General features: G+C 59.3%; 98 protein-coding genes and 2 pseudogenes (1 of these 100 running past the window's edge). 67 read left to right on the top strand and 33 right to left on the bottom strand.

Going from position 1 to position 115,343, the window contains the following annotated elements; genetic code table 11:
- The 7 genes from ACSEXW_RS02485 to ACSEXW_RS02455 all read left to right on the top strand — a co-directional run.
- Positions 1-178: the end of a glycoside hydrolase family 28 protein gene (locus tag ACSEXW_RS02485; protein ID WP_438444514.1), read on the top strand. 1,196 nt of this gene lie to the left of the window's left edge; the window shows 178 of its 1,374 coding nt (coding positions 1,197-1,374); its start codon lies beyond the left edge, outside the window; it ends in the stop codon at positions 176-178.
- 109 nt (positions 179-287) lie between these two features.
- On the top strand, positions 288-977 hold the full coding sequence (locus ACSEXW_RS02480) for a hypothetical protein (RefSeq protein WP_438444513.1): 690 nt from the start codon (positions 288-290) through the stop codon (positions 975-977).
- Complete coding sequence (locus tag ACSEXW_RS02475; RefSeq protein WP_438444512.1) at positions 974-2,443, top strand: glycoside hydrolase family 28 protein; 1,470 nt, start codon at positions 974-976, stop codon at positions 2,441-2,443. The genes ACSEXW_RS02480 and ACSEXW_RS02475 overlap by 4 nt, the downstream gene beginning before the upstream one ends.
- A gap of 123 nt (positions 2,444-2,566) precedes the next feature.
- Positions 2,567-3,724, top strand: coding sequence for a YhgE/Pip domain-containing protein (locus ACSEXW_RS02470; protein ID WP_438444511.1), 1,158 nt, complete (start codon positions 2,567-2,569; stop codon positions 3,722-3,724).
- A gap of 51 nt (positions 3,725-3,775) precedes the next feature.
- Positions 3,776-4,384 (top strand): TetR family transcriptional regulator, encoded by a 609-nt coding sequence (locus ACSEXW_RS02465; RefSeq protein WP_438444510.1) that lies wholly within the window; start codon positions 3,776-3,778, stop codon positions 4,382-4,384.
- A 14-nt stretch (positions 4,385-4,398) separates the two neighbouring features.
- Positions 4,399-5,139 carry an oxygen-insensitive NADPH nitroreductase gene (gene nfsA / locus ACSEXW_RS02460; RefSeq protein WP_438444509.1) on the top strand — a complete coding sequence of 247 codons (741 nt, stop codon included), beginning with the start codon at positions 4,399-4,401 and terminating at the stop codon, positions 5,137-5,139.
- Positions 5,140-5,437: 298 nt separating this feature from the next.
- Positions 5,438-6,229: a putative protein N(5)-glutamine methyltransferase gene (locus tag ACSEXW_RS02455; protein WP_438444508.1), complete on the top strand. Its 792-nt coding sequence runs from the start codon at positions 5,438-5,440 to the stop codon at positions 6,227-6,229.
- Here ACSEXW_RS02455 and ACSEXW_RS02450 read toward each other — a convergent pair.
- Positions 6,226-7,266 (bottom strand): hypothetical protein, encoded by a 1,041-nt coding sequence (locus tag ACSEXW_RS02450; protein WP_438444507.1) that lies wholly within the window; start codon positions 7,264-7,266, stop codon positions 6,226-6,228. The genes ACSEXW_RS02455 and ACSEXW_RS02450 overlap by 4 nt on opposite strands.
- Before the next feature lie 227 nt (positions 7,267-7,493).
- Between ACSEXW_RS02450 and ACSEXW_RS02445 the strand changes: the two genes are divergently transcribed.
- Complete coding sequence (locus ACSEXW_RS02445; protein ID WP_438444506.1) at positions 7,494-8,090, top strand: DUF2441 domain-containing protein; 597 nt, start codon at positions 7,494-7,496, stop codon at positions 8,088-8,090.
- 13 nt (positions 8,091-8,103) lie between these two features.
- Entirely contained in the window at positions 8,104-8,946 is an 843-nt protein-coding gene (locus ACSEXW_RS02440; protein WP_438444505.1) for a metallophosphoesterase, read from the top strand.
- 69 nt (positions 8,947-9,015) lie between these two features.
- Here ACSEXW_RS02440 and ACSEXW_RS02435 read toward each other — a convergent pair whose 3' ends face one another.
- Positions 9,016-9,870, bottom strand: coding sequence for an AraC family transcriptional regulator (locus tag ACSEXW_RS02435; RefSeq protein WP_438444504.1), 855 nt, complete (start codon positions 9,868-9,870; stop codon positions 9,016-9,018).
- Between the two features lie 98 nt (positions 9,871-9,968).
- On the opposite strand from ACSEXW_RS02435, the gene ACSEXW_RS02430 reads away from it, so the two are divergent.
- The 3 genes from ACSEXW_RS02430 to ACSEXW_RS02420 all read left to right on the top strand — a co-directional run bounded on the left by ACSEXW_RS02430 (position 9,969) and on the right by ACSEXW_RS02420 (position 15,302).
- Positions 9,969-12,368: a GH36-type glycosyl hydrolase domain-containing protein gene (locus ACSEXW_RS02430; protein WP_438444503.1), complete on the top strand. Its 2,400-nt coding sequence runs from the start codon at positions 9,969-9,971 to the stop codon at positions 12,366-12,368.
- A gap of 113 nt (positions 12,369-12,481) precedes the next feature.
- Positions 12,482-13,096: a hypothetical protein gene (locus ACSEXW_RS02425; RefSeq protein ID WP_438444502.1), complete on the top strand. Its 615-nt coding sequence runs from the start codon at positions 12,482-12,484 to the stop codon at positions 13,094-13,096.
- Between the two features lie 202 nt (positions 13,097-13,298).
- Positions 13,299-15,302: a methyl-accepting chemotaxis protein gene (locus ACSEXW_RS02420; RefSeq protein WP_438444501.1), complete on the top strand. Its 2,004-nt coding sequence runs from the start codon at positions 13,299-13,301 to the stop codon at positions 15,300-15,302.
- Positions 15,303-15,441: 139 nt separating this feature from the next.
- On the opposite strand, the gene ACSEXW_RS02415 is transcribed toward ACSEXW_RS02420, so the two are convergent.
- Entirely contained in the window at positions 15,442-16,626 is a 1,185-nt protein-coding gene (locus ACSEXW_RS02415; protein ID WP_438444500.1) for an ROK family transcriptional regulator, read from the bottom strand.
- A gap of 223 nt (positions 16,627-16,849) precedes the next feature.
- Here ACSEXW_RS02415 and xylA point away from each other — a divergent pair, with 223 nt between their 5' ends.
- The 7 genes from xylA to ACSEXW_RS02380 all read left to right on the top strand — a co-directional run bounded on the left by xylA (position 16,850) and on the right by ACSEXW_RS02380 (position 25,626).
- Positions 16,850-18,166 (top strand): xylose isomerase, encoded by a 1,317-nt coding sequence (gene xylA / locus ACSEXW_RS02410; protein ID WP_438444499.1) that lies wholly within the window; start codon positions 16,850-16,852, stop codon positions 18,164-18,166.
- 252 nt (positions 18,167-18,418) lie between these two features.
- Positions 18,419-20,848, top strand: a complete 2,430-nt coding sequence (locus ACSEXW_RS02405) for a PAS domain-containing sensor histidine kinase (RefSeq protein WP_438444498.1) — start codon at positions 18,419-18,421, stop codon at positions 20,846-20,848.
- A 108-nt stretch (positions 20,849-20,956) separates the two neighbouring features.
- Positions 20,957-22,648, top strand: a complete 1,692-nt coding sequence (locus ACSEXW_RS02400) for a formate--tetrahydrofolate ligase (protein WP_438444497.1) — start codon at positions 20,957-20,959, stop codon at positions 22,646-22,648.
- 12 nt (positions 22,649-22,660) lie between these two features.
- Entirely contained in the window at positions 22,661-23,206 is a 546-nt protein-coding gene (gene yyaC / locus ACSEXW_RS02395) for a spore protease YyaC (RefSeq protein WP_438444496.1), read from the top strand.
- Between the two features lie 227 nt (positions 23,207-23,433).
- Complete coding sequence (locus ACSEXW_RS02390; protein WP_438444832.1) at positions 23,434-24,228, top strand: basic amino acid ABC transporter substrate-binding protein; 795 nt, start codon at positions 23,434-23,436, stop codon at positions 24,226-24,228.
- A gap of 15 nt (positions 24,229-24,243) precedes the next feature.
- Positions 24,244-24,891 (top strand): amino acid ABC transporter permease, encoded by a 648-nt coding sequence (locus tag ACSEXW_RS02385; RefSeq protein ID WP_438444495.1) that lies wholly within the window; start codon positions 24,244-24,246, stop codon positions 24,889-24,891.
- 12 nt (positions 24,892-24,903) lie between these two features.
- Positions 24,904-25,626, top strand: coding sequence for an amino acid ABC transporter ATP-binding protein (locus ACSEXW_RS02380; RefSeq protein WP_438444831.1), 723 nt, complete (start codon positions 24,904-24,906; stop codon positions 25,624-25,626).
- A gap of 94 nt (positions 25,627-25,720) precedes the next feature.
- Here the strand turns inward: ACSEXW_RS02380 and serS are convergent, their stop codons facing one another.
- Positions 25,721-27,010: a serine--tRNA ligase gene (gene serS / locus ACSEXW_RS02375; protein ID WP_438444494.1), complete on the bottom strand. Its 1,290-nt coding sequence runs from the start codon at positions 27,008-27,010 to the stop codon at positions 25,721-25,723.
- 331 nt (positions 27,011-27,341) lie between these two features.
- A complete protein-coding gene (locus tag ACSEXW_RS02370; RefSeq protein ID WP_438444830.1) occupies positions 27,342-28,346 on the bottom strand; it encodes a LacI family DNA-binding transcriptional regulator in 1,005 nt (334 codons plus the stop codon).
- A gap of 172 nt (positions 28,347-28,518) precedes the next feature.
- On the opposite strand from ACSEXW_RS02370, the gene ACSEXW_RS02365 reads away from it, so the two are divergent.
- Positions 28,519-30,363 carry an ABC transporter ATP-binding protein gene (locus ACSEXW_RS02365; protein WP_438444493.1) on the top strand — a complete coding sequence of 615 codons (1,845 nt, stop codon included), beginning with the start codon at positions 28,519-28,521 and terminating at the stop codon, positions 30,361-30,363.
- A 329-nt stretch (positions 30,364-30,692) separates the two neighbouring features.
- A complete protein-coding gene (locus ACSEXW_RS02360) occupies positions 30,693-32,300 on the top strand; it encodes a glycoside hydrolase family 43 protein (protein WP_438444492.1) in 1,608 nt (535 codons plus the stop codon).
- Positions 32,301-32,439: 139 nt separating this feature from the next.
- On the opposite strand, the gene ACSEXW_RS02355 is transcribed toward ACSEXW_RS02360, so the two are convergent.
- Positions 32,440-33,132: an SOS response-associated peptidase gene (locus ACSEXW_RS02355; protein WP_438444491.1), complete on the bottom strand. Its 693-nt coding sequence runs from the start codon at positions 33,130-33,132 to the stop codon at positions 32,440-32,442.
- Positions 33,133-33,259: 127 nt separating this feature from the next.
- Between ACSEXW_RS02355 and ACSEXW_RS02350 the strand changes: the two genes are divergently transcribed.
- The 3 genes and pseudogenes from ACSEXW_RS02350 (at position 33,260) to ACSEXW_RS02340 (ending at position 37,563) form a co-directional block, all read left to right on the top strand.
- Positions 33,260-33,565, top strand: a complete 306-nt coding sequence (locus ACSEXW_RS02350; protein WP_438444490.1) for a hypothetical protein — start codon at positions 33,260-33,262, stop codon at positions 33,563-33,565.
- A gap of 234 nt (positions 33,566-33,799) precedes the next feature.
- A pseudogene (locus ACSEXW_RS02345) lies at positions 33,800-34,312 on the top strand (glycoside hydrolase family 15 protein); the annotation flags it as partial.
- 830 nt (positions 34,313-35,142) lie between these two features.
- Positions 35,143-37,563: a sugar phosphate nucleotidyltransferase gene (locus ACSEXW_RS02340; protein ID WP_438444489.1), complete on the top strand. Its 2,421-nt coding sequence runs from the start codon at positions 35,143-35,145 to the stop codon at positions 37,561-37,563.
- 78 nt (positions 37,564-37,641) lie between these two features.
- Here ACSEXW_RS02340 and ACSEXW_RS02335 read toward each other — a convergent pair whose 3' ends face one another.
- The gene (locus tag ACSEXW_RS02335) at positions 37,642-37,986 is read right to left on the bottom strand and encodes a c-type cytochrome (protein ID WP_438444488.1); all 345 of its coding nucleotides are present in this window, start codon (positions 37,984-37,986) and stop codon (positions 37,642-37,644) included.
- Positions 37,987-38,211: 225 nt separating this feature from the next.
- Between ACSEXW_RS02335 and ACSEXW_RS02330 the strand changes: the two genes are divergently transcribed.
- The gene (locus tag ACSEXW_RS02330; RefSeq protein WP_438444487.1) at positions 38,212-38,736 is read left to right on the top strand and encodes a DinB family protein; all 525 of its coding nucleotides are present in this window, start codon (positions 38,212-38,214) and stop codon (positions 38,734-38,736) included.
- A gap of 23 nt (positions 38,737-38,759) precedes the next feature.
- Here ACSEXW_RS02330 and ACSEXW_RS02325 read toward each other — a convergent pair whose 3' ends face one another.
- From ACSEXW_RS02325 to ACSEXW_RS02315, 3 genes are all read right to left on the bottom strand, one after another.
- Positions 38,760-39,581, bottom strand: a complete 822-nt coding sequence (locus ACSEXW_RS02325) for a sugar phosphate isomerase/epimerase family protein (RefSeq protein WP_438444486.1) — start codon at positions 39,579-39,581, stop codon at positions 38,760-38,762.
- A 71-nt stretch (positions 39,582-39,652) separates the two neighbouring features.
- Positions 39,653-40,336: a Crp/Fnr family transcriptional regulator gene (locus tag ACSEXW_RS02320; RefSeq protein WP_438444485.1), complete on the bottom strand. Its 684-nt coding sequence runs from the start codon at positions 40,334-40,336 to the stop codon at positions 39,653-39,655.
- Between the two features lie 115 nt (positions 40,337-40,451).
- Entirely contained in the window at positions 40,452-41,564 is a 1,113-nt protein-coding gene (locus tag ACSEXW_RS02315) for an HD-GYP domain-containing protein (protein WP_438444484.1), read from the bottom strand.
- A 337-nt stretch (positions 41,565-41,901) separates the two neighbouring features.
- On the opposite strand from ACSEXW_RS02315, the gene phnC reads away from it, so the two are divergent.
- The 3 genes from phnC to phnE (ACSEXW_RS02300) are packed head-to-tail and all read left to right on the top strand — an operon-like array spanning position 41,902 to position 44,257.
- Positions 41,902-42,675 (top strand): phosphonate ABC transporter ATP-binding protein, encoded by a 774-nt coding sequence (gene phnC, locus ACSEXW_RS02310; protein WP_438444483.1) that lies wholly within the window; start codon positions 41,902-41,904, stop codon positions 42,673-42,675.
- On the top strand, positions 42,672-43,463 hold the full coding sequence (phnE, locus tag ACSEXW_RS02305; protein WP_438444482.1) for a phosphonate ABC transporter, permease protein PhnE: 792 nt from the start codon (positions 42,672-42,674) through the stop codon (positions 43,461-43,463). The genes phnC and phnE (ACSEXW_RS02305) overlap by 4 nt, the downstream gene beginning before the upstream one ends.
- Positions 43,460-44,257 carry a phosphonate ABC transporter, permease protein PhnE gene (gene phnE, locus ACSEXW_RS02300; protein ID WP_438444481.1) on the top strand — a complete coding sequence of 266 codons (798 nt, stop codon included), beginning with the start codon at positions 43,460-43,462 and terminating at the stop codon, positions 44,255-44,257. The genes phnE (ACSEXW_RS02305) and phnE (ACSEXW_RS02300) overlap by 4 nt, the downstream gene beginning before the upstream one ends.
- Before the next feature lie 67 nt (positions 44,258-44,324).
- On the opposite strand, the gene ACSEXW_RS02295 is transcribed toward phnE (ACSEXW_RS02300), so the two are convergent.
- Together ACSEXW_RS02295 and ACSEXW_RS02290 are read right to left on the bottom strand one after the other, a co-directional pair.
- Positions 44,325-45,089 (bottom strand): class I SAM-dependent methyltransferase, encoded by a 765-nt coding sequence (locus ACSEXW_RS02295; RefSeq protein WP_438444480.1) that lies wholly within the window; start codon positions 45,087-45,089, stop codon positions 44,325-44,327.
- Positions 45,090-45,324: 235 nt separating this feature from the next.
- Positions 45,325-46,320: a phosphate/phosphite/phosphonate ABC transporter substrate-binding protein gene (locus ACSEXW_RS02290; RefSeq protein ID WP_438444479.1), complete on the bottom strand. Its 996-nt coding sequence runs from the start codon at positions 46,318-46,320 to the stop codon at positions 45,325-45,327.
- A gap of 197 nt (positions 46,321-46,517) precedes the next feature.
- On the opposite strand from ACSEXW_RS02290, the gene ACSEXW_RS02285 reads away from it, so the two are divergent.
- Complete coding sequence (locus tag ACSEXW_RS02285; RefSeq protein WP_438444478.1) at positions 46,518-48,104, top strand: bifunctional metallophosphatase/5'-nucleotidase; 1,587 nt, start codon at positions 46,518-46,520, stop codon at positions 48,102-48,104.
- Positions 48,105-48,170: 66 nt separating this feature from the next.
- Here ACSEXW_RS02285 and ACSEXW_RS02280 read toward each other — a convergent pair whose 3' ends face one another.
- Both ACSEXW_RS02280 and ACSEXW_RS02275 read right to left on the bottom strand, forming a co-directional pair.
- Complete coding sequence (locus tag ACSEXW_RS02280) at positions 48,171-48,416, bottom strand: HD family phosphohydrolase (protein ID WP_438444477.1); 246 nt, start codon at positions 48,414-48,416, stop codon at positions 48,171-48,173.
- Complete coding sequence (locus tag ACSEXW_RS02275) at positions 48,413-48,733, bottom strand: YbjQ family protein (RefSeq protein WP_438444476.1); 321 nt, start codon at positions 48,731-48,733, stop codon at positions 48,413-48,415. Before ACSEXW_RS02275 ends, ACSEXW_RS02280 begins: the two co-directional genes overlap by 4 nt.
- Before the next feature lie 273 nt (positions 48,734-49,006).
- On the opposite strand from ACSEXW_RS02275, the gene ACSEXW_RS02270 reads away from it, so the two are divergent.
- The 10 genes from ACSEXW_RS02270 (at position 49,007) to ACSEXW_RS02225 (ending at position 60,561) form a co-directional block, all read left to right on the top strand.
- Positions 49,007-50,050, top strand: coding sequence for an acyltransferase family protein (locus ACSEXW_RS02270; protein WP_438444475.1), 1,044 nt, complete (start codon positions 49,007-49,009; stop codon positions 50,048-50,050).
- A gap of 132 nt (positions 50,051-50,182) precedes the next feature.
- Positions 50,183-50,986 (top strand): alpha/beta hydrolase, encoded by an 804-nt coding sequence (locus ACSEXW_RS02265; RefSeq protein WP_438444474.1) that lies wholly within the window; start codon positions 50,183-50,185, stop codon positions 50,984-50,986.
- 163 nt (positions 50,987-51,149) lie between these two features.
- A complete protein-coding gene (gene pxpB, locus ACSEXW_RS02260; protein WP_438444473.1) occupies positions 51,150-51,884 on the top strand; it encodes a 5-oxoprolinase subunit PxpB in 735 nt (244 codons plus the stop codon).
- On the top strand, positions 51,877-52,944 hold the full coding sequence (locus ACSEXW_RS02255; RefSeq protein WP_438444472.1) for a 5-oxoprolinase subunit C family protein: 1,068 nt from the start codon (positions 51,877-51,879) through the stop codon (positions 52,942-52,944). Before pxpB ends, ACSEXW_RS02255 begins: the two co-directional genes overlap by 8 nt.
- A 61-nt stretch (positions 52,945-53,005) precedes the next feature.
- Entirely contained in the window at positions 53,006-53,800 is a 795-nt protein-coding gene (locus ACSEXW_RS02250; protein WP_438444471.1) for a 5-oxoprolinase subunit PxpA, read from the top strand.
- Positions 53,801-54,467: 667 nt separating this feature from the next.
- Complete coding sequence (locus tag ACSEXW_RS02245) at positions 54,468-54,764, top strand: CD3324 family protein (protein ID WP_438444470.1); 297 nt, start codon at positions 54,468-54,470, stop codon at positions 54,762-54,764.
- A 152-nt stretch (positions 54,765-54,916) separates the two neighbouring features.
- Positions 54,917-55,258 carry a DsrE family protein gene (locus ACSEXW_RS02240; protein ID WP_438444469.1) on the top strand — a complete coding sequence of 114 codons (342 nt, stop codon included), beginning with the start codon at positions 54,917-54,919 and terminating at the stop codon, positions 55,256-55,258.
- Between the two features lie 147 nt (positions 55,259-55,405).
- Positions 55,406-55,798, top strand: a complete 393-nt coding sequence (locus ACSEXW_RS02235; RefSeq protein WP_438444468.1) for a response regulator — start codon at positions 55,406-55,408, stop codon at positions 55,796-55,798.
- 4 nt (positions 55,799-55,802) lie between these two features.
- Positions 55,803-58,865, top strand: a complete 3,063-nt coding sequence (locus tag ACSEXW_RS02230; protein WP_438444467.1) for an ATP-binding protein — start codon at positions 55,803-55,805, stop codon at positions 58,863-58,865.
- On the top strand, positions 58,831-60,561 hold the full coding sequence (locus ACSEXW_RS02225; RefSeq protein ID WP_438444466.1) for a response regulator: 1,731 nt from the start codon (positions 58,831-58,833) through the stop codon (positions 60,559-60,561). Before ACSEXW_RS02230 ends, ACSEXW_RS02225 begins: the two co-directional genes overlap by 35 nt.
- Before the next feature lie 84 nt (positions 60,562-60,645).
- On the opposite strand, the gene ACSEXW_RS02220 is transcribed toward ACSEXW_RS02225, so the two are convergent.
- Together ACSEXW_RS02220 and ACSEXW_RS02215 are read right to left on the bottom strand one after the other, a co-directional pair.
- The gene (locus tag ACSEXW_RS02220) at positions 60,646-62,163 is read right to left on the bottom strand and encodes an extracellular solute-binding protein (protein WP_438444465.1); all 1,518 of its coding nucleotides are present in this window, start codon (positions 62,161-62,163) and stop codon (positions 60,646-60,648) included.
- A gap of 330 nt (positions 62,164-62,493) precedes the next feature.
- Positions 62,494-63,426, bottom strand: coding sequence for a LysR family transcriptional regulator (locus tag ACSEXW_RS02215; protein WP_438444464.1), 933 nt, complete (start codon positions 63,424-63,426; stop codon positions 62,494-62,496).
- Between the two features lie 246 nt (positions 63,427-63,672).
- On the opposite strand from ACSEXW_RS02215, the gene ACSEXW_RS02210 reads away from it, so the two are divergent.
- From ACSEXW_RS02210 to sdhB, 3 genes are all read left to right on the top strand, one after another.
- A complete protein-coding gene (locus ACSEXW_RS02210) occupies positions 63,673-64,335 on the top strand; it encodes a succinate dehydrogenase cytochrome b558 subunit (RefSeq protein WP_438444463.1) in 663 nt (220 codons plus the stop codon).
- A gap of 68 nt (positions 64,336-64,403) precedes the next feature.
- Positions 64,404-66,164 carry a succinate dehydrogenase flavoprotein subunit gene (gene sdhA / locus ACSEXW_RS02205; RefSeq protein ID WP_438444462.1) on the top strand — a complete coding sequence of 587 codons (1,761 nt, stop codon included), beginning with the start codon at positions 64,404-64,406 and terminating at the stop codon, positions 66,162-66,164.
- A gap of 3 nt (positions 66,165-66,167) precedes the next feature.
- Positions 66,168-66,932 (top strand): succinate dehydrogenase iron-sulfur subunit, encoded by a 765-nt coding sequence (gene sdhB, locus ACSEXW_RS02200; protein WP_438444461.1) that lies wholly within the window; start codon positions 66,168-66,170, stop codon positions 66,930-66,932.
- Positions 66,933-66,999: 67 nt separating this feature from the next.
- Here sdhB and ACSEXW_RS02195 read toward each other — a convergent pair whose 3' ends face one another.
- Complete coding sequence (locus ACSEXW_RS02195; protein ID WP_438444460.1) at positions 67,000-67,974, bottom strand: MsnO8 family LLM class oxidoreductase; 975 nt, start codon at positions 67,972-67,974, stop codon at positions 67,000-67,002.
- Positions 67,975-68,146: 172 nt separating this feature from the next.
- On the opposite strand from ACSEXW_RS02195, the gene msrA reads away from it, so the two are divergent.
- The 6 genes from msrA to ACSEXW_RS02165 all read left to right on the top strand — a co-directional run bounded on the left by msrA (position 68,147) and on the right by ACSEXW_RS02165 (position 75,886).
- Positions 68,147-69,118: a peptide-methionine (S)-S-oxide reductase MsrA gene (gene msrA / locus ACSEXW_RS02190; protein ID WP_438444459.1), complete on the top strand. Its 972-nt coding sequence runs from the start codon at positions 68,147-68,149 to the stop codon at positions 69,116-69,118.
- Between the two features lie 230 nt (positions 69,119-69,348).
- Positions 69,349-71,628, top strand: a complete 2,280-nt coding sequence (locus ACSEXW_RS02185) for an AraC family transcriptional regulator (protein WP_438444458.1) — start codon at positions 69,349-69,351, stop codon at positions 71,626-71,628.
- A 148-nt stretch (positions 71,629-71,776) separates the two neighbouring features.
- A complete protein-coding gene (locus tag ACSEXW_RS02180) occupies positions 71,777-72,733 on the top strand; it encodes an ABC transporter permease (protein WP_438444457.1) in 957 nt (318 codons plus the stop codon).
- 22 nt (positions 72,734-72,755) lie between these two features.
- Positions 72,756-74,309, top strand: a complete 1,554-nt coding sequence (locus ACSEXW_RS02175; protein ID WP_438444456.1) for an extracellular solute-binding protein — start codon at positions 72,756-72,758, stop codon at positions 74,307-74,309.
- A gap of 79 nt (positions 74,310-74,388) precedes the next feature.
- On the top strand, positions 74,389-75,261 hold the full coding sequence (locus ACSEXW_RS02170) for a carbohydrate ABC transporter permease (RefSeq protein ID WP_438444455.1): 873 nt from the start codon (positions 74,389-74,391) through the stop codon (positions 75,259-75,261).
- 235 nt (positions 75,262-75,496) lie between these two features.
- Positions 75,497-75,886: a DoxX family protein gene (locus tag ACSEXW_RS02165; RefSeq protein WP_438444454.1), complete on the top strand. Its 390-nt coding sequence runs from the start codon at positions 75,497-75,499 to the stop codon at positions 75,884-75,886.
- Between the two features lie 94 nt (positions 75,887-75,980).
- On the opposite strand, the pseudogene ACSEXW_RS02160 reads toward ACSEXW_RS02165, so the two are convergent.
- Together ACSEXW_RS02160 and ACSEXW_RS02155 are read right to left on the bottom strand one after the other, a co-directional pair.
- A pseudogene (locus ACSEXW_RS02160) lies at positions 75,981-77,192 on the bottom strand (MFS transporter); the annotation flags it as partial.
- Between the two features lie 136 nt (positions 77,193-77,328).
- On the bottom strand, positions 77,329-77,808 hold the full coding sequence (locus tag ACSEXW_RS02155; RefSeq protein ID WP_438444453.1) for a MarR family transcriptional regulator: 480 nt from the start codon (positions 77,806-77,808) through the stop codon (positions 77,329-77,331).
- Positions 77,809-78,011: 203 nt separating this feature from the next.
- Here ACSEXW_RS02155 and ACSEXW_RS02150 point away from each other — a divergent pair, with 203 nt between their 5' ends.
- Positions 78,012-78,209: a hypothetical protein gene (locus ACSEXW_RS02150; protein WP_438444452.1), complete on the top strand. Its 198-nt coding sequence runs from the start codon at positions 78,012-78,014 to the stop codon at positions 78,207-78,209.
- Positions 78,210-78,278: 69 nt separating this feature from the next.
- Here the strand turns inward: ACSEXW_RS02150 and ACSEXW_RS02145 are convergent, their stop codons facing one another.
- Positions 78,279-80,387: a HelD family protein gene (locus ACSEXW_RS02145; protein WP_438444451.1), complete on the bottom strand. Its 2,109-nt coding sequence runs from the start codon at positions 80,385-80,387 to the stop codon at positions 78,279-78,281.
- Between the two features lie 214 nt (positions 80,388-80,601).
- Here ACSEXW_RS02145 and ACSEXW_RS02140 point away from each other — a divergent pair, with 214 nt between their 5' ends.
- Positions 80,602-81,663 carry a LacI family DNA-binding transcriptional regulator gene (locus tag ACSEXW_RS02140; protein ID WP_438444450.1) on the top strand — a complete coding sequence of 354 codons (1,062 nt, stop codon included), beginning with the start codon at positions 80,602-80,604 and terminating at the stop codon, positions 81,661-81,663.
- A gap of 47 nt (positions 81,664-81,710) precedes the next feature.
- Here the strand turns inward: ACSEXW_RS02140 and ACSEXW_RS02135 are convergent, their stop codons facing one another.
- Positions 81,711-82,673, bottom strand: coding sequence for a cation diffusion facilitator family transporter (locus tag ACSEXW_RS02135; protein ID WP_438444449.1), 963 nt, complete (start codon positions 82,671-82,673; stop codon positions 81,711-81,713).
- Positions 82,674-83,018: 345 nt separating this feature from the next.
- On the opposite strand from ACSEXW_RS02135, the gene ACSEXW_RS02130 reads away from it, so the two are divergent.
- Together ACSEXW_RS02130 and ACSEXW_RS02125 are read left to right on the top strand one after the other, a co-directional pair.
- Positions 83,019-83,678: a response regulator gene (locus ACSEXW_RS02130; protein ID WP_438444829.1), complete on the top strand. Its 660-nt coding sequence runs from the start codon at positions 83,019-83,021 to the stop codon at positions 83,676-83,678.
- On the top strand, positions 83,675-84,682 hold the full coding sequence (locus ACSEXW_RS02125) for a sensor histidine kinase (RefSeq protein ID WP_438444448.1): 1,008 nt from the start codon (positions 83,675-83,677) through the stop codon (positions 84,680-84,682). The genes ACSEXW_RS02130 and ACSEXW_RS02125 overlap by 4 nt, the downstream gene beginning before the upstream one ends.
- Before the next feature lie 93 nt (positions 84,683-84,775).
- On the opposite strand, the gene ACSEXW_RS02120 is transcribed toward ACSEXW_RS02125, so the two are convergent.
- The 4 genes from ACSEXW_RS02120 to ACSEXW_RS02105 form a co-directional block, all read right to left on the bottom strand.
- On the bottom strand, positions 84,776-86,752 hold the full coding sequence (locus ACSEXW_RS02120) for an ABC transporter permease (RefSeq protein ID WP_438444447.1): 1,977 nt from the start codon (positions 86,750-86,752) through the stop codon (positions 84,776-84,778).
- On the bottom strand, positions 86,749-87,495 hold the full coding sequence (locus ACSEXW_RS02115) for an ABC transporter ATP-binding protein (RefSeq protein WP_438444446.1): 747 nt from the start codon (positions 87,493-87,495) through the stop codon (positions 86,749-86,751). Before ACSEXW_RS02115 ends, ACSEXW_RS02120 begins: the two co-directional genes overlap by 4 nt.
- A gap of 129 nt (positions 87,496-87,624) precedes the next feature.
- Positions 87,625-88,434, bottom strand: coding sequence for a histidinol-phosphatase (locus tag ACSEXW_RS02110; protein WP_438444445.1), 810 nt, complete (start codon positions 88,432-88,434; stop codon positions 87,625-87,627).
- 86 nt (positions 88,435-88,520) lie between these two features.
- On the bottom strand, positions 88,521-89,423 hold the full coding sequence (locus tag ACSEXW_RS02105; protein WP_438444444.1) for a LysR family transcriptional regulator: 903 nt from the start codon (positions 89,421-89,423) through the stop codon (positions 88,521-88,523).
- A 256-nt stretch (positions 89,424-89,679) separates the two neighbouring features.
- On the opposite strand from ACSEXW_RS02105, the gene ACSEXW_RS02100 reads away from it, so the two are divergent.
- Both ACSEXW_RS02100 and ACSEXW_RS02095 read left to right on the top strand, forming a co-directional pair.
- A complete protein-coding gene (locus tag ACSEXW_RS02100; protein ID WP_438444443.1) occupies positions 89,680-91,206 on the top strand; it encodes an MDR family MFS transporter in 1,527 nt (508 codons plus the stop codon).
- A 497-nt stretch (positions 91,207-91,703) separates the two neighbouring features.
- On the top strand, positions 91,704-93,020 hold the full coding sequence (locus tag ACSEXW_RS02095) for an ATP-binding protein (protein WP_438444442.1): 1,317 nt from the start codon (positions 91,704-91,706) through the stop codon (positions 93,018-93,020).
- Positions 93,021-93,119: 99 nt separating this feature from the next.
- Here ACSEXW_RS02095 and ACSEXW_RS02090 read toward each other — a convergent pair whose 3' ends face one another.
- The 5 genes from ACSEXW_RS02090 to ACSEXW_RS02070 all read right to left on the bottom strand — a co-directional run bounded on the left by ACSEXW_RS02090 (position 93,120) and on the right by ACSEXW_RS02070 (position 99,193).
- Positions 93,120-94,616, bottom strand: coding sequence for a sensor histidine kinase (locus ACSEXW_RS02090; protein ID WP_438444441.1), 1,497 nt, complete (start codon positions 94,614-94,616; stop codon positions 93,120-93,122).
- Positions 94,606-95,301, bottom strand: a complete 696-nt coding sequence (locus tag ACSEXW_RS02085; RefSeq protein WP_438444440.1) for a response regulator transcription factor — start codon at positions 95,299-95,301, stop codon at positions 94,606-94,608. The genes ACSEXW_RS02090 and ACSEXW_RS02085 overlap by 11 nt, the downstream gene beginning before the upstream one ends.
- Before the next feature lie 94 nt (positions 95,302-95,395).
- Positions 95,396-96,187 (bottom strand): TIGR01457 family HAD-type hydrolase, encoded by a 792-nt coding sequence (locus ACSEXW_RS02080; RefSeq protein WP_438444439.1) that lies wholly within the window; start codon positions 96,185-96,187, stop codon positions 95,396-95,398.
- Between the two features lie 68 nt (positions 96,188-96,255).
- Positions 96,256-98,577, bottom strand: a complete 2,322-nt coding sequence (gene helD, locus ACSEXW_RS02075) for an RNA polymerase recycling motor HelD (RefSeq protein ID WP_438444438.1) — start codon at positions 98,575-98,577, stop codon at positions 96,256-96,258.
- 247 nt (positions 98,578-98,824) lie between these two features.
- On the bottom strand, positions 98,825-99,193 hold the full coding sequence (locus tag ACSEXW_RS02070) for a hypothetical protein (RefSeq protein WP_438444437.1): 369 nt from the start codon (positions 99,191-99,193) through the stop codon (positions 98,825-98,827).
- A gap of 145 nt (positions 99,194-99,338) precedes the next feature.
- Here ACSEXW_RS02070 and ACSEXW_RS02065 point away from each other — a divergent pair, with 145 nt between their 5' ends.
- From ACSEXW_RS02065 to ACSEXW_RS02025, 9 genes are all read left to right on the top strand, one after another.
- The gene (locus ACSEXW_RS02065; protein ID WP_438444436.1) at positions 99,339-99,983 is read left to right on the top strand and encodes a hypothetical protein; all 645 of its coding nucleotides are present in this window, start codon (positions 99,339-99,341) and stop codon (positions 99,981-99,983) included.
- 89 nt (positions 99,984-100,072) lie between these two features.
- Positions 100,073-101,527, top strand: coding sequence for an NAD-dependent malic enzyme (locus ACSEXW_RS02060; protein ID WP_438444435.1), 1,455 nt, complete (start codon positions 100,073-100,075; stop codon positions 101,525-101,527).
- A gap of 22 nt (positions 101,528-101,549) precedes the next feature.
- Entirely contained in the window at positions 101,550-102,968 is a 1,419-nt protein-coding gene (locus ACSEXW_RS02055) for an aspartate ammonia-lyase (RefSeq protein ID WP_438444434.1), read from the top strand.
- Positions 102,969-103,221: 253 nt separating this feature from the next.
- Positions 103,222-103,443 carry a hypothetical protein gene (locus tag ACSEXW_RS02050; protein ID WP_438444433.1) on the top strand — a complete coding sequence of 74 codons (222 nt, stop codon included), beginning with the start codon at positions 103,222-103,224 and terminating at the stop codon, positions 103,441-103,443.
- Positions 103,444-103,701: 258 nt separating this feature from the next.
- The gene (locus ACSEXW_RS02045; protein WP_438444432.1) at positions 103,702-104,733 is read left to right on the top strand and encodes an ABC transporter ATP-binding protein; all 1,032 of its coding nucleotides are present in this window, start codon (positions 103,702-103,704) and stop codon (positions 104,731-104,733) included.
- Positions 104,696-105,511 (top strand): ABC transporter permease, encoded by an 816-nt coding sequence (locus ACSEXW_RS02040; RefSeq protein ID WP_438444431.1) that lies wholly within the window; start codon positions 104,696-104,698, stop codon positions 105,509-105,511. The genes ACSEXW_RS02045 and ACSEXW_RS02040 overlap by 38 nt, the downstream gene beginning before the upstream one ends.
- Positions 105,495-106,292 (top strand): ABC transporter permease, encoded by a 798-nt coding sequence (locus ACSEXW_RS02035; protein WP_438444430.1) that lies wholly within the window; start codon positions 105,495-105,497, stop codon positions 106,290-106,292. The genes ACSEXW_RS02040 and ACSEXW_RS02035 overlap by 17 nt, the downstream gene beginning before the upstream one ends.
- Positions 106,293-106,489: 197 nt before the next feature.
- On the top strand, positions 106,490-106,948 hold the full coding sequence (locus ACSEXW_RS02030; protein WP_438444429.1) for a chemotaxis protein CheX: 459 nt from the start codon (positions 106,490-106,492) through the stop codon (positions 106,946-106,948).
- 78 nt (positions 106,949-107,026) lie between these two features.
- Positions 107,027-107,809 carry an SDR family NAD(P)-dependent oxidoreductase gene (locus tag ACSEXW_RS02025; protein ID WP_438444428.1) on the top strand — a complete coding sequence of 261 codons (783 nt, stop codon included), beginning with the start codon at positions 107,027-107,029 and terminating at the stop codon, positions 107,807-107,809.
- A gap of 67 nt (positions 107,810-107,876) precedes the next feature.
- Here the strand turns inward: ACSEXW_RS02025 and ACSEXW_RS02020 are convergent, their stop codons facing one another.
- Complete coding sequence (locus ACSEXW_RS02020; protein WP_438444427.1) at positions 107,877-108,110, bottom strand: YkuS family protein; 234 nt, start codon at positions 108,108-108,110, stop codon at positions 107,877-107,879.
- Positions 108,111-108,281: 171 nt separating this feature from the next.
- Here ACSEXW_RS02020 and ACSEXW_RS02015 point away from each other — a divergent pair, with 171 nt between their 5' ends.
- A complete protein-coding gene (locus ACSEXW_RS02015) occupies positions 108,282-108,863 on the top strand; it encodes an RNA polymerase sigma factor (RefSeq protein ID WP_438444426.1) in 582 nt (193 codons plus the stop codon).
- Positions 108,853-109,662 carry a DUF4367 domain-containing protein gene (locus ACSEXW_RS02010; RefSeq protein WP_438444425.1) on the top strand — a complete coding sequence of 270 codons (810 nt, stop codon included), beginning with the start codon at positions 108,853-108,855 and terminating at the stop codon, positions 109,660-109,662. The genes ACSEXW_RS02015 and ACSEXW_RS02010 overlap by 11 nt, the downstream gene beginning before the upstream one ends.
- A 53-nt stretch (positions 109,663-109,715) precedes the next feature.
- Here ACSEXW_RS02010 and ACSEXW_RS02005 read toward each other — a convergent pair whose 3' ends face one another.
- On the bottom strand, positions 109,716-110,255 hold the full coding sequence (locus tag ACSEXW_RS02005; RefSeq protein WP_438444424.1) for a hypothetical protein: 540 nt from the start codon (positions 110,253-110,255) through the stop codon (positions 109,716-109,718).
- Positions 110,256-110,427: 172 nt separating this feature from the next.
- On the opposite strand from ACSEXW_RS02005, the gene ACSEXW_RS02000 reads away from it, so the two are divergent.
- Positions 110,428-111,870: a DEAD/DEAH box helicase gene (locus ACSEXW_RS02000; RefSeq protein WP_438444423.1), complete on the top strand. Its 1,443-nt coding sequence runs from the start codon at positions 110,428-110,430 to the stop codon at positions 111,868-111,870.
- 81 nt (positions 111,871-111,951) lie between these two features.
- On the opposite strand, the gene ACSEXW_RS01995 is transcribed toward ACSEXW_RS02000, so the two are convergent.
- On the bottom strand, positions 111,952-113,529 hold the full coding sequence (locus tag ACSEXW_RS01995; protein ID WP_438444422.1) for an FAD-dependent oxidoreductase: 1,578 nt from the start codon (positions 113,527-113,529) through the stop codon (positions 111,952-111,954).
- 172 nt (positions 113,530-113,701) lie between these two features.
- On the opposite strand from ACSEXW_RS01995, the gene ACSEXW_RS01990 reads away from it, so the two are divergent.
- Positions 113,702-114,934, top strand: a complete 1,233-nt coding sequence (locus ACSEXW_RS01990; RefSeq protein WP_438444421.1) for an S-layer homology domain-containing protein — start codon at positions 113,702-113,704, stop codon at positions 114,932-114,934.
- Positions 114,935-115,343 lie beyond the last annotated feature (409 nt).

Below are 115,343 nucleotides of genomic sequence, written 5' to 3'. Positions count from 1 at the left end.
GGAGCAGCCCATTGAGCAGGTCCATCTCAGCAACGTAGAGATGACCGTGCACGAAGCAGGGTATCTGACCCATGTCCGGGATTGGAGCATGGAGAACGTGCGGGTCCATACCGTGACTCCCGCTCCGCTTAGGCTGGAGAATGCGGTCCGGGTGGAGCGGCCCGCATCGGTTTTTTGAACAAGGAAGCCGGATATTTGACCTGCCGATGGAATCGATTGGGCTCCCGTTTGTAGTACAATGGGCATATCGGTTCTATCAACATTCCCATGGACAAGGAGCTTAACCCATGATTTCACGTATGATTTACCGGGGCATCTGGAAGCCCGGCCAGCAGGAAGCAGGCTTGCAAGCCTTGAGAGAGGACGTCCAGGCTTCGCGTCTGGTTCGGGAAGGGGCCTTGATGACGGCTGCCGCGTTCTCTTGGCGGGATAATGTGTTTTTGTACTATGAGTGCAACGGCACGGAGGTAGACCCTCTGAAGGTTGCGGAGGCGGCTGGTCCTCACCTGATCGACTGGGCCGGTGAAGCGGAGCCCCGGAAGTGGATTCCCATGGTGGACGTGTTCCACTTCAACGAGCCTGCGGGATATGAGCATTGGCTGCGTAAGGCGCCGGTGGAGCGCCGGGTCGGACGGGTGGCGCATCTGAAGCGGGAGATGATGGCCAGCTACATCTACTATCATTACCAGCTCCAGGAGGAGCGGGCGTTCCTCGGGGACAAGTACGAGATCATCGCCATGCATGAAAATCTGCTCTTCGGCTACCAGGAATTCCCCAAGGTGATCGAGGACCCGGTGGTGCCGGGCCGCCTCTCCACGAAGGGAACGCCGGAAAATTGGGGGGATTCCCGCATGGATCTGCACTTCCAGCCGTGGGAGGATGACGGGTACCTGTATTTCAAGCCGGTGGAGCTGATCTACGCGTATTACATCGGAGAGATTCATTCGGAAGAGGAAGCGGGGAAGACAGAAGCATGATCTACAATATTAAGGATTTCGGAGCCGTAGGCGACGGCGTTGCCAAGGATACGGCGGCCATCCAGAGAGCCATCGACGCCTGTGCGGAAGCGGGCGGCGGCACCGTCGTGGTGCCGAACGGCAGATACTTGAGCGGAACCATTATGCTCCGCTCTTACGTAGAGCTTCACCTGTCCCCGGCGGGACGTATCGTCAGCAGCACGGAGGAGGCGGACTTCGTCTCGCCGGATGCCGGGGCGGAGGGGCAGTTTCTAAGTGAAGGCCAAGGCTCCAGCGCCTTGCTCTGCGCGCGCCACGCGGTGAACATCGCCGTGACGGGATTGGGCACCATCGACGGCCAAGGCCCCCTCTTCCTGGAGGAGGAGGACGAGGGAAGCGATTGCGTCCTCGCGATCTTAAGTCCTTTCCGTCCCAAGCTGATCGACCTGGAGGGCTGCACGAACGTGGTCTTCCGGGATGTAACCCTGTACCGGGCCTCCTCCTGGGGGCTGCATATGACCGGCTGCAACATGGTGACCATCCAGGGGATCAAGATCCTGGGCCAGGTCCGGGGGCCGAACAACGACGGCATCGATCCGGACAGCTGCAAGAACGTGCACATCTCCAACTGCCATATCGAAACGGGCGATGACTGCATCGTAGTGAAGGCGACCAAGCACGGAGCGGCGAAATACGGAGCCTGCGAGAACATCACCGTCACCAACTGCACGCTGGAATCCCATGATTCCGCCATTAAGATCGGAACGGAAACCCATGGCGACATCCGCAACATTACCGTCTCTAACTGCGTGATCCGCAACTCCAACCGGGGTGTGGGCATCTGGGTGCGGGACGGAGCCACCATGGAGAACATGCTCTTCTCCAACCTGTTCATCGAAACGCGCCTCTTCAGCAACGAGGACGAGATCAAGCGGGGCCTGCGCTGGTGGGGCAAGTCCGAGCCCGTCTTCATGACGGCGGAGCGGAGGAATACGCCGGAGGCGGGAGCGCCGGGCAAGATCCGCAACATCCGCTTCGAGCAGCTGCTCATCGAATCCGAGGGCTGCGTGTTCCTCGGCGGCTCGGAGGAGAGCGTCATCGAGAGCGTGTCCTTCCGCAACGTGAAGCTGTCGATGCGGGTGAAGAGCGGGTATCCCGGCGGCGTCTTCGATACCCAGCCCTCCAAGCGGGGCGTCTTTGCCCATGAGGTGCCGGCCGTCTACATGAATCACGCGAAGGATGTATCCCTTCAGGACTTCGAGGTCGTCTGGCAGGGCGAACGCAATCCACACTGGACCCATGCGCTGTGCGGGGAGGAGCTGGAGGATCTCCGGATCTCCGGCTTTACCGGAAGTGCGGCTAAGGAAGGGCTGTCCGACCTGGAGCTTCGCCAAGTCCGCGGGCTGGAGCTGAACCGGATCCGGAACAGCCGGAGAGAGGCTGCGTCCGTCCATACCGACAGGGTAACCGGGCTGGAGCAGCAATAGGGTAAAATGAAAGCACACTGGATAGAGGGCTTGACGGCTCCTTGTCCAGTGTGTTATTTTTACATCAAGATTTAAACAACCGTTTAAAACAAACGTTTGATTAAAGAATAGGAGTGATGGGATATGAAAGAGGCATGGATCGCGTTGTTGAAGCGTCCGGCCGCCAAGACGGCCCTTGTAACGGCACTGATGTTCCAACTGATCTTCAGCGTCATCTGGATGACAGCCTACGATGGGGTGACGGACCGGGTAACCGGGCTCCGGCTTGCCGTGGTGAATGAGGATGCCGGCATGGGCAAGGCCATCGCTGAGAAGCTATCGGGCCAGCTCCCGTTCGGAACGGAAGTTTCGCCGAGCCGGGAGGCCGCCATGGAGCGGCTGGAGAACCGGGAGGTCCAGATGGTGGTGGTGCTGCCGGCCGACTTCACCAAGCAGGTTCAGACGGCGGGGCAGCAGGCCCGGATCGAATACTACATCAACGAATCGAACCCCCAGATGATCAAGAGCGTCATGACGGGCGTGACGTCCACCATTACGGCGGGGGCCAATAAGGAAGCGGCCGCTGCTGGGATGCAGACGGTCCTGGGCCAGCAGATGCCGGCGGAGCAGGCGAAGGCTGTTGCACAGGGCTTGGCGGAGAAGATCGTCTCGAAGGTCGAGCCGCTTCACCCCGTCAAGGGCATGAACAATCAGATGGTGCCGATGATGCTGGTGCTGGCTTCCTTCGTCGGGGCCATGATCATGCAGATGAACCTGCACCAGGCCGCTGCGGAGTCGGGCTTCACGGGAGGGCGCTGGACCATGTTCGGAGCAAGGGCGTTGCTGAATGCCGTCTCCGCCTTGGTCATATCCGCTCTGGGCTCCGCCCTGGTCGTGGCCTTCGGCGGACAGACCGAAGCAGGCTATCTGTCCGTCTGGCTGTTCCAGAGCCTGTTCCTGGCCGTCTTTATGTTCTATTCGCAGGTTTTCCTGCTGGTTCTGGGAGCCCCCGGCATGCTGTTCAACATCATCAGCCTGTCGCTGCAGCTGGTTACCTCGGGCGCCATGGTGCCGAGAGAGCTGCTCTCCGGCTTCTACCGGGGACTGGGCGACTATCTGCCGGCCACCTATGCCGTCAACGGGCTGATGAATCTCTTGTTCGGAGGACCCTCGGTGGGTGGAAGCGCCGGAGCGCTCCTGATCATTCTGGCCGTCAGCCTGGCAATCGGAGGCGCAGCGGTGGCTCTCCGCAAGCCCCGGACTTTGGCGCACCGGGAGGGTCTTGCTTCCGATCCGGGCTAAGCTCATAATAGGATCATGCGAGACGGACGGATGATGGGGAGAGAACGACAGGTGCAGCATACGTGCGATGACCAATGTGATGTGAAGCGGAGACTGCTGGAGGCGGCGAAGCGGCTGTTTGCCAAGCAGGGATTTGACGCAACCAGCGTACGCCAGATCTGTGTGGAGGCGGGGGCCAACGTGGCGCTCGTCTCCTACCATTTCGGCGGGAAGGAGCAGCTCTTCCGGGCCATCTATGAGCAGTACATCCGGGAGGAGCGGTTCCAGGAATTCGTGCCGCTGATGGAGGAGCCGGTTCTGGCGCTGAAGGCCTTCATCCGGGCGCTGGTGAACTACCGGTTCGACGAGCCGGAGATAGTGGCCATCACCTTCCGCGAGATCTCGTCGGACTCGCAGCGTACGGACACGCTGAAGGACTATTTGCTGCCCGTCTGGCAGCTGCTGCGGGCCATTCTGTTGAAGGGCAAGGAAACCGGCGTCTTCCATATCGATTCCGTCGATTATTCGATGACGGGACTGATGGGCATGCTCATGTTCCCTCCCAGAACGGGGATGATCAGCACGGTGCTGGATAAGCCGATGGAGCGGGAGGCCATGCTGCGAAGCATTACGGGGCTGGCCTTCCGGGCGGTCGGCATGACGGAGCAGCCGGAAGGATAGGAAGGAGAAGAGCCATGAATGATTTCATCAATCTCTTGCAGAGGCACCGGTCCATTCGCAAGTATACGGACCGGCCGGTAACGGGGGAGCAGCTTCGCACCATCGTATCGGCTGCCCAGCACGCCTCGACCTCCAGCAACATCCAAGCCTACAGCATCATACATGTGAGTGATCCTGCGGCGAAGGAGCGGTTATCCGCCATAGCGGGCCATCAGGCGTATGTACGGGATTGTCCCGCATTCCTCGTCTGGTGCGCGGACATCCGGCGGCTGCTGGAGGCCAGCGGCCTGGAGGCCGGATCGCCGGAGCATCAGGCGGCCTCGACGGAGCTGTTCATCGCGGCGGTGGCGGATACGGCGCTGGCGTCCCAGAATGCGGCGATAGCCGCCGAATCCATGGGACTCGGCATCGTGTACATCGGCGGCATCCGCAATGATCTGGAGGAGGTCTGCCTGCTCTTGGAGGTGCCGGAGCTGGTGCTTCCTCTGTACGGCATGTGCATCGGCTACCCGGATCAGGATCCGATGCCCCGGCCCCGGCTTCCGCTGGAGGCGGTTCTGCATGAGAATACGTACAAGACGGATCGCTATCCCGCTCTGATCGAAGCCTATGACGCCGTGACGCAGGAATATTACCTCCAGCGCACCCAAGGCCAACGCCGGAGCGGCTGGTCCGATGAGATGCGGGGCAAGCTTCTGAACCTGGAGCGGATGTACCTGAAGGAATTCGTGCGCAAGCGCGGCTTCGATCTCTAGTACGGGAACGGGGGCCACCGGCCTGCTTCCCGTCTATGCTCCACTAAGGCCCCGTCCGAACCGCATCGCTGCGGCTTCGAAGAACGGGGCCTTGTTTTTTTACGCCACATCACCTCGATCGTGAAAAGCCGTCTCCCGGAAGGAGGGCTGTTCGGGAGATTCGAGTGTGTGGAGTTCGCTTTGGGCATGCCGGGCGGAGCAGGCTCCGGACAGAATGACTATAGGGCAACTTCGGCCATTACCGGACGCTGCAGATCAGGTATACTTATAGGAAAACCCTGATAAAGGTGGCCGATCTGTGAATCATCGTGATCTCTTCGACAATGACACCCTGTTGCGAATAACCGGCAGGCTGCGTGCGGCCGGATGTGTATACGCCGAAGAGGAGGCCCGGCTGTTGGCCGGCCATGCCCGCTCACCCGATGAGCTTGCGGCGCTGGCAGAACGAAGAGCAGCCGGTGCTCCTCTCGAATATGTGCTGGGTTGGGTGGAATTCTGCGGTCTTCGGATTGCTGTGGATCCGGGAGTATTCGTGCCCCGCTTCCGTACCGAGTTCATGGCCCGGCAAGCCGCTGCTCTTACGAAGCCGGGCGATACGGTGGTGGACCTGTGCTGCGGCTCCGGGGCCTTGGGCGCCGTGGTAGCGGCGGCACGGGAGCGCATCGAATTGCATGCGGCAGATATCGATCCGGCTGCGGTTCGATGCGCCCGCCGCAACCTCCGTGCCGTGAACGGCCGTGTGTATGAGGGCGATCTGTTCGAGCCGCTTCCGCAGGAGCTTCGCGGCCGCATCCAGCTGCTCATCGCCAACGCCCCATACGTACCTACGGTTGCGATGGAGCTTCTGCCGCAGGAGGCCCGTCTCTATGAAGCCCGGACCGCGCTGGACGGAGGAGAGGACGGACTGGACATCCAACGGCGAATAGCCGCCTCCGCGCCACAATGGCTCGCGAAAGACGGCTATCTGCTCATGGAGACCAGCGAGCGGCAGGCACCGTTGACCGCCGGGCTCCTCAATCAATTCGGTCTATCCCCGAGCGTCCTCCGCTCCGAAGAGCATGACGCTACGGTCGTCATCGGAACCCGTTAGAACCCGCGTCCCATCTGAGCTGCGAAGTCTTCCATCTTGATGATATCCGAAGCTTTCACATCCAGCTTCGAGTCCACTTTTTCGTTGATCTGATTGAAGACGGTATCCATTTGAACCTTGACCTTTCCTTGCTGGCCGGCTTCCTTGTTATTCACAGCCAGGTTCAGCGAGACGAAGCGGATGTATCCCTTGGAGTCCATGCCGACCAGCATGCTGGCATCTTCAATGCCGGCTTGGGCTTTGAATTCGGATACGGCCTTATCCTTGTTCTTCATGGCGTCCTGGAGCTTCTTCTCGGTGTCGGCCAGCTTGTCCTTGTTCTGTCCGACGATATCCGACCACTTGGGATCTTGGAGCAGCTTCAGGATCTCCGGAAGGACCTTCTCCGTCGTCACGGAGATCGCTTGATCCAGATTGCCGTCGTTAATCGTGAACTTGACCAGATCCTTCACGTCGGCATTGGCGGGCAGAGTCACGTCCTTCTTGGACACGTCCTTGAAGAAGGTCTTGTTGTCGAAGTGGGAGCCGATCACGCCCAGAACTTCCTTGGACAGCTCCTGCTGCCGCTTCATGTCCACATGGGACGGAACCGCCGCCTGCTGCTTGTTCAGTTCCTTCAGGTCCATCTCTACATACTTGCCGACTACATCCTTGCCGAGCGGCAGGAAGGGGGTGTTCGGAACCTTGACCAGGAGCTTGTCCTGCGTCACATACACCGGCACCTTCAGGCCGAAATTCATATCACCCTTGACATTCAGCTCATACTCCATCCGCATCTCGAAGGGCTCTTTGGTATACGCCCCGGTCAGCTTGAGGTCGGCGTTCTTCAATACCTCTGCCGCCATAGCGGCTTGATCTCCCAAGGCTTCCTGGCTGCCTTCCAGGCCCAACTTGAACGTGGATTCGAATGAATAGGATTGCAGATTGACCGTGTTGTCAAAAGCTTTGCCCAATGCTTCCTTAGGGGGCAGAGAGCACCCCGGGAGCAGGATCGTCAGGCCGAGCAGAGCGGACATAATGGCTGTAGCTCTCTTCATTTTTTAAATTCATCTCCTTTGTTACAATTATTACGTACCAATGTTTTACAGGGTTTCATTGTAACACACGATTCTTTGTGAAAATATATCGAATTTAGGAAAATTTTGACGATGATGTCGGGTGCAGCTCCTTCTTTCTGACACATTCCTGCTATTGCTAGAATCGTATCGGCATGGTAAAAAGTTACAAAGACCTATGCGGTGCGTCTATGGGGGGGAGAGTTGGTATGATCGGAAACGAACGGATCGTATATCACCTGGTAACCAAAAAAGGCATGCAGCCGGGACAGAAGCTGATCTTCGATCAAGGCCAAAAGAACGCTTTATACCGCTATTTCTTCGAGCGGGAGCACGCCAATTCCAAAGGGGAGGACTTCATCCGCATTCTGCAGGGGCATCACACGAGCGACGGGCTCATTCTGGATAAGGAGGACGCTGGGGTGGTCAAGAGCTATGTGGAGCAAACCGTCCGGGCGGTTCGGGAAGTGATCGTGGAGATGGTTCGGCTGCAGGAATACCCGGATTATCCGTCCCGGTTGTCCTGCCTGTATGCGGCCCAAAGCTTGGAGGATGCATGGAAGTGGAAGGCGCTGTTCGAATCCCATTACCGCAAGGTGCTGCAGATCGTGAAGCTCCGGGTGAACGGGAAAGTGTTCGAAGGGGACGGCGACCTACTTCCCAAGGAGGACGGGGCTCCCTTCGCGCGGAAGATCGAACAGGCCAGGATGTATTGGCAGGGGAACGTTCGGAATGAGCTCCCCGAGCTTCTCATTAATGGAGAAATCGAGGTGGCCGAGATTCTTGAAGACTATACCGGAGTCTAATGAGGAAAAGAGGATGATGTCCCGCAGGACGTTCCTGACGAGGGGAGTCATACTGGCAGGAAGCCTCCTGGCTCTGCCCGGCGCCGGCTACGGATATTCCACGCGTGTGGAGCCGAGATGGCTGGAGGTGGTGCGGCTGAAGCTTAGGCTGGAAGGGCTGCCTGCCCCCTTCCGCGGCTTGCGCATCCTCCAGTTCAGCGACGTGCATCTGGGCTTCCATTACGATGCGGATCGGCTGGCAGGATTGGCGGCAAGGATCGAGAAGGAGCGGCCGGACGTGGTCTGCTTCACCGGAGACCTGGTGGATTACGCCGTGGGCTCGGCGTATACCCCCATTCGGGATGCGCTGCGGCTCATCCGGGCACCCTTGGGGAGCTACGCGGTTCTTGGCAATCACGACTATTACGGGGATGCCGACGAGGTGGCGGCCCTTCTGAAGGAGGGTGGCTTCACGTGTCTTCGCAACCGGATGGTCCGGCTGGAACGGGAGGGCGCCGTCTTGTGTATGGCAGGAGTGGAGGATGCCTGGGAAGGAAAGCCGGATCTGAAGCGGGCGCTTCAGGATGCGGGAACGGGGGACTTTACGGTGCTGCTGTCCCATGCCCCGGACTATGCCGATGAGGTGCTGGCTTATCCGGTTCAGCTGCAATTGTCCGGTCACAGCCATGGAGGCCAGGTGCGTCTGCCGCTGATCGGGCCGCTTGCTTCCGTCCCGTACGGCAAGAAATATCCCTCCGGCCGATATGATCTGGGCGGTGGAAAGCTGGTTTTGTATACAAATCGGGGCATCGGCGTCTCCGTGAAGCCGGTCCGGTTCCTATGCCGGCCGGAGCTGACGGTGATAACCCTGGAGTAGACCGCTAAGCTTCCATCGGACTTGGGGCCCTAGACCGTCACCCACCGGCCTCAATCCCCTACGCCCCGGCTAACCCTTTCTTCGGTACTCGGTGGGGGAGCAGCCGTAGGCCTTGCGGAATTGCCGGGCGAAATAATTGGCGTCCCGGAAGCCGCTTTGCTCGGCCACGTCGGTGATGGAGCGCTCCGGGTCCCGCAGGAGCAGGCAGGAGTGCTCGAGCCGCCGCATCAGGACGTATTCCATAGGCGTGGTCTTGTAGCTGCGGCTGAAGGTGCGGACGAAGTGGCGGGGGGAGAGATAGGCCAGATCGGCGGCCTGCTTCAGCGTGATGGGCTTCAGGAAGTTCTCCTCCAGGAACGTGAACGCCTCCGCCAGCCGGTAGACCTTGTTCGAGTCGGTATGGTTCTCTGTGTAATACCGCGACAGGGTGATGGCCAACGCCGAGAAACGCATGAGAATCATGGACCGGTACCCCTCGTGGCAGCCCGTGAATTCCTCTAGGATCTCGTCCAGGGCGGCGTGCACCCGCTTCATCTGGGACGGGCCCAAGGCCAGCATGGCGTTGTAGTGCTGCTCGCTGCGGTAAATGGGCTCGATTAGGAAGAATGCCTGGAAGCCCGCCAGCTTCATAAGCTCCGGCAGCTCCGGCAGCTGCTCCGTGCGGAACATAACGTTGACGTACTTGATCCGGTCCACGTGCTTATAGCCGTGGTTCACGCCCTCGTTGACGACGAAGACATGCCCCGCCGCAATGGGATACTCCTTTCCTTCTACAACATGGATGGCGCTGCCCTCCAGAATGAGGACCAGCTCGGAAAAGTTGTGGTGGTGAACGAAGTAATCGTGGGTCAGCGGGCATTTTTCGATGTTAAAGATGAAGTCGGCCGGCAGTCCCAAATTGTGATAATCAATATAGGTTCCCATGTCCTTATAGTGCTGAAGAAAGTCCCGAAAGTCAAGGAAAGCAGGCTGCGAACCCGGTACAATGAAGGTATCATGCATCCCCAAAGGAGTAGATACCCATGGCCCGACAGCCTGCTGCCACCACGCCCGAGCAATATTACGCCTTCCGCGACGACGTCCGGGAGGTGGAGTTCAAGCGCCACGATACGCCGACCCCCTGGATGAACTACCTGTCCAACGGCACCTTCCATACCATGATGTCCCAAGCGGGAGGAGGCGTGGTGTTCTACAAGTCCCCTCAGATCTGGCGGATCACCCGATACCGCTTCTTTCACCTGCCGACCGACCGTTCCGGACCTTATCTCTATATCCAAAATACCGAGGACAACAGCTATTGGTGTCCGACCTATGAGCCGGCGTTCGACAAGCCGGAGGAGTGGAAAAGCGCCCACGGCATGGGCTATACCCGGTTTGAGGCTCAGAAGTCCGGCGTCCGGGCGCGGACCGTCTATTTTGTCGGGCCATACGAGAACTCGCTCATCTGGAACCTGACCCTGACCAACGAGGGGACGGAGGAGAAGAAGCTTCGAGTGTACGCCTATGTGGAGTTCGGCATGATGGAGTTCATGCGGGAGCTGCAGTGGCAGTGCTACAACAAGCACCAGGTGTCTGTCTGGTACAACGATACCGGCGCATTGATCTATAAATACGGAGTCGAGAACCAGCCGAAGCCGGAAGAGACGCCGCTGGTCTACTTTGCTGCCGATGCCGTGCCTTCCTCCTACGACGGAGACCGGGACGAGTTCGTCGGAAGCTACCGCAGCGAGTCCAATCCGGCCGCCATTGAGAACGGAGGCTGTACCGGCTCCACCCTTCTGGGTGGAGATCCTTGCGGGGCGCTCCAGTTCGATATCGTGCTCCAGCCGGGAGAGACTCGGACCCTGAATGTCTTCCTGGGGGCCGCCATGACCGAGGAGGAAGCGGTAGCCGCCGTCGCACGTTCCCGGGAGCCGGACTTTGTCGCCCGCTCATACGATGCGCTACAGGCCCATTGGACCGATTACCTGGACAGCTTCCAATGCCAGGTGCCGGATGAAGACGCCGCCCGCATGATCAACGCGTGGAACCCGTACCAGTCCCACCGGAACTTCCTGTTCTCCCGCAACATCTCCTTCTACGCGACGGGAACCTTCCGGGGCGTAGGCTTCCGCGACACCTCCCAGGACATTCTGGCGGTGGTGGCCTCGGACCCGCAGGCCGCCAAGGACAAGGTCAAGCTGCTCCTGTCCCAGCAGTATCAGGACGGCCATGCCAACCATTACTTCTTCCCGACGGAAGGCTGGGACCCGGTGACAAGCATCCACTCGGACGATCATCTCTGGCCGGCCCTGGCCGTATGGGAGATCGTGGCGGAGACCGGCGAACCGTCCTTCCTGGACGAGAAGGTATCCTATTATGACGGCGGCGAAGGAACCGTCTACGAGCATCTGTGCCGGGCTATTGAATTCACCAAGGCCAACCTGGGTCCCAACGGCTTCCCGCTGATGCTGCGCTCCGACTGGAACGACCAGCTCTTCCGCGTCTGCCGCAAGGGCCGGGGCGAGAGCATCTGGACCGCCATGCAGCTGGGAACGACGCTCCTGAAGCTGCAGGAGCTGGCCGGTCTTAAGGGGGATACGGAGCGCCAAGCTCAGTTCGCCGGCTTCTATGAGGAGCAGAAGGCGCTGGTCAATTCGCTGGGCTGGGACGGTCAATGGTTCCGAAGGGCCGTAATGGACGACGGCCGCTTCCTGGGTACGGACGAGCACGACGAAGCCAAAATCTGGCTGAACGCCCAAACCTGGGCCACGCTGTCGGGAATGGCGGAACCGGAGAAGGGCGTCCAGGCTATGGACAGCGTCCAGGAGCTCCTGGACACGGAGCTTGGCATCAAGAAGCTCCATCCGTCCATCACCACCTTCCCGGACCCCAAGGACCCCCTGACGAACTACAACAAGGGCACCGGGGAGAACGGCGCCGTCTTCTGCCATGCCAACACTTGGGCGGTCATTGCCGAATGTATGCTGGGTCGGGGAGACCAGGCCTACAAGTACTACCGCCAGTTGATCCCGAACGTGGCCATGGAGAAGGCGGGGTTGTGGAGATACAAGGCGGAGCCTTACGTCTACGCCTCCAATCTATTCGGGCCGGAGTCCGATAAGTTCGGTCTGGCCAACGTGTCCTGGCTGACGGGCACCGCCGCCTGGATGTACGTGGCTGTGACCCAGTACATTCTTGGCGTGAAGCCGGTGCTGGAAGGGCTCCTCGTCAATCCCTGCATCCCTTCCGGCTGGGAAGGCTTCCGGGTGAAGCGCAGATTCCGGGGCCGGGTCTACGACATCGAGGTTCGCAATGAAAGCCGCACCGGACATGGAGTCAAGGAGCTTCGGGTGGACGGCGTACAGGTGGAGGGGACCATCATCCCGCCGGCGGCGGGCTCTGCGGGCGGAGCTTCCGTCCGCGTTGAAGTGATTCTCTAAATGCATACCGGTGGTGCCATAGGGCTCCACCGGTATTTTTTTATATCCTTGCCCGGAAATGGAAACAATTAGTAAGGAATAACCGTATATAGATGCAGAGGGGGGAATGGGCAATGGTTCACCGTAAGGTCATGCTTCCGGCGCTGATTGTCTTGCTTATTCTGGGAGGAGATCTGCTTACGGTCCCATCCCGGGCTCTGGCGTGCTCCTGCGCCACGCCTCCCGCCGTTCAAGAGGACCTGGAGAAGAAGACTGCCGTCTTCTCCGGCCAAGTGATCCGGGTGGAGCAGCCGCCGGCCAAGCCGGTCCTATCCTCGGCCGATCCTCTGCATGTCACCCTTAAGGTGACCCGCGTGTGGAAAGGGGACGTCAAGGCCGAAACGGCCGTCTATACGGCAAGAAGCTCCGCAAGCTGCGGGTATGACCAATTTGCGGTGCATAAGGAATACATCGTATTTGCAGCGGGATCGCCGGACCATTTGGAGACCGGGCTGTGCACCCGCACCAAGCTGCTGTCGGCTGCCGGCGAGGAGCTGGCCATTCTGGGACCGGGCAGCCAGCCTGCTCCCGGCACGGCAGGCATTGCTCCGGGAGCCGCGGAGAAGCTGGAGGCGGAGGCTCGCGGCCAGAAGGGAGCTTCCACCAAGGCACTCTGGAGCTTGGGCATCATGGTGGCGGGGATTAGTGTATTCGCTTACGTCCGGCGGAAGAAGGCCGGGAGAGGATAGAGAACCCGCCGTCCTGTGAGGCACTCGTATCATGTGAAGCATTCCGATCGGATGCCACGTAATTCGGGTGCCTTTTGCTATTATCGCTTTGTGTCGAAAACTTAAAAATTTGTCGACCACGTGTTAATAATTTAACATCCGCGGATATCCAAGCGTGATATCGTAAGGAGGTTGCACAACCAGACCATCCGGAGGGAATACCATGCGTAAGAGCTTGCGATTACAGATTTTGATCCCTTTTTTGGCCTTGATCATTGCCGCCAGCGGTGCGGCGACGATGGTAGGCTACAACAGCATCAAGGAATACGCCGTGGAGAGCGCCACCGACAATACGGAAACGCTGGTCGGTATCGTTAACCAGAATGTGGATTTGTATTTGAAGGAATACGAGCGAATGGCCAAGACGCTGTCCGGCAACGATCAGATTCAGCGTTATGTGGCGTCGGGAGCGGCGAGCAAGGAGGGCAAGGCGGCATGGCCCGCCGTGCAGGACACTTTCCAAGAGGCCATCAAGTCCAACGATCAGCTGGTCAACATCTATGTGGCGTCGACTTCCAAGGAGATGACCGTAGAGCCTCCCGCGGATCTGCCGGCCGGATTCGATCCGACCACCCGGGATTGGTATAAGGAAGCGCTAGCAAGCCCGCAGCATCCCGTATGGATCGAGCCCTACATCGATACGGCCACCAAGAAGATGGTGCTGACGGTCTCCATGGCCATCCAAGCCCAAGGCAAGCCCATCGGGGTCCTGGGCATCGACCTGAAGGTGGATTCCATCATGTCTCTGCTGAATGAGGTCACCGTGGGAAAATCAGGGTACATCTTCATCCTGGATGCCCAGAACAAGCTGCTGGCCCACAAGAAGACGGAGCTCATCGGCTCGGACCAGAGCAAGGAGAAATTCATCGGCGAGATGAAGGCAAAGGGCGCCAAAAGCACTATCTCCTACACCTATGAGGGACAAGAGAAGCTCATGAGCTACGTCACCAACGGGACTACGGGCTGGAAGATCTGCGGTACCGTCTTCTCCAAGGAATTCGAGGATGAAGCCGGAGAGATGCTCGGCACCGTGATGTGGGGACTCTTGATTATCATCGCTGTAGCGGGAGCCGTTTCGTGGCCGGTCACCCAGAGCATCATCCGCCCGGTGCGCAAGCTGCAGGAGGCGATGAAGGAGTTCCAGAACGGGAAGCTGCGTACCCGATCCGGAGTGAAGCGGAGCAACGAGATCGGTAAGCTGGCCTCCGGCTTCGATGAGATGGCGGAGCAGGTAGACCGTCTGATCACCCGCATCCATAAGACCTCTGAGAAGCTGGGAGAATCCTCCCAGGTGCTCATGGTAGGTTCGGCGGAGACGTCCGCTTCGGCAGGAGAGGTGGCGAGAGCCATCCAGGAGATTGCCGCCGGAGCTGGCAGCCAGGCCGGTATCGCGGACCGGAATGCCGAGATTGTGCTGGAGATGGCGGACCAGATCGACACCGTGGCCCAGGAAACGGGAGAGATGGAGCGCCTGACGATGCAGATGCAGGACATTGCCCGGGTGAATGTGGAGAGGCTGGATGCCCTGTCCGATCAGACGGCGAAGAGCGTGGGCATGTCCCGCTCCGTCTCGGAGGCTATCCGCTCCCTGGACGAATGCTCGGAGCAGATCGGAGGAATCGTAGCGGTCATCTCGGATATTACGAATCAGACCAATCTGCTGGCGCTGAATGCGGCCATTGAAGCGGCCCGTGCGGGTGAGCACGGCCGGGGCTTCGGCGTCGTTGCCGGTGAGGTCCGGAAGCTGGCCGGTCATTCCGAGGAGGCGCTGGCCCAGGTCCAGGAGCTGGTGGAACGCATCCGCAAGGAGACTCACCAGGCCACGGCGCTGTCGGAGAGTGCAGGGCAAGCCATGGTGGAGCAGGAGCGGACCGTCAGACAGACCCATGAAGCCTTCGGTACCATCCATGCCGCTGTGGAACGCCATCTGGCGGGCATCGGACAAGTGGTCCGTTCCGTCCGGGAGCTGACGGAGGGCAAGGACATCATCAGCGCCAACACCACCGAGCTCCAAGCCATCTGCCAGACCACGGCGGCCGGCACGGAGGAGGTCACCGCATCCGTGGAGGAGCAATCCGCCGCCATGGAGCAGCTGAGCCATCTGGCCCGCCAGCTGGAGGAGGCGGCCGCCGAGCTTCGCAGTGAAGTCCAGCGGTTCGATATCTAAGGGCGGCGGCATAAGTTCAACGTCATTCGATGACGCAGCAGCAAGAAAAAGGGTGCCTCTCAAGCCGTAACAGGCTTGGGGGCACCCTCTTTTTGCGTTCATATTAGTTGGAGCTGCCGCTTCATTCCCAGACCCTCGGTCACACCGAGTAGTCCACACTGATTCTCCGGTCGGCGAAGAACCGGGAGACCGCGAAGGAGGAGGCGCCGGCCACGCAGGAGCGGGAGCCCAGGCCCGCGAATTCCAGCCGCAGCTTCTCCCGGTGATAAGGCAGAGAGCGGGTGTCGATGACTCGGCGAACCGCAGCGCCTAGGAAGCGCTCGGCATGGGCGAACCGGTTGCCGATGATGATGAGCTCGGGATTGAAGATGTTGATGATGTTGGTGATGCCGACGCCGAGGTAGTAGCCGGCCCGCTCGAACAGGGCTGTGGCCTCGGGACTGCCCGCTTCCGCAAGCTTGACCAGCTCCTCCAGCTCCTTGCGGTCCTCCGGCAGCAGGGAGGAGGCTTCCTCCAGCAGGGCATTCTCTGAGGCATAGAGTTCCCAGCAGCCGATATTGCCGCACCGGCAGGGCTTCCCGTCCGCTTGAATGGAGATGTGCCCCATCTCACCGGAATAGCCCGAGGTGCCCCGGTACAGCTCGTTCTTCAGGATGATGCCCGTACCGATGCCGATGCCGATGCTGATATAGATCAGATTCGAAACACCCCTGCCGGCGCCGAACTCCCGCTCGCCGACGGCACCGGCATTGGCCTCGTTATCGATGGTGACGGGCATCCGGAACTCCTCTTCGAGGAGCCGCTGGAGGGGGACATTCCGCCATCCTAGATTCGGGGCGAAGAGGACAGAACCTTGGTGGTCCGTAATTCCGGGCACTCCGACGCCGATGCCCACGATGCCGTAAGGACTCTCCGGAGCGGCGGCGATCAGGGTGCGCAGGCAGCCCTTCAGCTCCCGGAGTACCGTCTCCTGGGAAGCGCCTCCCTTCAAGCCGCGGCGCACCTCGTGGATGATCTCGCCCTTCAGGTCCGTCAGTACGGCATGGATGTAATTGACGCCCAGATCCACGCCAATTGCATAGCCGGCATCCTGGCGGAACACCAGCATGACCGGCTTGCGGCCGCCGCTGGATTCCCCGGTGCCGATCTCGTAGAGGAGATTCTCCTCCATCAGCTCGGCCACCAAGGTGGAGACGGTGGCCTTGGTCAATCCGGTCAGCTTGGCCAGGCTGGCGCGGGAGATGGGGGACTGCTTCTGAAGCAGCTCCAGCACGATGGATTTATTAATTTTCTTGACGAGATTGAGATCTCCGGTCATCTTCATGCAACAAACTCCTTAGGCATAACGTCCAGTGCGCCGATCCCATGGCGATAGCCGCTCATTGTGATAGTAATCTTCATTATACGGGGAAATCGGACAGCCATACTATCATTTTATGCGGAAAAAGTTCGAAAGTAAAGTTAGTTTAATCAATAGACAAACTAAGTGGGAAGTGATATGATGAAGGGGAAGGTAAGGCGAATAACTCTCTGGAGGGAATATTCCAATGGCTTCTTATTTCAACAACATTTCCAAGGTTGCATTCGAAGGCAGAACCTCGAGCAATCCGCTGGCTTACAAATTCTATGACGCCAATGCCGTAGTCGCCGGCAAAACCATGAACGAGTGGCTTCGCTTCGGTTTGGCTTACTGGCATGCCATGACCGGCACCGGCTCCGACCCGTTCGGCGCAGGCACCATGCAGCGCGGCTGGGACCGCTACTCCGGCATGGACCAAGCCAAGGCCCGCGTGGAAGCGGCCTTCGAGCTGATGGACATTCTCGACATGCCGTACTTCTGCTTCCATGACCGCGACATCGCGCCGGAAGGCGACACCCTGCAGGAGACCAACAAGAACCTGGACGTCATCGTGGCCCTGATCAAGGAAAACATGAAGTCCTCCGGCCGCAAGCTGCTGTGGAACACCGCCAACATGTTCTCCAACCCGCGCTTCGTCCATGGCGCTGCCACCACCTGCAACGCCGACGTATACGCGTACGCCGCTGCGCAAGTGAAGAAGCAGCTAGAAGTGGGCCTGGAGCTGGGTGCCGAGAACTATGTGTTCTGGGGCGGCCGCGAGGGCTACGAGACTCTTCTCAATACCGACATGAAGTTCGAGCTGGATAACCTGGCCCGCTTCTTCCATATGGCGAAGGACTATGCCAAGGAAATCGGCTTCAACGCCCAATTCCTGATTGAGCCGAAGCCGAAGGAGCCGTCCAAGCACCAATACGACTTCGACTCCGCCACTACCATTGCGTTCCTGAAGACCTACGGCCTGGACCAAGTCTTCAAGCTTAATATCGAAGCGAACCATGCCACCCTGGCCGGCCATACCTTCGAGCATGAGCTGCACGTGGCCCGCATCAACGGCATGCTGGGCTCCATTGATGCCAACCAAGGCGACGAGCTGCTGGGCTGGGACACCGACGAGTTCCCGACCAACCTGTACAGCACGACCCTGGCCATGTACGAGATCATCAAGAACGGCGGACTGGGCAGCGGCGGTGTGAACTTCGACGCCAAGACCCGCCGTGCCTCCTTCGAGCCGGAGGATCTGGTTTACTCCCACATCGCCGGTATGGATTCCTTCGCCCGCGGCCTGCAGGTAGCGGCGAAGCTCTTGGAAGACCGCGTGCTGGAGAACATCATCGACGACCGCTATTCCTCCTTCAAGTCCGGAATCGGTGCGGACGTTCTGGCTGGCAAGGCCAACTTCAAATCGCTTGAATCTTATGCGATGCAGAACAACCCGATCGTCAACAAGTCGGGCCGTCAAGAGCAGATCAAATCCGTACTGAACCAGTACATCATGAACGTGTAAGTTTCGATCAGCAACCATCAAGAGAGAACGGAAACTCGTCAGAGTTTCCGTTCTTTTTTGCGTCGTGTCAGGGACGGTATTGTTTTTTTTCGGTCGGATCGATCGGAATCTGTTGATTTAAGTTTTTATTTGAAAATTTAGAGGAAATTGTATGCGTTTTTTCGTAATATTAGGTTATGAGCTGTACGAGAAGCTTCATGGAACAGAAGCCCGCATCGAGGGGCAGGCAATCGGATAACAGGAGGAGATTGAATGGGATGGAAAGGGCGGATTCTATCTCTCATAACCGTCGTATTGTTCCACTCGGTCTTGCTGGTATATAGAGGCAGCCCCGTGGGAACCCCCAGGGGAGCAGGAGGTTATGCGCTTCCGGTGCTCCTGTCGGTATTGCTGTTTGCCGCTGCATACCGGCTGGGCCGGTATATCGATCAGGCGGCCTATAACAAGTTAGTACTGGCAGGCTCCGCTCTCCCGGCGTGCGTGCCGGGGAAGAAGGCACGGGAGCTTCTGGAGAGCGAGGCGCGCTACAAGGATATACTGGAGCAGATCCCCGATCCGGTGTTCGTGTATTGCTCCGGCCGGATCGTGTATTCCAATCCGGCGGGGCACCTGCTCTACGGTGAGGCACGGCTGGCGGAGCTTGATTTTGCAGGAGTGATAGAACTGATCCATCCGGTGGATTACGATGTCTTGGTGGAATTGGCCGTCAAGCCGGAGCCGTGGGCACCGACGGAGGTTCGAATTCAGAACCGGGATGGCAACTACCTGGAGACGGAAGTCCGCATCAAGCGGATCCGCTACGAGGGTCGGCAGGCCTACCAGGTGGTCGTCCGGGACCTGTCCGATCTGAAGCGCTCGGACCGAATGCTGCAGGCTGCGGAACGGGAGCAGCAGGAGGTGCTCCGGAACCAACCCGGCATTACGTTGAAGTATAAGAAAGCCGGAGACGGTTATGTCCACACGCTCTGGGAGGGAGAGCTGGCCCGTACGGTGGGCTTGGGCTCCGAGCAGGTGGTGGGCCGGACCTTGGATATGATATTCGATCCGGAGCAGGCGGAGCAGTTATCCTCTTATTACAGGCGCAGCTGGGAGGAGGGCGAATCTCTGGAGTTCGAGACCCTGCTCTCGGACGTGCCCTGCCTGGTGACGCTGAAGCCGATTCGGCGCAACGGTGTGATGGAAGAGGTGATCGGCTACTGCACCGATCTGACGCTGCGCAAGGAGACGGAGGAGGAGCTGCTTCAGGCCAAGGAGATGCTGGAGTCGTTCTTCAACAATACCACGGATGCCATTGACGTGGGCGATCTGGAGGGACACATCATCCAGGCGAACCTGGCCTTCGAGATGATGTACGGGTGGACCGCGGAGGAATGCGACCAGTGCCTGCTGGATATGATTATCCCGCCGGAGCTGCAGGAGGAAGCGGCTAATCTGAAGGAAGCCGTATTATTCGGCGGACACGTCAGCGGGTACGAGACCAAGCGGATGCGCAAGAACGGCGAGGTGCTCGATGTGAGTGTGACCGTGTCCCCCATCCGCAACTCCCACGGGGAGACGGTGGCCATCGCGGCCATCTCCCGGGACATAACCGGGGCCAAGCAGGTCGAATCGGCCCTCCGCCAGAGCGAGGCCAAGTACCGGCTGATCGCCGAGAACATGTCCGAGATCATCTGTGTGCTGGACCCCCACGGGAGGGTGATCTATATGTCTCCTTCCTGCAAGGTGATGATGGGCATGGAGCCGGAGCTTCTGACGGGCAAGGATATCCTGATCTGGATTCATCCGGCGGATGCGGAGCGGGTGGACTTCATGTACGAGCGGCTGCTGTCCACGGACCATAACGAGATCGTCGAGGTGCGCGCTCAGCATGCGGAGGGCCATTGGATTGAGATGGAGGTCTCGAGCCGCTGGATTCCCCACTTTGGAAGCTTGGAGACGCCATGCATCCTGGTGGTGGCTCGGGATATTACCGAGCGCAAGCGGACGGAGGAGATGCTCCGCAAGTCCGAGAAGCTGTCCGTGGTAGGCCAACTGGCCGCCGGCGTCGCCCATGAGATACGCAACCCGCTGACCTCGCTTAAGGGCTTCCTCCAGCTATTGAAGGAACGGAGTAATGAAAACGGCTTCTTCTATGAGGTGATGCTGTCGGAGCTGGAGCGGATCAATACCATCGTCAGCGAGTTCCTGGTACTCTCGAAGCCGCAGATGACCAAGTTCACCCGGGAATCCATCGTCCGGATCGTGTGGGAGGTGGTCTCGTTCCTCGAGAGCCAGGCCCACCTGAACGGGGTGGAGATCGCCGCCAATTATAGGGAGGCGCAGGATGTGGAGGTGGTCTGCGACGAGAATCAGCTGAAGCAGGTATTCGTCAATCTTCTCAAAAATGCCATCGAAGCCATGCCCAAGGGCGGCCTCGTCAAGGTCACGCTCCTGCGGCCCAAGCCGGACCGGGTGCTGATCCGGTTCGAGGACGAGGGGCACGGCATAGCGCCCGATCGTCTGGAGAAGCTGGGCGAGCCCTTCTATACCACCAAGGAGAAGGGCACCGGTCTTGGGCTGATGGTGAGCTTCCGGATCATTGAGGACCACAGCGGAATCATCCGCGTGAAGAGCGAGCCGGGGGAAGGGACCATCTTCGATGTGGAGCTGCCGGCTCCGGTGCTTGCCGCCGTGGAAGAGTAGGAAATGTTCGGGATTGCGCCTTCGAATTTTGCCGTGGTTTGTGCTATCCTTTCATTAGCCGGATTTATCATGGCTATCCATTTTTTCGATGGGAACAGGTGAGCAGCTATGGCAGCAGGTGTGCAAATTCCTAGTGATATTGAGATCGCCCAAGGGGCCGAGATGAAGCGGATCTCCCGCATGGCGGAGGAGATGGGGCTGCACGAGGACGATTGGGAAAGCTATGGCAAGTATAAGGCGAAGCTGGAGATCTCCTTGCTGGACAAGTGGAAGATGAAGGCGGACGGGAAGCTGATTCTCGTAACGGCGATTAACCCTACGGCAGCGGGGGAAGGGAAGACGACGGTCAGCGTCGGCCTGGCCCAGGCTCTGAATAAGACCGGGCGCAAGGCGGTGCTGGCTCTGCGTGAGCCTTCGCTGGGACCCGTGTTCGGGATGAAGGGCGGTGCGGCCGGAGGGGGCTATTCCCAGGTCGTGCCGATGGAGGATATCAATCTGCACTTTACGGGCGACATGCATGCGGTGACATCCGCCCATAATCTTTTGGCCGCGCTGGTGGACAATCACCTGCAGCAGGGCAATGCGCTGGGGCTGGATCCGAGGCGCATGGTCTGGAAGCGGGTTCTGGACATGAATGACCGGTCCCTCCGGCATATCATGATCGGACTGGGCGGCACCACCGGGGGGGTTCCCCGGGAGGACGGCTTCGAGATTACGGTCGCATCGGAGATCATGGCCATCCTATGCCTATCCGAGTCGCTGCAGGATCTGAAGGCCGCGCTGTCACGCATGCTGGTGGGGTACACCTGGGAAGGTCGCCCTGTCTATGTGAAGGATCTCGGTGCGGAAGGAGCCATGACGGTGCTTCTGAAGGACGCCCTGAAGCCGAATCTGGTCCAGACGCTGGAGCACACACCGGCCCTGGTTCACGGGGGGCCCTTTGCGAACATCGCCCACGGCTGCAACAGCATTCTGGCCACCAAGCTGGCGCTGAAGCTGGGGGATTACGCCGTGACCGAGGCCGGCTTCGGCGCGGATCTGGGTGCGGAGAAGTTCTTGAACATCAAATGCCGCAAGGGCGGACTGGCGCCTTCCGCCGTGGTCATCGTCGCTACCGTACGCGCCCTGAAGCTGCATGGCGGGGCGGGCAAGGACCAGTTGGGCGCGGAAGATCTGCAGGCTCTGACCCGGGGCTTCCCCAACCTGGAGAAGCATGTGGAGTCCATCCGGAGCTACGGGCTGCCCATCGTGGTGGCGGTGAACGAATTCCCGACGGACACGGCGCAGGAGGTGGAGCTCCTGAAGCGCCTCTGCCGCGAACGGAACATCCCGGTGGAGCTGTGCCGGGTCTGGGAGCAGGGAGGCGAAGGCGGCCGGGAGCTGGCGGAGACCGTGGCCCGGCTGGCGGATGCCGCCTCTGCGCAGCGGTTCGCGCCGCTGTACGCGGAAGAAGCTTCCATCGAGGCCAAGGCTGAGGCCATCGCCAAGACGTTCTACGGCGCGGACGGCGTCATCTTTTCGGAGCGGGCGCGCCGGCAGATCGGCGAGTTCGTGAAGAACGGCTGGGACCGCCTGCCGCTCTGCATGGCCAAGACCCAGTATTCCTTGTCGGACCAACCGGCACTGACCGGTCGGCCGACGGGCTTCCGCATCACGATCCGGGAGCTGAAGCCCTCCTTGGGCGCCGGCTTCATCGTGGCGCTGACGGGCGACATACTCCGGATGCCGGGACTCCCCAAGCAGCCGGCAGCCCTCGGCATGGATGTGGATGCAGGAGGACGCATCACGGGATTGTTCTAGGAGGGCTGGAAAGTGGCTAACGGTACGGGAGCCTATTGGAAGAAGACGGCCGGTCCCGACAAGCTCAAGGAGCTCACGGACCGGATGGCGGCAGACGGAGTCACCGCCCGGGAACTCAGCTTCCTCTGCATCGGGACGGACCGTTCGAGCGGCGATGCGCTGGGGCCGATGACCGGCACCCTGCTGACGGAGCGCGGGTACCGGCGGGTGATCGGCACCCTGGAGGCTCCGTGCGATGCGGCGACCTGGGACTTGCGGCTGGCGGAGCTGGTCCGGGTGGCGGCAGGCGGCCCGGTGCTGGCCATCGACGCCTGCCTCGGGCATCCGCACTCCGTCGGCCTGTTCCAGCTGGCCACCGGCCCGCTGGAGGCCGGGCGCTCCCTGCGCCGGGGCCTGCCGCCCGTAGGCCGCTACTCCATCGCCGCCATTGTCCACGCTCTCCGGGACAACCCGGTCCGCGTGCTGGAGACGACGCCGCTCCACCGGGTATGGACCATGTCCCGGCAGATCGTTGCGGCGGTCGAAGCCGCATTCCCGCCCGATAGGAGCGGACATTAGAGGAATACCCCTAGCCGTACCAGGCTGGGGGTATTCCTTTTTTTGTGCATATTCATACAGAAAGGGCAGAAACCGTCCGCGCTATAAGCTTTATGATTACAGCATAAATGATGTAATGAAAGCTTACGTAATTTGAAAATTGTCCATTGTAATTTTCCGAATTAGCTGATAGAATCGCTTCTAAGCTAGGGAAAAACAATAAACGTGGGAGGTAATGTGACGTGAAAATGTGGCGTAGCGCTTCATTATTGTTGGGGTTGGCCTTGTTTCTGAGTGCATGCGGTGGAGATAAGCCGGCATCGGGTGGCGGTGAAACCGTGTATAAGTTTGCATCGGATGCATCCTATGCACCGATGGAGAGTATGGACAAGGACAAGATCGTGGGCTTTGACATCGATTTTCTGGCGGAGGTTATGAAGGAAGCGGGTTTGAAGTATGAAGTGAAGAATACCGGGTGGGATACCATGCTGGAGAGCGTGAAGCAGGGCACCGAATTCCATGCAGGCATCTCTGCCATCTCCATTACGGACGAGCGCAAGATGAGTTATGACTTCTCCATGCCTTACTTCGAGTCCACCAATATGATTCTGGTCAAGGAAGGCTCTCCGATCAAGAACGCCAAGGACCTGAAGGGCAAGAAGGTGGCCGTACAGAGCTCCACCACCGCCGATACCCTGATGACCGAGATCATGGGCAAGGACAACACCAGCCTGAAGAAATTCGACAACAACGTGCTGGCGCTTATGGAGCTGGATAAGGGCGGGGTAGACGCAGCTGTAGCCGATATCGCCATCGTCCGGGAATACATCAAGAACAACCCCAACAAGAAGTTCGTCGGCCTCCTCGACAAGGAGAACTTCGAATCCGAATTCTACGGCATTGCCTTCCCCAAGAAAAGCGAGCTGAAGGCCAAGCTGGACCCGGCCATTAAGAAAATCATCGAAAACGGCACCTACGCCAAGGTATACGAGAAATGGTTCGGCGAAAAGCCGGACACCTCCAAACTGCTGAACGCCAAATAAGGGAAGGTCGACCTCATGGATTTCCGCTTCGACATCATTCTGGAATACGCGCCCCTTCTCTTGAAGGGGACGCTTTACACCATCGGCATCTCGCTCTTGTCCATTCTGTTCGGCTCCATTCTCGGCTTGGCCATCGGCTTCGGCAAAATGTCCAAAAACCCCGTGCTGCATTGGCCGATGCAGGCGTACATCAACTTTTTCCGGGGGACGCCCTTGTATGTGCAGATTCTGATCGTCCACTTCGGCCTGGTGCCGATGATCTGGGGCAGCACCAATCCCTGGATCTCGGCCGTCACGGCCCTGTCGCTGAACTCCGCAGCCTATTCGGCGGAGATCTTCCGGGCGGGGATCCAATCCATCGACAAGGGTCAGACGGAAGCGGCCCATTCCCTCGGCATGAGCCATTGGGAAACCATGCGGTTCGTCGTGCTGCCCCAAGCGGTCAAGCGGATGATTCCCGCCTTCGGCAACGAATTCATCGTGCTGGTGAAGGATTCTTCCTTGATCGCCATCGTGGCGGCACCTGAGATCATGTACTGGAGCAATGCCATGCGCGGCCAGTACATGCGGGTGTGGGAGCCGTATCTGACGGCGGCGTTCATCTATTTTGTGCTGACGTATACCTTGAACAAGTTGCTCGTATACATCGAGAGGAGGGTGTGACGGGTGGCGGCGATTATTGAAGTGAAGGGCTTGATCAAGCGGTTCGGCAGCAGCACGGTGCTGGACGGCATCAACGCCGAAGTTGAAAATGGCGAGGTCCTGGTGGTCATCGGCCCCTCCGGTTCGGGGAAATCGACGTTCCTGCGGTGTCTCAATCTCTTGGAGCAGCCGGATGGAGGGGACATCCGGATCGCGGGGCAGTCCCTGATGGACAAGGGCACGAATATCGCGGAGATCCGGCAGGAAGCCGGCATGGTGTTCCAGCAGTTCAACTTGTTCCCGCACATGAGCGTGCTGGACAATATTACCTTGGCGCCCATCCGCATCCGCAAGCGTTCGCCCGAGGAGGCCAAGCGCAAGGCGCTGGAGCTGCTCGACAAGGTGGGGCTGAAGGATAAGGCGGAGGCCTATCCGGCTTCGTTGTCCGGCGGCCAGTCCCAGCGGGTGGCCATTGCCCGGGCATTGGCCATGGAGCCGAAGGTCATGCTGTTCGACGAGCCGACCTCGGCGCTGGACCCGGAGATGGTGGGCGAGGTGCTGATGGTCATGCAGCAGCTGGCCCAGGAGGGTATGACGATGGTGGTGGTTACCCACGAGATGGGCTTCGCCCGCGAGGTCGGGGACCGGGTCATCTTCATGGAGCAGGGGCGCATCGTGGAAGAGGGCACGCCGGCGGAGCTATTCGGCAACCCGCAGCAGGAGCGTACGAAGGCTTTTTTATCGAAGGTGCTGTAAAGCACGGAAAAGAAGGGTGAACCCCAAAAGCCGCTATCCGGATTGAACTTCGGAAGCGGCTTTTGAGGTTATTTGTCCTGCTGGTTAGGGCTCTTCAGACCATGCCGGGAGGCATCAATCGTTCTATTCCTCCCATATAGGGTCTTAACGCCACCGGAATTCGGATCGAGCCGTCCTCCTGCTGGTGGTTCTCCAGCAGAGGGATCAGGATGCGGGGGGTGGCCACCATCGTATTGTTAAGCGTATGGGCGTAACGCAGCCGTCCGTCCGAATCACGGTAACGGATATTGGCCCGGCGGGCCTGGAAGTCGTGGAGGTTCGACGACGAATGGGTCTCGCCGTAGGTGCCGCGGCTGGGCATCCAGGTCTCGATGTCGTATTGCTTGTAGGTCTTCTGCGACATGTCGCCGATACATACGGCCATGACCCGGTAGGGCAGCTCCAAGAGCTGCAGGAGCCGCTCGGCATTGGCCGTGATGTGCTGGAGCAACCGCTCCGAAAGCTCCGGGTCCGCACGGCACAGCACCACCTGCTCCACCTTGGAGAACTGGTGGACCCGGTAGAGGCCGTGCACGTCCCGGCCGGCCGAGCCCACCTCGCTGCGGAAGCAGGTGGAGGCAGCGGCAGCCTTAACCGGCTCGTTCAAGTCCACGATCTCGCCGGCGTAATAGGCGACGAGTGGGGCCTCCGAGGTGCCTACCAGGTACCGGTTCTCGTCCTCGATCCGGTACACCTGTTCCCTCCCGGTGGGGAAGAAGCCGGTATGGGCCAGCGTCTCCGGGCGGACCATCAGCGGCACCTCCATCGGGAGGAAGCCGTCTGCCGTCAGCAAATCCATCGCCAGCTGCTGTACGGCCCGGTGGAGCAGGGCGCCGGCGCCCGTCAGGAAGTAGCTGCGCACCCCGCCGGTCTTCACGCCGCGGGGAATATCGATCATCCGGTGGAGCTCACCAAGCCGGATATGGTCCAGAGGCTCGAAGCTCCACACCGGGGGCGCGCCCATTCGCCGGACCTCCACATTGTCTGCATCCGAGGCGCCTGCCGGGGTGTCCGGCGATACCGGATTGGGCACCAGCAGCATTAGCTGCTCCAGGCGCTCCGCCTCCTCCCGCAGCGGCTCCTCCAGCTGCTCCAGCCGCCGGTTCAGTGCCTTCACGGCTTCACGGGCTTCTTCCGCTTGCGCCTGGTCCCCCTTCCGCATCAGCTCCCCGATCCGCTCCGACTCCGCATTCCGGGTCCGGCGGCCCTCCTCCACCTCCTGCTGCAGGGCCCGTTTCCGGGTATCCGTCTCAAGCAGCTCCCGGATGGAGACCGGGAGCCTCTTCCGGTCCGCCACCTCCTGCAGCTGCTCTTCATGCTCGCGTATCCACTTGATGTCCAGCATCGTTCACCGCTCCTTTACCTAGGTAAAATGCAAAAAAGCGCCCTCGATCCGTATGGGACGAGGAGCGCTTCGCTCGCGGTGCCACCCAACTTGACCGGCTCCCGGGGGAGTCCGATCCGCTTAAGGTTCCGCTGTAACGGGCGGTGCCGGTTCACTTAGGCAAGCAGGCGGGGCGGGTAAGGGCCGCGGCCGCAGGCTTCTTGACGAGAACGCCTCGGGGTTGGATGCCCGTCATTGGCAAATCTTCCGTATTCGGTTGAACAGTAGTATACCGCATGCCGGACCGGCAATGCAAGAGCCAGCGGGGAGGGCGGAAGCGATGGGGGGCGGCCTAGCCCCGGATTCCTGCTGCCGCTCCCGTCAGGAGACTGGTCTTGAGCCGGACGATCTGGAAGCCGGCCCCCTCCCGGGGCTCATGGAGGCGGCTCTGGATGAGGCGGGCGGCTCTTCGTCCGATATCCGCTACGGGCAGCCTTACGCCGAAGTCCACTAAGCCCATGGAGGCGGCCAGCCGCATATCGCCGAAGCCGGCGAGAGGAACCACGGGCCGGTGCCCGCCCCGTTGGACGGCGGCCTCCTGCAGGGCTCCGGCGAACATATCGTCATGGGCGACCAGCACGTAATCTGGCGGCTCCGGCAGGCGGAGGAGCTCCTTGTACAGCTTGGCCCCGGTCTCGGCGGTCGGATGTCCCGTACGTACGAGCGTATCGTCGCCCGGAATGAAGTAGTCCTTCAACGCCCGGCGGTAGCCGTCGAGCCGTTCCCGGGCCGGGGTCAGCCCGTCGCTGGCCCCGATCAGGGCGATCCGCCGCAGGCTCAAGCCCAAGATGTGCTCGACCGCCGCATAGGCGCCGTTAATGTTGTCTACCAGGACGGCATCGGCCTGGATACCATCGGTCAGACGGTCCGCCAGCACGACCGGCAGGCTGTCCGGCCAGACGGAGACCAGATGGCTCCCGTCCGGGCAGGAGGGGATGAAGATGAGACCGTCCACACTGCGGTCCGCCAGCAGGTGAAGCCGGTCCCGCTCCCCCTCCGGGCAGCCGCCCGTACAGGAGATCAGCAGGGAATAGCCATTCTTGCGGAGCTCTTCCTCAGCTCCTTGGGCGACGCCCATGAAGAAGGGATCGGAGATGTCCGGGGTCAGGAAGCCGATGGTCCGGGTCCGGTTTGTCTTCAAGCTCCGGGCGATGGGATGGGCTTTATAATCGAGTTCATGGATGCAGGCCATGACCTTGGTTTTGGTCTCGCCGCTGATCCTCGGATCATCGTTGATGACCCGGGAAACCGTAGACGCGGAAACGCCGGCCAATCGGGCTACATCCTTCATCGTCACATGCAAGTGCACTCCGCCTCCTTCAAGCTGAAAGCTACGGGTATCCCATCTATGTTAGCGTAACGGGCAAAGGCTTGCTGTGAGCTTTCGCACAATGTCCCTTCGCTGGAACCGGGCCGGATTCGGGAGTACAATGCCTATATATAATGGGATGAGACAGGGGGAAGATGGCATGAGACACGGAGGCCCAATGGGCGGAGGCGGCATGGGAATGGGGGGACGGCTGTCGTCCGATCCGAACGCGCCCAAGGTGAAGTGGAGGGATGCGGAATGGGGCAGAGCAGTGCGGCTGTTCCGGCCGTATGTGAAGAAGCTGTCCGGAATCCTGGTCTTGGCGGTGCTGTCCGCTGTGATCGGGCTGTTCCCGCCCCTCGTCATGCGGGAGATCATCGACCACGCCATTCCGGAGGGCAGCCGCCGGGATCTGTACCAGATGGCGCTGCTTATGGTGCTGCTGCCGCTTGCGGCCGGGCTGCTCGGCGTCTGGCAGAACCACCTGAACAATAAGGTGGGGCAAAGCGTCATGCGGGACCTGCGGCACCGTCTGTTCGCCAATCTGCAGCGCCAGGCCATGGCCTTCTTCACCCACGCCCGGTCCGGGGAGGTCATCCAGCGGCTGACCGGTGACGTCCAGGCCGTACAGGGCGTCGTGACCGGTACGGTGGTCAATGCCTTGACCCAGGTGGTCATCGTGGCCACCACGGCGGTCATTCTGTTCCGGCTGGATTGGACGCTGGCCCTCCTCTCGATGGTCGTGCTGCCGCTCTTCATCCTGCCGGTCCGCAAGGTATCGGACACCCGCAAGCGGCTGCGCGGCGAGGCCCAGCGGGTCAAGGGCGACATGTCCTCCATGCTGGGCGACATCTTCGGTGTATCCGGCGCGCTCCTGACCCGGCTCTTCGGCCGCGAGGAGGTCCAGGAGCGGCGCTTCACGGACCTGAACGAGCACGTCATGGAGCTGGAGCTCCGGCTCAATCTCGTCGGCCGGTGGTACAATATGGCGATCAGCGTGCTGGCTCCTCTGGGGACGGCCATCATCTTCCTGTACGGCGGTCTCGGCGTGATGCACGGAACCTTGACCCTGGGGGGCATCATCGCCTTCGTCTTCTATGTGGGACGCTTGTACGGCCCCATCTCCACCCTGCTCAATCTCCATGTGGAAGTGGCGACGGCCATGGGCATCTTCAAGCGGCTGTTCGAATACATGGATATGAAGCCGGACATCACGGATGCGCCGGATGCGGGAGAGCTGCCTGCGGCGCAAGGCCGCATCGAATACCGGGCGGTTTCCTTCGCCTACGGCAAGGGGGAGCATGCGCTGCGCGGCGTCAGCTTCCGGGCGGAGCCTGGAGAGCTGGTGGCCGTAGTCGGCCCCAGCGGCGCGGGCAAATCCACTCTGATCGGGATGCTGGCCCGCCTTCACGATCCGACGGAAGGCTTCGTCCTGGTGGACGGGACCGATATCCGCGCCGTCACCCAAGCTTCCCTGCGCAGGCAGATGGCCTTCGTGACGCAGGATTCCTTCCTGTTCCATGCGAGCATCCGGGACAACCTGCTTTTTGCCAGGCCGGATGCCACGGAGGCGGAGATGATGCAGGCCTGCCGCGACGCCTACATTCATGAGCGGATTGCAGCACTGCCCCAAGGCTACGATACGATGGTGGGGGAGCGGGGACACCGGCTGTCCGGCGGTGAGAGACAGCGGCTTGCCATCGCCCGGGCCATCCTGAAGGACCCGGCCATTCTCGTGCTGGACGAGGCTACGTCCCATCTGGATTCCGAGTCTGAGGCCTATGTCCAGGCCGCTCTGGAACGTCTGATGGAGGGCCGGACCACTCTCGTCATCGCCCACCGGCTCTCTACGATCCTGGCGGCGGACCGGATTCTGGTGCTGGAGGAGGGCCGGCTGGTCGAGGAAGGAAGCCACCGGGAGCTCTTGGCGCGGGAGGGCCTCTATGCCCGGCTCTACCACACGCAATTCGCTCCAGCGGCGGATGGTGTGGCTGGGGGCGGCTAACCGGATGCAAGGACGTAAGTGAAAGGGGAAAGGTGCCTGAACACCTGAATGTACGAACACACGAAAGCACGAAAGCGCGAAGGCTCGGACACCCGGACATCCGACACCGCATAGAAGATAACGCGGCAGCTGGCCTTTTCAGAGGCATAGCTGCCGCTGTACCTTACGGCAAGGAAGCACCTTACATAGATTGCTGAAGGGAAATGGGGTATAGAAGACATACAAGTATAATAAAAAGCCAATCAAACAATTCCGGAGCAAGAAATGGCATGAATCATGCTCTATACTTGCTTGTAGTAGCTTAGTCATAAAGGAGATGAACCGAACCCGTGCACAACCGACCCCAGGGGACTTCCCCCGGCGAAACCACTTTGTTCCGAAATCCCGTCATTCCCGGCTTCAATGCCGACCCATCCGTCTGCCGCGTGGGAGACGATTATTATCTGGTGACATCCACGTTCGAGTATTTTCCGGGCGTGCCGATCTATCACAGCAAGGATCTGGTGTATTGGAGACAGATCGGCAATGTACTGGACCGGCCCTCCCAGCTGGATCTGGACGGTACTCCATGCTCCAAGGGAATCTATGCCGCCACCATCCGGTACCATGAAGGAACCTTCTACATGATCACGACCTTCGTCGAGAGTGTGACGGGAGCCCGGCGCAATTTCTACGTCACAGCAGCCGATCCGGCCGGCCCCTGGTCTGATCCGGTCTGGCTGCCCGAAGCCCCGGGCATCGATTCCTCGCTCTTCTTCGACGACGGCAAATGCTACGTCATGGCCAACCGCCAGCCGCCGGCCGGACAGCAGTATCCGAAGCATATGGAGATCTGGATGCAGGAGCTGGACCTGAAGGAGCAGCGGCTCACGGGGCCGAAGTTCAGTCTGTGGGATGGCGCGATGAAGTTCATCCATGCGCAGGAAGGGCCGCATCTGTACAAGATCGACGGCTGGTATTATCTCCTGATAGCCGAGGGAGGAACGGGCCATACCCACTCCGTCACCATCGCCCGGAGCGAGAGCATCACCGGTCCCTACGAGGGCTGCAAAATGAATCCGATCCTGACCCACCGCCACCTGGGACATCGCCACCCCATCACCAACGTAGGGCATGCGGATCTGGTGGAGACTCAGAACGGCGAGTGGTGGATGGTGTGTCTCGGCTCGCGGCCTTACGGCGGACCTTACCGGAATCTGGGCCGGGAAACCTTCCTGGTGCCGGTGGCCTGGGAGGAGGGCTGGCCGGTGGTGAATCCGGGAGTCGGGAAGGTGGAGCTCCTCGAGAGGCGTCCCAATCTGCCGGAGCACCGTTTCCCGTCCTTGCCGGCCTGCGAGCACTTCGACTCGGAGCGGCTCGGCCACCAGTGGCTGTTCATCCGGACGCCGAGGGGCGAATTCTGGTCGTTAACGGAGCGTCCGGGCCATCTACGGCTCCGGCTGAAGCCAGAATCCTTGGCAGACACCGCCAACCCGGCCTTCGTCGGGCGGCGGCAGGAGCACATGGCGTTCGCCGCGCGGACCGCCCTGGATTTCACTCCGCAGTCGGAGCGGGAAACGGCGGGCCTCGTGCTGCTGCAGAGCACGGACTTCCATTACCGCTTCGAGCTGACCCTGCGGGACGGAGTGCAGGTGCTCCGCCTGACGGAACGCCGGGCCGCCGTGGATACGGTGCTTGCGGAGCATGCGGTCGAGCCCGGCCGCCAACGCCGGTTGTATCTGAAGGTGGAGGCGATCGGCCAAAGCTACGGCTTCTACTATGCGGTGGAGCCGGAGGCCTGGATCCCGCTCTTCGAGCAGGCGGACGGCACCCTCTTGTCCACCGACGTAGCCGGCGGCTTCACGGCTGCCATTCTGGGCATGTATGCCAGCGGCAACGGAGAAGCTAGCGGCAGCTATGCGGACTTCGACTACTTCGAGTACCAGCCGTTGGATTGACAGCCATAACGGCAAAAACCCCCGAGCTTCAGCATCGGGGGTTTTTGCCGTATGTCTGATCCGAAGGTACGGGAGACGGGAGTCGAGCTCCATCAGCCAATCGGCCCGTCCTCGCCGGCCCCGCCGCACGGCCCCTTGCTCAGGCGATGCCGTCCGCCGAATAGGGCTCGATCAGCCCGGGCCAATCGTTCTTCACGCTGCCGACGTCGGGGTGGACCGGATAGGCTTCCAGCTCCCCGTCCGCATACGGCACGAGCAGGCGCTGCAGGCGCTCCGGGTCGAAGCGGCTGCGGTCCAGCCAGAACGCTTCATCCTCCGGCCGTAAAATCACCGGCATCCGGTTGTGGATGCCGGACATCAGCTGGTTGGGCTCCGTTGTGATGACGGTACAGCTGGACACCTTGCGTCCGTCCGGCGCGGTCCAGGTGTCGTACAGCCCGGCCATAGCGAACAGTCCGCGCTTCTTCAGCACGATCCGCATGGGGCGTTTGTTCCCGTCTGGCAAGGCCTGCCATTCGTAGAAGCCGTCCGCCGGAATGAGGCAGCGCTTGCGCTCGAAGGGCAGCCGGAAGGAGGCCTTCTCCAGGAGCGTCTCCGCCTTAGCGTTGAAGGTGGGGAAGCGGGGCTTCTCCTCCTTGGACCAGGAGGGAACGAGCCCCCACTTCAGCGGTCCCAGCCGGTTCACCCCCTCGTGGGCGAGGATGGCCGGAACCGGCTGGCCCGGGGCGGCATTATACCGGGGGGTGTATATAATATCATCGGGGTAATGCTCGAGCAGGAACCGCTCCATCAGCTCCTCGATGGTCACCGTAATGCTGAAACGACCGCACATCGTCGAACCCTCCCGTTTTTTCTTCGGTACATTGGGACAGCAATCGAGCACATTCTTAAATATTCTCGCATATAATGATCGGTATCCGCAATCGCAAGACGAGTTTTGGCTAAGGAGGAGGATGCCGATGATCAATCATATCAATATTCCGGACGGAAACGGTCACATCTATTGCTGTCTCCGCAACCGGATCGTCACGTTTGACGAGGCGCACCGGGAGCAGTATTGCAGCGGGTGCCGGATGTTGAACGGTGACGCGGGAGGCAGCGGAGTGGAATGCTTATGGGACGATATCCGGGAGACGGAATCCAACGTTCGGGTTGTGACCGACCCGGTTCGGGAATGGGAAAGCAACCAGAAAAAACGGGTGCGGACCCTGATGGCCGAATGGAACAGCCAATCGGACTACGGCACAGACGAGGCGGTCATTTGACAAAAAAACCGTGTACCATACCCCAATAACCCCTGAGAAGGGCCGGCAGCGCCTGCTGCAGACCTTATCGGGGGTTTGCTGCGTTTACGGCTCCTCCACGTTCCCCAGCCCCTTCGACAGCATGTGGGCAATCGCCCAAAAAAGGGACATATCCGACAAATGCTGCACATAATATAGTAACCGTTATCATCCTGTAACGGTTCTAAACTGGGCGCGAACAAGGGAGGAAACGATATGTTGCTGGAGAGCTACGAAGTGTTGGACCGTCTGCGCAAACACCATGGGCTGTACGTGGCGAGCCCCTCGGAACATTATCGCTACGTCTGGATTCGTGACAGCGTCTATATGTCCTTGCCGTATCTCAACAAACGCAGCGTCAAATTCGAACGCACCTACCATAGATTGCTGGACTTATTCAAGGAATACGAATGGAAGCTGGATATTGCGTGCCGTCAGAGGCCGCAGGCGGAATGGGAATATCTGCACGCCCGCTATACGGCGGAGGATGTCAGGGAGATCCACGAGGTGGAATGGGGCCATGTGCAGCACGATATGATCGGAGCCTTTCTGTTCGGCATCGGGGCAGGAACCGAGCAGCGGAAGCGGATGCTCCGGGACCGGAAAGACCGGGAGATCCTGCAGAAGCTGGTCGATTATCTGGCGAATGTAGAATATTGGCAGGATCCCGACAACGGGATGTGGGAGGAATGGCGGGAGGTGCACGCCTCCTCCGTGGGAGCCTGCGTAGCCGGTCTAGAGAAGCTCAAGAGGCTGGGGCTGGCGCGGGTGCCGGAGGAGCTCATCGAGCGGGGCCGCCGATCCCTTAAGGACTTGTTCCCCAGGGAAAGCCGCGACAAGTCTTCGGATTTGGCTCAACTGAGCTTGATCTATCCGTACCGTATCCATACGGGGGAGGAGGGCCGGCGAATCGTCCAGCGTGTGGAATCCCGCCTGCTGCGGTCCCGGGGTGTCATTCGTTATGAGGGAGACAGCTACTACAGCACGCTGGAGGAGCAGTTCGGCCGCGGTCTGCCCCGGGAGCGCTATATCGGCACGGAGGCGGAGTGGACCTTCGGTCTGCCCTGGCTGGCCCTGTGTCACCTGGAGCTGGGCAATGAGAACCGGGCCCGCCAATATCTGGAATGGACGGAGGACGTGATGGTGAAGCCGGGCGTGCTGCCGGAGCTGTATTATAGCGGCACTGACGTGCCGAATCCGAACACGCCGCTCGGTTGGAGCAGCGCCATGTACATTCTGGCGAAGGAAGCGCTGGACGAGATGGATATGGATGCCGTCGGCGGCTTCTGAACCGTCCGATGGAAGGACCCTGCCGGGTGAGCCGGCAGGGTTATTTTTTGTAGGAGCATGACCCAAATCGACATGCGCCGCCCGGGGCCGCATAAACTATTATGAACCCGTTAGGGAATGGGCGGATCATCCGACGAAACGGTACATCTGTTGCAGGAAGGAACGGCCGGACCGGAAGGAGTGAAGTCGGGATACATAGCGCTACCGGACTGCCGGCGACTGATCCGGGCAAGAAATGCGGACTTAGCCGTAAGGAGGAGGAGAGCTGTATGAAAGCTGTCATCATGGCCGGTGGCAAGGGGACCCGCCTTAGGCCGTTGACGTGCAATGTCCCGAAACCCATGGTGCCGCTGCTTGACAAACCCGTCATGGAGTACGCCATCGAGCTCTTGAAGCGCCATGGCATTACCGAGATTGCCGTGACGGTCCAGCATTTGCCGGAGGTCATTCGGCGGTATTTCGGAGACGGAAGCGAATTCGGAGTCCGTCTGCATTATTTTGAGGAGGAAGCGCCTCTCGGGACGGCCGGCAGCGTGAAGAATGCGGAGGAATTCCTGGACGAAACGTTCCTGGTCCTAAGCGGAGACGCCTTGACGGATTACGATCTGGGAGCGGCGGTCCGCTTCCATAAGACCAAGCGTGCGACCGCCACTTTAGTGCTGGCCCGTGTTGATGTTCCGCTGGAGTTCGGGGTGGTGATGACCGACCCGAAGGACCGGGTGGTGCGGTTTCTGGAGAAGCCGGGCTGGGGTGAGGTATTCAGCGATACGGTCAATACGGGGATCTACATTCTGGAGCCCGAGGTGCTCCGCTGCTTCGACCGGGGGATGGAGTTCGACTTCAGCAAGGAGCTGTTCCCCATGCTCTTGATGATGGACCGGCCCATGTACGGCTACCGGGCGGAGGGCTACTGGTCGGATATCGGCAATCTGGCCCAATACAGGCAGACGCAGATCGATATGCTGGACGGAAAAGTCAAGGTGGCCATCCGGGGACGGGAGGTCGCGCCGAAGGTGTGGGTCGGGGAAGGCGTACAGGCGGGACGGAGCGCCGTGCTGAGCGGTCCTGCGTTCGTCGGGCGGGATTGCGTGCTGGACGATGGTGTGCGGATCGGAGCGTATTCGGTGATTGGCGCCGGCAGCATGCTGATGCGGGAAGCCATCGTGGAGCGGTCGGTGCTCTGGGGCCAGACCGTGCTGGAGGCTCACGCCGAAGCGAAGGGAGCGGTGCTGGGCAGGCAGTCTGTCGTCGGGGCGGGGGCTCTGGTGGAGGAAGGAGCGGTCGTAGGCGACAACAGCAGAATCGGCGGCAAAAGCATCATCCGGGATGGAGCCAAAATATGGCCCGGCAAAACGGTGGACCAAAGCTGCCAGTTGAATCAGTCCCTGATTTGGGGAGAGACGGGACGACGGTCCTTGTTCGGCCATTGGGGCGTAAGGGGCAGCTGCCACGGGGAGATCACGGTGGGATTCGCCGCGAAGCTGGCCCAGGCTTTCAGCATGATTCTGGTGCCGGGCCGGACCGTAGGCATCGGTCATGACGGCTCGCCGTATGCGGCCATGCTGGCTGACGCGCTGGGGGCAGGACTTCATGCCTCCGGCATGTACACCCACGATTTCGGTGCAGCCACCTCGGCCGTAACCCGCCATGCCGTGTACTCAGGGGAGTATTCTGCCGGTATTCAGGTCCGGGCTTGGGCGGGGGAGAGCGATATGTACCTGTTCGAGCTTCTGGACGGCAACGGACTGCTCCTGGAGGGCGGTCTGGCTCGGAAGGTGGAGCAGGCCTATATGCAGGAGGAGAGCCGGCGGGTGCGACCGGAGCAGACCGGCTGCAGGACGGCCGCACCGGACGTGAATCTGCTGTACCGGGAGCATCTCTTGGGGATGGTCGATGCGGAGGCGATCCGCTCCATGGGCTGCACGGTCGTCATCCGGTGCGGCTACCGGAGCCACCGGGGAGTCATCCCCGAGCTCCTGGAGTCGCTGGGCTGCCGGGTGGTACAGATTGCGGATCCGGAAGGGAGCCGGGAGTCCCTGGCCCGGATCGTGCAGCTGACGGGGGCCGACCTCGGAGTCTCGCTGGACACCAACGGGCAGCTGAAGGATCTTATCGACGAGAAGGGAACCCCTGTGGATGAGGAGCTGCTCGGGGTGCTCCAGATTCTACTGCAGCTCCAGGAGCAGGATGGAGCGGTATACGTGCCGGTCCACCTGCCGGGCATTGTGGAACGGCTGGGCGAAGCCTATAACCGGGAGGTCATCCGGACGAAGGCCGATGTCCGATCCGTCATGAAGGGCTGCGAGCGCGAGGGCTTCCATATCCGGTTCGACGGTATCTACATGCTGGTGCGTCTAATGGAGTTTCGGGCCAGAGAAGGCTGCGGGCTGTCCCGTCTCACCTCGCTCGTGCCCAGCTTCGCCCTGTCGAAGCGCAAGGTGGACTGCCCTTGGCAGGACAAGGGCAAGGTGATGCGCTTCCTCATGGAGGAGACCCGGGACGCCCGGGTGGAGCTGATCGACGGGATCAAGGTCTACCACGAGGAAGGGTGGACCTTGATATTGCCGGACAGCGACGAGCCCGTGTTCCGGGTGGTGGCGGATGCCGGAACCGCCTCGCAGGCGGAGGCGCTGGCCGGCGTCTATGCCCGGAAGATCGAGGATTTCCGCAGGCGGACGACGGCGTCTTGAAGGCGGGGGCAAGGGTCCAGAAAACGAAGCAAGCCGCGGAGATCCGCGGCTTGCTTCGTTGTGACGGGAAGAATCCCTTTATTTGTTGGCCGACGATAGCCAATCGGCCAAGGCATTCAGTTCCTCTTCCTTCAGCTTCCCCTTGAAGGCGGGCATGCCGTTGCGTCCGTTCGTCACGATCCCGAGCAGCTGTTCCCGCGAATACTTGGGAGCGACCCGCTTCGCCAGCTTGTCTCCCGCCATATGACAGGAATAGCAGTTTCTTTTGTATAAAGCTTCTACGGAGGAGGCCGCTTCCGTCCCTTCGGGGGAGGGATTGCCGGCAGATTTCTTCTTTAGATCTTCGGGGCTGCTGCAGGCAGCCAGCACGGCGGTCAACGCCACCGATGCGGCAATGACGGCAGCCATTCTCCTCCTACCCATCCTTCACACTTCCTCATCTTCTTGTTCTAGGTCCCATTCCATACTAATATGGGGGGACCAGCGGACCTTTATTCCCCGATACAGCCGGCACGTCATTCGCAAGTCCGGAATCCATCCCGCCAACGCCCATGCGAAGGGAAGGATTGCGTTGTATAATCGGTTTATTGCTGAACAAGCTCCAACAAGCTCCAAGAAGCCCAAGACGAATGATAAGGAGATCCCGCGATGCACCCAGAAAGAATATGGACCCGCTTCCAAGACCTCGCCCGGCATTACCGGAAGGAAATGGAACGTTATACTTGGGAGGAATTCAACCGCAAGCCATCCGCCGCCTCCTGGTCGCTGGGGGAGATGTACGAGCACGTCATTGAAACGGGATACCTGCAGCTTGATTCGCTGCACGCCTGCTTGCGGGAGCCGGAGAACCGCACAGCCCAGAAGACCGCCGTCGGGCGGCTGGTCTACTTTCTGGGGAGCATCCCGCCGGTGAAGGCGAAGGTGCCTCCATCCGCCGAAGGCACCGCCAGGCCTCCCGCGAGCAAGGAGGAGCTGCTCCGGAAGATGGACGTCCTTCAGAGGAGAATGGAGGAGACGCTTCCTCTCGTCTCATCGGCTTCACCGTACAGCAAGATCAGGCATCCGTACTTCGGTTTCATCAACGCGAAGGAATGGTATCATCATCTCGTCATGCACATGGCCCATCATCTTCGGCAGAAGAAACGGTTGGACCGGTTCCTGGGAAAAGGCTAAGCCGGCCCCTGCCCTCCTGGCAATCAGGCCATGCTCTTCATGAAGCGGAGCGCCTCCACCATCTCGGCGGGCTTCAGGTTCTCCATGGTGACGTGGACGAAGGGCTTGTGCTTGTTCAAGAGCTCCAGGAACAGAGGATAGTTCAGCGCCCCCTGGCCTGCGCCGAGCTGCAGGAGCTTGCCGTCCGCTCCCCAGCCTACGTCCTTGGCATGGCCCAGCACGATCCGGTCGCCGAGGCGTTCGAAGGCGTCGCGAATGATTGCATCCTGGCGATCAAAATTCCCGTCGTTCAGGATGTTGCACGGGTCCAGCACCGCCCCCAGATTGCGGGAGGGCAGCTCCTCCGACAGACGCTGCCACTCCTCCGCCGTGGAGACGATCTGGCCGTTGCAGGGCTCGATGCCCACGAAGACGCCGAATTTCTCTGCTTCCTCGAGAAGCTCCTCTACGGTGCGCCGCATCAGCTCCCACGCCTGCTCCTTGTTGTACTTGGCCGAGACGAAGCCCGTCTCCGTATCTACCAGTGCAGCGCCGAAGTGACGGGCCATGCGGAGATGCTCTTTGAACCGCTCCACACCGTACCGGCGTGCGTCCTCATCGGGATTCACCATATCGATGTAGCAGCCAAGCACTGGAATCCGGACACCGCTTCGTTCGAACTCCTCCGCGATCCGGTTGCCCAGTCCGGGGCTCAGCTTGCCCAGACTTGTATCCACGTCCGTTATAGCTTTGGCCAAAGCCAGCTGCACATAGCGGAAGCCTTTCTCTGCAATCCGGCGTGGAAGCTCGGCCAGCGGCAGCTGTCCGACGTCATGGGCCAATATTCCGTATTCTCTTCCTATCATGATGAATAAAAACCTCCTTCAACCAGATGTCCCCATTGTACATCGGGTGAAGGAGGTTTAGCATCAGGAATTTAGAGCTTGTCCGACAATTTGTCGGGATTGATCAGCACGATGTGCCGGTTCTGGAAGGTCAGCAGATTCTCGTCCTGAAGCTCCAGAAGGATCTTGGTGACCGACTCCCGGACGGTACCCACCATCCCGGCCAGCTGCTGGTGCGTCAGCTTCACGTGAATGACGGTGCCGATGGGCTCCTTCACCCCGTATTCGCCGGCCAGACGCAGCAGCATCTTGTAGACCCGGCGGCGCACGTCCAAGAGCGTCAGGTCCTGGATCAGCTCGTTGGTTTTGCGGAGGCGGACTGCGATGATTTCCAGCATCTTGATGGCCAGGGTCGGGGACTGCTCCAGATACCTCCGGAATTCGTAGCGGGACAGGCTGTACAGCACCGTCGGCTCCAGCGTCTCCGCCGTGGCGGAACGCCGGGATTCCGGGCTCAAGAGCGCCATGTCACCGAAGAAGTCTCCGCCCCGGAAGAGCGAGAGGGTGATTTCCTTCTGCTCGTCCATCCGGTAGACCTTCACCAGTCCGGACTTGATGATGTAGAATTCGTCCCCCTTGTCATCCTCGAAGAAGAGAATGGCTCCCTTCTTGTAGCGGCGCTCCAGGAACAGCGGGGACATGGTGGCCAGCTCCTCCTCCGACAGCTGCTCGAAGACGGGAACGGAGCGTAATATGGAGATAATGTCATTTTTCATCCGTCGATCTACCCACTTTGCCCATACGTTTTCACTTGCGTAAGGAGGTTACTTCGACGTATGGGCTTACATTTCCTGCCTGTTGGCGCGGTTTTGCTGCGAAAATCCATGGGAGCTAGGCCGTCTCGCTCGCGATGCAGTCAATCATGACCGAGAGCCTCTTGGCCAGGTCGACCTCATAGGGCTCGCGAAGCTCTTCCCCCCGTTCATTCTGCAGCACCCGGACGACGGGGCGTTGGATGATGGCGCGGTTGATCCCCACCACGACCCCCCGTTCTCCCGTATTCAGCCGAACCGGCACACCCGGGGGATAGATGGCTACCCGATTGCGGAAGGCCTCCACCAGGGACAGATCGAACTGGCTGCCTGCGCCGGCGAAGAGAACCTCCAGAGCGTGGTGGGGCAGGAGGGAGGAACGGTAGGAGCGGGGGTTGGTCATGGCGTCGTAGGCGTCGATCAAGCTCACCCACTTGGCGGCGGGATGGATCTGGTCGCCAGTCAGTCCGAAGGGATAGCCGGTCCCGTCCACCCGTTCATGATGCTGCAGCACGCACAGGGCGGCGCCCGGAGGCACGTTGGAATCGTTCTTCAGCAGGTCATAGCCCAGCTCCGTGTGCTTCTGGATCAGCTTGTATTCGGTGCCGGTCAACTTATCGGCTTTGCGGAGCAGGCGGAAGGGTATCCGGGAATTGCCGATGTCGTGGAGTATGGCTCCCATGGCCAGCTCCTTCAGCTTGTCATCCTTCAGACCGCTCATCATACCCATTAGCGAGGCGTAAAGGCAGCAGTTCAGCGCATTCTGCGTCGAGTACTTGTTCCAATCGTTCGGCTTCAGCACATTAAAATTCAGCAGGCTCACGGTTTCACAGGCGCCTGCCTCCCGCAGCTCGTCCAAGATGACTCCGACAACGTCCGACAGAGCTTTGGTTGCCTGTGCATGCTCGTGCAGGGATATGAACCCCAGGTCCTGGGAAAAGGTACTGTAGGACGAGCTGATGACGGACAGTGCCGCTGTCCGGGTCTCCTGGGAGATCGGATCGGGCACCGCCACGTCCTCCGTCCGGGCATCCTCCACATATAAGTAATCGAAGCCCAGCTGATAAAGGCGGTTAAGCAAGTGTCCGCTCAGCTCGACCCGGGCGCCCAGCAGGATTTGCCCCTCTTCGTTGTACACGGCCTTGCCCAGCTTCATGCCGGGGCTGCAGGCTTTGGTAGGTAATAATCTCATCTTGATCCGTCACCCGTTCTTATATTAGAGATCTTATTTGTATGGAACTATTATCCCATTCCATCCGACAAGTTTCTGTGTAAGGAGAGACAGAAAGAATGTGTATCTCGCCACAATTTTCCGGGACTTCAGTCGCATATAAGGGTTGAAGGGCCTGGTTTTGTTAACCTGATGTAAAATTTCATCACATAAGAGGATTTTGGACTAAATGTGACGAATTACAAACATTGGCCTGTCTTTCTGCCTATCTAGGCAGGGGAGAGGAGGGCCGGCGTCCTAAGGACGTCATCCTTGATTCAAGATATACTTCAGACTTTGGAGAAAGCAGGTACGCGACATGATTGAATTCAAGCAGGTATCCAAGGTATACCCCAACGGGACCGTCGGTCTCGACCATATTCATCTGAAGATCAACAAGGGAGAGTTCGTGGTCATCGTAGGCTTGTCCGGCGCGGGCAAATCCACGCTGTTGCGCTCCATCAACCGCCTGCACGAGATCACGGAGGGCGAGATTCTAATCGACGGCAAGTCCATCACCAAGGCCAAAGGAAGCGAGCTTCTGCGGATCCGGAGGGATATCGGGATGATCTTCCAGAGCTTCAATCTGGTGAAGCGCTCCTCGGTGATCCGCAACGTCTTGTCCGGGCGGGTGGGTTACCATTCGACCCTTCGCAGCATCCTGGGGCTGTTCCCCAAGCGGGATGTAGACCTGGCCTTCGACGCTCTCGAGCGGGTGAACATCCGGGAGAAGGCCTACGTGCGGGCGGATCAGCTGTCCGGAGGACAGCAGCAGCGGGTCTCCATCGCCCGGGCTTTGGCCCAGGAGCCGAAGGTCATTCTGGCGGATGAGCCCGTCGCTTCCTTGGACCCGCTGACCACTCAGCAGGTTATGGACGATCTGAAGCGGATCAACCAGGAGCTTGGCATCACCACCGTGGTGAACCTTCACTTCGTGGATCTGGCGCGTCAATACGCCACCCGGATCATCGGCCTCCGCGCCGGAGCCGTCGTGTTCGACGGCCCCGTGTCCGAAGCCACCGACGAGGTCTTCTCCGAAATCTACGGCCGTCCCATCAAGAAGGACGAGCTCTTGGGGGCGGTGGAGGCATGAGTGCGCCGGCCAAACCGTCTTATCCGGAGAAACCGTCCCGTCTTAAGCTTTATTTGACCATTGTTCTCTTACTCGTCCTCCTGGGCGGCAGCGCTGTCCGGACGGATGCCTCCATTCCGCAGCTTATCCGGGGGGCACCCGAAATGGGCAAGCTGCTTGCCGATATGCTGCCGCCGGATTGGAGCTACTTCGAGAAGATCTGGGATCCGATGATGGAGACCGTCCAGATGGCCGTGCTGGGTACGACGCTGGGGGCAATCTTCGCCATTCCGCTGGCCTTGCTGGCAGCGCGGAACGTCACCCGCACCCCGTACCTGAATGGGCCGGCCCGCTTCATCCTGAACCTGGTGCGCACGATCCCCGACCTGCTGCTGGCCGCCGTGTTCGCCGCCATCTTCGGCCTTGGCGCGACGGCGGGGGTGCTCGCATTGGCCGTGTTTTCCTTCGGCCTGATCACCAAGCTTGCATATGAATCCATCGAGGCCATCGATCCGGGTCCGCTGGAGGCCATGACCGCCGTAGGCGCCAACAAGCTTCAGTGGATCGCCTTCGGCGTCATCCCCCAGGTGCTGGCCACGGTGACGGCTTATATTCTCTATACCTTCGAGGTCAACGTCCGCGCGGCGGCCGTACTCGGCCTGGTCGGAGCAGGGGGCATCGGCCTGTACCTGACCCGATCGCTGGACCAATTCCGCTACGACCGTGCATCCTCGGTCGTCATCCTGACCTTGGCGGTCGTCTTGATCATTGACTATGTCAGTACGAAAATCCGGGAGAAGCTGCTATGAGACCAATTGCGAAGCCCAAACCCTTTTACTTGAGTATCCGTTTCTGGCTGATCACCGTCTTCCTGGTCGCCCTGTATGCCTGGTCGATTACAGGAATCAACTTCCACGGCATCTCGGAGAACGCGGGCCGTGTCACCAAAGCCATCCTGAAGGGGCTCATCCATCCGGACTGGGGCTTTGTCTATGATCCGGAGGGAGAGGACCTGCTCCGCGGCCTTCTGGACACAGTGGCCATCGCCGCCCTCGGAACCTTTATCTCCGCCATTCTGTGTATTCCCTTTGGTTTCTGGGCGGCCCGCAACATCGTCCGCAATCGTCCGGCCAACGGGGCGGGCAAGTTCGTCCTGAGCTTCATCCGGACCTTCCCGGAGCTGATCATGGCCATCATGTTCATCAAGGCGGTCGGGCCGGGGTCGTTCCCCGGGGTACTGGCTCTGGGTCTTCACTCCATCGGGATGCTGGCCAAGCTCTACTCGGAGGCTATCGAGAATCTGGACATGGGCCCGAGCGAGGCACTTAAGGCATGCGGCGCCAACAAGCTGCAGACCTTGTGGTATGCCGTCATTCCGCAGGTGCTGCCGGAATTCATGTCCTTCGCGCTGTACCGCTTCGAGATCAACGTGCGCTCCGCCACCCTGCTCGGGATCGTCGGCGCAGGCGGCATCGGCCAGGCGCTCATCTTCTCGCTGGATGCCCGGAATTGGCCTCGCGTGGGCATCATTCTGCTGGGCATCATCTTGACCGTCACCATCATCGATCTGATCTCCGGCTTCATCCGCAAGCGGCTTGTCTAAGGCAAGACGCGAAAAAAGGGTGTCCCCACAGTTGGGACACCCTCTTTTTTTTGACGCCGGCTTGCATCTATTTTTGTTTATTCGCCAAGATAGTAAATTCCCAAGGTATGTTTTCATTCTTCCAGCCGCGATGTTCATCAAACTTCATTAACTTGAAGCCAGATGCAATAACCGAATTCATGATCTCGCTTAGGGTATACAGTCTAATTGAAACATCCGGAAAGTCTTGTTGTTCATGCTCATCGAAATAATGCTTATATGCTACATCCCCAAGATGTAATTCGTCGTCAAAGTAACTTTGTTGGACTTGATATTCGACTTTAGAGTTAGAAACGATACACCTTCTTAAGGGATGGAAGTCACTTAGAACCATGACCCCATTATCTTTAAGCAAGGAATAGAGAATAGACATGAATCGTTCAATGTCATTGAAGTAGTGCAGGATTCCACCTTCCAGGTATAACATGTCAAACTGTCCGCCATACATTTCCAAATCGATATCATAAATATCAGTCACAACATAATGAATGGATACATGGGCAGCGTCCGCGAGTTCTAGGGCGTACTTTTTATTTTCGTCCGATATATCAAATACGGTTACATCTGCGCCTAACAGTGCCAGTGGGACGGCTTTCCTTCCATTTGAACCACAAAGATTTGCAATCTTTTTTCCTGCAACATGATCAAAATATTGCCGATGTTTTTTTAGCTGATCTCGGGGATTATCCATTATTTGTTTTGCTTTTTCCATAGGTGAACCATGTCGTTTCGTCCAAAATTCGTATGCCCGGTATTCCCAAGCGATCTTGTTTTTTGCACTTTGTTCATTCATATTAAAGCGATTCCCCCTTCATTATAAGCATATTATGATTCCATGAAACCGCATTCATTTCTAGTGGAAAGTATATAGTATCATGCATTGTAACAATATTCCATCTTATTGTCAGACAGCTGCCACGCCCTGGCCCGGTAATTCGGTGTGTCGAGGGGGGGATGAAGGCCTAACCCAAATAAAGGAGCCAAGCGGGATCAGGCCGCTTGGCTCCTTCGTTATGTTCAACCGATTCTTATTTCTTGCCTTCCAGAGCTTTGTTCGCGTCGCGTACGACGTTGAACTTGCTGTCGTCGGACTTCACGTAGCCGCGGTGGGAGTATACATCATAGATGATCTTGGAGCCTTCCGGATCCTTGCCGATATCGATGAACGCTTGAGCCAGCTTCTCGCGGAACGCCGGGTCCATGTCGCTGCGGACGGAGATGGTGTCGTTCGGAATTTCGGCGGTGGTCAGGATGACGCGGGTCTTCTCGAATACGTCCGGAACGTCCTTGATGACGTTGTTCCGGGCGTCCTGGAAGGTGGCGGCGGCGTCGACTTCACCGTTCAGTACGGCCAGTACGCCTTTGTCATGGCCCTTCACGATGGTTCCGGTCACGTCCTTCTCAGCGTCGATTCCAGCTTTCTTCAGCTCCAGGGACGGGTAGATGTAGCCGGCGGAGGAGGTTACGTCCTGCCAGGCCACCTTCTTGCCCTTCAGGTCGGCGAAGGCCTTGATCGGGGAATCCTTCTTCACGACGAACTGAGCTTTGTAGAAATCAACGAGCTTGCCGGGAACTTCCTTGCCTGTGGCATCGTCGATGGCATAACGTTGGGCTTGGAGCAGCAGGTCCGCGGCTTTTTTGGTGTCATGAGCCACGACATAGCCGTTGGGAGGCAGGAACCCGACGTCCACTTGCTTGGAAGCCATAGCTTCCACGATGACGTTATAGTTGGTGGAGACCGTTACGCTGACCGAAATGCCCAGCTTGTCCCCCAAGAGCTTCTCCAGCGGCTTGGCTTTGGCTTGAAGGGTCTCGGCCGCCTGGGACGGTACGAACTGCACCTTCAGCTCCTTCGGAACATAACCTCCTGCTGCAGGGGACGGGGAAGCGCTGGCGGCGGTGGTGGCGGCGCTGCTGGCAGCCGGGCTGGCCGAGGAGCCTTCCTTCTTATCGCCGCAGCCTGCGGCAATGATACCTGCCGTCACCAGGACGGACAAACTGACCGTTGTCATTTTTTTGAGCATGGTTCTCTACTACCTCCTGTAAGGTTAGTTTACACTCCAAGATTTACTATATCATAAAATCGTGACAAAGGTACTAGTCTTGTGTAATCGCGGTGTAAAAATTTGGCCCCCTCTGTTAATACATGTGGATAATTGCCTGACCCTCCAAGATGTCGTATATTGAGAATAATTGTTTATTCGGATGGAGGTCTTTCCCATTGCCAGCCACAACCAAGCTTGTCTTATTAGAAACCAGCGATCTACACGGGGCGGTCATGCCCCTTCGATACGCAGATAATGCCAAAGCAGAACTAGGGTTAGCGAAGATTGCCTCCCTTATTCGCCAGGAACGGAGCAAGGGACTTCCGCTTCTGCTAGTGGATAATGGGGATCTGATCCAAGGGACCCCGTTCGCCTATTACCATGCCCGGATGGGGCAGATGAGCCCCAATCCCATGGTCGAATGTCTGAACGCCCTGTCCTACGACGCGGCGGTCATCGGCAACCACGAATTCAACTACGGCCTGCCGTTCCTGCAAAAGGCGATCCGGGAATCGAGCTTTCCCTGGCTGTCGGCGAACCTGGTGCGCAAGGGGACGCAGGAGCCCTTCTTCGGCCAGCCGTATCTGGTGAAGGAGCTTGCGGGAGTGAAGGTGGGCGTCCTGGGCTTGACCACCTGGTATATTCCGAACTGGGAGAATCCAGCCCATATCCGGGAGCTGGACTTCCTGGATGCGGTGGACACGGCTCGCCGCTGGGTACGGATCCTTCGGGAGGAGCAGGATGTGGACGTAGTGGTCCTCTCCTACCACGGAGGCCTGGAGCGGGATCCGGAGACAGGAGAGCTGACGGAAGTCGAAACGGGGGAGAACCAGGGTTACCGTCTCTGTATGGAGGTCGAAGGGGTGGACGTGCTCCTGACAGGGCATCAGCATCGGGAGCTGGTGGCGGAAATCAACGGGGTCACCGTCATCCAGCCGGGTAGTGCGGGGAAGCTGCTGGGCAAAGTGACGCTGGAGCTGTCCCGGTCCGATAGCGGCCGCTGGACCGTCACGTCCAAGCGGGGAGAATGGATTGCCGCGGAGAGTGCGGAGGCCGATCCGGGGATCGCGGAGCTGGCGGCCGCATGCGAGGCCGAGACGCAGCGCTGGCTGGACACTCCTATCGGGCGGACGACGGGTGACATGCGGATAACGGACCCCATGCAGGCCCGATTGTCCGACCACCCCATGATCGAATTCATCAACCGGGTGCAGATGGAGGCATCGGGGGCGCCGATCTCCAATACGGCACTATTCGATAACAGCGCCAAAGGGTTCGGCGAGTACGTGACCATGCGGGACATCGTATCCAACTACATCTATCCCAATACCCTGAAGGTCATTCGTGTCAGCGGCCAGGACATCCGGGATGCCCTGGAGGTCAACGCGTCCTACTTCCATGTGGAGAACGGCGAGGTGGGGGTCAGCCCCGCCTTCAGCAACCCGAAGCCCCAGCATTACAACTACGATATGTGGGAGGGGATCGAGTACGAGTTCGATCTGTCCCGCCCCGTCGGACAACGGGTGGTGAAGCTGACGCAAGACGGGAAGCCTCTCCATCCGGACGCAAGCTATGACGTAGTCATGAACAATTACCGGGCGGGCGGCGGAGGCAATTACCCCATGTTCAAGGGCAAGCCCGTGGTGAAGGATATTCCGACGGACGTATCGGAGCTGATGGCCAACTATATTCTGGAGCGGGGCACCGTCGAGGCGTCTCTGAACCGGAATTGGCGGACGGTACTGCCGGCAGAGACCCGGTAATCGGCAATCGAGAGGGCCTTGCCCATCCGCCAGGCGGAGAGGCAAGGCCCTTCTCTCAGGTCCGGGTCAGGATTCGCGGATATAATCCCGTTCCCCGGTATATGGATTGTAGTAGACCCGGTACTTGTGCCCGTCCTTCGGATCGATGAAGGCCTCCGGAGTGGGGTGGAACCCGTTCTTGGGGCGTCCTTCCTCGCCGGGGGCTTTTTGCTTATACCGCTTATCGTAGACCAGCCAACCCAGCAGCAGCACCGTTATGATTCCCGCCAACCAGAAGAACAAATAACCGAACGCGAACAGAGCCCCGATCATCCCCGTACCGTACGGACCGCGGTTCCGTAAGCGACGATCTCGCTCATGTTATTCCCGATGTCCCCGCTGTCGAAGCGGAACATGACGATGGCATCCGCCCCCATGGCCTTCGCGTTCTGAACCATCCGGTCCATCGCCTGCTTCCGCGCATCCTCGATCATCTGTGTGTACTGCTTCACTTCGCCGCCGACCAATCCCTTCAGCGAAGCCATGATATCACCGCCCAGACCCCGCGCACGGACTACCACACCGAAGGCCGTCCCCAGCACCTCCGTTACTTCATACCCCGATATTCTCTCAGTCGTTGTGACCAGCATACTTGTTCCTCCTCAGGATAAGATACTCTTTCATACGCACGAACCCCTTAAGGGTTTCCTTCGTTTGGTTATAAGGTCTGATTCGCTCTCGTTATAAGAACCATTTTTAAGTGAAATTTGTTTAAATATGGTCAAAATGCTGTGAACTCTTTTTGACAACAAAGTCCCTCTCGTCGACCGGACCGGATCCGGTTGTTATATTGATGGTGGAGAGAAGCTAAAGCAGCCGGGACTTCTTCCGGTTCAAGCGCACACGGACGGAGATGAAATAAGATGCTTAGGGCGAATATGGAGAAGCACGGGGATACCTTTATGATTAACCTCCGCTTTCTCTTAATCACCTCGGTTTTTCTGGGTAATATGGTAGAACCTCTGATCGGCGACCAGCTGACGGCCAAGACACTGTATATGTGGATCTTCACGTTCCATATGCCGCTGTTCGTATTCGTCACCGGTTACTTCGCCCGGTATTCTCTAACGGGCAGCCACGGCAAGAAGACGCTGCAGACGATCGGGCTGCAGTACTTGATTTTCCAGACGCTGTACTCGGCTATGGACGTATCCCTGTTCCAGGTGGAGGGCATCCGGCACTCGTTCTTCTTCCCTTATCTGTTATGCTGGTTTCTTATGGGACATATCATCTGGCGTCTCATCATGCTGATGTTGCTGCACTTCAACGTGAAGCATCCGGTGCTCCTGACCCTTGCGGCCGGGGTGCTTATTGGCTATACGGGCTTTGGCGGAGGTTTCCTAAGCGTGCCCAGGGCGCTGGTGTATATGCCGTTCTTCGTCATCGGTTATTATTTCGATTACACCAAGTTTGCGGAGCTTGTCTCCGGGTACCGCCGCGTCATCGCCGGCGCCGCTTCGGTGGCACTGTTCGCACTGCTCCTGATCAACGCCCAGGAAATAAACCCCCGTTGGCTGTACGGCAGCGTCGCTTATCCGGATCTGGGCCATGGGGAATGGTATGCCGGCGTGTACCGGCTGTTCATCTATGCGGTGGAATTCATCGCATCGGCGGCCTTGATGGCTTGGGTACCCCGGTTTGAATCCATCCTGACGGATTGGGGCAAACGAACGCTGTATGTGTTCCTGCTGCACGGCTTTGTGGTCCGGTTCGTCGTCGTATCGGGCGTGCTCGGCCACGTGCACAACGGGTTCGGCGTGCTGCTGGTGATTCTGTTCGGCGTCGCGGCCACGATCCTGCTGGCGCAGCCGATCGTGAAGCAATGGACCCATCCGGTGATCGAGCCGGACGTCTCGTGGCTGAACCGTGTGGAGCAGAAGGCAAGAGGCATGATCGGCGCAAGATAAAAAAGACGGACCGGACCTGCAGAGGCCGGTCCTCTTTATGTGGAATGGGCTATCGGTGCCGTTCCGTAAATGTGGGTGTGGGCGCGTATGCATTTTTGGTATAATAGGGAAAAACAGCGGGAGGAAACGATCATGACCTTGGAATTGTGGCCTGAAGGCGCGCCGTTGGCGCAAGGAAGCGGGGCGGAGGACTGTCCGGCGATCACCCCTTATCTGGTGGAGGGAACAGCGGGGCCGGTCCCGGCGGTCGTGGTGCTTCCGGGCGGCGGCTATTCACACCGGGCGGCCCATGAGGGCGAGCCCATCGCCCAATGGCTCAACACGCTGGGCGTCTCTGCGTTCGTGGTCAGCTACCGCGTTGCGCCGTACAAGCACCCGGCTCCCTGGTGGGACGCCCAACGGGCGATCCGGTATGTGCGTCACAAGGCCGGGGAATGGAACGTAGACCCGCAGCGTCTGGGCATTCTGGGCTTCTCCGCAGGCGGCCATCTGGCTTCCACGGCGGGCACCCATTACGATGCCGGCAACCCGGAAGCAGCCGATCCCATCGACCGGCACTCCAGCCGTCCGGACTTCATGATCCTCTGTTACCCGGTCATCAGCTTCGGCGAGTTCCGTCACGACGGCTCCCGCGCCAACCTGATCGGCGAAGAGCCGGCTGCGGAGATGATCGAGCTCTTGTCCAATGAGCTGCAGGTCACGTCGGACACGCCTCCTGCCTTCATCTGGCATACCTCGGACGATCCCGCCGTGCCGGTGGAGAACGCGCTGATGTTCGCCGGAGCCTTAAGTCGCAGCAAGGTGCCGTTCGAGCTGCACTCGTACGTGACCGGACGTCACGGACTGGGACTTGCTCTGGACCATCCCGAGGCGGTGACCTGGACGGATCTCGCCGCAAGATGGATGAAGCGGATGGGCTACGCTCCCCAAGAATAATCGGGGAGCTAGACATGGCGCGAACTGCAAGCGGCGGCTGGACCGTGCCGCGAAGCCCTAACGGCTGCGGGCGTGCTGCAAGAAGTTGACTTAACGGGGCGGAGGAGAAGCGGGGCGGAAGCCTCGCCGACCCTCCGCTTCGTGCCAGAGGAGGGTCGGTTCAATGAGCGGGATGGAATGGCGGGGGCGGACGGTCCGGCTGGTGCCGCTGGGCGAAGGGGCCGTCACCCTGCGGGTGGGCGAGCTGGAGGATCCCGAGGTCAACGGCCGGGTCCGGCGATATGCGGATGCGGTTGAAGCGGCGGGCTTCCCCGGCATCGTGGAGGCCGTGGCCGGCTATCACACGGTCACGGTGTATTACGATCCGGTGCAGCTGTACCGGGGGCTGGACCGGATCGCCGGAGCCGGGGAATGCGGCAGCCTCCAGGAGGCGGTCTGCCAGCTGCTCCGGGGTCTGTGGGAGCAGTTGGAGGACGGTACGGCTGCGGAGGATCGGACGGTGGAGATACCGGTAAGCTATGGAGGAGCGGACGGTCCGGATCTGGAAGGGGCGGCCGCTTGGTGCGGCCTGAAGGAGGAGCAGTACGTCCGGCTGCATAGCTCGGTGCTTTACCGCGTGTATATGATCGGCTTTGTCCCGGGCTTTCCCTATCTCGGCGGATTACCTCCGGAGCTTGCCGTCCCCCGGCTGGATACGCCGAGGATCCGGGTTCCTGCAGGCAGCGTGGCGGTGGGCGGCGGGCATACCGGCATATATCCGGTGGGAGTGCCGGGTGGCTGGAGGCTCATCGGGCGGACGGAGACCCCGCTGTTCGATCCGGATCGGCCGGAGCCCTGTCTCCTCCGTGCCGGCGACCGGGTCCGGTTCGTGCCGGTGGAGAAGCCGGAACATGATTGAGAACCGAATGGAGGGAACGGACATGCACGCCGGCGGTGAAGTTGTGGTCCGGTCGCCGGGCTTATGGACGACCGTGCAGGATCTGGGGCGGCCCGGCTGGCGGAGAGCCGGCGTGCCTGTCGGCGGAGCCGCCGATGCCGTGTCCCTCCGGGTGGCCAACCTGCTGGTGGGCAACCCGGAGGGGGCGGCGGCGCTGGAGCTGACGCTGGCCGGGCCGACGCTGGAATTCCGGGCGGAGGGGGTATTTGCGCTGTGCGGCGCCCTGTACGATGCACAGCTGGACGGCGAGGCGGTGGAGCCGATGCGGCCGTACTATGCGCCTGCAGGCGCCGTGCTCACCGTGCGGCGTGCGGTACGCGGCTGCCGCGGGGTTCTGGCGCTGGCGGGCGGAGTGGACGTGCCGGCGGTGCTGGGCAGCCGCAGCACGTATGTCCGCGCCCGACTGGGCGGGGTTGCCGGCCGGCCGCTGGCCGCGGGCGACCGGCTCTGGACCGGGCCGCTCCCGCCGGCAGCGGAGCGGCTCATGATGCGGCTGCGCCGCCAGGGCAGCGGCGGGCTGCGGGCCGCCCGCGGGCCCTTCGCGGCGGCGCCCGGGCTGTGCCCCGCGATCCCGGATCCGTCGGCGGCGGAGCCTGCCGTGATCCGGGCCCTGCGGGGCGCCGAGGCGGCGCGCTTCAGGCCCCATGCGGCGGAGGGCTTCTGGGACGCCCCGTATACGGTGCGTCCCGAAGCCGACCGCATGGGCGCCCGCTTGGCGGGCCCGCAGCTGGCGCTGCCGGACGGCGCTTCCATGCTGTCGGAAGCGGTGGCTCCGGGCGCGGTCCAGGTGCCGCCGGACGGGCAGCCCATCGTGCTGCTGCCCGATTGCGGGACCACCGGCGGCTACCCGCGCATCGCTCATGTGGCGGCGGTGGACCTGCCGCTCGTCGGACAGCTCCGTCCGGGGGACCGGCTCCACTTCCGGGAGATCGCTCCGGCAGAGGCGGAGCGGCTGCTGGTGGAGCGGGAAGCGGAGCTGGTCCGGTTCCGGCTGGCTCTGCGCCGCTGGATGGAGGAATAGCGGATTCAGAGTTGATCTATCGATTCAGGGTCTGCACGACCCGAAGTGAGGAGGCCACTGGATGAATCAGCCTACAAAGCGGATGACCGTCGATCTAAACAGCGACCTGGGCGAAAGCTACGGCGCCTACGTCATCGGCCGGGACGAGGACCTGCTGAAGAGGGTCTCCTCCGCCAATATCGCCTGCGGCTTCCACGCGGGGGATCCGTCAGTCATGCGGCGGACCGTCCGGCTGTGCCTGGAGCATGGCGTGGCCATCGGCGCCCACCCGGGTCTGCCGGATCTCCAGGGCTTCGGCCGCAGGGAGATGCGGATAACGCCGGACGAGGCGTACGGCATGACGCTGTATCAGATCGGCGCGCTGGACGCCATCGTTCGTGCGGAGGGGGGACAGCTCCGGCATGTGAAGCCCCATGGCGCGCTGTACAATATGGCGGCGCGGGATCGCCGCCTGGCGGACGCCATCGCCGAGGCCGTCGCCCGCTTCGACACAGGGCTGGTGCTGTTCGGCTTGTCCGGCAGCGAGCTGCTCCGGGCGGGGCAGGCCCGGGGACTGGCCACGGCGTCGGAGGTGTTCGCCGACCGGCGATACCTGGCGGACGGGACCCTGGTGCCCCGCTCCCAGCCTGAGGCGGTGCTGCATGAGGAAGCGGAGGCCGTGGCACAGGTTCTCCGCATGGTTCGGGAGGGGACGGCAGTCGCCTCGGACGGAAGCGCCGTGACGATCCAGGCGGACACCGTGTGTCTTCATGGCGACAGCCCACACGCTGCAGCCTTCGCCGTTCGGCTTCGGAGCGAGCTGGAATCGGCGGGAATCGGCGTTCATTGCGTTGCTGGCCTGAGCCAAGGCTCATAATCTCCGGAAAGATCCTTTATACCCATTCGTTCCCTTGAGAAGCAAGGCGGATGTATGGCTTAATAAAGGAGCCGGCGAATCCTTATGAAAGGAGCGTGATCGATTTGATTACTTTTAACGGGGTGGTTTCCGCCTAACAGCGGAAGCCGTTCGTCAAAGGGGAGGGGACCGAAAGGTCCCCTTTTTACAAGTCTTAAGCAGGTATCATCTGCGATTGCACGTTCGACTTCCGGGTACGGGCATCGCGCCTTAACAGTCTTCAGGGGATGGTAATCCTGTGGAAAATCAGGCTTGAATACATAAGATGCATGTTATATAATGGAAAAGACCACACGCCTATCCGGCGTGGGTACATTTTGGGAGAGGAGAGGTGAAGGAAATGATTATCGCTGACCGTTTTTTCCGCACAATGCAAGAGGTGTACCACAACTGAATAGCAAGTGGCAAGTTAACCATCCACCTGACCATGAATATGATGGGCTCCGTTCAGGCACGATGTGGTTATCGTGTTTTTTTTATTGCCTTTTTTCTGAAAATTACCAACAACTACCAGTTTAAGGAGGTGTGTCAATGATGAAGCTGCTTGCAGGAATTCCTAATCACCGCAACAACATGCATGTTACCGGCTCTTTCATCCAAACGACATTTAACCAGGAGGTACTCTATAATGAGTTACAAGAATGGAAAGGACGTTCTTCCCCCTAGCTTGCTGAAACAACTGCAGGATTATATCCAAGGCGAGATCATATACATTCCCAAGCGGGAGCAAAAACGGGCGGGCTGGGGTGAGAACAACGGCACGCGCATGATCATCGAACAGCGGAACATGGAGATCTACGGGCGTTACAAGGACGGCTCCACGATCCTGGAGCTGATCCAGATGTATCATCTGTCGGAGGACAGCATCCGCAAGATCATCGTCAAGACCCGGGACCGGGACTTGATCCCGCAGGGAAGCCACTAAGAGCAGAGACCTTCGTCTCTGTTCTTTTTTTTGTCCGGACGTGGTATTCTTTCCCTGAAGAAGCTGGCCGCCCGGAGATCCCGTCCGGGTCCTGGACGGAGCATCTGAGAGCGGCGGAGGCCGCTTTAACACAAAGTGGAGGAGCGATCGGCATGTCCAAGGAGAGAGTGATACTGTTAACAGCGGATACGATGGGGCAAGGGGAGCGGGAGCTGGGGGAGCAGCTTCTGGAGACGTTCCTGACCCTCTTGAAGCAGAGGGAGGACCTGCCGAAGGCGGTGTTCTGCCTGAACCGCGGGGTGCTGGCCCTGACGGAGGGATCCTTCGCTTCCGTACACCTGAAGGAGCTGGAGAGCCGCGGGGTCCCGGTCCTGGCCTGCAAAACCTGCGTCGATTACTACGAGATCGCCGACCGGATGTATGCGGGCGAGATCTCGGGGATGGCCCGCTTCATCGAGCTGTCGGAGCGCTACGAGGTGCTAACGGTCGGATAAGCCGGCCGGAGTGGAATATTCCGGATCCTACCGAGGATCCGGTTTTATTTTTGATCCCGCTATACAAAAATCACTCACTTCTTTCGACATATATAGTAGAATCATTATCATAACATTGATCTTCTAATAGATAAGGAGTCCAGCCCTATGACACAACGGATTTTACTGGCAGATGACGAGATGGCGCTGCGTTTCCTGATCTCCGAGACGCTCTCGGATGTAGGCTATGACATCGCGGAAGCGGAGGACGGCGGGGAAGCCGTGCGGCTGCTGGAGCAGGAGGCCTATGATCTCCTGATCCTGGATTTTATGATGCCGGAGAAAACGGGCGTGGAGGTCTGCGAATGGCTCCGCGCGGCCGAGAGTAATCCCAACTGCCGGGTGCCGGTCATACTCCTGACGGCCAAAGCGTTGGAGAAAGACCGAGAAAGGGCCAAGGCGGCCGGGGTGACGGCCTACATCGTGAAGCCCTTCAGCCCCATTCAGCTGCTTGCGGCTGTGGAGGAGCTGTTGTCAGCAACCTCCGGCCAGGGGGAGTAGAAGGATGAACCTGAAGCGCAAGCGCGGGCTTGCTTCCGGCATCTCGTATTGGACGACTCTGATGATCGCGCTTGCTTCTCTGCTTGTGATCCTCTTGGGCACCATCGTCAACGTGCAGAATCGTGACATCGGCAGCGCCATTGAGATTCAATTCCGGGAGCAGGTTCAGGTCCAGGAGCTGGACCGGCTGTCCCGGACCATCGTCTCCTCCTACCGGGGGTATATCGCGTACGGGCGTCCGGAATTCCTGGATACGCTCTTCACCAATATCGAGGAACTTCTTGCCGGAATCAGCAAGGTACGAAGCTCGATGGCGGAGCGCGGCGGAGATGTCCGCCAAACCGACGAAATGGCCTATATCGAATCCGTATGGCACGACCTGGGCGGCCAAATGGAGAAGGGCGTCCTCTATAAGCAGAATAATGATATCCACGCCTATGAGCTTCTGTCCCAAACCCAGATTACCCCGTCGATCGATGGGGCGAACAAACGTTTTAATAACCTTTTGGCGCTTCAGGAGAGCCGGGTCCAGGATCTGGTCCGCCGGAACAAGGACATGAGCTATTGGCTGCTACTAGTGCCGACGGGCATGATCCTTCTGACCGGCCTGGTCGGCTATTATCTGGTCCATTATGTCCGCAAGACCGTGGTGACGCCCATCGAATATATGAGCGGCGCCGTTTCCCGCATCGCGGGAGGAGATTATACGGATCCGGTGGGCCGGACGGACCGGCCCGATGAGCTGGGTGACCTGCAGCGGGGCATTCATCTCATGACGGAGGAGCTGAAGAAGCGGCAGGAGGTGCTCGAATCCTTCAACCGGGAACTGATTACCCAGCGGGACCAGCTGGAGGCTCAGAATGAAGAGATTATCGCCCAGCAGGAGGAGCAGTCCGAGACTCTGGAGAAGCTGACTTCCCGGGAACGTGAGCTGGAGGTCCTGTCCTCCTACCAGGAGAAGCTGACGGGATTCATGGATCTGCAGCAGTTCCTGGGCACATCTGTCCCGCTTCTCCTTCAGGTTCTGGGAGCGGACGGGGCGGCCGTGGTGCTGGGCAGACAGGCCGGGGAAGGAACGGGTACGGTCGTGTATGCCACCGGTTATCCCGCCGGCCATCTGGAACCGGGCAGCGTCGAGCTGTACGGGCCGTCGGCACGGATCTTCTCGGAGAAACGAACCATCACCCGCCTGCGCGGCTTGACCCGCCATGAGGCCTCCGGCCTTCCGCTGTATGACCGGGCGCTGGATCTCTATGTGCCTCTTCTGGATACGGACCAGAATGTCTACGGCTTCCTGCTCTTGACCACCTTCGGAGGCCAGTCGCTGTCGGAGGAGTCCGTCCGTCCCCATAAAGGGATCATCGCCCAGTTCGGCATGGCGCTCCAAGCCCAGGTTCTCCACGAGGACCGGCAGAAGCAGTCGGGCCGGCTCCGGGAACTGAACGACGAGCTGATCCACGAGAAGCTTCTGCTGCAGGAGCAGCGCGACCTGATCCGCCAGATCAACGAGGCGATCCATGAAGGAATGCTGATGCTGGACGCAGATGGGAACGTGATCTTCGCCAACCGGAGAATGAACAGCTTCTTCGGCTACATTCAGGAGAAGTCCCATACCTTGGACGACTTCTGCGAATGTCTTGCCCGAACCGCCTGCAGCGAGGCCGGCTCTCTCCTTCTGAAGGTGAAGGGGATCCTCGAGGGAGCGGCTGACGCCATCCACGAGCGATTCATGGTCGACGGACCCGAAGGCCGCCGGTACTTCGAACTATATGTCAACGCCGTGGAGGGCACTATCTTTGCCGGCGGCGGCTTCCTGATGGTCTTCCGGGACCGGACGGAGGAAGAGAAAGTGGATGAGATGAAGAACGAGTTCGTCAGCATTGTCTCCCACGAGCTTCGGACTCCTCTCTCCAGCGTGCTCGGCTTCATTGAGATTCTGCTGCACCGGAGCGTGCCGGAGGACAAGCAAAAACGGTATTTGGAGACCATCCACAGCGAAGCGAACCGGCTCTCCAATCTGATCAATGATTTCCTGGACCTGCAGCGGATGGAGTCGGGCAAGCAGCTGTACCAGCCCGTTCCGGTACCGCTGCTTGAGCTGGTTGACATGGTAGCCGGCCAATGGCAGGGCAAGAACGGCCATACGATCCGAATCCGGGCGGAAGACGGACCGTTGATGGTTCTGGGAGACCGGGACCGGATCACGCAGGTGCTGCACAATCTGATCAGCAATGCGGTGAAATATTCGCCCGGCGCCGAAGCCGTGGATATCCTTGCAAGCCGAGAGGACGGTTATATCCGGATCGACGTGAAGGACTACGGATTGGGGATACCGGAGGACGCCAAACCCATGCTGTTCTCCAAATTCTACCGGGTGGACAATACGGACCGGAGGCAGATCGGCGGGACAGGCCTGGGGCTAGCGATCGTCAAGGAGATCGTCGAAGCCCACGGGGGCCGGCTCAGCTTCGAATCGGTACTCGGAGACGGATCGGTTTTCACGGTTTTCCTGCCTGCGTACCAGCACAAGGACTTGTCCGGTAAGGTTGTAATCGTGGAGGATGATGCGAATCTGGCCAGCATGATCTCCGTTTCCTTCGATAAGCTGAGTTTGCCGACCGTTATCTTGAGCAGCGCGGAGGATGCCTCTTATTCCTTGCAGCAGTCCGCGTCGGAGCCGCTTCTATGCATCGTGGACATACAGCTGTCGGGCGTCCGGTCCGGCTGGGACTTCATCGCAGATCTGTTGAAGCATCCCGAGCACCGGAATACGCCGGTCATCGTGTCTACGGTACTGGAGCAGCCCAACCATTTCTATGAAACGGACAAGGGCCGGTATCTGAAGAAGCCCTTCACCATCGGACGGCTGCTGGAGCTGGCCCAGCATCTGATCTCTGAAAGGCAGTCCGCCGCATCCTTCCTCTTCCCCGTTCAGAACGAACGGGTACTGAGCGAATCGCTCCAGCATAATGGCATTACTGTGAAACAGATGAAGGTGAATTCGGACTTTATCGAGGTGGATATTGAGAAGGATGAACGGGGAACAGGCACATCAAACAGAGCATAATCGGCAGAACCGCCCGGAGCGGCTGCTGAAGGAAGGGCGCAGCCTGTATCTCCGGGAGATGGAGAGCCGGCTGCGGGAGCTCCGGGAGCTGCTCCAAGGCTACAACGGCGCTGAGCCGTTCCACGCGGGAGCGGAGGCCGTCTACCGGTTGCTCCATACGACCAAAGGGAGCGCGCCGGTGTTCGGCTTGGAGAGGATCGGAGCCATTGCCCTGGAAAGCCTTCCCGACTGGGAGTGGGCCCAGGAGGAGCAGCCGTCTTCCGCTGTGCCGGAATGGCGGCATCGGGCCCTCGATGTAGTGAAGCTGCTGGAGTTGGAACTGGAGCTTAGTCTTCAGGAGCTGGTGCTGGATGAGAAGAAGCCCGGCCTTGTACCCGATACCCTGGGTATACAGGGGAGCCGGGTCCTGATTATCGATGACGACCGGGCGCTCCGGACCTACCTGTACCGCCGTTTGAAAATGGACGGCTATCAGGTGGAGGAGGCCGAGGGAGTGGATGATGCCTTGGGACTCCTTCGGGAGCGCAAGTACGATCTCGTTCTGCTGGATCTGATGATGCAGCCCCGCTCCGGCTACGAGCTTTTCGAGACGATGAAGGAGGACCCCAGTCTGAATTGGATCCCTCTCATCGTGCTCTCGGGCAGAGACGATGTAGCCGATAAAGTCCGCTGCTTCCGGTTGGGCAGCGACGATTACGTGACCAAGCCCTTTCAATACGAGGAGCTGGAGGCTCGGATCCACAGCCTCATCAAGAGGACCAAGACCTATGAGCAGATGGCGTTCCTGGATCCGCTCACGGGGATCAACAACCGCCGCTACTTTGACCACCAGCTGGAATTGGAGCTGCAGCGGGTCAAACGTTCCCCGGCCCCGCTGTCCATCGTCTTCCTGGACATCGACCGATTCAAGAAGATCAACGACACGTACGGGCATACCACTGGTGACCAGGTGCTGCAGGGATTGGCCTACCATCTCCAGCGTCAGCTCCGCCCCACGGATCTCTTGGCCCGATATGGGGGCGAGGAGTTCGTGATCGTGATGCCCGGGTCGGCGGGAGAAGAGGCGAAGGCAGCGATGGACCGCATTCTATCGGGAATTCGGAAGGAAGCGGTGGCGTTCCATGATGGGACGGAGCTCTTCATCACCTTCTCCGCCGGTGTGGCGGAATGGCGTTGGGGCGATAGGAAGGAGGCCTGGATCCACCGGGCTGACCAAGCTATGTATGCGGCGAAGACGGAGGGCAGAGACCGGGTGCTCGTATACGAATCCCGGATGGAGGAGGAAGCGGACCAACCGGCCTCCTACGGTGCGGGGCTTAGGAAGAAGCTCCTGATCGCCGACGACGACGATGTGCTCCGGTCTCTCCTGGCCGCCAAGTTCAGGGAGCAGCAGATCGAGGTGCTGGAGGCGGTGGATGGCGAGGAGGCACTCCGGCTGCTGCGGGCCGAGAAGCCCGATACCGCCATTGTCGACGCCCTGATGCCCAAGCTCGGCGGCCTGGAGCTCTTGGAGGCGGTACGCTCCGATCCGACGGCAGCCGGCGTCAAGATCTTGATGCTGTCCGGGCTCAACAAGCGCAAGGACATCGTCAAGGGGCTCCAATCGGGTGCCGACGACTATATGGCGAAGCCGTTCTCGATTCTCGAGCTGGAGCTGCGGGTGAAGCGCCTCTTGGGGATACAAGGAGGAGGCTAGACTCATAGGTGCGCGAGTTGGCGGCGTGCTAAACAACAAGAGGCTGTCCTAAGGGACAGCCTCTTGTTGTTTACATATGCGGCCTTACTTCTTCTTATATTGCTCGTTGTATTCGTCGATGATCTTCTGGCCGCCGTCCGCTTTCCACTTGTCTACGGCCTTCTGGAAGCCGGCGTCGTCGATTTTGCCCAGAACGTACTGATAGGTGGCGTCCTTGATCTGGTCAGCCAGACGGGCGCCCTTCTCGTTGTTGGTCTTGGAGTCCAGCGGGAGCGTCGGGTCCGTGATCATGAACTTGACCGCTTCGTTGGACAGGTTGTTGGCCTTCTCATGCACCGCCATGGAGAAGAAGGACGGCGTCACGTTGGTGGAATCGGCCAGAGCCAGGTTCAGGTACGGACGCACTTCCTTCTCGATCAGCTTGGCGTCCGTGTTCGGAACGACCTTGCCGTCCTTCAGGGTGTAGTGGCCGTCTTCCTTGCTGCCGTACTTCAGAAGGTCGGCGATTTCAGGCGAGTAGAATTTGTCCATGACGGACAGGATGGCCTTCAGGTCCTTCTCGGTCTTAACCGAGGACTTCGGGAACAGAACCAGGGTACCGTAGCCGCCCAGACCCCAAGTGACCTTCTTGCCGTCCGGTCCCACGATGTCGTTGGTGACCTCGAATTGGGCCTCCGGCACGTTCTTCGTGGTCTTGTCGAAGAAGCTCTTCACCTCGGCCATGGCGCCGATGTACAGTCCGGAGCGACCGGTGTACACCAGGTTCTGGGAGTCGGTCTTGCTCGTAACCGGGAAGTCCTGGTTGATCAGGCCTTCCTGATGGATCTTCCGGAAGAACTTCAGAGTATCCGTATACCCCTTCGTCATGAACTCGGGCACCAGCTTGCCGTCCACTTCGCCCCAGCCGTTCGGCGTGCCGAAGAAGGTGGAGAACAGCTTGAAGGAGCCGTAGTACAGATCGTTGCGGTCCGACAACGGAATGGTTTTGCCGCCGCCGGCCAGGTCCGCTTCCTTAAACTTCTTCAGCATGGTGTAGATCTCGTCCATGTTCTTCGGCGCTGCCAGACCCAGCTTATCCGCCCAGTCCTTCCGGTAGATCAGACCCATCCGGGCCGGCTGCCGCTCCTGGTACAGGGTGTAGAGCTTGCCGTCGATCTTGGTGTTGTTCAGCACGTTCTGGTCCAGCTTGCTCAGGTTCGGGTAATCCTTCAGATACGGCCCGATCTCCCAGAACTGCCCGCTCTTGATGGAGTCGCGGAACAGGGCGAAGGACGAATTGTTCTTCAGGTAGGCAACCTGGGGCAGGGACGAGGTTGCCAGCGCCGCTTGGAACTTCTCATCGTAGGAGCCGTCCGGGACCCACTGGATATCAAGCTCGGTATTGGTCTTCTGCTCCAGCAGCTTCTCGATCTTATCGGAAGGAACCTCCGTGGTCTGCAGGTTCCCCATCATTGTAATCTTGATCGGTCCCGAGGGGGTTGAAGCCGCTGCGCTTGGTGCGGCGCCTTCCTCGGATGTTTTGCCGCCGCAGCCGGCTGCGACGCTTGCCGCGAGAGTCAGCGTGCCGATGGTAGCGACCCACTTTTTGTTTTTGGATGTCATGTTCTGTTCTCCTCCACCGTATTGATTGGCTTGCCTTACGAGCCTAATTATACGGGGGGCCGGCGCGGCACGACTATAATCATATGCATTGGATAGCAATGTAGGGTTATGATTATGATGAATATCCGCCGATATTATACATTCTTGCCCGAAGTTGCTCGTTATTCTATGGGTATCGGCCTTCAGGTCCGAGGCGGACACTCCGGAAGGGCCATGCACGGGAAGGGCATAACGGGAATAATCCTTAGCTCACCAAAAGCAAAAAGGGCCGATTATCGGCCCTTTGCGCAGCGATCAGAAGTGCATTCAAGATAGGGGGTCGGCGGGACATTACCGGTTCGTCCGCCGGTCAGCACCCGGCAGCAGAGGAGCCGAAGGGAAGCCTCCCTTGGTCCGGTCGATGAAGCTGCGGATGGAGGGTTGAAGCGCCGCTTCCTTGTATAGAATGAGACATGTGGTCCGTTTGGCCTTCGCAAGCTCCGGCAGCTCGGTGACGGTCATCCCGCTGGTCTCCATCAGCTTGGTGCTCAGATAGGAGGCGGGCAGCAGGGTGGCGCAGCCTAGGGTAACGCCAAGCCGGAGAATGGCCTCGAAGGAGTCGATCTCCATCTTCACGTTCGGGTAAGAGGCATGCCGTTCGAAGAGCTCATCCATGAGCACGCGGTACCAGGTCCCCTTGGAAAACAGGATCATCGGCAGCTCGTTCAGGTCCTCCATGGACAGATCCGAACGGCCCACATAGAGATGCCCCTCGGGAAGCACTAGGCACAGGTGGTCGTCGAAGAGCGGGTAGCATTCCAGCTCCGGGTGGTCGATCTCCGAAGCGATCAGTCCGAAGTCCACCTTCTTCTCGCGGACCAGACCGACGATCTCGTGGGTTTTGCCGGTGACCGCCTTGATGTCCGTCTCCGGAAAATCCGTCGTAAACAGATGGATCAGCTCCGGGAGGGTCGATTGGAGAGTGGTCAGGCTGGCTCCAATGGTGATGCTCTTGGGTGTGGCATCGGTGGTGAAGGGGCGCAGGCTCTGCATGAACTCCTCGTTCAAGGCCCGCATCTTCATGGCATGCTCATAGCAGAGGTGCCCGGCCCGGGTCAGCTCCAGCCGCTTGCCCTTCCGGTCGAACAGGGCGACGCCCAGCTCCTCCTCCAGGTGCATGATCTTGCGGGACAAGGCGGGCTGGGACAGGTTCAGCACCCGGGTGGCCTTATTCAGGCTCTCCTGCTCCACCACAACGGCGAAAACCTCCAAGTTATCATACATCGTGCAGGTCCCTTTCTTTGCCAAGGTGTCTATGACTTATATCATTTAAGCATAACCCATTATAAGAAATACGCACTTCCATTATAAGATAGAAAGCAGTAACATAGGAGGTGTCACGGAATGTTCACATTTGCCGATTCTTGTATATTTCCTAGGAGAAATATGGGAAAATAGAATGGGCTTATCTGTATGCAAACGTAACCAAGCTGGATATCGGCTGAAATTCTCGAAAGGGGAATACCAGACATGAAAGGGAACTCTTATTTTTACCGGAAGCTCCACTCGTTATTAGGGGTATTGCCGGTAGGCGGCTTTCTGGTTGAGCACCTGCTGACCAACTATGCGGCCTTTAACGAGGGGCATGCCGGTTTTATCGACAAAGTGGAGTGGCTGAACAGCCTGCCGCTGGTCTTCGCTCTGGAGCTGTTCGGCATCTGGCTGCCGCTTCTGTATCACGGGGTATATGGGCTCTACGTGGCGTACACCGCCCGCAACAACACCTCCAACTACGGATACTTCCGCAACTGGATGTTCAAGCTGCAGCGGATTACCGGCGTCATCACGCTGATCTTCGTGGCTTGGCACGTGTTCGAGACCCGCGTTCAAGTGTCCTTGGGCAACATCACCCACGAGGAGCTGGGCGTGCGCATGCACGACATCGTGACCCAGCCTTGGGCGTTCGCGCTCTATGTCATCGGCGTGGTATCCGCATCGTTCCACTTCGCCAACGGCATGTGGTCCTTCCTCGTCAGCTGGGGCATTACCGTCGGCCCCCGTGCTCAGCGCGTCTCCTCCTATATCTGGATGGGCGTGTTCGTGCTGATGTCCGCTATGTTCATCCTGGCTCTGTCCGCCTTCGTTGACGTCTCCTTCGAGAATACGTCCGTGCTGACATCCGCTCACAAGTAAACCATTCGTCCGTTCCCACCATCGGAGCGGGATTCGTTAAATCTTAAGGTTAAGGGGGATCCACCCGCATGGCTAACTCCAAGGTTATCGTGGTCGGCGGCGGCCTGGCCGGTCTTATGGCCACGATCAAGGCTGCCGAAGCCGGCGTTCATGTAGATTTATTCTCATTGGTTCCGGTCAAACGCTCCCACTCCGTCTGTGCCCAAGGCGGCATCAACGGAGCGGTCAACACCAAGGGCGAGGGCGACTCCCCGTGGGAGCACTTCGACGACACCGTATACGGCGGCGACTTCCTCGCCAACCAGCCGCCGGTCAAGGCGATGTGTGATGCCGCACCGGGCATCATCCACCTGATGGACCGGATGGGCGTCATGTTCAACCGTACGCCCGAGGGTCTCTTGGACTTCCGCCGGTTCGGCGGCACCAAGCACCACCGCACCGCCTTCGCAGGCGCCACCACCGGCCAGCAGCTCCTGTATGCGCTGGATGAGCAGGTGCGCCGCCACGAGGTGGCGGGGCTTGTCACCAAGTACGAGCACTGGGAATTCATGTCGGCGGTCATCGACGACGAAGGCGTATGCCGCGGAATCACCGCCCAGGATCTGCGCAGCATGGAGATCCATTCCTTCGTGGCGGACGCCGTCATTATGGCAACGGGCGGTCCCGGCATTATTTTCGGCAAAACGACCAACTCGGTCATCAATACCGGTACGGCGGCATCGGCCGTGTATCAACAGGGCGTCCGCTATGCCAACGGCGAGTTTATCCAGATCCACCCGACGGCCATCCCGGGCGACGACAAGCTGCGCCTGATGAGCGAATCCGCCCGCGGCGAAGGCGGACGGATCTGGACCTACAAGGACGGCAAGCCTTGGTACTTCCTCGAAGAGAAGTATCCGGCCTACGGCAACCTGGTGCCGCGGGATATTGCGACCCGGGAGATTTTCCACGTGTGCGTGGATCTGAAGCTGGGCATCAACGGCGAGAACATGGTCTATCTGGACCTGTCCCATAAGGACCCCAAGGAGCTGGACATCAAGCTGGGCGGCATCATCGAGATCTACGAGAAGTTCATGGGCGACGACCCGCGCAAGATCCCGATGAAGATCTTCCCCGCGGTCCACTATTCCATGGGCGGCCTGTGGTGCGACTACAACCAGATGACCAACATTCCCGGACTGTTCGCAGCCGGCGAGTGCGACTACCAATACCATGGGGCGAACCGTCTCGGCGCCAACTCGCTGCTCTCCGCCATCTACGGCGGCATGGTGGCCGGCCCGAAGGCCATCGAATATATCAAGGGCCTGGATAAGCATGCGGCGGACGTCTCCTCCTCCGTCTTCGACCGGGAGAAGAAGAAGCGCACCGATCAGTATGAGGGCCTGATGAAGATGGATGGCAGCGAGAACGCCTACGTCATCCACAAAGAGCTGGGCGATTACATGAACAACAACATGACCGTCGTCCGGACGAACAAAAAGCTGCAGGAGACCATCGACAAGATCAAGGAGCTCAAGCAGCGTTACAAGAAGATCAACATCAACGACACCTCCCGCTGGAGCAACCAGGGCGTGGCGTTTACCCGCCAGCTGTGGAACATGCTGGAGCTGGGCGAGGCCATGACGCTGGGGGCGCTGCTCCGCGACGAGAGCCGTGGCGCCCACTACAAGCCGGAGTTCCCGGAGCGCAACGACGAGCAGTTCCTGAAGACCACCATTGCCACCTATACGCCGGAAGGTCCGAAGATCTCCTACGAGGATGTGGACACATCCCTGATCGAGCCTCGGAAGCGCGACTATACCACCGACAAGAAGAAAGGAGGCCACTAAGCCATGGCTGAAACGACCGCTAGCAACCGGACCATCAAGCTGGTCGTCACCCGTCAGGACGGCTCGGACGGCAAGTCCTACGCGGAGGAGTTCGAGATTCCGTACCGCCCGAACATGAACGTGATCGGCGCGCTGATGGAGATCCAGCGGAACCCCGTCAACGCCAAGGGACAGAAGACCAGCCCCGTGTGCTGGGAATCCAACTGTCTGGAGGAAGTGTGCGGCGCCTGCTCCATGGTCATCAACGGCAAGCCCCGCCAGGCCTGCACCGCTCTCATCGACAAGCTGGAGCAGCCGGTGCGGATCGCCCCGATGTCCACGTTCCCGGTCATCCGGGACCTGGTCATCAACCGTGGCCGGATGTTCAATGCGCTGAAGAAGGTCAAAGCTTGGATCCCCATCGACGGCACATACGACCTTGGTCCCGGACCCCGGATGGCCGAGTCGAGGCGCCAATGGGCTTATGAGCTGTCCAAGTGCATGACCTGCGGCGTCTGCCTGGAGTCCTGCCCGAACGTGAACGAGAAGACCGACTTCATCGGTCCCGCGGCGATCTCCCAGGTCCGACTGTTCAACGCTCACCCGACAGGGGAGATGAACAAGGACGAGCGTCTCGATGCGCTGATGACCGACGGCGGTATCGAGGGCTGCGGCAACTCGCAGAACTGCGTGCGCTCCTGTCCGAAGGGCATCCCGCTGACCACCTCCATCGCCGCCATGAACGGCGAAACCACCAAGCGTTTGTTCCGCAAGTGGCTCAGCGTCTAAGTCGAAGATCCGCTGCCGCTGCCCATCACCAGGCCGCCTTCCGCTCCGTATGGAGCGGGGGGCGGTCTTATTGCGTAGAACTCAGCCGGCCCACCGCCTCGGCCAGCAGCTCATAGGAGCGGCGGCGAAGGGCATAGTCCCGGATCATGGTGACGATCAGGCATTCCTCCGCTCCGTAACGCTCCGCCATCTCCAGGAGCCCATCGGCAACCTGGTCCGGGCGCCCCGCCAGCAGCCGGTTCCGCGCCTCCTCCGGGCCAGAACCTGCGGGAATAGCGGAGCCTTCCTCGAGCGGACCGGGACCACCGGGCATCCGCGATGCTGCGGCCAGCTCCATCGCCTCATGCTCGGACTCCGCGCAGACGGCCCCCACGGCGAGGATCACCTTCGGCTGCGCCTGATTCCGGGAGGGCACGAAGGTTTCCCGGTAGTTGCGAATGACGTCCACCCCGTCCGCATCGCTCATGAACTGCCCGAATACGAAGCCCCAGCCCAGCTCCGCCGCATAAGCCGCGCTCTTCGATCGGGTGCCCAGAAGCCACAGCTCCGGAGGAGTCTGCGGCACCGGTCGGGCTGTTAGTGGCTCGTCCTCGTAGGTATAGGAACCCTGCACGAGCTTATTCAGGTCTCTCAGAGCCTCCGGCAGCCGGTGCACCCGCTCCAGGAAATTGCCGCTGAGCGCCATACTCGCATGGGCGGACCCGCCGGGCGCTCTTCCGACACCGAGGTCGACCCGATCCGGATACAGCACGGACAGCATATGGAAGACCTCCGCCACCTTCAGCGGCTGGTTATGGGGCAGCAGCAGGGCGCCGGTGCCCAGCCGGATCCGCTCTGTCCGCGCCCCGATATGGGCCAACAGCACCTCGGGGGAGGCGCAGGCCAGCCCCGGCAGATCGTGATGCTCGGCAGCCCAGTAGCGGCGGTAGCCTGCGTTTTCGGCGCATTGCGCCAGCTTCACTGCTTCCATGACCGCCTCCGCATCTCCTGATTCGCTCAGAACCGGCACCAGATCCAATACGCTAAGTGCGAGCTTTCCCATTCTCGTCCTCCTACCGGGGGCCGGCTTCTCGTCCGGCTCCCCTCCATTTCTCCCTAATCTATACGAACGGCCGCAGCAGTTCAAGCGAGGAAGGACCGTTTTCCTTTCATGGGCGAGGTAATTCTGATATGATTCTAGACAAAGACTCATTCGAAATAAGGAGGACTTCATCGTGAGTAACACATATGAAAAAGCGACATTCGCAGGCGGCTGCTTCTGGTGTATGGTGAAGCCGTTCGACGAGCAGCCGGGCATCGTCTCCGTTGTGTCCGGCTATACCGGAGGACATGTTCCTCATCCGACCTATGAGCAGGTCTGCTCCGACAAGACGGGCCATTACGAGGCGGTCCAGATCACCTTCGATCCATCCGTCTATCCCTACGAGGAGCTGGTGGAGCTGTTCTGGAGGCTGATCGATCCTACGGATCCCGGCGGACAGTTCGCCGACCGGGGCTCCTCCTACCGGACGGCCATCTTCGTCCACTCGGAGGACCAGCGGAGGACAGCGGAAGCCTCCAAGCAGCGTCTGGCCGAAAGCGGAATATTCTCTAAGCCCATCGCGACCCCCATCCTCCCGGCGGCTCCCTTCTATCCGGCCGAGGATTACCACCAGCATTATTACAAAACGAACCCCGTCCGCTATCAGGCCTACTATACAGGATCCGGACGGAAGCAGTTTCTGAAGACGGCGTGGAAGGACAAGCAGAAGGATGCGGAGCTGAAGGCGCGGCTGACTCCGATACAGTACGAGGTGACTCAGAATAGCGGCACGGAGCCTCCCTTCCGCAACGAATTCTGGGACCATAAGGAGGAGGGCATCTACGTGGATATCGTCTCCGGGGAGCCCCTCTTCAGCTCGCTGGACAAATTCGACTCCCATTGCGGCTGGCCGTCCTTCACGAAGCCCATAGACGAGGGAGCCGTAACCGAGCATGTGGACGTCAGCCACCGGATGCTCCGGACGGAGATCCGGAGCAAGGAGGGGGATTCCCACCTGGGCCATGTGTTCGAGGACGGCCCGGGACCGGCCGGACTGCGCTACTGCATCAATTCGGCGTCGCTCCGGTTTATCCCGAAGAGCAAGCTGGAGGAGGAGGGCTACGGGACATTCGCCGCCTTGTTCAGTGGACCGGAGGCAAGATAGGAAAAAGCGGAAAGAGCATACATCTGTAGAAGAGGCAGTTCAGGACGATATGGCGTCCGGAGGCCTCTTTTTTTTGTGCGCGGGGCGGGTGCAAGGCCGTCAATACCCCATATTTGCCGGACGTGCTGCAAGAAGTGGGAGCCGATTGCCTGGGGAATAACGGATGACCGTATCGGCTCCATTCGGGTAGAATGGGAGGTAAGATCCCTATGTAACGGAGGAGAGCCCCGATGATATCCGGTTTGGTCCGTTCCGGCTCCATGAAGATGAAGCTGCTCATTTATCTCACGCTCTTATCCAGCGTACCCGTTGCGCTGATGGGCTGGTTCTCCGCCGCCTACAGCGGACGAACCATCACGAAGCAGACGTACCAGATGAACGCTTCCGCCCTCCGCAGTCTGGAGAACGAGATGAACGGGGAGTTCCGCAAGCTGGACAATCTGATGCTCCAATACTCCTTCCAATATTCCGCCTTCCTTCCCTATGTCCGGAAAGACCTGTCCTATACAAACTATGCCATGGTGTGGGACCTGAACAATATTCTGACCAATCTGCGCAGCGGCCTGGAGCATGTGGCCGAGGTGGATTTCTACAATATTCCGTACGGCAAAATCCTGACCTCGAGCGGCTTGATCCTAAGCGAGGATGAATTCCAGGATCCCAAGGTGCTGGAGCAGGCGCGTACCGCCGCCCATGGCACATGGATCAACACCCGCAAGGATATCAACGCCCGGCTGCAAGGAGATCTCCTGGCCTATACCCGTCCCGTGCAGGACAAACAGACCTCCAAAGTGGAGGGCGTGGTCATCGTCTATCTGAATGCCGCCTCCGTGAGCCGCAGCCTTCTCTCGTCCGGCGGTACGGGGACGGAGTATCTGGTATTGGACCGCAGCGGCACCACCATGCTGGACTCGGACCCTTCCCGAATCGGACAGTCCTTGAAGGGCACGGAGCTGTTCCGCCGTCTGGCCGCAGGCGAACAGGCCTCCAGCTGGGAGTTCCGCGACAAAGTCCGGGGGGTTCAATCTCTCGTGAACGTCCGCTATTCGGATTACCGGGACTGGTACTATGTGTCCGCCGTTCCGCTGAAGCTGCTGACGGCGCCGTCCGACCGGCTGACCTATATGCTGTGGTCCATCAGTCTGGGGCTCATTCTGTTGGCGCTGATCCTGGCCGTTGCGGCCAGCCAGAGCCTGTATTCTCCCATCCAGCGCCTGACCAAGCGGATCTTCGGGACCTCATCTTGGAACGGTGCCAATGAGTTGGGCAGCATCGCCTCCTATATCGAATCGGTGGAGAAGGATAACCGGACCTTGCAGCAGGACATCCGGACCTATATGGAGGATGCCAAGACCTACGCGGTGTTCCAATTGCTCCTGGGGAATGTGAAGAACCAGCATGACCCACAGCTGCTGGACTTCGGGGAGGGAACCGTCGCCCTCTACCTCATTGAGCTGGACCGCCTGTATCTGGACCGCCACTACTCGAGGAACGACCGGTTCCTCTATTATTTCGCCGTGCAGAACATGACCGACGAGCTTCTGCGGGAGGACGGCAAACTGAAGATCATCATGGTCCGTCCGGGGCTCATCGCCGTGATCCTGGAGACGGAGGGAGGCCAGGATTCCCGCGCCCTGCGGGAGAGAGCGACCCGTCTGTTGGAGGCTATCCGAAGCTACCTGAAGCTGCCGTGCGTGATCTCCGCCAGCTACGCCGCCGGAGGGCTGCAGGGCTTGGGCGACGCTTATGCCGACGGGACCAAGGCGCTCCGCTACAGCTTTGTCTACGGGCATAACCAGGTGATTCTGTGCAATGAGCTGGACCCCTCCGTCTCGGCGGAGGCGGAGGAGCTGGATGCTTGCGAGACGGAGATGGTTCTCGCGCTCCAGGCCGACGACATCGACGGAGCGGAGCAGCAGTTCAAGCAGCTGCTGGACTTGATCCGGGACCATTATTCCTTATCACCGGAGGAGATGTTCGGTTACTTCGCCAGCTTGTCCGGGCGTCTGTGGAACGCCGCCGCCAAGCAGCTCGGGAAGATGCAGGGGGAAGGGCTCATGCAGGAATGGATCTTGAATCTGGCCCGGCTGCGGACGCTTCAGGAGGTGGAGGTCTGCATGCAGGAAGGGCTGTTCGGCCGAATCCGCCAGGCCAACCGGGAGGCCAAAACCTCCGGCGAGGAGCAAACCATCGCCGCCGTAACGGCGTATATCCGGTCCCATTATGACCGGGACCTGTCCCTTCAGCTGTGCGCGGATGTGGTCGGACTGAATCCGTTCCAACTGAGCCGCATGTTCAAGAAGGTCATGGGAGTGAACTTTGTGGACTATGTCATCGGCTACCGGATCGGCATCGCCAAGGAACTGCTGGCGGATCCGGACGTGAAGATTCTGGAGATATCGGACAAGCTGCGGTACGGCTCCGTCAAAAGCTTCATCCGCCTGTTCAAGAAGGTGACGGGGCTGACACCCGGAGCATACCGGAAGCAAATTTTGCAGCTGCCGGAATAAATGCAAAAAAGGGGAACTCCGCCTTCCGCGCGGGGTTCCCGTGCCGTTTCCGGGGTATCCCATTTTGCACAACGGGCTGTAATTATCGTGTATTGAGCGCTGCCCCCCTATCTTATACGATGATCCCGTGAGAAGGGGGGGAGAGAATATGGAGGCACACAATCCAATCCGTCATCGGGCCTTAACCCGGGCGGCACCCAAGCCGGTACGCGCTCTGCAGCGGATGGCGAAGGAGAGGTATCTGTGGCTGATGGCGCTGCCGGGCATCCTGTACTTCCTGGTCTATAAGTACACGCCCATGCTCGGCATCGTGATCGCATTTAAGAAGTATGTTCCGTCGAGAGGGTTTCTGGAGAGCCCATGGGTGGGGCTGGACAACTTCAGACGCATCTTCGAAAGTCCGGATATCGGCCGCTATTTCATGAATACCATCATCATCAGCTTCTACCAGATCGTATTTGCCTTTTCCATTCCGATCGTCATCGCGATTCTGCTGAATGAAATCGGCAATGCCTTCGTGAAGAGATTCATTCAGACGGCGCTGTATTTGCCCCACTTTTTGTCCTGGGTGGTGGTAGGGGGCATCTTCTACCTGCTGTTCAAGAGCGACGGCTCGGTCAATACGCTGCTGGCCTCGTGGGGCTTGGACCCGGTTAATATCCTGTCCAATAAGGAGACCTTCCGGGGCATGCTGGTTCTGCAGGTCATATGGAAAGAGTCCGGCTGGGGGACCATCATTTACTTGGCGGCCCTGACCGGGATTGATCCTGAGCTGTATGAAGCGGCCAAGATTGACGGCGCCGGACGGCTCCGGCAAATCTGGTATATCACGCTGCCCGGCATTAAGTCGACCATCGTCATGCTGTTTATTCTAAGGCTGGGCAGTGTCCTGGACGTGGGGTTTGAGCAGGTGTATCTGATGCTGAACTCCTCCGTATCGGAGGTGGGCGAAGTATTGGAGACGTATGTATACCGGGTGGGCGTCATTAACGGCAATTTCAGCTTTACAACGGCAGTGGGTCTGCTCAAGGGGCTGGTCGGCATGATCCTGATCCTGTCATCCAATTATCTAGCCCGTAGACTGGGCGAAAAAGGCATCTACTAAATCCTCGAAAGCAGGTGTTGTCTTGAAAAAAATAGCATCCATCGGCTTAAGCGCCTTGCTGTCCATTTCTCTTCTGTCTGCATGTTCGGGCAACGGCGGCGATTCCGCCAACACGGCTTCATCCTCCGACGGAAAGTCCTCTCCGGCCGTGGAGAAGAAATTGAAGATCCGGGCGATGAACATCCTGTACGGGGCGGCGCCGCCGGAGAACGGTTCGGGCAAAAAGGCGATCGCCGACCGATACAACATCGACTACGAATACATGCCGGTGGCGTCCGGCGAATACAACAACAAGCTGGGCGTGACGCTGGCCTCGGGCGATATTCCCGATACGCTGCTCTTTCCCGGTCTGGACCAGATCTACTTCAACGCCATCGACAACGGCCAATTTATCCCCCTGGAGAAATATTTGGAGGATACGAAGACCTACCCCAATTTTGCCAAGATACCGGCTGATCTGAAGAAGATTCTGACCTACAAAGGTCATATCTACGGCATTCCACGGCTGAGAGGCGTTCCTGGCCACACCATCATCATGCGCAAGGATTGGCTGGATAAGCTGGGCTTGTCCATCCCGACCACCTATGACGAGTTCTACGAGGTGCTGAAGGCCTTTAAGGAGAAGGATCCGGACGGCAACGGCAAGGCGGATACCTACGGGTTGTCCGTCGGGATGACCGACGCCGGGCTAGTCGGTGTCAATGCGGTTTCCTCCGGCATGCATGCCCTCCAGGGCAACTGGGTGGAGGACGGCAAGGGAGGCATTCTCCCTATGGAGTTCACGTCCCAAGCTAAGGAAGCGCTGAGCTTCTACGCCAAGCTGTACAAGGAAGGAATCATAGCCAAGGACTTCGCCATCAAGAAGGACCAGCAGGTGGAGGACGATTTCCTCTTGGGCAAAGCGGGCGTCTACGCCAATGGCGCGTATACCTTCTATTCCGCCGCGCGTTACGAGAAGGCCCGTTCGGTGGATCCGAAATTCCAGCTGGTGGCCCTGCCGCCGCTTAAGAACAAGGACGGCAGCAGCGGTTATCTGAAGTTCCCGGGCTATTTCGGCGTCTTCTCCATCTCGGCCAATGCGGGGAAGGATGAGGCTAAGGTGAAGCGGATTCTGAAGATGCTGGACGATATGATCGGCGACGAAGGGGCCACCTTTATGCGCTGGGGCCAGGAAGGGGTTCATTATAAAGTTGAGAACGGCGCCAAGGTCCTAACGGATCAGGGCAAGACGGAAGGAACGAGCTTCTACGCGCTGACCAACGCTCCGGCGTCTGGGGACTGGATCTATGGCAGCACCGACACGGATGAGGTCAAGAAGATGAAGGATACCTCCTACAAGGTGGCTTTGGAGGGCACTCCATACCTGAACCAGGTGGAAGGCCTCTACTCCAAGACGATGGCTGAGAAGGGCGCGGATCTGAATAAATTCGTCTCCGACGGCATTGCCAAGATCGTCATGGGCGAGAATCCCGTAGATTCCATCGACAAGCTGTTCACGGAATGGAAGGCAAGGGGCGGGTCCCAGGTCATCCAGGAATATACGGAAGCCTGGAAGACCAGAACCTCTGGGAAATAACCGTACTGCGGAAATCGGCGGGCCGGAGGGAGGTTGAACCCCGGTCTGCCGGCTTCCATACGAAAGGCAGGTGGGACTCTTGTCACAGTCCAAACGTTTCGATCTCTTCTTCAACGGCTTCAACTACGTGGTGCTGGGGATCATCTCCATGATGACGCTTCTTCCCTTCTTGAACGTCATTGCCCAATCCTTGGCAAGCACCAAGGAGGTGGTATCGGGTAAGCTTATGCTGTGGCCGGACACGTTCGATTTCTCGTCGTACCGGTACATTTTTAATACGGGCGTATTCTTCAGCTCCTTGCGGAACACGGTATGGATTACCGTAGTAGGGACGACGGTCAATATGGCCGTCACCTCGCTGACGGCTTACGTATGCTCCCGAAGGGGCTTCAGCGGGCGCAAAGGAATTCTCCTGATGATCCTGTTCACCATGCTGTTCTCCGGCGGGATGATTCCCACCTTTCTGGTGGTGAAGGGGACGGGACTGATGAATTCCTTGTGGGCTCTCGTCATTCCCTCCGCCGCGTCGGCGTTTAATATTCTGGTCATGAGGGAGTTCTTCGAATCCATACACGAGAGCATTATCGAATCCGCTACCATCGACGGCTGCAACGACTTCGGCATCTTCGTACGGATCGTGCTCCCCTTATCCCTGCCGGCCTTGGCCACATTCACGCTCTTCTACGCGGTGGGGAACTGGAATCAGTACTTCTCAGCCATCCTGTATCTGAACAAATCGAGCTTGTGGCCGCTGCAAATCCTGCTAAGGCAGGTGGTTCTGGTGGGGCAGGCGGATATTTATTCCGCGATGGCCAATGATGAGGTGCTCCCCCAGCCGGTCACCATCCAGATGGCCACGGTCGTGCTTGCATCTCTGCCTATCGTGATCGTGTATCCGTTCTTGCAGAAGTATTTTGTCAAAGGGCTTACCTTGGGCTCGGTGAAGGGATAATTGCTATTGCGGCGGCAGGGGCGGCGTTACGGTGGCTTATGAATGCAGAGAGGATCAAGCAAGGGATAACGGCCGGTGAAGAGCATGAGGCTCTTTACCGGTCTTTTCGCATTGCAGAGAGTTGAGTGCATATTATTAAAATAGCTACTTGACAAAAGTAAGTCATCGGAAGTATTATACTAACATAAAGTAAGTCACAAAACATAAACAAGCAAATACTAAGGAGGAATCATTCATGTTGGATCTCGGTTTGTTGCTCATTCGTTTGGTGGTAGGCTTGACGCTGGCGGCCCACGGCTCCCAGAAGCTGTTCGGCTGGTTCGGGGGCTATGGTCCCAAGGGAACCGGCGGCTGGATGGAGTCCATCGGCATTAAGCCCGGCGTGCTGATGGCCGTTCTGGCAGGACTGGCGCAGGTAGCCGGCGGTCTCTTCTTCGCAGCAGGTCTCTTCACCTCCGTCGCGGGCGTGCTTCTGGCGCTGACCATGGTGGTAGCCGTTGTGAAGGTGCATGCGCCGAACGGGTATTTTGCCGATAAGGGCGGGATTGAATATCCGTTCATTCTGATGGTCGCCACGGTGGCGGTTGCCCTCACCGGTCCCGGTTCCATCGCGATCGGCGGCTGACCGAAGGAGCGTTAGACAGAACAAACAGCGTCATTCCGGCATCGGATGGCGCTGTTGGTGCTTTCCTACAAGGATGGGCGGGGCGGCGCGCACTCTTATGCAGGACGGGGATAGCCGCTGCAATCAGGATCATCCCCATAAGTGAGGGGGCGGCATGACCCAGGGATACATAGATTGGACCGCCGAGAACAGGCCCGATCATTCTCGCCAGCGCCTGAATGGATTGGCTGCCTCCTTGAATCCGTCCCTGCTCGCTCGCATCGCCGGACTTGGACAGCATTCCGTTGAAGGAAGGCCCGAAGATCGAATCACCGAAACCAAAGATAAACATGCCGGCAATCAGAAGAGGGGAGAAGGAGAGCCAAGCCGATGCCGCAAGCAGACCGTAGCCGATCATCTCTGAAGCCATTCCCCACAGGGCGATCTGTGCATCGCTGAGCTTTTTCAGAAGCTTGGGCATGATAAAGCCTTGGGAGATGATGTCCTGGATTCCCATGATGGAAAACAGGAGACCGATTCGAGCAGGCGCCCAATGAAACGTATCCAGGGTGAATTGGGAAAAGACGGCCTGCAGGGATCCGTTGGGGATCCATAGGATGAATGCGGAGACAAGCAGCCGTCTCAGGGTCTTCATGGAGAGGACGTTGAGAAGCTGTGTGAATGGATTCAGCCTGACCAAGGGGATGCTGTTCAGTCTGCTGTTCCGGTCCAGGCTCTCGGGCATCGAGAAGGTCCCGTAAACGACATTCACGACCGTGATGATGGCCCCGAAATACAGAGGAGCGGAATGACCGAACCTGGCAAGCAGCCCCCCCAGAGCCGGGCCGATGGCGGAGCCTACGCCCGCAGCCGCGCTCACCCAACCGAAGTACTTGGTGCGCTGTTCTCTGGGAGTGATGTCTGCAAAATAGGCGAAGAGTGTGCTAATGCTTCCTCCCGCGATCCCTTCGATGATGCGTCCTGCGAATAGCATCCATAGAGCTCCGCCCGTCCCCATGATGAAGTAACCGGCCGCAGAACCCAATAGGCATAAGAGAAGTAAAGGACGGCGGCCATATCGGTCGCTCAAGGCTCCCAGTGCGGGGGCCGCGATGAAAACGCAGCCTGCGTAGACAGAGGTCAACAGCGTAACCGCGATGGCTTGATCCTCCGGATCGCTGATATACGGCTGCACAAGGAAGGGGACGACAGGTGTCAGAATACTGAAGCCGATTCCGCATAGAAATACGGACACAAGGCCGAATAGCAGAGCGCGTTTGTCGACTGAGCCGGCGCTCCGTTGGTGATGGGATTGGAAGGTGGACAGATCCATTCTCCCCTTTCGGATGAAATATTGCTTCCCAGGAAACAAAAACATCGTATCACAGTTTTGCTTCCTCGGCAACAAAAAAACAATCCCTTTCCTAAAGAGAGGGATTGTTTGACCCGATGGGGGGATGACTTCATTCTGAGTCCGGCTTCGTATCAATACCTTGTTTCTTGATTTCCGCATCCAAATGCTTGCTGTACCGTTCCAAGAACCGGAGCATACTGTCGAATTGCTCGTCGGTTACCTGCTCAAATACGGCCTTGTCCCGCTCTTGAAACTCTTGGTGCAGCTCTTCATGGATCCGGAAGATCTCTTGTCCCTGCTCCGTCAGCCGAAAATAGATTTCCTTCTTGTTGTCCGGCTTCTGGTAGCTTTGGATCAAATCTTTCTGGATGAGCTTCTTCGTCATCTTGCTAATGGCCCCGCTGGTCATATAGAAGGACTCCGCTAGTTTGGTTACATTGGAGTCGATATGGTTGCCGATGTATTCGATGCAGTGGACCTCAGAGGACGTAACTCCCTTCAGACGGTCCTCCATCTTGCCTTTATTCAGCCATACCATCTTGTTAAACAAGTCCCTGAATCCCATGATGACCTGATCTTCTCTGTTCATTGCCTGTCCCTCCGCCCGTTGGTATGCCAATAACCTAAGGATTGCATTCATTATCTATGATATAGGGAGGAGTTGCAAGATGACCGTTCATAGAGGAGTCCCTCACGGCGCATAGAGGTCCTGCCGTTGGCGAATGCTACCGCTGTCCGGATATTCGTTCGGATAAGGAGTGTTTCATCGAAAAAAAGAGGAGGCTCGAGCGTATGAGAGACTCGGTGAATGAGGACGGGAACCGGGAGGCGCAGGGGGCCGATGAGGCGGCGGCCCTGTCCTATCTGGCCGAATGGATCAACATTCAAGGCGATGAGGGAGAGGTTCGGGAGATGCAGGAGCGGGCCTCGCGGCAGATACCGGAGAAGGTGGAGGCCGGGAACCCGGACGACACGAATGAACGGGCATGAACAGAAGAACCTCCCTCCGGCGGACCGCCGGGCGGGAGGTTCTTCTGTTCATGTAGGTACAGCGGCGGATCAAGACTCCAGCAGGGCGGACGGTTCGCCGGTCAGGAGCAGCCGCAGGCGGTGGAGCGCCCGGGTGCAGGCCACATAGAGCAGCTTGGCGTCCCGGGGACTGTCGGCGTAGTGGGCTTGGTCCGTGTCCGTGACCAGAACGGCGTCGAACTCGAAGCCCTTCGACAGGTAGACGGGCAGGACGGAGAGTCCGCCGCGGTAGACCTGGTGGTTGGCCGTCAAGAGCGAAGCCTCCAGTCCGTCCTCCGCCAGCGCGGCATGGATCTTCCGGCACTCCGCTTCGGTCCGCCCGATGACGGCCACGGTGGCGTGGCCTTCCTCCGTCAGCTCCCGGGCGGCCCGAATGATATCGGCCATCCGCTCCTTAGCCGGCGAGGAGGCAACGGTGACGGGCTCGCCGCTCCGGAAGACCGGGACGGCCGGCTCCACATTAACGCCGCTGTGGCTCAGCACGCCGTTGGCGAAGTGGATGATCTCTATGGTTGAGCGGTAGCTCCGGTTCAGCTGGAACATCTCCGCTTCCTCCCCGCCGAAGAGCGAGGTGAACTCCTCCCACGCGGCGATTCCCTTGTAGTCATGGATCCCTTGGGCCAGGTCGCCCAGGATGGTGAAGGAATGATTGCGGCTGTGGCGCTTCAGCACCTCCACCTGCAGGGGCGAGAAGTCCTGCGCCTCATCGATGACGATGTGGTCGAACCGGTCGTTGCCGGAGATGCCGTGGAACCGGATGTGGATGTAGAGAAGCGCGGCCAGGTCCTCGGCCGCCACCTCGTTCTTCTTAAGACGCTTCAGCGTATCCTCGGCCAGACTCTCCGGAATCCAATCGCGGCGCGTATCCTTCTCGAAGAGGGAGCGGTAGAAGGCGATGGCGGTAGGCTCCGCCCAGCTCTTCAGGAAGGTCTTCAGCCGGGCACCTGCCGTCTTCCTCCGCTCCTTGCGGATGCGGGGATCCCGCGTGGCGTCCAGCGCCATCTCCAGCCAGCGCTTGATCCGCGCTTCGACCCGGCTTCTGCGCTTGGCCAAGGGATCGTGGCGGTTGTCGACGTAGAACCATTGCCGGATTAGCTTGCCCGGCAGTAGGGCGGCGCCTTCCCACGGGATGAAATCGGCGTGCCCCAGGTAGTCCTGCTCCAAGCGGTCCAGCTCCGGATCCAGCTTCGTCGCCAGGTCCGCGGAGCCCTTCCACCGGCCGGAGGGCGTCTCCTCCGGCGCCATGCCCTTCTTCCCGGCGGGAGCGAAGCGCCGCTCCAGCTCATTCGCTTCGTCGGCCAGCTTCAGGCCGCCCTCAAGCTTCCCTAAGGCCCAATCCTGGAAGGTGGTCTGGGCAATATCTCCTACGCCCAGCTCCGGAAGCACGCCGGAGATGTAATCCAGGAACATCCGGTTCGGGGCAAAAATAATCATCCGGTCCGCCCGTACCTGGTCCCGGTATTGGTAGAGCAGGAAAGCAAGGCGATGGAGAGCCACCGTCGTCTTGCCGCTGCCCGCTACGCCTTGGATGACCAGCGCCTTGTTCTTGGCGGCGCGGATGATCTTGTCCTGCTCCGCCTGGATGGTGGAGACGATGTCGCGCAGCTTGTTATCCTTATTCTCGCCCAGGCGGTAGAGGAGGAATTCGTCGGAGACGCCTTCCATGCCGCTGCCCCGGATGAAGGTATCCGTGACCCGCTGGAGAATCTGCTTGCGGATCACCAGGTTCCGCTTCAGGTAGACGAGACCTTCGATCAGCCCGTCGGGCGAATCGTATTCCGCTGGTCCTTCGCCTCCCGTGAAGGAGTAGAAGAGGCTGGCCACCGGCGCACGCCAGTCGATGACCAGCGGCACCCCGCTGTCCTCCCGGTCGATGCCGGCCTTGCCGATATAGATGGGAATGGGAGCTTCCTGCTCCGACTCCCGGAAGTCCAGCCGGCCGAAGTACGGCTCCGGCTCTGCGATGGCAAGCCGGGTCCGGGCGTCCTCCCGCACCGATTCCAGCACCTGCTCGGTGAAGTCGTGACCGGTATACCGGGGGACGGAACGGAGCCGCTCCAGCTGCTTGCTGATGATCCTGCCGGTTTCCTCCAGACGGAGGAGCTCATCTTGATAGGCACTTTGAATGTCATCTTCCAATTCAGTTACCTCCTAAGGCCGCCGTTTATTTTGGAATATTTCCCATACGGCGCAAGATCATTACTATAGCACAACCACCCTCCGGTGGCAACGCAAAAACCCTTCGCCCGCGCGCCTCCAGTGCCCGCAGGATTGACGAATCCTGTCGGGTATGATAAGGTGAAAGTTATTTTGAACGTTTAACCTTCACTTATACCTGACAGGGTGATAGCGCTTGAAGAACAAGCAGATAACGATCATTGACGTGGCCAAGGCCGCCGGCGTGTCCATCGCCACGGTCTCCAACGTCCTGAACCGACGGAAGGTGCCCTTGACCGAAGAGACCATCCGCAAGGTGGAGGAGGCCGCCACCCGTCTTGGCTACCGCCGCAACGTGATGGCCGCAAGCTTGAGCCGCCGCAAGACCTTCGAGCTGGGCTTGCTGCTGCCCGGCTTCGGCGGCTACTTCGGGGACTTCGCCCACGTGATGCAGGACACCGTCCACGCGGCCGGCTACCATCTGTCCGTATATTCCTCCACCAGCCGGCCCGAGCTGGAGCAGCGCCATCTCGAGACGCTGCTCCAGCGGCGGGTGGACGGGCTGTTCTGCCACGGCCTGGCCATGTCCCCGGAGCTGACCCGCACTATCGTGGGCGAGGGCACACCCCTGGTGCTCTTCAATGCCTGGGGCTGGCCGCAGGACGTGGCGCTGGGGGCCGTTAACCTGGATTTCGCCGGCGGATCGGCGGCCATGGTACGGCATCTGGCGGAGCGGGGCTGCCGGTCGATCTATTATCTGAGCCGCAACCGGGCCCGTGCGACGGACGAGCAGCGCAGAATCGGCTTCTCCCAAGGCATCGAGGAGGTGCAGAGGGGAGGGGCGCTGCTGGGCCATGCCATCATCAGCATAGAGGAGATGACGGAGGATGCCGTCATCGAGACCGTCAGCTGGCATACGGCGCCCGGCCAGCCTGCCGGAATCCTCTGCTTCGACGACTACGAAGCCTTCGTCTGGATCAACCGGCTCCGGGAGCGGGGGCGGCGGGTGCCGGAGGAGTTCAAGGTCGGCGGCATCAACAACCAGGCCATCGCCAAGTACCACTCGCCCTCCATTACCAGCCTGTCCATCGATCTGGAGGCCCAGGTGCAGCACGCCGTCCGTTTGCTGTTCCGGTATCTGGGCGACGACGCCCGGGGCAGTCTTCCGGAGCTGCCGGACCTGTCGATACCGTCGGATAGCGGAGTCCACGAGATTCAGATCCCGATGCAGCTCGTCGAACGGCAATCCACCCGATGATCGGCTGAGGACCAGATGATATCCCCAAGGAAAAACCCCATTGCGGCTTAGCAGCCGCAGATGGGGTTTTCGCTTGGGAGGCCGCGCTCCTTCAGGAACTGGCGGCCGTACTCGCCGTGGGGGTGGATGGTGGCATGCTCGGTCTGGATGGTCGAGTGCTCGATGCCGTAGCGCTCCTTCAGCATTTCGTTGATCGCCAGGATAACGCATAGGGGCTGGATGGAGGAGCTGACGAAGACGTGGGCCGTCAAGGAATAATGCTCGGTGGAGATGGCCCAGAAGTGCATCTCGTGGACGTCCTCCACGCCCTCCACCTTGAAGATGTCCTGCCGGATGGCTTCCAGATCGAAGGGGGCCGGTACGGATTCCATCAGCACCAGATAGGATTCTCGGATGATGCGGATGCCGCCGATGCAGATGATGGCGCCGATGACGATGCTGATGAGCGGGTCGAACCAATAATAGCCGGTCACGTAGATGAGCAGGGCGGATATGATGACGCCGATGGAGCTTAAGAGGTCGCCGATGAAGTGCCAGAGAGCGCTTCTCACATTCAGATTGTCTTCTTCCTTCATGCTGCGGCTGAGAACCACGGTCAGTACGATATTGACGAGAAGTCCGATGGCGGAGATGGTCAGCATCACCGGAAAATCCACTTCCGGCTGATGGATGAACCGGCGGATGCCCTCGATGAAGATGCCGACGGAGATGACGGCTAAGGCCAGACCGTTCAAGAGGGCCGCGATAATCTCGAAGCGGAGGTAGCCGAAGGTGAACCTGGAGTTCGGCGGCTTCGTGGCCATGTAGATAGCGACCATGCTGAGGGCCAGAGCGATCACGTCGGAGATCATATGGGCGGAATCCGACAGAAGCGCCAAGGACCCGGAGAGAAGCCCTCCGGCGATCTCGACGAGGGTGAAGAAGAAGGTCAGATACAGGGTGATCCACAGCGTCCGCTTGGACTTGGTTTGCTCCTTGACGTGGAGCAGGTGATGGTAGTCATGCTTCATGGCAGCGCGGTCCTCCTTTGCGATGGGTTCGTTTGGTTGTCACCTGCATTATAAGGCGAGGGAGATTTTCCGGCAAATGGCCATTCTATGGATCATGATAATGAAAATCCTTACGAATCGGAGACGGGCGTCGAGGGGCTTGTAACACAATTGAAATCCGGCTGTTACCGTTCTTTAACAGTGCCGGGGTATCATGTAGCCATGACCCCCCTTTTGTGATATAAATATTCGGCCCGGCCTGCATAGGTTCGGGCCCTCTTTTTGTGTGAAAACAGGTGCATTCCATCGTATAATCGAAGCAAGGACTCGCATAGAGCAAGGAGGACAACGCCTTTGTTCAGCATCATGCTTGTGGAAGACGACGCCAGGATTCGCACCATCATCGCGGATACCCTCCGCAAATGGAGATTCGAGGTCGTGGAGCTCGCCGCGTTCGACAACGTGAAGGAGGACTTCGAGAAGCATCAGCCCCATCTCGTCATCCTCGATATCAATCTGCCGGTATTCGACGGCTTCTATTGGTGCCAGCAGATCCGCACCGTCTCCAAGGTGCCGATCATCTTCCTCTCCTCCAGGAGCGGAAACATGGACATCATCATGGCCATTAACATGGGCGGCGACGACTTCGTTCAGAAGCCCTTCGACATCGGGGTCCTGGTTGCGAAGGTGCACGCGCTGCTGCGGCGTAACTACACCTACCAGGAGGACCAGCTGAAGCTGTCCCACCGGGGACTCCATCTGAATCTGATGAACTCGTCCGTCCGGTATGAGGACAGCATCTCGGAGGTTACACGCAATGAGATGACCATCCTGTTGACGCTGATGCGCAATGCGGGCAAGATCATCTCCCGGGAGGATCTCATGCAGGCCTTGTGGCATGACGATCAGTTCGTGGACGACAATACACTGACGGTTAACGTGAACCGCCTGCGCCGGAAGCTGGCCTGGATGGGCCTGAAGGAATACATCCTGACCCGCAAGGGCTTGGGGTATATCGTCGAATGAGGCTGAAGCGGTTTCTCCGGTATGAGAGGCCCTATCTCCTCGCCTTCGCCGCCTCCTTCGGGCTGACGGTGTCCGTACTCTACGCGGAGCTGGGCGCACCATGGCGCTGGGGCACCTTCTGGTACGCGGCGGCGCTGAATCTCCTCCTCGGGGCCGGCTTCTTCCTCTACCGCTACCTGAAGCAGGTCCAGGCCATGCGCCAGTTGGACGCGGATGACACCGAGCCCTTATCCCTGCAGGCGGAGGCCTGTTTGCAAGCTCTGGAGGAGCAGGAGCGGGAGCATATCCGATCCCTGAACGACGTCCAGCTCAAGCGGGGGGAATACTATGATTTCGTGGCCTCGTGGTTTCACGAGATCAAGACACCCATCTCCGTCATCCGCCTGATGCAGCAGACGGAGATGTCGCCCGCCGCGCTGGAGCAGGAGGTGGCCCGGATTGAGCATTATGTGGACCTGGCCCTCTATTATGCCAAGCTGGACAGCTTCAGCCAGGATTATGAGATCACGAGCTGCGACCTGGGGCAGATGGCCAAGGAGGCGGTCAAGAGCCACTCCAAGGCGTTCATCAGCCGCCGGATCCGGCTTCATCTGGAGGTTCTTCCGGAGAAGGTGCAGAGCGATCCCAAGTGGCTTCTCTTCATCTTGAACCAGATCCTGTCCAACAGCCTGAAGTATACGGGGGAGCAGGGAGAGATTACCCTTGCGTCCCGTTCCACTCCGGAGGAGAAGCAGCTGATCATCCGGGATAACGGCATCGGCATTGACCCGAAGGACCTTCCGCGGATCTTCAACCGCGGCTTCTCCGGGGCCAACGGGCGCATCCATACAAAGTCTACGGGCATGGGCCTGTATCTGGCCCAGGAGCTGTGCGCCAAGCTGGGGCATTATCTGACCTGCACCTCCGATCCCGGACGCTGCACGGAGATGGTGATTCATTTCCCGCGCAGTCACGACCCTTACCTGCATCTGCTGCAACAAACCGCGAGGCGGTCTCACGAGTAGCCGCATGTGCTGCCCGAGGCTTCCGCCAATGAAAAAAAGCCCTTTTCGGGGCTTTTTTTCTGTTCAGGGCGTGTCTTCGTGTGGTCGGAGGGATCATTTCACCTGCACGATCCGGTAGTAGATCCCGGCCGAGGACAGGTAAAAGAAGAGATAGATCAGGCCGTACAGACCCATGACGCCCCAGAAGATCCCGGTCAGATCGGGGAAGTCCTGGATGGTGTCAAGGATGTAGGTCTTGAAGATGAGCCCGCTGTTGGCGGTGCCCAGCAGGAGCGGCAGCGAGAAGACGAACAGCAGCTGCTTGCGGATGACGCTCTTCATCTCCGAAGGCTCCACTCCCAGCTTCCGGAGGATGGCATACTGCTGCTTCGCGTCCTCCGCTTCCCTCAGCTGCTTGAAGTAGATGACGCTGGCCAAGGCGAACAGAGCGATCAGGGCCAGGAAGGCTCCGGAGAACAGCAGAAGGGAGGAGCCCTCGATCTGCTTGGAGTAGACGTCAGCGAAGGAGGAGTAGTAGCTCCCAGGGGTGGCGGTTACCAGCTCATGCAGCTCCTTGGAGAGCTCCTCGGCCCGTCCGGCTCCGGCGATCTTGTACAGCTCGAACCGCTTGACGGGTGCGGAAGGCTTCAGCTTGGCATACGTTCCATCGGAGATGACGAGTACGGCCGGCTTCTTCAGCATGGAGCGTACGGGATCGCTGGCCCAGCCAAGCAGAGCGTAATCCTTCTTCTCCATCAGCTTCAGCTCTTCAAGTGCAGTGCCTCCGGCAGCGATCGAGAACCGAGGCTCCTGTCCTGCAGGGTAGGTGATGCTGCCCAGGTCCATGCCTTGGGAGAGGGAGAGGGCTTCGCCGTCCGCCAGCCGGACCCGGTGCTCCGGCTCCTCCCGAAGCTCCATCATTCCGTTGTATGCCGACTGCGGGACCAGGAGCAGCATAGCGGGATTGAAATATTCCGGGTTCTCGAAGGCCGTCCCGAGCGTGCTCTTCGCTTCCACCTGCAGCGTTTCCAGGATCCGGTGGTCCAAAACGGCATGGCCCGAATCGGCGATCATGCGGTCCAGGCGCTCCTGCATGGAGGCGTCCTGGGCTTCATAGGCGATATCGTTAGGCAGGTTCCGGCCAACGGCCTCGAACTGAACGGCATAGTTGACGGCCACGAAGGATACCAAGAGCAGGATCACGGTGCTGAATAGCGAGATGAAGGTCAGATTCAGCGTATTGCTCCGGATCTGGAACCGGATGGCGGAGGACCACAGCACCGTATTCCCCACATGGTACCGCCGCCGCCGGCGAAGCCGTTCCAAGAGCCAGCCGGCGAACTGGCGGAAGAGCAGATAGGTGCCCAGGATGATGCCAACCGTGCAGACGATGAGACTGGCTCCCATATGCTCCCTCCAGGCAGCGGATTCACGGCCTGCGGCCAGAAGCGCATAGGCTGCGCCGAGCAGGGTCACGGAGAGAAGAGCCAGCCACCGGGAAGGCTTCACGGGCTTCTCCGTCTTCTCCTTGGCATGGAACAGCTCCACCAGCTGCACCCGTCGAATCATGACATGGGTCTGGATGCTGATGACGCACGCCAGAAGGAGGAAGATGACGACGGTAGCACCGACCGCCTGCAGGGGAAACGAGAGGGAGATGACCTGATGGTAGCGCATCAGGTTCATGAGCAGCCGCCCGAACAGCTTGGACAGGAGTCCGCCCAAGAGAATGCCGGTCACCAGAGAGAAGACGCCGATGGCCAGTGTTTCGTAGAAGACCATCCGGGTGATCTGCCCTTCCGTCATGCCGTAGAGCAGGTACATGCCGAGCTCCTTTTTTCGCTGGCGCATGAAGAAGGAGTTGGCGTAGAGGACGAACACGACGATGAAGAGGATGATGACCGTAGTGGCCGTGGCGACGCCTGCTTCGAAATTTTGCCGGTTCCGGAGCGCATCCAGCACATCCCGGTTGAACATGAGCGACAGGAAGGTGAAGTAGATGACCACCCCCGTGATCATGGAGAACAAGTAGATGGTATACAGGCGGAAGTTGCGGCGCACATTCCTTAGCGTAAGATCCAGAAGGCTCATCTCACCTTGCCTCCCATGATGCTCTGGGTTTCGAGAATCCGGTCGTAGAAGTCCCTCTGGCTCATCTCTCCCGAATAGAGCTCGTTCACGACTGCCCCGTCCCGCAGGAAAATAACCCGCTTGCAGTAGCTCGCCGCGTAAATATCGTGAGTCACCATCAGGATGGTGGTGCCGAAGGTTCCGTTCAGATTTACCAGCTCCTCCAGCAGCTGGGTGGCGGACCGGGAATCCAGGGCGCCTGTGGGCTCGTCGGCGAAGACGACGGCGGGCTTGGTGATGATGGCCCGGGCGCAGGCGGTGCGCTGCTTTTGACCGCCGGAGATCTCGCTCGGGTACCGGTCCAGAATGTCCCGGATGTTCAGCGCCCGTACGATGGGCTCCAGCCGGGCCTCCATCTCCTCCGCCGGACACCGGCGCAGGGAGAGGGGGAGCAGTATATTTTCCTTCACCGTTAAGGTATCGAGCAGGTTGTAATCCTGGAAGATGAAGCCCATCTTCTCTTGGCGGAAGCGGCGCAGCTCGCTCTTCCCCAGCTGAAGCAGGGACTGCTCCTCCAGCCAGACCTCACCGCCCGTGAAGCGGTCGATGGTGGAGATCACATTCATCAGCGTGGATTTGCCGGAGCCGGAGGGGCCCATGACGGCGGTGAATTCGCCTGCTTGGACCGTAAGGTCGATATTCCGGAGCACCGGGGTTTTGCCATAGCTCTTGGCCAGATTCTTGGTACGTATGACAGGGTTCATAGGGGGCAGCCTCCTTCAAAGCTTATAGCTCCACTATACCGGGGGTGGAGAGGAGCAGCCATCGATCATGCAGGACCCAAGGTGACGGTTCTGTCACTTTGGCCCTCCCAAGAAAAAAAAGACCCTCCGTTAAGCCAACGGAACGGTCTTCTTCTGCTTGCTGCTGAAATATACCCAATGGCCGAACCCGATCTCCTTCAGACGCTTGGCCACCAGCTCCCACTCGTCCCCGACCCGCTCGGGGTCATGGGCGTCGGAGCCGAAGGTTACCTCGATGCCGTAGAATAAGGCCCGTTCCAGAATGGAGTCGGAGGGGTACCAGCCGCCGACGTCCTTCGTTTTGCCGGAGGTGTTGATCTCGATGGCCATACCGGCCTCGCCGATGATCTTGAGGGTCTTGTCTACGGCGTCGGTCTCGATATCGGAGAAGGCGGGATAGAAGCCCTTCATGGCGTCAATATGGCCGAGAATCTGGAACATGCCGCTTCGGGCCGATTGGGCGATCAATTCGTAGTAGATCTCCTTCTGACGAATCTTCTCCGCCTCGGACAGCCCCTTGAACCGCTTCTTGTTGAAAATGCTGACCCCGTCCGATTGATGGACGGAACCGATGATGTAGTCGAAGGGATAAGGCTCATACCGGCTCTTGTACAGCTCCGCATGCTCGGGGAAGAAGTCCGACTCGATGCCCAGAAGCACCTCGATGCGGCCCTGATACTCTTCCTTCAGACGGAGCACTTCGGCGATATAATTCGGAAACTCGCTCTTCGCCATGGCGATGGTCGGATGGGCCTGGTCGGCCTTCTCCCCGAAATAAGGAGAGTGGTCCGATATGCCGATGACCTGCAGGCCTCTCTCGAGGGCCGCTTCGATATAATCGCGGATGCCGCCCCGGGCATGGCCGCAGCGGTTGTGATGCGTATGTAGATCAAATTTCAACGGTTCCACCCCTTGTGCGCACGCGTGAATTCCCCAGCTTAAGGGTATTGTATCCTATTTCACGCGGGGTAAACAACCGAACCGGGTCATTCCGATCCGATGAAATGATTCTGCGGCATCCCCTTCAGGTCGCTCAAGAACTGCTGCATGGCGGAGCTCAAGTAACGGCCGGACTTGTAGACAACCCCCACCGGGTGGCTGATCTCCAGATCGCTGACTTGAATCATCTTCAGCGTGCCCATGCGGATCTCATTGGAGATGGAGAGCTTGGAGATGACGGCGGCGCCCAGATTCAGCTCCACCATCCGCTTGACCTCCTCGCTGCTGGAGAGCTCCATGACGGTCTGCGGCACAATGTCCAGCTTCTTGAAGAGATGATCGACGAACCGTCGGCCGGCAGTGTCCGGCGACAGCATGATGAGCGGGATGTGGCGCAGCTCCTCGATGCTGGCATGATTCTGCCGGGCCAAAGGATGCTCGGGGGATACCACGAGCTCGAAGGTATCATAGTAGAGGACGGAGGACTCCAGGTACGGATTCTTCTCGAACAGATAGGCGATGCCGATATCCACGCTGCCGTTCTCCACACTGGTCATAATCTGGGAGGAGGGCATGGAGTGGATCGTGATCTTGATGAGCGGGAACTGGTTCTGGAAGTAGGAGAGAACCCGCGGCAGCGTCTGCATGGCGATGGAGGTGGTGGTGCCCAGATGGATGTGGCCTTGAGGCGTATTCTCCAGATCGGCCAGCCTCTGCTTCAGCTCCTCAACGGTGCGGACGATCTTCATGGCATGATCCAGAAAAACGCGGCCGCTGTCGGTCAGCGTCACCGGCTGGTTCCGGTCGATGAGTACGGTCTGGTACTCGTCCTCCAGACTCTTGATCTGGGCGGAGACTGCAGGCTGGGTCAGATTCAGGATCTCCCCGGCCTTGCGGAAGCTCATGGTTTTGGAGATGGTGATGAAGGTTTCAAGCTGGTTCATGTTCATGGGTCGGAATCCTCCTGCAACGGCCGTCGGACTTTCAGGCATGGTATGGTTCTGCTGGGAAATTTAGAATAAATATAATTTATAGAAATAATCATGGATATAAATTTCTTTTCTCGTGTGGTTTTATTATATGCGATCCCATAACCGGAGGCAAACATCTTTTCCACTTCTTTTCCTTTACGCGATTTTTATTTGGAGGGCTGCCGGGTTTTGCAATATAATGGGTGGGATATCTTCAAGGATACGAATGATGTTGATGGAGGGACAACAATTGAAAGAGAAACGAACGAATGTCAAATGGACCGTGGTCGGTCTGATGCTGGCTCTCCTGCTGGCCTCATTGGACCAAACCATCGTCTCGACGGCGATGCCCACGATCATCGAGGAGTTCGGCGGACTCGATAAATTCGTCTGGGTCTTCTCCGCGTACCTGATTACCAACGTGGCGGGGATGCCCATCTTCGGGAAGCTGTCCGATATGTACGGACGCAAGCGGTTTTTCCTATTCGGCTTGATCACCTTCATGGTCGGCTCCGCGCTGTGCGGCACCTCCCAGAGCATGACCCAGCTGATCCTGTACCGGGCGGTCCAAGGGATCGGCGGCGGCGCTCTGATGCCGATCACGTTCACCATCGTCTTCGACCTGTTCCCGCCGGAGAAGCGGGGCAAGATGCAGGGGCTGTTCGGCGCCGTATTCGGCATTTCCAGCGTTCTGGGTCCCTTGGCGGGTGCGTTCTTCACCGACTATGTGGCCTGGCAGTGGATCTTCTACATCAATCTGCCGCTCGGCATCGTCGCTCTTGCCTTAATCGCCATTTCCTACCACGAATCCCTGGAGCACCGGAAGGAGTCCATCGATTGGGCGGGAACCGTTCTGCTGGTTACGTCGGTGCTCTGTCTCATGCTGGGCCTGGAGCTTGGAGGCAAGGAGTTCGCTTGGGACTCCATGATTTCCTTCGTGCTGTTCGGCGGCTTCGCGGTGCTTCTCGCCGTGTTCCTCTGGTCGCAGACTAAGATTGCGTCGCCGCTCATCCCGCTGGGGCTGTTCCGGAACCGGCTGTTCAGCGCCAGTATGGGGATCAGTTTCTTCTACGGAGCCATCATGATCTCCTCCGCTTCTTACATTCCCCTCTACATTCAAGGGGTCTTCGGAGGCAAAGCGACGGAGGCCGGCTTGACTCTGACGCCGATGATGCTGGCGGTGGTGGTGAGCAGCATGCTGGGTGGCCGGTTCGTCGGCAAGCTCTCGTACCGGACGGTCATGCTCAGCGCAGCCGTCTTCATGGCAGCCGCGGTGCTGCTCTTGGGGACGCTCTCCATCGACACGCCCCGCTGGCAGGTAACCGTGTACATGATCATGCTCGGCTTGGGGATTGGGGCTTCGTTTCCCGTCATCTCCATGTCGGCACTGCATAAGGTGGAGTTCCGCCAGCGGGGATCGGTCAATTCGCTCAACACCTTCTTCCGGACCATCGGCTCCACCTTGGGGATTACAGTCTTCGGCGCTCTGCAGTCCAACCATCTGAAGAACAGTCTGACCGCCTTTAAGGACAATCCCATGTTCGCCGGCCATGACATCGGAGACGGGCGCTTCCTTCTGCAGGAGCAGGTCCGGAAGATGATTCCGCCGGAGATCCTGAACAAGATGCTGGCAGCTTTGGCCGATTCGATCTCGTACGTCTACGATTGGGCCATCATCGCGGCGGCACTGGGCATCCTCTGTATCCTGTTCCTGGGCAGAGCCAGACTGGAGGTTCCCTCCAAGTCGGTTCAGAAACCGTAACTGATTGGCTAGCAGATGCTGTAGAACGCCGTATCGCCGCATTCGACGGCGTGGAATATTTCCGGGGAAATCGACAGGGTTCCGCGTCGAGTTCCGGAGGATGCTGTATGCGCCGTCAAGGGAGCGCGCGGTCTATGCGATGGATGAAAGGTACGGCCGGGGCTGTGAGCTCCGGCCGTTTTTGTGTGAAGTGCGAGAGTTGGATGCGGGGATTAAGGCGGTGGGCCGCCTTAACTCGCCGCTCATCGCCATGCGCGGGAGAGTAAGGCGATGATCCGCCTTAAGCGTGGGGGAAGCCCGGCGCAGGGGCTTCGGCGTTGGAATTAAGGAGGTGAGCCGCCTTAATTCGCCGCTAGCAGCAGTGCTCACAAAAATAAGGCTTGAATTCGCTTTAAACTGAGGCGGTGCCCCGCTTTTTTTGACATTCCACAACCTGGTAAAATAGAATCATTCTTATAGATAAGAGTTTCCCTGATAGGAGATTGGAGCTTGTGCACATGACGAATCGATCGATACCTTTGACGGAACATATCAGTGTAACAAGCGGATCTCACATCCTGTATTTTTATGATGAACTGCAAGCTTATGTGGACAATGCGGTTTCCTTTATTGTAACGGGCTTCGAGCAGGGGCAGCATGTCATCTTCATCGACAGTCCGGAGCGGTATGTCCGGGTGATCGAGCGGCTGAAGGATTCGGGCTACGGGGAGCGGCTGAACCGGGTGGAGTTTATCTTGAGCGACGCTTTCTATCTTCTAAGCGAAACCTTTTATTTCGATAAGGTCTTCGAAAACTTCGTCAACGCCGTTCAGCCCTATCTCGAGCAGCGGATTCCCGTCAGGGCTTGGGGCCATGTGATGTTCGAGGATCAGGAGGACCTGACCGAGCGCCTGCATCAATACGAATGCAAATGCGATCTGGCCATCAATCAATTGGGCGTGCTGACCGTATGCGCTTACTCGGGCCGACATGTCTCCGCAAGCCTGTTGGCGAGAATGCTCAAATCGCACGAATACCTCATGACGGACGAAGATCTGGTGCGGTCCAATCTGTACCGGAAGCCGGGGATGTCGGTGATCTTTCCCTCCCTTTCGGAGCATGCCAAGATCGTGAGCGAGAGGGATCTGTACAAGCAGAAGCTGGACTTCGTCCATGTCGTTTCCCATGAGGTGCGCAATCCCCTGACGGTGATCAAGGCTTACGCGACCATGCTTCGAAGAGAAGCGGAGGAAGGCCGGATCGGGGAGTCGGCGGCGAAGCGGCTGGCCGAGATTCAGGATTACGTGTCCGTAATCGATCACGAGATGACGCATATCATCAACACCGAGCAGATGCTCACCACCGAAGCGCTGTGGAGAAAAAGCGCCGTCGGTCCGGAACGGGTCCTCCGTGAGGTAGCCGAGATGATGGAGATCAAGGCCCGGACCCAGGGGATCGGTCTAACAGCACGCATCGGGCTTACGGGCAAGGAGGTCATGCACAGCAATATCATCGGCCTGCGCCTGGTCGTCTCCAATCTGCTGTCCAACGCAGTCAAATACAGTCATGAGGGAAGTGTAGTAGAGCTGGAGGCGGAGGTGTCCGGCGGCGAGCTTCACTTGACCGTCCGGGATTACGGCATCGGCATCAGCGGCGAACAGCAGGAGCAGCTCTTCCGGAAGTATCAGAAGATGAATACGGAACAGAACGGGCAGGGCATCGGCTTGTTCATGGTCAAGAAGCTGGTGGATCACTTCGAGGGTGTAATCGAGCTGGACAGCGAGGTAGGGGAAGGGACCACCTTCCGGCTGAGGTTTCCCGTGCTGCCCGGTTAATAGGGCAACAAAATAAGGCTCCGCAGATCCGTTCGGCGACGGGAAGTGCCCGTAGCAGAAGGATGGCGGAGCCTTTTGGCGCAATTGTGGGACATGGGATCAGAGCGGAAGCTTGACGCAGAACCGGATATCCTCTCCCTCGCACTCGGCCCAGATCTCGCCCTTGTGGGCTTCGACGATGCTCTTGGCGATGGCCAGACCCAGACCGGATCCGCCGGAGGACGAGGTGCGGGAAGCATCCACCCGGTAGAACCGGTCGAACAGGCGGGGAAGCTCCTCCTGGGGGATAGGCTCGCCGCGGTTCGAGATGGTAACCAGCGCCCAGCCGGGTTCCTCCCGGATCAGCCGGACCCGGATGGTGCCGGGACTGTGGCTGTATTTGACCGCGTTGCCGAGAAGATTTTCGAACACCCGGATGATCTTATGGGCGTCCATGGACAGCACCATGCGTTCCCCGGTGATCTCCCGTTCCAGATGAAGGCCGTTCTCCTCCGCATAGGTCACCAGCTCCTCGGACAGCTGCTCCAGCAGCTCGTTCAGGCACACCCGCTCGGGATTCATATGGATGATCTGGTTCGAGAGCTTGGTGTATTCGAAGAGATCGTCGATCAGCGCTTTCAGCTTCTCCGACTTGCCGTATGCGATCTGGAGGTAGTTGTCCGCCTGTTTGGAATCCTCGTAGTGCTTATCCTTTAACAGCCTTAAATATCCCATGATCAAGGTCAGAGGCGTACGAAGATCGTGGGAAACGTTGGTGATGAGCTCGTTCTTCGTCCGTTCGGCCTTGCGCTCCTCGTCGATGGTCTTCTGGAGGGCTTCCGCCATCTTGTTGATGCTGGCGGCCAGGGAGCCCAGCTCGTCCTTGGAGCGTTGGGCGACGCGGAAGTGGAAGTGTCCCTTGGAGATCTCGGCCAGGCCCCGGGCCAGTTCTTCCACGTAGGCCATCTTGCGCTTGGTCATCCAATAAAAAATAAAAATGAAGGACGCAATGGCCGTCATCAGGGTCAAAGGGCTGGAGCCCCGCTGATAGGTGATGCTGGGCTGCGGGATACCGGTGACGATCAGGTACGCCGGCTGGTCCTTCAGCTCGACGGGATAGAAGGAGGTGAATTCCTGCGCTTTGGACATGGGGGAATAGCGGGCTTCCATAGCATTGGCGATGATGTCGTGGAGATCCACCTGGGTCTCGGTAGCGTTGCCCGCCTTGAAGAACACCTTGCCGTCCAGATCGGCCAGGAGCACCTTGTTCCCGGTGAAGCTTACGTTCCGGGTGATATAGTCGGTGATGCCCTGGTAGCTCACATCGGGGGTTTTGATATAATTGGCGATTTGCCGGGCTTGTCCGTCAATGGTCTCGATGCCGTACTGGTAATCCAGGATGGGAGACCGGTTCAGCTCTCCAAAAAAAACATTGCCCACCGCATAAATGAAGGTGGACGCAACCAGGCAGACCATGAAGGTGAACATCAGCTGGAGGCGGATGCTGCGTACGACGCTGACCCTAGCCATGAGAGCCAGCTTGCCGCAGAAGCCGTACATGTCGCCGAACCAGTTGAAGGGGAAGGTTCTGCGCAGCAAGCTCAGCTTAGGTTTCAATTTTGTAGCCGACCCCCCACACCGTCTTGATGTACTTCGGCTGGCGCGGGTTCTCCTCGATCTTCTCGCGGATCTTGCGGATGTGCACCATCACGGTGTTGTCGGATTCGAAGAAGGCCTCGCCCCACACGGACTCGTAGATCCGCTCGATGCTGAAGACCATGCCGCGGTTGCGGCCCAGAAGCTCCAGAATGGCGAATTCGCGGGGGGTCAGCTTGATGTCTCGTCCGTCGATCTTCACCTCGTGGGTGGAGATGTTGATGACGAGGTCATCGATCTCGATCTCGTTCTCCCGGCGTGCTGCAGGAACGTTCAGCCGGGTATACCGGCGAAGCTGCGACTTGACCCGGGCCAGAAGCTCCAGGGGATTGAAGGGCTTCGTGACATAGTCGTCAGCACCGGTGCTTAAGCCCATGATCTTGTCCATGTCCTGGCTCTTGGCCGACAGCATGATGATGGGCATGTTTTTCTGTTCGCGGATCTTCAGGCAGGCTTGGATTCCGTCCATCTTCGGCATCATGATGTCCAGGATGATCAGGTCCACGTCTTGCTTATTCAGCACCTCAAGGGCTTCCAGTCCGTTGCCGGCCTTGATGATGCGGTAGCCGTCATTGCTCAGGTAGATCTCCAGCAGATCGACGATCTCTTTCTCGTCGTCCACCAGCAGGATGGTTTCCGCCGCCATGGGGCTGTTCACTCCTTCTTGCAGGCGTTTCCCCCCATTGTAATGGTTGAATCTTAAGTGCGGGAGGCCGTATATCTTAAGGATATCTTAAAAATCAAGCTTCCGCATCCTTCAACAGGCGGAACAGCTCCATGAGGCTTACGCAGGTGATGTCGGGCCGGATGCCCGTACTCGCGATCAAGGCCTCGCAATTGTCCGGAGTGGCCAAGCCGGTCAAGGAGAGGGCGGTCCGGCAGCCGGCTGCGATCCCGCCGCCGATGTCGGTGCGGATGTTGTCGCCGATGACCCAGATATCGCCTGCCGGGAGCCCGATCCGCTCGATGGCGTAGCGCATGATGATGGACGAGGGCTTGCCGATTAACACCGCTTCCGCCTCCGAGGCGGTCTTGATGGCGGCGGCAATGGAGCCTGCGCCGGGAATAAGCCGTCCCTCCATAGGCAGGAGATGGTCGGGATTGGTCTGAATGAAGCGGGCCCCGCTGCGGATATGACGGACTGCCTGCTCCAGCTTGGCATAGGTGAAGTCCCGGTCGATGCCCTGCACGACGTAGTCGGGGCTGTCATCCGTCAGGACGAAGCCCGCCTCTTCCAGAGCTTGGCGGAGCCCGGACTCCCCCACGCAGAAGACGCGGCGGCCGCGCCGGTCCTCCGTGATGTACCGGGCGGCGGCCATGGCGGAGGTGAGCACCTGAGAAGCATCGGTCTCGATGCCGGTGATGGATTGGAGCTTGGCCGCCACATGCTCCGGAGCGGCGGAGGAATTGTTGGTCAAGTACAGGAAGGGCCAACCTTGGCCTCGGATCTCCCGGATAAACCGGTCGGCCTCCGGGATCGGATCGGTGCCGGCATACATGGTGCCGTCCAGGTCGATGATAAAGCCCGGCATGCGGACTCCTCCTTTCGGCGGATCATTTTGATAGAACGTATTAGTATCTGCCGGCAAATGGGACTGGATCAGGAATGAGATGCCAGCTTGGCTTCTTGGTACAGCTCGGACGGAAGCTCCGCAAGGAAGCGGTTGACGGCGCCGGTATGATAGAGCAGGAGCCCGTTCATGGCCCGGGTACAGGCGGTATAGAACAGCTTGCGCTCCTCCTCGGAGCCGTAGTGCCGCTCTCCCGCCTCCGGGATCAGCACCGTGTCGAATTCCAGTCCCTTGGCCAGGTACACGGGAAGCACCACCAGAGCGTTGCGGAATTCAGCCTCTTCCTTGACGATCAGGTGAAGGCTGTCCGGCGCGCCTGCTTCCAGGAGGGCACGGTGGACCTGCTCGCTCTCGGCCGCGGTCTTGCAGATGACCGCGATGGTGGGCACGCCCTGGGCCTGCATGGAGCGCAGGGTATCCGCCATGTGGCGGTATCCTTCTTCCGGGCGGTCCGGCGCCTGGATCAGGATGGGCTTGCTGCCGCTGCGGCTGAAGGATTCGATGGCTTCGCCACCGGGCAGCATGGCTTTGGTGAACTCCACGATCTCGGCGGTGGAGCGGTAGCTTTTGGTCAGGCGCATGATGCCGGTCTGGTCCTTGCCGTAGAGATCCTCAAGGAACTCGTAGGATTCAATCCTCATGTGGGGTTGGATGGCCTGGTTCAGATCGCCGAGCAGGGTCAGCTTGCTCCGGGGGAACAGCCGGCGGATGATCTCGTATTGGAACGGCGAATAGTCTTGAGCCTCGTCCAGGATCACGTGGCGCATGCTGTTGAAGCTGTTCCAGCCGGTGATGGTCTCGAACAGATAGAGCAGCGGCGGCACATCCTCATAGGGGACCTTGCCGGTGTCCAGCTTAGAGAGGGTATCGGCGCGGATCGCCTCCCATACGGTCTCGTTCGGCGCATCGGCGCCGGCCGTAACGCGGCGGAATAATTCCGGGCTCTCGAACAGCTGCCGGTAGGTGGTGATCGGGTTGACGAAGCGGAAGCCCTTGATGAAGGCGGCCATGGCGGCGATCTTCCTGCGGACCTGCTTCTTGCTCATGATCCCGAGCTCCTCTTCGGTGCCCAGATACTTCGGATGATTCATCATCTTCCGGAACAGCTTCTTGGCCTGCCGATCCTCGAGCTCAGGCAGCTCGGCCAGCAGCACCTCCGCCATACGCTCCAGGCGCACGTGGATCTGGTGATGGCCGAAGCGGCCGTAGAACAGCTCCGACAGCTCTTCCTCCCGCTTCCAGGGCTGCTCCCCGTACGGTACCGGATCGAAGCAGATGGACTCGGAGGCAAGCAGCTCCAGGTAGCGGCGGATGGCGTCCAGATAATTCCGGGAGACCTTGTAGGCGATCCCGGCTGCTGCTGCCTCCTTGGCGGGACCTTCGGAAGCCGTCAGCATAGTCTCCATCTGCTCGTAGCGGTCCTGGGGCTGGATGAACCGGCCCAGGCGGTACTCGGCAAAGTCCTGGAAAGTGGTCTGGCGCATGTTGTCTTCCCCGAGCTCCGGCAGCACGTTGGAGATGTAGTCGCTGAAGAGGGGGTTCGGCGAGAACAGGATCATCTGGTCCGCCTGGATGCTCTTGCGGTATTTGTAGAGCAGATACGCCACGCGCTGGAGGGCGATGGACGTTTTGCCGCTGCCGGCGGCGCCTTGGACGATAAGCACCGGGTACTCCTCGTTGCGGATGACGCGGTTCTGCTCGCTCTGGATGGTGGTGACGATGCTCTTCATCTTCTCGTCGGACGATTTGCCCAGCATGAACTGGAGCATGTCGTCGCCGATCCGGATGCCCGAATCGAACACCAGCTGGATGAGGCCGCCGTTGATCTTGAACTGGCGTTTCAGGAGGAGCTCGCCCTCCACATGCCCTTCCGGGGTGGCGTATTTGGCGCGGCCCAGCGTGTAATCGTAGTACATGCTGGCGATGGGGGAGCGCCAGTCAAAGATGACGGGCTCCAGGGTCCTATCATCCAAGAGGGAGGAAAGACCGATGTAGATCTTCTCCGTCTGCGAAGGGTTCGCGCCGTCCTCCAGGAAGTCAATCCGGCCGAAGTAGGGGGAGCTCCGGAGGAGGCCCAGCTTGCGCAGGGCCGATTGCGCGGAGAGGTAGCCCCGCTCGATCCGGGCCAGCTCCAGGGAGTTGGCGACCACATCGCCGGCGGTTTCGATTTTATTGGACCAGTTGGCGTTGTCCTGCCGCATCTCCTCCCAGATCATCTTCCGGACGTCGATGACGTTCTCGCGCCGTTCCTGGGTAATGCCGCCGTACTTGGCCATCTGGTGGTCGATCTCGCGGATGACACCGGACAGGTGGGCTTCTTCGAATCGCTGCTCTTCGGGACTTACGCTCATATCGGTTCCCTCCGTATAAAAAATGTTTGACCTGGTGGGGATTATTTGCTACAATTATATTAGGAAAAATGTTATCGTTTTTCCTATTTTTTATGTACAGACGCCAATATTCATTGTAGCATGATATACTCGATACAGCAACACCCAGACGCCACGCGTTTGGGTGTTTTTTGGTTGCAGCGGATGTGGGGACGGCAAATAGCTCCTATAGGAGCTACTTTGCAGGCTCAGGCGGCGCAAGCCGTCCTCACCAGTCATCCTCGGTATTCCGGCGCCAATTGACGCAGGAGAGGGCAGCGGAGGCGGCGAAGGATAAGCCGGCGGCAGCCAGATAGTTGCCGACGTGCTCCAGATTGGAGGCGGCGACGACGAGGGACAGGGGGGCCCACAGCCGGAGGAAGGAGACCTGGAAGGAGGGAAACCAGCCGATTCCCGCCACCACTCCCGCTGCCACGCCCGTTCCGATCGAGACGGCCCGTAGATGCCGGAGCTTGAAGCCGCTGTTGGCCAGCTCCTTCATCATCGGGTTGTCGTCGTAATACAAACCATGCATATACTTGTATGCTATCAGCCCTGCGATTAACGAAAGCAGGCCCATCAGGGCATGTTTGCCCATGTCCATCCCTCCTAATGATATAAGAGCCGATGCAGCTCCGATTTTATCCGAATGCGAATCGAATTGGTCTCTATAGGGGAGAGACAAGTCTGCCGATATAGCTTAATATGGAAGATATAGAATGGGAAAGGATGAAGTTCACACTATGAAAAAAGCAGCCGCCGGCTTCTTGGCCGGCGTACTCCTCACCATGTCTGCCACGGCCTACGCGGACGACATCCAATCCGCCATCGGCAAGCTGGTGGACGGCACCTACCCGCTCGTCATCGACGGCAAGAAGGCGGCCAAGGACGTCATCGTCGTCGACGGCACGAGCTACCTGCCGGTCCGGGCGGCGGGAGAGCTGTTCGGCTACGACGTGGATTTTGTGAAGGAGCAGGTGGTGTTGACCAAGAAGAAGACCTCCTCCAACGGTACATCCGGCTCTTCGGATGGAACCGGAGCCAGTGCCGGAGGAGCAGGAGGCAGCGTATCCGAGAACGGGGTTCCCCTGGGTCCCGTCAGCGTCAAGACCTCCCTCTTCACCGTCGGCCAATCCAAGGCCACCTTGACGGAGCGGGACGGCACCTTGTACATCTCGGCGCTGGTCTTCGAGAAATACCTGAGCGCCACCAGCACTACCGTCACCATCACGCTGCCCGGCCGATCCAAGCTGGAGTTCCCTTACAACGCAGAGTACAAGACAGGGGTGGCCGGCTACAACGAGAACGGCCTCTTCGTCAAGCTGTCCGCCTTGGGCCTGTCGGCCGTGTCCAGCGGCTCCTCAGGCGTGCTTCTGGTGCAGGAGTAATCCCTTCTTAGCAGGAAGAGTGAACGTCCGCGAAAGTGGACACGATGGGAATAGATCATCTTACATATATGGGACAGGAGTGAATCCGAATGGCCGCATTAACCAGCATCATCATCCGGGTTGAGATGGAGAAGAGACCGGGGGCCTTCAGCGAGGTTGTCAGCACCGTCAGTGCCGCAGGCGGCGACGTGGTCGCCATTGACGTAATCCGCGGCGGCAAGGAGAAGACGACGCGGGATATTACGGTGAACATCCCGGAGACCGCTTACCAGAAGGTATTGGACGATCTGGAGAATCTGCCGGGGGTGTCCGTGCTGCACGTGTCCGACCGGACCTTCCTGGTACACCTCGGCGGCAAGATTCGAACGGCTCCCACCATGCCCATCAAGAACCGGGACGACCTGTCCCGCGTGTATACGCCGGGCGTCGCAAGGGTCTGCATGGCCATTCACGAGCGACCGAGAGAAGCCTTCGCCCTGACCATCAAGCGCAACACGGTGGCCGTCGTCTCCGACGGAACCGCGGTGCTGGGGCTGGGAGACATTGGCCCCCATGCGGCGATGCCGGTTATGGAGGGCAAGGCCATGCTGTTCAAGCAGCTGGCGGATGTGGATGCGTTCCCCATCTGTCTGGACACCAAGGATACCGAGGAGATCATCCGCACCATCAAAGCCATCTCTCCCGGCTTCGGTGGCATCAACCTGGAGGATATCAGCTCGCCCCGCTGCTTCGAGATCGAACAGCGGCTGACGGAGGAGCTGGAAATCCCCGTTTTCCATGACGACCAGCACGGCACCGCCGTGGTCATGATGGCCGGGCTATTGAACGCCCTGAAGGTGGTCGGCAAGCAGGTGGAGGACATCCGTGTCGTGGTCGTCGGCGTTGGTGCCGCAGGGGTATCCTGCTGCAAGATGCTGCTGGCTTCCGGCGTCAAGGATCTCATCGCGGTGGACCGTGAAGGGGCCATCGTGCCGGGCCAGACCTACACGAATGACATGTGGAATTGGCTGGCCGAGCGCACCAACCCGAACCGGCTTGAAGGCCGGTTATCCGACGTGATTCCCGGCGCGGACGTCTTCATCGGCGTATCGGGTCCCGGGGTGCTGAAGGTGGAGGACCTGAAGAAGATGGCCGAGGACCCCATTGTCTTCGCTATGGCCAACCCGGAGCCGGAGATCGATCCGGAGCTGGCGGAGCCCCATGTCCGCGTTCTGGCCACAGGACGCAGCGACTATCCGAACCAGATCAACAACGTGCTCTGCTTCCCCGGCATCTTCAGGGGGGCCCTCGACTGCAGAGCCCGCCTTATTAATGAAGAGATGAAGCTGGCCGCCTCCCGGGCCATCGCCTCGGTCATCAAGGACGAGGAATTGAACGAGAACTACATCATTCCCAGTATCTTCAACGACAAAGTGGTGGAGTCCGTCCGTTCCGCCGTCATCGCGGCGGCCATCGAGACGGGTGTGGCCCGCCGGGTGCCGCGGGAGTTCCGCAGCTTGTGCGACTACACCGGCTACGGTCTGTCAGATACCTACAAGCGCTAAGACGAGAAGGAGCATAAGCTTTATGGACGTACGGATTGAAAAAGACTTCCTCGGCGAGAAGCACGTCCCCGCCGCGGCCTATTACGGCATCCAAACCCTCCGGGCGGTAGAGAACTTCCCCATTACCGGTGTCCCGGTTCACGGCACCCTCATCCGGGCGCTGGCCCACGTGAAGAAGGCTGCGGCACGGGCCAACATGGACGTGCATCTTCTGAACCACCGGGTGGGCGGAGCCATCGTGGAGGCGGCGGAGGAAGTGGCCGATGGAGGCTTGGCGGAGCAATTCATCGTGGATTCCATCCAGGGCGGAGCGGGAACCTCGATCAATATGAATATGAACGAGGTTCTGGCCAACCGGGCGCTGGAGCTCTTGGGCAAGGACAAGGGCGACTACTTCCAGTGCAGCCCCAACAACCACGTGAACATGTCCCAGTCTACCAACGACGTGATTCCGACGGCTCTTCGCATCGCCTCCTACTGGCTGTCGGAGGAGCTTCTCCGCTCCATGGACGACATCATCGAAGCGTTCCTGAAGAAGGCCAAGGAGTTCGACGACGTCATCAAGATGGGCCGCACCCACCTCCAGGATGCGGTCCCTATCCGGATGGGCCAGGAATTCGGAGCCTATGGAGCCGTGCTGAAGCGGGACCGGGAGCGGGTCCGCCGGGCGGGGCAGGAGCTGCTCACCGTGAATATGGGCGCGACGGCCGTAGGCACCGGGCTGAACGCCAAGCCCGAGTATATCACCCGAGTATCCGCCTATTTGACGGAGCAGTTGGGTCTTCCGGTTCATCCGGCGGACAATATGGTTGACGCCACCCAGAACACGGACGCCTATACGGAGCTGTCCGCTGCGCTGAAGGTGTGCGCCGTCAACCTGTCCAAGATCTGCAACGATATCCGGCTTATGGCCTCCGGTCCCCGGGTGGGGCTGTACGAGATCCTGCTGCCACCCCGGCAGCCGGGCTCGTCCATTATGCCCGGCAAAGTGAATCCGGTCATGGCCGAGGTGCTGAACCAGGTGGCGTTCCAGATCATGGGCAACGACCATACGATCTGCGCCGCCTGTGAGGCCGGGCAGTTCGAGCTGAACGTCATGGGTCCGGTCATCGCCTTCAATCTGCTCCAATCCCTGCAGATCCTGAAGCGCGGCCTGGACGCCTTCCGCGAGTTCGCTCTGGAAGGGCTCGAGGCCAACCGCGAGCGCTGCCTGCGCTACGTGGAGGAGAGCTTCGGCGTCATTACCGCGCTGAACCCCCACCTGGGCTACGAGGTGGCCGCTCTTCTGGTGAAGGAAGCGATGAAGACGGGGCGTACCGTGAAGGACCTGATCCGGGAGCGCCGGCTCTTGACCGAGGAGGAGCTGACGGAGATCCTGGATCCGTTCCAGATGACTTCGCCGGGTATTGCCGGTGCACGCTTCCTCGAGGATCAAGGCTAATAGTTCGGAAGACGGAAGCCCTGCCTATATGGTAGGGCTTTTGTCGTTTTTTACAATAAACCTTGTAGGCAGTTACAAAAATCCCTTGTAGAGCATCTCCGAACCGGGTAAAATAGAGCTAAGCAATCTCAACCAGCCTCCCTTATGTTGATCCGATGACTTGTCCGTTGTCCGTCCCCTAGTTTGTCGTCTTGCCGGTGCCGGTGTTACGTGTCAGCGCGTCATCCATGATCGAATAGAGGAGCTGGGAACGATGATCCAATCGTCTTTTAAGCAGCAAGTGTATAATGACCGTCTGAAGTGCTATGAGCCCTGCCAGGTGATCGTCCGCTACGAGAACGAGAGCTACCATGCGAACATCCTGAGCTTGGGCGGAGAGCCGGGCGCGGAGCAGTACATCCAGGTGGATACGCCGGCCTTCGCTTCTCAGAGCGAGCTGAAGGCTCACATCCGAGAGATGTTCGGCCTGGCCTGAACCTTACACTATATGTAAAATTTCTCTTGCATCCGCCCTTGTCCCTGTGATACGATCGGTGACAATAACTGGAAGGGCTTCTAGGGATCCGGGGCGCGCCGCCGTCCGAACCAAGCGAAGCCGGCGCGTATGGCAATAGGGACACGCGTTACACCGTAGGGATAAAAGACCTTCGGCAAGTTCCGTTTCACGGAGCTGCCTGGGTCTTTTTTTTGTTGCGGCCATAGGAGGGCTCCATCACACACAGGGGGGAGCGGCATGCAAGCGATCCGAGTGGAAGGGTTATGCAAGGTGTTTCAAGTAAAGGAGAAGGAGGCGGGGTTCAAGGGTAGCGTGAAGTCGCTGTTCCGCCCGGTCTTCCGGGAAAAGGTGGCGGTGAAGCCCATCGATTTCACCGTGGAGGAGGGAGAGGTGCTGGCCTTCATGGGCCCGAATGGGGCAGGGAAGTCCACCACCATCAAGATGCTGGCGGGGATCCTGCACCCCACCTCCGGACGGGCGGAGGTATGCGGTCTGACCCCGTGGAAGGACCGGCGGCGGCTCGGCTTCATCGTGGGCTCCGTCTTCGGACAGAAGTCCCAGCTGTGGTACCACCTGCCGCCGGTGGATTCCTTCGAGCTGATGGGCAGCATCTACGAGCTGCCGAGGACGGATTTTCTCCGCAGAAGGGATGAGCTGATCGAGCGCTTCGACATCGGGCCCTACGTGAATACCCCCGTCCGCAAGCTGTCGCTGGGGGAGCGGATGCGGTGCGAGATCGCAGCGGCCCTCCTGCACAAGCCGAGGGTGGTGTTCTTGGATGAGCCGACCATCGGGCTGGACGTGGTGGTGAAGCAGAAGATCCGGGAGCTGATCCGTGAGATGAACCGGGAGGAGGGCACCACGCTGTTCCTGACCTCCCATGATGCCGGAGACATCGAGCAGCTGTGCCGCCGGGCGGTGGTCATCAACCGGGGCGAGATCATCCTGGACGAGAAGGTGTCCCGGATGAAGCGGGAGGTGCTGACGTACAAGACCATCGAGCTCCGGCTGAAGGAGGAACACGGACTCTTGGAGCTGCCGGGGGTGGAGATCGTCAAGCGCAGTGGTGCGGGCTTGAAGCTGAACGTGGACACCTCCGTCATCGGGATCGAGGAGGTGCTGGGTCACATCGTCTCCCACTGCCGGGTGGAGGACGTGACCATCGAGGACCCACCCATGGAGGAGATCATCACCCAGATCTACGAACGAACGGGCAAGGAGGTGAAGGAGCATGGACCGGACAGCTTGGATGGAGCGGAAGCTTCGTAAATATACGGCCGTCGGGCGGATCACCGTCCGCAACCAGCTGGCTTACGTGACGGACCTCCTGATCCGGACGATCTTCCTGCTCCTGATCTTGTATGTATTCGTCCAGCTGTGGACCGTTACCTACGAGGGAGCGGGGACCGGGAGCATCGGCGGCTACCGGTTCGAGGAGCTGATCTGGTACCTGATCTTCTCCGAGTCCATGGTGACGGCCGTGCCGCGGGTGCATCTCACGGTGGAGGACGAGGTGAAGAACGGCGGCATCGCCTACGTGATGACCCGGCCTCTGAACTACATCCTGTACCGTTATTCCGAATACGCAGGGGAGTATACCGTCCGACTTGTCATCAATCTCGCCGTCGGCAGCGTGCTGGGATTGTCACTGTTCGGTCCGCCCGACTTCGGCTGGGGCTGGGCCGGGTTCGTGCTGGTGGCGGCCGGGGCCATGACTTTGAACTTCATCATCCGCATGATCCTGGCGCTATGCGCCTTCTGGGTGGAGGAGACCCAGGGATTGGTCTTCGTCTACGACAAGCTGCTCTTTACGGTGGGCGGCATGCTGCTTCCGCTGGAGCTGTTGACGGGAACGCTCCGCAGGGCGGTGGAGTGGCTGCCTTTTCAGACTATGGTCTACTTCCCGGTCAAGACGGCCGTACAATTCGACGGGACTCGAATGCTGGAGATGCTGGGCATCCAGCTGGCTTGGGGGCTGGCGCTGGGCACGCTCCTGTGGCTGGTGTTCCGGAAGGGAGTGACGAGGCTCAATGTCAACGGCGGTTAGAAAATGGGGCTTCCTCCTGACAGCCTGGAAGCTGAATCTGGCCGGGGCCATGGAGTTCCGGATGAGCTTCTTCCTGACGGCGGGCATGATGATGCTGAACAATGCCGTGTTCCTCTTCTTCTGGGCGGTCTACTTCCAGAATTTCACCCTCGTCAAGGGCTGGTCCCTTCACGACGTAATGATGATGTGGGCGGTGGGGACCGCTGGGTTCGGCCTGTCCCAGTCGCTCTTCGGCAACGCGCTGCGCATCGCCAGTCTGGTGGCCCAGGGCGAGCTGGATACCTATCTGACCCAGCCGAAGCCGGTGCTTCTGAACCTGCTGGTGAACCGCATGTCGCTGCCGGCGGTCGGAGATCTTCTGTTCGGCGTCATCCTATACGGCATATTCGGCGACCACTCGGCGGCCGGATTCCTGAAATATGGGACGGCCTGCATCGCCGTCATGCTCCTGAACCTGAGCTTCTACGTGCTGACCCAGTCCTTGGCCTTCTTCATCGGCAATGCGGAGGGGCTCGGCTACCAATTCTTCATGGGTTTCATCACCTTGACCACCTACCCGACGGACATCTTCAAGGGCTGGGGCAAAATCATGCTCTTCACCGTCATTCCCGCCGGCTTCATCAGCTACATCCCCGTCGGCTTCCTCCGTGATGCCGATGCCGGATTTATGGCCGGCACCGCCGCCGCCATCCTCGTATTCGGAGCGGCCGCTGCAACCGTCTTCCACAGGGGGCTGGCACGCTACAGCTCCGGCAACCGGATCGGCATGAGAAGCGGATAGGACTTCTACGGGGACCCGCCTTGATTGGCGGGTTCTTCGTCGTTCAGATCGAAGTGAAAGGGGAAATGTGACACGTTCCATATCTTTACTCCAAAATTCGTGCCTTTTCTAGTATACTTGACCCAAGGAAATCGTATATAATAAGAAAAAGTGACAGGCTTCAGCAAGGCGACTGCAGTTGGAGAAGGAGGCCCGTGATGAAGGCGGAATACATCAACCCATTTTTGGAATCTGCCAGTATTGTGCTGGAGCAGCTGATCAGCGTTCGACCGACAACCGGGGAGTTGGGGGTTAAGGACGTTAAATTCGTCGAGAAATACATATGGATCCAGATTGGGATAACCGGCCAGATGCAAGGGGACATCGTCTTCGGTCTGCATGAGGAAGTTGCGCTGAAGCTAGTTTCGGCCATGATGGGCGGCTTCGTCCTGAGCGAGATGGACGAGATGGGCAAGAGCGCCATATCGGAGCTCGGCAACATGATCAGCGGCAATGCCAGCACCATTCTGTTCAACCAAGGGGTTCGCGTGGATATCACGCCTCCCGTTATCGTACAATCCGCCGCGTCGGCGGGCTTTACACCGAAGAAGGCATTAACCATTCCGCTTATTATCGACGGCATCGGCGAGTTGGACATCCAAGTGCTGATCACCTAGAGGACTTGGCGGATGGATGAGATCGGATAGCGGAGGCTAGAAGCCTGCCGCTATTTTCTTTGTGGGGAGGGATTGAGAATGAGGAGAGATTTATCCGGTCAAGTGACCGTTATAACCGGAGCGTCGGGCGGGTTGGGAATGGCCCTGGCGGAGGAATTCCACAAGCGGGGAGCCTGGGTGGTGCTGGCGGCCCGTTCGTTGGAGAAGCTTCGGGAGGCACAGCAGCGGCTGGGCGGAGATTGTATGATGGTGAAGCTGGACGTGACGCAGATGGATAGCGTTCAGACGGCGGTGCAGGATGTCCTGAGCCGCACCGGAAGGATCGATATCTGGATCAACAATGCAGGGTACGGCCGATTCGAGACCTTGGATCAATTGGGGCTGGATGACCTGGAAGGCATGATGGACGTCAATTACATGGGCCTCGTCCGCTGTACGAAGGCGGTGCTGCCCTCCATGCTGCAGGCCGGCAGCGGCAGTCTGGTCCAGATCGCTTCCATGGCGGGCAAGATGGGATCGGCCAAGGGGACGGGCTACTGCGCCTCGAAGCATGCGGTGCTGGGCTTCGCCAACAGCCTCCGTCAGGAGCTGGCCGGCACGGGCGTCTCGGTGACGTCTGTCAACCCCGGGCCCATCGATACCCCCTTCTTCGATGTCGCTGACCCGTCGGGGAATTACGTGAAGAACGTGAAATGGTTCATGCTGAAGCCGGAAACGGTGGCGTCTCGGGTGGCCGACGCCGTGGAGCGGAACCGCAAGGAAATCGATCTTCCCTTGACCGCTGCTGTGGGCGTCAAGCTGTACCAGCTGTTTCCCCGGCTCTTGGATCGCGTGGCGGTCAAGCTTCTGAATCAAAAATAACAAAGCGTCCCCTTCAGCAGCCCGGTCAGCCGGAGTGCAGAAAGGGACGCTTTCATTCTTTTTAGGCTTACTTGATGCTTTGGAGCACCTGGTCCACCACTTGACGGGCGGTTTTGCCGTCGGCGTTGATGACGGATGCATTGGTGGAGGTGTTCGCCATGCCCATCACGTTGATATCCTGCCCGGTAATGACGCAGCAGGAGCAGTTGGTGGCTTGATCGATGCCGACCACCTCGTGTCCGTTCTGCTGAAGAAGCTGCTTCACATCGGTCAGGGAGGGTTCCACTGCGATTTTAGCCATGTTTCCTGATCTCCTTTCATGGGGTGGAAATGGGGAACACCGGTATATTGTCGCGATTTCCGGCCGGGATTATGCATGGCGGCCCCCATATTTTAGTTGTGCGGCTCTGGGACTTTCCCTATTATAGAGTCATGGAACCGATAGGATGGGCCTAAGCTTGGAGGACCAGTGATGTCGAATACGTTGACTCTTCTTTTCACCAAAAACTTCTACGAAATGCCACCCGATGAGCAGCGGGAGGTTTATATGGAGTATTTCCGGATGGTGTATCCGATGGTGTTCTTCATCGTGAAGGACTACCAGGCCACGGAGGACATTATCCAGGAATCCTTCCTGCGGACTCTAGACCGGGCGGGCCAATTGAACGACGTGGGAAGTGCGGAGAGTTGGCTGCGGACGGTGGCAAGAAATGTAACCTTCAACTTTTTGAGGAAATTAAAGAAGAACCGTAACGAACTGGATCATGGAAGTGTCTTTAGTAGAAGAGAGCCTCCGAAGAATCTCATCTATGCGTGCTTGGAGGAAGAGGTGGAGGCGCAGCTGCTGAAGGAGGATATCGTCCAATACATGAATCTTCTGAAGCCGGAATACCGGCTGCTGGTGGAGCTTCGCAGCGGAAGGAACTGTTCCTACAAGGAGATTGCGCTGCTGCTCGGAACGTCGGAGAGTGTAGTGCGCCAACGGCTGTACCGGGCGCGGGAGTCGGTGAAGCAGAAATTGCGAGAGAATTGGGGATTGCTCGATGGACAATAAGAAGCTGGATGAGCTCTTTGACGAAGCGTTTGACGAGGCGGTCCGATCGGAGCTTAAGATGGAGGTCCCGGATCCGTCGGCGTCCTGGGAGAGGATGTCGGTTAAGCTCCAGAAGCATGTCCGCAGACGGCGGCTGCGCAAGCGACTGCAGACCGCAGCACTGGCGGTGGCGGCTCTCCTGCTGGCGGTAGCCGTGTTCAGTCCGGCCAAGGAAACGGAGGCGTTCCTGCCGGTTACGAAGATCTGGGACGGGGTCAAGGACGGGGTGGTCACCTTGTTCCAGGGGGATAAGAAGGAGCTGGAGAAGGAGCCGTCCAAGAAGATGCTGACGGCGCCTCCACCGGGCAATGTAGGTCCGATCATGGGGCAGGGTACGACCGATGAGTTCGAGATCGCCGCTACGGTTCAAGTGAAGACTCTGGATGAGGCGAAGGCCGCCACGGTTTCCCGCGTGCCCGTTCCCACCTATGTACCGGCGGGTTACCAGCTGTTCCAAGCGGAGCTGCGTACGAATGCAGCCAAGCGGCTGGTGAATGGGGTCATGCTCTATCAGGAAAGCGGCAGCGGAGCTGCGCTGGCCTTAACGGTAACGCCGGTCGCGATGAATAAGTACAGCAACCTGCAGGTCGATCCGGACGATAAACTGGAGCATCTCCAGATCTCCGGGACGGAGGCCGCTTATATCCGGAAGGGGGCGGACACTGGCTTCCTGAATTGGATGGACTCGAATTACGCCTATCAACTCATCGGGAAAGTGTCCAAGGAGGAGATGGTCCGCTTCGCGGAAGGCATGAAATAACGGGGATGCGGATGCATCCCCGTTATTTCTGAAGCTGATTGCGGATATGTAGATTAGAATGCTTTAAACGGACTGTAAGAGTTGCCTACTTCGTGTACTCCGTTATAATCCAGCCAATGGGTGCTGTAGGTCCGGTAATAATAGCCGGTCTGGTATACCTTGGTGGCATCGGTGGTTGGGGCAGCCGCATTGTTATACGAGGTAAAAGAGGAGCTCTTCTCGGTGACCCAGTAGCTGCCGGTCCACCGTTGGAGCTCGGCGGTGATGCCGATCTGCTGACAGATCACATTGGCGGAGGAAACGCCGGTATATACGGGCTCGCCGTTGATGGTTTCGGCAATGTCCGAACGGCCGGGCATCAGGTAGAGGTTGCCGGATGCCATGCTCTGGATGGACAGTACGCCGTTGACGTCGGTCCTGGTGCTAGGCCCGGGTATATAGGTATGGTACTTGTAGATGTCTGGCGGAGGCGGGGTCAGCATGCCGTTCTCATACCTCTTGGGTCCGGCAGCGGATGCCGGGATGGCGGCGGCCAGCGCCAGGAAACAGGCCGTCAGGACTAGCAGGATCTTGCGCAGGTGGTGCTTCAACATGTTCAATTTCCTCCCTTATGATATAGGAATCTATGAATGGGAGCCTTTATTAGAGGCTCCATAAAAGTAGACAAGCTGAGGTTGTCAGATGTAACGTCATTCTGTCGATTTTTTTTGAAAAACTTTATTTGGTATAATAATGAACATCCCATCAAGCCCAAAGGAGCTACCCATGACTTCTTCCTTCGAAAGCTTTTCCTTACATAAAACCGTACTCCGCAATCTCAAGGCGATGAATATCACGGAACCGACTCCGGTTCAGCAGCAGACGATTCCCGCCCTGCTGGCAGGCAAGGACGTGATGGCGGAGTCTCAGACCGGTACGGGCAAGACCTTGGCCTACGTGCTGCCGATCCTGGAGAAGGTGGACCCGGCGGCCAAAAAGCTTCAGGCGCTGATTCTGGTGCCCACCCGGGAGCTGGGGGCGCAGATTGTCCAGGTCATCGAGCAGGCCTCGGCAGAGCTTGGGGTGTCCGCCCAGCTCCTGATCGGCGGCGCCGCCATCGGTCGTCAGATCGACCGCCTCCGTCTCCATCCCCAGATCGCCGTAGGCACGCCGGGACGGATTCTGGAGCTGATCAAGCTCCGGAAAGTATCCATGCATCATGTGAAGACCATCATCATCGACGAAGCCGACCAGGTGTTCCATCAAGGAGAGGGCCAGGAGACGGAGGCGATCATCAAGAGCGCCCTTCGGGACCGCCAGCTCTGCTTCTTCTCGGCTACCCTGCCGGAGGGGGTTCGGCGGCTGGCCGGCCGGTTCATGACCGATCCCGTATCCGTGGACGTGAAGCCCGAGCAGCGGACAGCAGAGACTCTGGAGCACCTGTACGTGGTGTGCGAGGAGCGGGAGCGCATCGATACCCTCCGAAGGCTGGTCCGCACCTTGGAGCCGACGTCGGGGATCGTATTCACCAATCAGGTGGAGGACTTCGGGGAGATTCTGTCCAAGCTGAAGTTTGCCGGCTTGAATATAGAGGGATTGTACAGCGATGCGGGAAAGCAGGACCGGGCCAAGGTCATGAAGGACTTCCGCGAAGGGCGCGTCCCGCTCCTCCTGGCTACGGATGTGGCGGCACGGGGCTTGGACATTCCCGATGTGACCCACGTGTTCCACTTCGACCTTCCGCATGACGCGGACCATTACGTCCACCGTTCGGGACGGACCGGCCGGATGGGCAGGAAGGGGACGGTAGTCGCCATCTGCGCCCCGAACCAGCTGTTTATTCTGGATAAATTCTCGAAGGCCCTGGGTATCGCCTTTGACCGCAGGATGCTCTTCGAAGGCCGGCTGGCTGCGCCGTCGGAGCTTCCCAAGCGAACCTTGCAACGCAAGGCGCCGGAGGAGGTCCGCGGAGGCGCTGCTTCTTCCGCCGGGAATGGGCGTCCGGCAGAGAAGGCGAGCGGTCCGAGGAACGGAGCCGGAACTCCGCGTAATGGGGCAGGAGCTCCGCGTAATGGGGCAGGATCTCCGCGGAACGGGACAGGCGGCGCCGGGCGGACCATCGCCGGGGAGAACACCCGCAAGGGCAAGAACGGCCGTAAGGCGGATTCCAAGAACAAGGGCGCGCCGCGCTGGCTGAAGGAAAAGCAGGGGAAAGGCCCTCAGGGGTAAGCGAAGTGTATCGGTTCGAACAAACAAGCGGCTGGACAGGAGAGGGTTCCTGGTCCAGCCGCTTGTTTGTTTGGAATCGGTTCAAGGCTTCCTGGTCTTCACGTAGGTCGGGTAGACGATCTCCCCTGTGTCCAGCTTCCGGAGCTCCTCCTCCGTCCAGCCGGCCAGCTTGTTGGTGCCGGTGACGCCCGTCAGCTTGATGCCGTACTTGCTCTCCAGGTACGGATGCAGGGTAGACCAGTCCTGGGCCGTAAGCTCCCGGAGCTTCTTCTTGCCCTTGATCTGTCCCAGGATGACGCCGATGCTCTCGGCCGCCAGCGAAGTATTGGGCTGGATCCGGGCGCTCCCGTAGGCAATGGCCGAGGAGCCCACATTTTTGCCGGCCAGGAGGACGTTCTCGTAATTCTTCAGCTGGAAGCTGCGAAGGGGCATGCCGTACTTGTCCGGGCGTCCCATCTCGATGCCCCACTTGTTGGCGCTGGTGCCCTGCAGGTCCAAGGGATACCCGGCGATGCTGACGTTGTCCGGGAACATCCTGGCTCCCAGCATGTCGGAAACCTTCAGCACATAGTCCGTCTCGTAATGGTTATATTCCCGGATGTACAGGTAGTTGGGAAATCCGTTCAGCTCCGCCTTCTCCCAGCCGGTCATATGCTTGCGGAAGTAATCCAGGATCAGGGGGAGCTCCTTCTTGCCGAGCTCCATGGCTTCCCGGACGGAGGTATCGTTGGCCGGATCGACCGTATAGATCAGGAAGGCATTGATCAGCACCTCACCATCCCGCTGGTTCACCGCATTCAGCCCCCGGAGGAACACGCGGCTGTTCGTCGGCTTGTACCCGTTGGTGACGGAGGTCAGCCCGATGGCATAGCTGGCATTGACGGATTCCTTGTAGTGCTCCTGGAACCGGGCCCAATCCACGCCCTTGAATTTCATCATCATGCCGGAGCTCATGTATTCGATGTGGTCCTGGCCGTAAAATTTCTCCAGTCCCGGCAGCCGTGTGGCCTTCAGCTTGCCCGCTAGGGCGGCGAAGTCCGTATTCTCCACCCAGTAGGCGGCGGACAGCCGTTTTTTGGCGCCGTCCTTGGTCTGGTAGAGGACGCTATGTACGGCCTCGCTGCCCGCCAGTCCGGGCCCGGTCTCCACATTGCCCAGTGTGACACCGGACTCCAAGGGAATGCCATGCCGGAGCGTATCGAAGTAGGCCGTGAATTCCGAAAGCTTGCGGATCTTCCCCGACCGGAAGCCGTCGAAGAGCTCCTTGGCCCGGCCTTGTACCATCAGCTTGCCCTGAGCATCCCGGGTCTCGTCCAGGAAGAGCATCTCCGCCTGCAGCAGCTGTCCGCCGACCTTCTCCCGCGGGTCGATGATCTTCACGGTCAGTCCTTCGTCCGCGGCGGCACGGGCCAGGTACAAGCCTTCCAGCTCGCTGCCCACTACGGCGATATCGACGGTCTCCGTCGGGATCGGCGGCTCGGTCGGCTTGGGCGAGGGCTTGGGCGTGCCTGTGGCGGCAGCCGTGACGGACACCGGAGAGCTGGAGGAGGGCTCTTCCGCTCCGGAAGCATCCCGCTTCAGCCAGATGGCGGCGCCTGCCAGCCCTGCTAGGGCCACGGCAGAAGCAAGGCCGAGAATGAGTTTGGATTTATGGTTCATGGTAGTCTCCTTTTGTTCTATTTACCGAATTTTAGAATACCATGAACCCTCGACCCCCTCAATCCCCTGGTTGGCCAACGAACACTTATAGTACAGCAAGACACTTCGCGAAGCGGTTCTTGGCCAGAACCTCTCATACGTACGAAATGATAAAAAGGAGAGTTGAAACGAAATGAACTTCAAACCTTGGATGAAAAAGATGCTGGTTTCCGGTGTAGCGGTCTCCATGCTGGCAGGCGGAAGTGCAAGCGCCTTCGCAAACGGGGCAGACAAGCGCGACCACAGAGGAGACTCCAAATCGGAGTATAAGGATAGCGGCAAGGTCGAGTTTAAAGGGAATATCAATATTATTCTGAACTTCCCCGACCTGAAGGGCGGCGATGTGGAATGGGCGGCGAAATACATAGCGAGCCTGGCCTCGAAGCGCGTCTTCGAAGGCTATGAGGACGGCACCTTCCAGCCCCGGAAGCCGATCAGCCGCATCGAAGCGATTACGGCAGCCGTGCGCCTCATGGGCCTGCGCGACCAAGCCGAGTCGGCCGCTGAGATGAACACCACGCTGAACTTCAAGGACGCTGACAAGATCAAGCGGGACTACTCCTGGGCGACGGGCTACGTAGCGGTTGCTCTGGAGAACGACTTGTTCCTCGAGTCCGATGAATCGGTCCAGCCGGAGAAGCCGGCCGACCGCCTGTGGGCCACTACCCTGCTGGTCAAGGCGATGAAGCTGTCTGCAGAAGCCAAAGCGAACATGAATGTGACGCTTCCTTATAAGGACGCCAATAAGATTCCCGCCGGTTCCGTCGGGTATGTGGAGGTTGCACGCTCCAAGGGGCTGATCCAAGGCTATGAAGACAACACATTCCGTCCGAGTCAGCCCGTAACCCGCGCAGAGCTGGCCGCTCTTCTGGACCGCACAGGCGAGCAGCTTCCGGGCAGCAGCCAGGATCAGACGCTGATCCGGGGCAAGCTGACGGCGGCCGCTGCCGGCAACGTGCTGCTGGTGCAGAAGGACGATAAGACGACCGTGCCGGTAACCGTGGACGCCAACGCCTATATCTACCGCGGCGGCGTGAAGGTCACCCTGGCCGATCTGAAGGCTGGAGACGTGCTGAAGATCCGCACATACAACAATGTGGCCATCTTCGTGGAAGTGACCCAGTCCGCACCTGCTACCGAACAGAATACCTTCACCGTATTCGGACTGTACAAGGGGATCACCCTGGGCGCCGACGGCAAGATCGCCACGGTGACCATCTCCCAGAACGTCAATACGACCGTTCAGGATGCAGTCTATAACGTGGCTCCGAACGTCAGCATTACCGGCGGCGCTCTTCCGGCGGACAATAGAGTGCTGGAGCTGAAGGGCACGGGCACGACCGTAACCTCCATCAAGATTTTGTAATCCTCCATTCCATCATACGGATGATGAAGCCTCTTTGCCCGTTAGGGTAGAGAGGCTTTTCGTCGTGGCTGTCTATATCCGTCTTCCTTTTTGAGCCCAAGAGGAGGATTTGAGCGAACATGCATGGGACCAAATCCAGTCTAAGGTGCCCTGGAGCCAGCTAGGGACGTATTGGGTTGGACGAAATCCAACGTCACCCTCGGGGGGGGGGGGGGGGGGCCCGTTCCCTTCTTTTCCAAAAACCCTCGTAGGGGGGGAGAGGAAAAAACCAGAATTTGGGGAGGGGTGGGAGAAGATCGAGTATAAGGTGCACTGGAGCCAGCTAGGGGCGTAGTGGGTTGGACGAAATCCAACGTCACCCTCGGGGGGGGGGGGGGGGGGCCATTTCCACTTTGTTCCGAAAACCACG

The sequence above is a fragment of the Oryzibacillus soli genome, assembly GCF_051594765.1.
In the GTDB taxonomy this organism is placed as follows: Bacteria; Bacillota; Bacilli; order Paenibacillales; family NBRC-103111; genus Paenibacillus_AR.
This window is presented reverse-complemented; position numbering and strand designations above follow the sequence as displayed.

Coding starts and splice junctions, on each gene's coding strand:
- ACSEXW_RS02060 (WP_438444435.1), top strand. CDS start 100,073: ATGGCCGCATTAACCAGCATCATCATCCGGGTTGAGATGGAGAAGAGA.
- ACSEXW_RS02115 (WP_438444446.1), bottom strand. CDS start 87,495: ATGAACCCTGTCATACGTACCAAGAATCTGGCCAAGAGCTATGGCAAA.
- ACSEXW_RS02150 (WP_438444452.1), top strand. CDS start 78,012: ATGAGAGACTCGGTGAATGAGGACGGGAACCGGGAGGCGCAGGGGGCC.
- ACSEXW_RS02185 (WP_438444458.1), top strand. CDS start 69,349: ATGATATCCGGTTTGGTCCGTTCCGGCTCCATGAAGATGAAGCTGCTC.
- nfsA (WP_438444509.1), top strand. CDS start 4,399: ATGAATGATTTCATCAATCTCTTGCAGAGGCACCGGTCCATTCGCAAG.
- ACSEXW_RS02340 (WP_438444489.1), top strand. CDS start 35,143: ATGAAAGCTGTCATCATGGCCGGTGGCAAGGGGACCCGCCTTAGGCCG.
- ACSEXW_RS02365 (WP_438444493.1), top strand. CDS start 28,519: ATGAGACACGGAGGCCCAATGGGCGGAGGCGGCATGGGAATGGGGGGA.
- ACSEXW_RS02265 (WP_438444474.1), top strand. CDS start 50,183: ATGACCTTGGAATTGTGGCCTGAAGGCGCGCCGTTGGCGCAAGGAAGC.
- ACSEXW_RS02080 (WP_438444439.1), bottom strand. CDS start 96,187: ATGCCGGGCTTTATCATCGACCTGGACGGCACCATGTATGCCGGCACC.
- ACSEXW_RS02230 (WP_438444467.1), top strand. CDS start 55,803: ATGAACCTGAAGCGCAAGCGCGGGCTTGCTTCCGGCATCTCGTATTGG.
- ACSEXW_RS02025 (WP_438444428.1), top strand. CDS start 107,027: ATGAGGAGAGATTTATCCGGTCAAGTGACCGTTATAACCGGAGCGTCG.
- ACSEXW_RS02065 (WP_438444436.1), top strand. CDS start 99,339: ATGAAAAAAGCAGCCGCCGGCTTCTTGGCCGGCGTACTCCTCACCATG.
- ACSEXW_RS02215 (WP_438444464.1), bottom strand. CDS start 63,426: ATGTATGATAACTTGGAGGTTTTCGCCGTTGTGGTGGAGCAGGAGAGC.
- ACSEXW_RS02275 (WP_438444476.1), bottom strand. CDS start 48,733: ATGCTGGTCACAACGACTGAGAGAATATCGGGGTATGAAGTAACGGAG.
- ACSEXW_RS02050 (WP_438444433.1), top strand. CDS start 103,222: ATGATCCAATCGTCTTTTAAGCAGCAAGTGTATAATGACCGTCTGAAG.
- sdhA (WP_438444462.1), top strand. CDS start 64,404: ATGGCTAACTCCAAGGTTATCGTGGTCGGCGGCGGCCTGGCCGGTCTT.
- ACSEXW_RS02030 (WP_438444429.1), top strand. CDS start 106,490: ATGAAGGCGGAATACATCAACCCATTTTTGGAATCTGCCAGTATTGTG.
- ACSEXW_RS02125 (WP_438444448.1), top strand. CDS start 83,675: ATGAGGCTGAAGCGGTTTCTCCGGTATGAGAGGCCCTATCTCCTCGCC.
- phnE (WP_438444482.1), top strand. CDS start 42,672: ATGAGTGCGCCGGCCAAACCGTCTTATCCGGAGAAACCGTCCCGTCTT.
- ACSEXW_RS02385 (WP_438444495.1), top strand. CDS start 24,244: ATGGATTTCCGCTTCGACATCATTCTGGAATACGCGCCCCTTCTCTTG.
- ACSEXW_RS02325 (WP_438444486.1), bottom strand. CDS start 39,581: ATGATAGGAAGAGAATACGGAATATTGGCCCATGACGTCGGACAGCTG.
- pxpB (WP_438444473.1), top strand. CDS start 51,150: ATGAGCGGGATGGAATGGCGGGGGCGGACGGTCCGGCTGGTGCCGCTG.
- serS (WP_438444494.1), bottom strand. CDS start 27,010: ATGCTGGACATCAAGTGGATACGCGAGCATGAAGAGCAGCTGCAGGAG.
- ACSEXW_RS02195 (WP_438444460.1), bottom strand. CDS start 67,974: ATGGGAAAGCTCGCACTTAGCGTATTGGATCTGGTGCCGGTTCTGAGC.
- ACSEXW_RS02040 (WP_438444431.1), top strand. CDS start 104,696: ATGGACCGGACAGCTTGGATGGAGCGGAAGCTTCGTAAATATACGGCC.
- ACSEXW_RS02475 (WP_438444512.1), top strand. CDS start 974: ATGATCTACAATATTAAGGATTTCGGAGCCGTAGGCGACGGCGTTGCC.
- ACSEXW_RS02295 (WP_438444480.1), bottom strand. CDS start 45,089: ATGAATGAACAAAGTGCAAAAAACAAGATCGCTTGGGAATACCGGGCA.
- ACSEXW_RS02350 (WP_438444490.1), top strand. CDS start 33,260: ATGATCAATCATATCAATATTCCGGACGGAAACGGTCACATCTATTGC.
- ACSEXW_RS02005 (WP_438444424.1), bottom strand. CDS start 110,255: ATGTTGAAGCACCACCTGCGCAAGATCCTGCTAGTCCTGACGGCCTGT.
- helD (WP_438444438.1), bottom strand. CDS start 98,577: ATGAGCGTAAGTCCCGAAGAGCAGCGATTCGAAGAAGCCCACCTGTCC.
- ACSEXW_RS02000 (WP_438444423.1), top strand. CDS start 110,428: ATGACTTCTTCCTTCGAAAGCTTTTCCTTACATAAAACCGTACTCCGC.
- ACSEXW_RS02270 (WP_438444475.1), top strand. CDS start 49,007: ATGCTTAGGGCGAATATGGAGAAGCACGGGGATACCTTTATGATTAAC.
- ACSEXW_RS02120 (WP_438444447.1), bottom strand. CDS start 86,752: ATGAGCCTTCTGGATCTTACGCTAAGGAATGTGCGCCGCAACTTCCGC.
- ACSEXW_RS02220 (WP_438444465.1), bottom strand. CDS start 62,163: ATGACATCCAAAAACAAAAAGTGGGTCGCTACCATCGGCACGCTGACT.
- ACSEXW_RS02130 (WP_438444829.1), top strand. CDS start 83,019: ATGCTTGTGGAAGACGACGCCAGGATTCGCACCATCATCGCGGATACC.
- ACSEXW_RS02390 (WP_438444832.1), top strand. CDS start 23,434: ATGTGGCGTAGCGCTTCATTATTGTTGGGGTTGGCCTTGTTTCTGAGT.
- phnC (WP_438444483.1), top strand. CDS start 41,902: ATGATTGAATTCAAGCAGGTATCCAAGGTATACCCCAACGGGACCGTC.
- phnE (WP_438444481.1), top strand. CDS start 43,460: ATGAGACCAATTGCGAAGCCCAAACCCTTTTACTTGAGTATCCGTTTC.
- ACSEXW_RS02420 (WP_438444501.1), top strand. CDS start 13,299: ATGCGTAAGAGCTTGCGATTACAGATTTTGATCCCTTTTTTGGCCTTG.
- ACSEXW_RS02020 (WP_438444427.1), bottom strand. CDS start 108,110: ATGGCTAAAATCGCAGTGGAACCCTCCCTGACCGATGTGAAGCAGCTT.
- ACSEXW_RS02355 (WP_438444491.1), bottom strand. CDS start 33,132: ATGTGCGGTCGTTTCAGCATTACGGTGACCATCGAGGAGCTGATGGAG.
- ACSEXW_RS02105 (WP_438444444.1), bottom strand. CDS start 89,423: ATGAACATGAACCAGCTTGAAACCTTCATCACCATCTCCAAAACCATG.
- ACSEXW_RS02035 (WP_438444430.1), top strand. CDS start 105,495: ATGTCAACGGCGGTTAGAAAATGGGGCTTCCTCCTGACAGCCTGGAAG.
- ACSEXW_RS02450 (WP_438444507.1), bottom strand. CDS start 7,266: ATGAAGAGAGCTACAGCCATTATGTCCGCTCTGCTCGGCCTGACGATC.
- ACSEXW_RS02085 (WP_438444440.1), bottom strand. CDS start 95,301: ATGGCGGCGGAAACCATCCTGCTGGTGGACGACGAGAAAGAGATCGTC.
- ACSEXW_RS02225 (WP_438444466.1), top strand. CDS start 58,831: ATGAACGGGGAACAGGCACATCAAACAGAGCATAATCGGCAGAACCGC.
- ACSEXW_RS02070 (WP_438444437.1), bottom strand. CDS start 99,193: ATGGGCAAACATGCCCTGATGGGCCTGCTTTCGTTAATCGCAGGGCTG.
- ACSEXW_RS02055 (WP_438444434.1), top strand. CDS start 101,550: ATGGACGTACGGATTGAAAAAGACTTCCTCGGCGAGAAGCACGTCCCC.
- ACSEXW_RS02135 (WP_438444449.1), bottom strand. CDS start 82,673: ATGAAGCATGACTACCATCACCTGCTCCACGTCAAGGAGCAAACCAAG.
- ACSEXW_RS02440 (WP_438444505.1), top strand. CDS start 8,104: ATGATGTCCCGCAGGACGTTCCTGACGAGGGGAGTCATACTGGCAGGA.
- ACSEXW_RS02245 (WP_438444470.1), top strand. CDS start 54,468: ATGAGTTACAAGAATGGAAAGGACGTTCTTCCCCCTAGCTTGCTGAAA.
- ACSEXW_RS02180 (WP_438444457.1), top strand. CDS start 71,777: ATGGAGGCACACAATCCAATCCGTCATCGGGCCTTAACCCGGGCGGCA.
- ACSEXW_RS02100 (WP_438444443.1), top strand. CDS start 89,680: ATGGAGGGACAACAATTGAAAGAGAAACGAACGAATGTCAAATGGACC.
- ACSEXW_RS02210 (WP_438444463.1), top strand. CDS start 63,673: ATGAAAGGGAACTCTTATTTTTACCGGAAGCTCCACTCGTTATTAGGG.
- xylA (WP_438444499.1), top strand. CDS start 16,850: ATGGCTTCTTATTTCAACAACATTTCCAAGGTTGCATTCGAAGGCAGA.
- ACSEXW_RS02095 (WP_438444442.1), top strand. CDS start 91,704: ATGACGAATCGATCGATACCTTTGACGGAACATATCAGTGTAACAAGC.
- ACSEXW_RS02315 (WP_438444484.1), bottom strand. CDS start 41,564: ATGAGATTATTACCTACCAAAGCCTGCAGCCCCGGCATGAAGCTGGGC.
- ACSEXW_RS02010 (WP_438444425.1), top strand. CDS start 108,853: ATGGACAATAAGAAGCTGGATGAGCTCTTTGACGAAGCGTTTGACGAG.
- ACSEXW_RS02335 (WP_438444488.1), bottom strand. CDS start 37,986: ATGGGTAGGAGGAGAATGGCTGCCGTCATTGCCGCATCGGTGGCGTTG.
- ACSEXW_RS02235 (WP_438444468.1), top strand. CDS start 55,406: ATGACACAACGGATTTTACTGGCAGATGACGAGATGGCGCTGCGTTTC.
- ACSEXW_RS02435 (WP_438444504.1), bottom strand. CDS start 9,870: ATGGGAACCTATATTGATTATCACAATTTGGGACTGCCGGCCGACTTC.
- ACSEXW_RS01990 (WP_438444421.1), top strand. CDS start 113,702: ATGAACTTCAAACCTTGGATGAAAAAGATGCTGGTTTCCGGTGTAGCG.
- ACSEXW_RS02250 (WP_438444471.1), top strand. CDS start 53,006: ATGAATCAGCCTACAAAGCGGATGACCGTCGATCTAAACAGCGACCTG.
- ACSEXW_RS02415 (WP_438444500.1), bottom strand. CDS start 16,626: ATGAAGATGACCGGAGATCTCAATCTCGTCAAGAAAATTAATAAATCC.
- ACSEXW_RS02255 (WP_438444472.1), top strand. CDS start 51,877: ATGATTGAGAACCGAATGGAGGGAACGGACATGCACGCCGGCGGTGAA.
- ACSEXW_RS02425 (WP_438444502.1), top strand. CDS start 12,482: ATGGTTCACCGTAAGGTCATGCTTCCGGCGCTGATTGTCTTGCTTATT.
- ACSEXW_RS02480 (WP_438444513.1), top strand. CDS start 288: ATGATTTCACGTATGATTTACCGGGGCATCTGGAAGCCCGGCCAGCAG.
- ACSEXW_RS02320 (WP_438444485.1), bottom strand. CDS start 40,336: ATGAAAAATGACATTATCTCCATATTACGCTCCGTTCCCGTCTTCGAG.
- ACSEXW_RS01995 (WP_438444422.1), bottom strand. CDS start 113,529: ATGAACCATAAATCCAAACTCATTCTCGGCCTTGCTTCTGCCGTGGCC.
- ACSEXW_RS02280 (WP_438444477.1), bottom strand. CDS start 48,416: ATGATCGGGGCTCTGTTCGCGTTCGGTTATTTGTTCTTCTGGTTGGCG.
- ACSEXW_RS02330 (WP_438444487.1), top strand. CDS start 38,212: ATGCACCCAGAAAGAATATGGACCCGCTTCCAAGACCTCGCCCGGCAT.
- ACSEXW_RS02445 (WP_438444506.1), top strand. CDS start 7,494: ATGATCGGAAACGAACGGATCGTATATCACCTGGTAACCAAAAAAGGC.
- ACSEXW_RS02155 (WP_438444453.1), bottom strand. CDS start 77,808: ATGAACAGAGAAGATCAGGTCATCATGGGATTCAGGGACTTGTTTAAC.
- sdhB (WP_438444461.1), top strand. CDS start 66,168: ATGGCTGAAACGACCGCTAGCAACCGGACCATCAAGCTGGTCGTCACC.
- ACSEXW_RS02240 (WP_438444469.1), top strand. CDS start 54,917: ATGTCCAAGGAGAGAGTGATACTGTTAACAGCGGATACGATGGGGCAA.
- ACSEXW_RS02015 (WP_438444426.1), top strand. CDS start 108,282: ATGTCGAATACGTTGACTCTTCTTTTCACCAAAAACTTCTACGAAATG.
- ACSEXW_RS02290 (WP_438444479.1), bottom strand. CDS start 46,320: ATGCTCAAAAAAATGACAACGGTCAGTTTGTCCGTCCTGGTGACGGCA.
- ACSEXW_RS02470 (WP_438444511.1), top strand. CDS start 2,567: ATGAAAGAGGCATGGATCGCGTTGTTGAAGCGTCCGGCCGCCAAGACG.
- ACSEXW_RS02045 (WP_438444432.1), top strand. CDS start 103,702: ATGCAAGCGATCCGAGTGGAAGGGTTATGCAAGGTGTTTCAAGTAAAG.
- ACSEXW_RS02165 (WP_438444454.1), top strand. CDS start 75,497: ATGTTGGATCTCGGTTTGTTGCTCATTCGTTTGGTGGTAGGCTTGACG.
- ACSEXW_RS02405 (WP_438444498.1), top strand. CDS start 18,419: ATGGGATGGAAAGGGCGGATTCTATCTCTCATAACCGTCGTATTGTTC.
- ACSEXW_RS02430 (WP_438444503.1), top strand. CDS start 9,969: ATGGCCCGACAGCCTGCTGCCACCACGCCCGAGCAATATTACGCCTTC.
- ACSEXW_RS02400 (WP_438444497.1), top strand. CDS start 20,957: ATGGCAGCAGGTGTGCAAATTCCTAGTGATATTGAGATCGCCCAAGGG.